The organism is Limimaricola sp. G21655-S1 (assembly GCF_027213785.1).
GTDB lineage: Bacteria > Pseudomonadota > Alphaproteobacteria > Rhodobacterales > Rhodobacteraceae > Limimaricola.
Genome location: NZ_JAPWGO010000013.1, coordinates 1 through 101,305 on the forward strand (window position 1 = coordinate 1; position 101,305 = coordinate 101,305).

Consider the following 101,305-nt stretch of genomic DNA (forward strand, 5'->3'; position numbering starts at 1 on the left):
CTCTGAGCCTCGTCCCCCCGACCAAGGGGCCCGGCGCGCCTTCTCCGCGCCGGGCCCCTTGGTCGGCCACTTTGTTCCACAAATACGCAAACCCCGCCGCCAGCCCCCAGCCCTGCCGCCAGACCAAAAGCCGCAAGCGCTCAGGCCGCCTCCGAAGCTTTCTGCGCGGCAAGGCTCCCGGTCATGGTGCCGAGCGGGATCAGACAGGCCTGCAGCGCGTGATACAGGTCGGGCTTGCCAAAGAACGGGTCGGATGACGGCTGCCCCTGCGCGTCGATCTGCGGATGCCAGCCGCCATTCTCGCGGTCGATCAGGTGCAGCGCCGCGAAGTCCCAGAAGCGACGGTACCATTCCTCGTAAAGGGGATCGCCGTCGAGTTCGGACAGCGCATGGGCCGCGCCGATGCCCTCGCAGATCGGCCACCAGTAGCGTTCGTCGATGGCCGGGCCGTCGTCCCAGCCAAGAGTGTAGTAGAGCCCACCCTTCTCCGTGTCCCAGCCATCCGCAACGGCGCGTTCGAACAGGGCACGCGCCGCATCGGGGGGCCAGGCGAGCCTGCGGCCACCGGTCTCGTAGAGCTGAACCAGAAGCCGCGCCCATTCGAGCGAGTGGCCTGGTGTCAGCCCGGCAGGGCGGAACATCGGATCGCCGTCATAGTCGCGGTCAAGGCTCCAATCGGCGTGGAAGTGCTCGGCCAGCCGCCAGCGATTCTCGCGGGCGCGACGATTGACGATGAGGTCGGCAATCCGCTCGGCCATCTCGAGGTGGCGCCTATCGCCGGTGGCCTCGAAGGCGGCCATCAGGGCCTCGGTCAGGTGCATGTTGCAGTTCTGGCCACGATAGGGCTCGGTTTCCCGCCAATCGGCGTCGAAGCCCTCGCGGATCGCACCATGCTCCTCCTCCCAGAACCGTTCGCGGATCACGGTCGTGACGTCGTCGAGCATGGCCTGCGCGTCCCGGTGTCCCGCCAGCTTGGCGCTCGCGGCGGCGAGGAGGACGAAGGCGTGGCCGTAACCCGTCAGGCGCGGATCGGGCACGTCCCGCGCCGTGACGCCCCAGGCATAGCCACCGTTTGGCTGGCGGTGCCGTTCGCGCAGGAAGCGCATGCCGTGTTCGACGATCGCCATTGCACCGGGGCGACCCATCAACGCGGCGATGGCATAGCAATGCACCATGCGGGTGATGACATGGATCTCGCGCAAGCCCTCATCGCGGATCGCCCGGCCCTGCGCGTCAAGCGGGAAGAACCCGCCCTTGGGATCGATGCTCTCGGCCTCGAACAGGCGCAGCAGGTCGTCCGCCTCCCGCGCAAGCCAATGGCGGTGGTCGGGCCGGTCGGTCCAGCGGGTGGCAACGGTCATGAAGGCGTCTCCGGAGTGGTTATCGAGGCAGGGGCGGTGCGGTGGTGTCACGCAGGATCAGTGAGGCATCGAGTTCCTGATGAACGGGGGCGGCGGCGCGGTCTGACAATCGTGCAAGAAGCCGCTCGGCCAAGTGCTGGCCAAGGGTGTAGGGGGCGATCGAAAGGGTGGTCAGCGCCGGCGTGGCCAGCGCGGCGTCGGCGACGTCGTCGAAACCGATCACCGAGACCTCCCGCCCCGGTGTTTCGCCGCGCCGGCCCAAGCCGAGGCAGGCGCCGAGCGCCACCATGTCCCCGTTGCAGACCACGGCCGTCACCTCCGGATGGGTCTCGCGCAGCGTCAGCATGGCGGAGAGGCCGCCGGGCTTGCTGTCTTCGCAAGGGAAGACCAGCGGCGCGCCAAGGCCATGCGCGGCGAGGGCTGCCGCATAGCCTGCGATCCGCTCGGCGCGCGGGGCGCGAGGCGTGGTGCCGCCGAGAAAGGCGATGCGGCGATGGCCGAGTTCCGCGAGGTGGTCGACCGCGCGACCGAGCGCCGCCGCGTTGCGCAGCCCGACATGGTCGAAACCTTCGGCCACGCGGTGCAGGAAGGTGACCACCGGCAGGCGCTGTGCCATGAGGAGGTCGAGCGTGGCGGGGTCGGTGCCGCTCGCCGGTACCCAGATCAGACCACCGCGCATGCTGGCGATCAGGGCGCGCAGATTGCGTCCCTCACGCTCCGCATCGTCGCGGGAATCGAGCACCGAGACGAGATGCCCCGCCCGCTCCAGCCGGTCGCTCACGCCGCTGACGACCTCCGCGTTGAACGGGTTGGCGAGGTGGTGCAGCACCAGACCGATCTCGCGGTTCTCGCCGGAGCGCAGCGCCGCGGCCCGGCCGTCGGGCAGGTAGTTCACCTGCCGCGCCGCCGCGAGCACCCGATCACGCGTCTGGGCCGAGATCCGTCCCGTGCCGCGCAGCACCTGACTGACCGTCGCGGTCGAGACGCCGGCCGCCGCGGCGACGGTGCTGAGCTTGGGTCTGTGTGCCATGGTCTCCGTTCCGCCAAGGCAGCAAGTGCTTTCCAGACATCAGATACAACGTTATACCTTGGCCGCGCAACGCCTGTCTGCCGAAGCGGCGGCGCGACCAGTCCTGTCGGCGAGGAGGAAACCGCATGACATCCGTTCCGCAGCCAACCGCCGACCCGCGCGGTTTTCTGGAGACGCTCTTCCGCGCCGCCGTCGCGCGGGCCGATCCGATGGAGGTGATGGCCGATCACCTGCCGCCGCGCCCCGAGGGACATCTGCTGGTGATCGGGGCGGGCAAGGCCAGCGCCCGCATGGCCGAAGCTGTGGAGGCGGTCTATGGCCCTTGCGAGGGGCTGGTGCTGACGCGCTACGGCTATGCACGGCCCTGCCAAGGCATCGAGATCGTCGAGGCGGCGCATCCGGTGCCGGACCGGGCCGGGCTCGAGGCGACGGCGCGGTTGCTCGACATGGTGGCAGGGCTGGGGCCCGAGGATCACGTGCTGGCGCTGATCTCGGGAGGCGGCTCGGCGCTGCTTTGCGCGCCGCCCGAAGGGATGAAGCTGGAGGACAAGCAGGCGGTGAACGAGGCACTTTTGGCCTCGGGTGCGCCGATCTCCGCGATGAACGTGGTGCGCAAGCAGCTGAGCCGCGTGAAGGGCGGTCGGCTCGGCGCGGCCTGCGCTCCTGCGCGGCTCCTGACATTGGTGATTTCGGACGTGCCTGGCGACGATCCGTCGGAGATCGCTTCCGGGCCCACCGTGGCCGACACCAGCACGCCCGAACAGGCGCTAGAGATCATCGAGCGCTGGAACATCGCGGTACCGGCTTCGGCCCGCGCGGCATTGGCGGCCGGGCTCGATCCGGTACGTCCCGGCGATCCCCGGCTGGCCCGGGCCGAGACCCGGATCGTCGCGGCGCCGTCGCAATCGCTCGAAGCGGCCGCGACGCTTGCGCGGCAGGCGGGCTGCGAGGTCCGGATGCTGGGCGACGCCTTGGAGGGGGAGGCGCGTGATCTGGCGCGGGAGCAGGCCCGCATGGCGCGCGAGATCGCGGAGGCGATGGCGCCGGGCGACGCACCTGTGCTGCTCCTGTCGGGCGGTGAGTGCACTGTAACCCGCCGTGGCAAGGGGCGCGGCGGTCCGAATGCCGAGTTCGCGCTGGCCGCCGCGATCGCGCTGGAGGGGGATCCACGGATCCACGTGCTGGCCTGCGACACGGATGGGGTCGACGGCTCGGACGAGGTGGCCGGGGCCTGTGCCGGGCCGGACACGCTGGCCAAGGCGGGGCGGGAAGCTGCGGAAACGGCGCTCGCGGAGAACGACGCCCATGGATTCTTCGCCCGCGTCGAGGAGCAGGTCGTGACCGGACCGACCCTGACCAATGTCAACGATTTCAGGGCATTACTCATTTTCCCACGAGGCTGATGGGTTGAGGTCTCGCTGAGAGAGCGGAGGCTGGCGGCGCGGACTGCCAGCTTTTCAATGCGGCGCTGCAGCATCGAAAATCCGTTGCTTTAACGAAATACCAATTGCCGAAACCGGTTTCGGAAATGAGCTTCGAATCAAGGGAGATTCGAAGTGACCAAGGCAATCCACGATCACGAGGAGGGCAGGGCGCAGCCGGGGCGGGTGACGATCACCGCGTTGTCGGCGGCTTTGGGGCTCAGCAAGAGCACGGTGAGCCGTGCGCTGAACGGCTATCCCGACATCTCCGAGCGGACCCGTCTCAGGGTGCGCCGGGGCGCCGAAACCATGGGTTATCGGCCCCTCAGCCACGCGCAGGCGATCCGGACCGGGCGCGTGCGCGCGCTCGGTCTCGTGGTGCAGATCGGCGACCACGACGCCCAACGCCCCTTCCTGGCGGATTTCCTCGCCGGCATTTCCGTGGCGGCCAGCGCCGAGGGCTGGACCCTCACCGTGGCCACGGCCGACAGCGAGGCCGACGCGGTCCGCACCATGGAGCAGCTGGTCGAGGACCGCAAAGCTGATGGCTTCATCCTGCCGCGAACCCTGTCACATGACGCCCGCGTGGCGCTGCTGCGTGCCCGCGACGTGCCCTTCGTGATGTTCGGCCGCACCGCCGATCCCGAGGGCTGCGCTTGGTTCGACATGCTTGGCGAAGAGGCGATGCGCGACGCGGTGCTGCATCTTGCCGGTCTCGGCCACCGCCGCATCGCCTTCGTCAATGGCGGCACCGCCTATAATTACAGCCGTCTGCGGCTACAGGGTTACCGCGAAGGTCTGGCCCAGGCGGGGTTGCCGGAGGATTTGGCGTTGATCCGTGGCGGCGCGCTCAACACCGCCGACGGCACGCGCGAGACCCTAGCGCTTTTGACGCTTGCGGAACCGCCCACGGCGGTGGTCTTCGCGGTCGATCACGCGGCGCTGGGGCTCTACCGCGCCTGCGCCGGTCTCGGCCTCGCTGTGGGCCGCGACGTTTCGGTCATAAGCTATGACGGCGTGCCGGACGGCGCCCATGTGGAGCCGCCGCTGTCCTCCTTCACGGTCGACACGCGCGCGGCGGGGCAGCGGCTCGCGGAGCTGCTGATCGCCCGCATCCGGGGCGCCGCCCCCGAAACACTGCGGGAGACCGCCCGCGCCGCCTTCGCGGATCGCGGCTCCGCCGGTCCGCCCCGGCTGAGTTCCGAGGCGCTGTCGAAGCGCCTCGCCACCGCAACCACATGATTTTCACCAAGGGAGGAGACATCATGACCCACAGGACCCGCCTGATGACCGGCGCGGCGCTGATCGCGCTGGGCGCCGGGGCCGCACAGGCCGAGGAGCTGCGCTTCTGGACCACCGAGGAGCAGCCCGAGCGGCTTGCCGCGCAGCAGGAGCTGGCGGCCGAGTTCGAGGCGGCCTCGGGCCACTCGGTCGAGGTTATCCCGGTCACCGAGAGCGATCTGGGCACCCGCGCCACCGCCGCCTATGCGGCGGGCGACCTGCCGGACGTGATCTATCACACGCTGCAATACGCGCTGCCCTGGGCCGAGGCGGGCATCCTCGACATCGATGCCGCGACCGACGTGATCGAGAACCTCGGCGAGGATACCTTCGCGCCCGGCGCGCTCGAGATGGCGGCGCTGGAGGGCGGTGGCTATGCCAGCGTGCCGGTCGATGGCTGGACCCAGATGATCATCTACCGCAAGGACCTGTTCGAGGAAGCCGGTCTCGAGGCGCCAACCTCCTTCGACGCGGTGCGCGCGGCGATCGAGGCGCTGCACAACCCGCCCGAGATGTACGGCTTCGTCGCCGCCACCAAGGTCGACGAGAACTTCATGAGCCAGGTGCTCGAGCACGTCTTCCTCGCCAATGGCGTCTCGCCGGTCGGGCCCGAGGGCGCGCAGCCGCTCGACGAGCAGAAGACCGTCGAGGTTCTGGAGTTCTACAAGGCCATCGCCGAGGCCAGCCCTCCGGGCGAGCTTTACTGGGACCAGTCGCGCTCGCTCTACTTCTCGGGCAACGCGGCGATGATCATCTGGTCGCCCTTCATCCTCGACGAGCTTGCCGGGCTGCGCGACAGCAACCCGCCCACGATCAACGACGACCCGACCTCGCCGGAGCTGGCCTCCATGACCGGCATCGTCACCAACTTCTCGGGCCCCTCTAACCCCGAGGGCGCGGCCTGGGCCGATATCCGCTACTTCGGCATCACCAACGACGCCTCGACCGACGCGGCAATGGAATTCGTCGAGTTCTCGATGAACGAGGGCTACACCAAGACACTGTCGATCGCGCCCGAGGGCAAGTTCCCGGTGCGGCGCGGCACCGCCGAGAACCCGGAAGAGTTCTCGGAAGCCTGGGCCGCCCTGCCGATGGGCGTCGACCGCAAGAAGCCGATGTCCGAACTCTACGAGCAGGCGATGATCGACGAGATCGTCGGCGGGCTCGACGTGGCCAAGCGCTGGGGCGTCGAGGAGGGGCAGCTGGCGCTGGCCTCCAAGATGATCAACTCGCAGGCCATCAACCGCGTGGTGCGCCAGTACATCGACGGGCAGATCGAGGCCCCGGCCGCCGTTCAGGCCATGAACGACGAGCTGGCCGCGATCCAGTGATCGTGGCCGGGCGGCCCTGCGCGTTCCTCCCCGCGCGGGGCCGCCCCCCATTCCCCATTATTCATCCGCCATCCGCGAGGACCGGACCATGACCGCCCAGACCCCACGAAGTGGGCCAGTGCCGCTCGGCCAGAGCGCCGAGACGAGCCGCCCCGCGCCGAAACCGCCCAAGGGCCGCAACCCGCTGGAACGCCGTGAGGCACGGCTGGCCTGGGGGCTCCTGCTGCCCACCGTCGCCGCCGTGACCCTCGTGGTGGTGCTGCCGCTCATCGCGATCTTCTGGATCAGCGTGAAGCCCGTGGGGCTCGCCGATCTGCGGCCACCGGTCCCGGTGGTCAGCGAGGATCTGCGCGGCCGCCCCGAGGCAGTCGGCGACGAGGCCACGCTGCGCTACCGTCTGCGCAATTCGAGCCAGGACCAGGTGATCTCGGGCGTGGTGCTGACCGACACGCTGCCCGAGGGGCTGGAGATCGGCGAGATCGATCCGCGCTGCGCGCTCGACGGTCTGGAAATGACCTGCGACCTCGGCGATTTCGAGGGCGGTCACCGCGAGACCATCGAGATCCCCGTCACCATCGGGCAGGCCTTCGCCGATGCCGGGATGGAGCTGCCCGACAGCCCGCCGGGGCTCACAGGGCGCGCCTCCAACGTGCTGACCTCCGGCAATTTCACCTTCGAGAACTTCGCCCGCATCTTCGACGGTGCCGAGTTCTGGAGCGTGCTCTGGGTGACGCTGGTCTATACCGTCTTCGGCACGATCGGGGCGTTGGTCTTCGGCCTCTTCGCGGCGCTGCTGCTGGACAAGTCGTTCCGGGGGCAGGGGGTGCTGCGCGGCCTCTATCTCTTTCCCTACGTGGCCCCCGTGATCGCGGTTGCCTTCACCTGGATCATCCTGTTCGACCCGTTCTCGGGCTCGGCCAACGCGCTCTTGATCCAGATGGGCGTGACCAACGAGGCGATCAACTTCTTCGGCCAGCGGCCGCTCGCGTTGATCATGGTGATCCTGTTCGAGGTCTGGCGCTACTTCCCGCTCTCGTTCCTCTTCATCCTCGCCCGGATGCAGTCGATCGACACCGACATGTACGAGGCCGCCGACATGGATGGCGCCAGCCCGTTCCAGCAATTCTGGTACCTGTCGATGCCGCAGCTCCTCGGTATCCTGTCGGTGCTGTTCCTGCTGCGCTTCATCTGGACCTTCAACAAGTTCGACGACATCTTCCTGCTCACCGGGGGCAACGCAGGCACCCGCACCCTCACCGTCAACGTCTACGAACAGGCCTTCGCCGTCTCCAACATCGGCGCCGGTGCGGCCGTGGCCGTGGTCATCTTCGCCTGCCTCTTGGTGTTCAGCTTCCTGTTCTTCCGCTTCATCAGCCAGGAGGAGGGGCTATGAGCATGTTCCGTCACGGATACGTCGCCGGGCCGCTCTTGGGCCTTCTCTGGGCACTGGTCATCGCCACCACCACCGCCGTCGTCTTTTCCTTCGCCACGGGCGGCGCCTACCGTCCCGGTGGCGTCGGCGCGGGGCTTCTCGGGGCGGGCTTGGGCGCGCTGGCCGTGGCCATGCCGCGGCTGGCCGGGCCGGTGGGCCTCATCCTCGGCGCGCTCCTCGCCGTCACGCCGGTTGCGGCGGTGGTCACCGGGCCGGACGTCGCGCTCTGGACCGCGCTACTGGTGGGCGGCGTCGCCGGGGCCGCCATCGGCTGGCCGATCGCTTCGATGATGCAGGGCTGCCGTCCCGGGCCGCTCACTCGGCACGAATTCGAGGCCGCGGTGATCCGCTTCCTCACCGGCTTCGGCTACATCTTCTTCACCGCCATCGTCGCCATCCCCTTCTACGTGATGGTGATGACCTCGCTGAAGAACCAGTCCGAGCTGATCCAGAACCCGCTCGACTTCTCGATCGACCTGTCCAAGGGCTGGGGACTGTTTCGCAGCTATGCCGAGTTGTTCGGCCAGTTCAACTTCGGCAGCTACCTGTGGACCTCGTTCCTGGTCTCGGTGCTCACCGTGATCATTACGCTGATCTTCGCCATTCCCGGCGCCTACGCGGTGGCGCGGCTGCGCTTTGCGGGCCGGGCCGCGATCTCGCGCTCGATCCTTCTGATCTACATGGTGCCGATGATCGTTCTGGCGCTGCCGATCTACATCGCCTTCTCGATGCTGGGCTTGCGGAACTCGATCTTCGGCATCGTCCTGATCTACCCGGTCACCACGATCCCGGTCGCGCTCTACATGCTGCAGGGCTACTTCCGGGGTCTTCCGGCCGAGATCGAGGAGGCTGGTCTCATGGACGGGCTGTCGCGGCTCAAGGTGATCTGGCAGATCACCCTGCCGCTGTCGATGCCGGCCCTGGCCTCCGTCTCGCTCTACGTCTTCATGATCGCATGGAACGAGTTCCTGCTGGCCTTCATGTTGCTCGACGACCCGTCGAAATTCACGCTCACCCGCGGCATCGCCGCCCTCAACTCCTCCGAGATCCCGCGCCAGCACCTGATGGCGGGCTCCGTGATCGCCACCGTGCCGATCTTGGCGCTGTTCCTCGGGCTCGAACGCTTCATGACCAAAGGCCTCACCGCAGGCTCCGTCAAAGGATGACTTCCATGACCAACCCCCGCATTTCGTCCGCCCTCGACGAACAGGCCCGCGCGATCCTCACGGGCAATGACCGCGGCGGCTACACCGTGCCGACCGACGGGCTCTATCCCTACCAGTGGAACTGGGACAGCGCCTTCGCCGCCTGGGGCTTCGCGACCTTCGACCTCGACCGGGCCTGGACCGAGCTCGACACGCTGTTCTCGGCCCAGTGGGAGGACGGCATGGTGCCGCACATCATCTTCCACAAGCCCGATCCGGGCTACTTTCCCGGCCCCGACGTCTGGGGCACGGGCAAGTCGCCCGCCACCTCCGGCATCAGCCAGCCGCCCGTGGCCGCGACCATGGCCCGCCTGATCCTCGACACGGACCCCGAGGCGGGGCGTGAGCGAATCGCCGCGCTCTATCCGAAGATGCTGGCTTGGCATCGCTGGTGGCGCGACTACCGCTGCGGCTCGGGCGTGGTCGCGATCACCCATCCATGGGAATCCGGGCGCGACAACTGTCCCGACTGGGACATCGGCATGAGCAATGTCGACGGCTCGAATGTCGGCGAATACACCCGCCGCGACACCGGTCATGTCGATCCCTCGATGCGCCCGGGAAAGGCGGATTACGACCGCTACATCGCCATGGTGCAGTTCGGCCGCGACTGCGGCTGGGACCAGGCCGAGATCGTGAAGAACGGCCCGTTCCTGATGGCCGATCCGGGCATCACCTTCATCCTGCTGCGCGCGCATGACGACCTCGCCGCGATGGGCCGGACATTGGGCCACGACGTGAGCGAGATCGAGGGCTGGGCGGCCGATCTGCGCGCCGCCGTGCCCTCGATCTGGAACCCCGAAACGCGCGGCTATGACGCGCGCGACCTGAAGACGGGCCGCTTCGCGAACCGGATCGGTTCGGCCGCCTTCCTCGCCTATCTGGCGGGGGTCGAGGACCCGGAACTGGACGCGCGCATGACCGAGCTGTGGGATGCCGTTCGCTACGGCTTTCCCTCGGCCGACCCGGCCTCGGAAGAGTTCGATCCGCGCCGTTACTGGCGCGGCCCCTCCTGGCCGGTGGTCAATGCGCTGATGGCGATCGGGCTGAAGGACCGGGGCCACCATGCGGCCGCCGAGCGGCTGCGCCGCGAAACGGCGGAGCTGATCTCCGAACACGGTTTCTTCGAGTATTTCGATCCCATGGACGGCACGCCCTGCGGCGGCGATGCCTTCACCTGGACGGCAGCGATCTGGCTCACCTGGGCGGGAACGGCCGCTGACGCGAAAGGAGGTGCGTGATGTCATCCATCGAGCTCAGGGGCGTCGAGAAATGGTTCGGCAACGTCCAGGTCATCAAGGGCGTGAACCTCGCCATCGAGGAGGGCGAGTTCGTCATCTTCGTCGGGCCGTCGGGCTGCGGAAAATCGACGCTGCTGCGGATGATTGCCGGGCTCGAGGGCACCTCGCGCGGGCAGATCATGGTGGGCGGGCGCGACGCCACCGCCGAGCCGCCGTCGAAGCGCGGCCTCGCCATGGTGTTCCAGTCCTACGCGCTCTACCCGCACATGTCGGTGGCCGAGAACATGGGATTTTCGCTCAAGGCCGCAGGCGTGAAACCCGCGGAGCGGCAGGCACAGGTGGCCGAGGCGGCCCGGGTGCTCAGGCTTGAGGAGTATCTCGACCGCAGGCCCCGCGACCTGTCCGGCGGGCAACGGCAGCGCGTGGCGATCGGCCGCTCGATCGTGCGCGATCCGACCGCCTTCCTGTTCGACGAGCCGCTGTCGAACCTCGACGCGGCGCTGCGCGTGGAGATGCGCTACGAGATCGCCAAGCTGCACCAGACTCTGAAATCGACGATGATCTACGTCACCCACGACCAGATCGAGGCGATGACGCTCGCGGACCGGATCGTGGTGCTCGAGGCGGGCCGCATCGCGCAGGTCGGCACGCCGAAGGAGCTCTACGAGCACCCCGCCAATCTCTTCGTGGCGCAGTTCATCGGCAGCCCCAAGATGAACGTGCTGCCCTGCCGCACTTCGCGCGGCGAATGGCAGATCGAAGGCGGCCGTGGCGGCGCCTATGAGGGCACCGGCGAGGCGGTGACGCTCGGGATTCGGCCCGAGCATATCGCGCTGCTGCCCGAGGGGCAGGGGGCCTGCGACGGTACGGTGGACCTGCTCGAATATCTCGGTGCGGACACCTATGTGATCGTCGATTGCGGCGACGCGCTGGGCAAGATCACCCTGCGGGTGATCGGCGGCTCGGACCTGAAGCCGGGCCAGCGCGTGGGGATGGGTTTCGACACGGAACGGATGCATTTCTTCGATGCACAGGGCGCGGCCGTGTCCTGACCTGCCCGCCTTGCCCGGCGGGAGGGCATCCTGGTCCGATCGGCTTGTGGCGGGGCAATTTCGCGGAAAGCCGCGCAGCCTCCCGAAAATTCCTCACCCCGTCTTTCCCCGGAAAGGCGGGGCTTCCATCTCGCTCAGGGGTGCGCAGGCTGCGCCCTGCCCGAGCGGAGAATTCATGGCGAAGAAGCTGCCATCCCCCTGCATCGATGTCTGCAAGTTCCGCCGCGAAGGCCATTGCATCGGCTGCTCGATGACCAAGGCGCAGAAGAAGATGTTCAAGTCGCTGAAGCGCCCCGAGCATCGCGAGGGTTTTCTCACGATGCTGATCCACCAGCAGAACGATCTGGGCAAGTACCGGCACTGGACACCGGCCTATCTCGAGAAATGCGCGAAGAAGGGCGTGGCACCGCCCCCTGCCCTGACCTGATCGGGCACCGGAACGAGGGCGCGCCATTCCTGTCCGGTCGCGGCGGTGCCTCGGCCGAGGCAGGTCCGCGGCTTCCAAATGACTTTTTGACCGATAAGACCCGTAATCGAAGTCTCGTCGACGACGAACGATGCGTGTAGATCGGAACTTCAGAGCGGCGAAGCGCTCTCACCAACGACCCGGAAAAGAATGGGGTGTGATGGTAGCGGAGGAGGGACTTGAACCCCCGACACGCGGATTATGATTCCGCTGCTCTAACCAACTGAGCTACTCCGCCTGAAGCGAGGCCGGAAGTATGACAGCGGGGCGGAGGCGTCAAGTCGAAAACGGCGGAAAAATCACGGGCGCGAACCGAGGCGCGCGGCGGCGAGTTGTGAGGGCAGGGCGGCCGTGCTTCAGTGTTGCCTCCTGATCCCGCCGAAAGGCCATTCGCTCGATGCAAGACCCTACCGCCGATACCATTCGTGACGACGCACCAGCGCCGGTGGTCTGGCTCCTGGGGAAGACCGGGGCTGGGAAATCATCGCTGGTGCGGGCGCTCACCGGGCTCGATGAAATCGAGCTGGGCTCGGGATTCGCGCCCTGCACCCGCAGCGCCGTCATGTTCGACTTTCCCCAGAACCGGCCGTTGATGCGGTTTCTCGACACGCGCGGGCTGGGCGAGGCGGGCTACGACGCAGCGGAGGATCTGGCGCAATGCGAGGCGCGCAGCCATGCCATCCTCGCCATGGCGCGGCTCGACGATCCGGCACAGGCGGATCTCGAAGCGGCGCTACGCGAGGTGCGGCGACGCCAGCCCGGCATCCGGGTCATCGTGCTGCACACGGCCGCGGCCGAACTGCCCGACGGCCAGTCCCGGTTTCGGGCGCGCGCCGCCATGCAGGCCCGGCTCGAACGCGCCGCGGGAGGCCCATTGCCCTCGCTGGAGATGTCCTTGGCCCCGGGCGAGACGCGCGGTCTCGAAGCGCTGTGCGACCTTCTGGGCGAGACCATGCCGGAGGTGGCGCTGCTGCTCGGGGGCGACGAACAAGTTGGCGATGGCTTCGAGGAGGTGCGCGGCGAGGTGTTGCGATATGCCGGGGCGGCAGCGGCGGCGGATCTGGCGCCCGTCGTCGGCATCGCCGCAGTGCCGGGGGTGCAGGCGGCGATGCTGCGGGCGCTGGCGCGGTATCACCGGGTCGACTGGAGCCGCGCCCGCGCCGCCGAATTCGCCGCCGCGCTGGGGCTCGGCGTAGCGCTGCGCTACGGCGCGGGCTACGCGATACGTCAGGCGGCCAAGCTGGTGCCGGTCGCGGGCCAGACGTTGGGCGCAGCGGCGGCAGGTGCCGCGAGCTTTGCCGCGACCTACGCGCTGGGCCGGGCCGCGCATCGATGGCTTGCGGGGGCGGCGGCCGGGGCACCGGTGCCGGAGGCCGAGTTGCGCGCGCTCTACCGCGAGGCGCTGCGCCGGGCGGAGCGGCGGTGAAGCCGCGCCCCTTGGCCCGGCTGCGCGGCGCGCTGCTGCGCTGGGACCGGTTGCTGATCGCGGTGTCGCTGGCGCTGCCCTTCCTGGTACCGTTCCTGCTGGGCTTCCTGTGGCTGACCGAGCATGACTGGCTGCTGCCCTATCTGGGCGTGTCCATCGGCGTCGCAGCGCTGGCCTTCGCGATGCGCTGGTTCGCCCGGCGCCGTCCCGGCGGCGGCCGGGCGCCATCGGTGCTGATGGATGAGATGAAGGTCGAATCCGACCCGGTCTGGACCGAGACCGAGCGCGAGACCTTCCGCGCCGCGCGCCGGCGCATCGAGCGCGAGACGGCAGAGCCCGTAGCCTGGACCGAGCTTCCCGATCTGGCGCTGTCGGTGATCGACGACATCGCCAAGGGCATGGGGCAGGAGGATCGCAAGGCGCTCGATTTCACGCTGCCCGAGGCGCTTTTGCTGACCGAGCGGGCGGCGTCGCGCTACCGTGACCACCTGCGCCGCCACGTGCCCTTCTCGGACCGGATCTCGCTGCACACGATCCACTGGATCTGGAAACATCGCGGCCGGGCGCAGCTTGCCATGGAAGCGGCCTTCGCCGGTCACCGGGTGCTGCGCTTCGCGCTCAATCCCGCGAAAGGCGTGATGCGCGAGGTGGAATGGCTGATGGCGGGGGGCAACACCGCCTATCTGGGCACGCAGATGATGGGCGTGCTGCAGGCGGTGCTGCTGGAGGAGGTGGCGCATGCCGCGGTCGAGCTCTATTCCGGACGGCTGCGTTTCTCGGACGCCGAACTGTTGCAGTTCCAGCTCGACGAGACCCGCGCCGACCGGGCCCGGCTGGCACAGCCCGACGCGCCGCTGCGGGTGTTGGTGCTGGGACAGGTCAGCGCCGGCAAGTCGACGCTGATCAACGCGCTTCTGGGCGAGGACCGGACCGAGACCGACATGGCGGCGACGACCGACGGGGTGGTGGCTTACGAGGCGGCCATCGACGGCACCGACTGCCTGCTGCTCGACACCCAAGGGATCGATGGTGGCGCGGCGCGGCAGCGGCGGCTGCTCGACGAGATGACGCAAAGCGACATCGTGCTGTGGGTGCTGCGCGCCAACCGGCCTGGCCGGGCCGCGGACAAGGCGCTGCTCGAAGCTTTCGAGAACTGGTTCGAGGAGCATCCCGACCGGCGCCGGCCGCCGCTCCTGCCGGTGGCGACGGCGGTCGATCGGCTGGCCTCCGGCTGGCCCTATCCCGAGCATCAGATGCCTGGCGAGGTCCGAGAGCGCATCGGCGCGGCGATGGATGCCATCGCCGAGGATCTGGGCGGCCTGCGGCCACGGGCGGTCAGCGCGGTGGAGCCCGACTGGAATCTCGACGCGGTGCGCAGCGCGCTGTCAGGCGCGGTGAGCGAAGGTCTCTTGGTGCAGCGCAACCGACTCCGGCTGGCGGCGGCGCGCCATGCCCGCGCGGGCGACACCCAGATCGCGCGGTCGGGCCGGGGGCTGTGGCAGGGGGCAAAGCTGATCGGCGGCAAGCTTCTGGGTCGCATGGGCGGAAACGAAAACGCCCGGCCTGAGGCCGGGCGTGGAGACAGGAAGCCGGAACCCCCGGAGGATCACTCGCCGTAGGGCACCCAGATATTCTTGATCTGCGTGGCGCGGTGAAGGAAGCCGCGGCCTTGGCCATCGCGACCGGTCCAGTCGCGTGCCGCCCCGTCCTCGACCCAGGACTGCTTGAGGTTGCCTGCCGAGGCTTCCTCGATCATCCGGCCACCGGCTCCGGTGCCGAAATACCAGATGCCCGCCACGTCGTCGTGCTCCGCGAGGGTCTTGGCCAGCGCGTCGCGCTCGCCCGCGACGATGTTGGCCACGCCGCCCGGCAGGTCCGAGGTGTCGAACACTTGATACAGATCGGTCGCGGCCAGCGGGTGGGTCTGCGACGGGATCGCGACCACCGCGTTGCCCATGGCGATCGCCGGCAGCACGAGGCTGACGAAGCCCAGAAGCGGCTGCGCGGTCGGGCAGGCGATGCCCATCACGCCCAGCGGCTCGTGCATGGCGAGCGTGACATGCGCGCTCTTGGTCTGGTGCACCGCGCCGTCGAACTTGTCGGCCTGCGCCGCGTACCAGAAGGTGCGGCGGATCGCGGTCTCGACCTCGGCCTGCGCCGCCGTCTTCGAGGCGCCGAACGAGGTCAGGCGTTCGGCGAACTCACCCGCCCGCGCCGAGAGGTTCTCGGCCACGTAGTAGAGCACCTGCGCGCGGTTGTGGCCCGTCGCCTTGCCCCAGCCCTTGGCCTTGTGCGCCGCCTCGACCGCGTTGCGGATGTCCTTGCGATTGCCGAGGCCCGCGAGGCCCACGGGGCCGCTCGCGCCCTGCACGGGGTAGGAGTAGCCCGAGTCGGGCCGTGCCTGCTTGCCGCCGATATAGAACTTGGCGGTGCGGTCGATCCGCGCGCCGGCGCCGGGCAGCGCCTCGCCGGGCTGACCCACCGGAGCCGATGGCACGGCTTCGGGCTTGCGTGCCTTCGGCTTGGGATGGGTGAGATAGGCCATCATGCCCTCGCGCCCGCCCTCGCGGCCGAAGCCGCTTTCGCGGTAGCCGCCGAAGCCCGCGCCCGCGTCGAAGACGTTGGTACAGTTGATCCAGACCACGCCCGCCTTCACCTGCGCCGCGATGTCGAGGCAGAGGTTCACGTTCTCGGACCAGATCGAGGCGGCGAGGCCGTAGCGGGTGTTGTTGGCCAGCGCCACCGCGTCCTCTGGCGTGCGGAACGTGGTCACGGTCGCGACCGGGCCAAAGATCTCCTCGGTCGCCAGCGTCGATGCGGGCTCGACCTTCATGGCAATGGTCGGCGGGAAGAAGCAGCCCTCGGGGGCGCTGCCCTGCACCAGCTCCGCGCCCTCGGCCACGCCCTGTGCGACGAGGCCGCGAATCCGCTCGAGCTGCACCGGGTGGACGATCGCGCCCATGTCGGTGTTCTTGTCGAGCGGGTCGCCGACGCGCAGCTGGCGCATCCGCTTCTCGAGCAGTTCCTCGAAGCGCTTTGCGACGCTCTCGGCCACCAGCACCCGCGCGCCGGCGCAGCAGACCTGGCCCGCGTTGAACCAGATCGCGTCGACGACGCCCTCGACCGCGGCATCCAGATCGGCATCGGCGAAGACCACGAAGGGCGACTTGCCGCCCAGTTCCAGCGTCAGCGACTTGGCCGAACCGGCGGTTTCGCGACGGATGCGGCGGCCGACTTCGGTCGATCCGGTGAAGGCGATCTTGTCGAGGCCCTCATGCGCGACGATCGCGGCACCGGTGCGGCCGTCGCCGGTGACGATGTTGAGCACGCCCTTGGGCAGGCCGACCTCGGCCGCGATCTCGGCGAAGGCCAGTGCGGTGAGCGGGGTGTACTCGGCGGGCTTGAGCACCACGGTGTTGCCGGCGGCCAGCGCGGGCGCGACCTTCCACGCCAGCATCAGCAGCGGGAAGTTCCACGGGATGATCTGGCCGCAGACGCCATGCGGCGCGGTGCCCGGAAGCTCGTCCTCCATGATCTCGGCCCAGCCGGCATGGTGGTAGAAGTGGCGCGCGACCAGCGGCACGTCGGCGTCGCGGCTCTCGCGGATCGGCTTGCCGTTGTCGAGGCTCTCGAGCACGGCGAGGAAACGCGCATGCTGCTGCACGTGGCGGGCGATGGCGTAGAGATACTTGGCCCGCTCGTGGCCGGGCAGCGCCGCCCAGCCGGGCTGGGCCGCGCGGGCGGCCTTGACGGCGGTGTCGACATCATCCTCGGTGCCCTGCGTGACCCGGCCCAAAAGCTCGTTCGAGGCGGGGGACAGGACGTCGAAGGTCTCGCCGGGCGCGGTGAAGGCGCCGTCGATGAAATGGCCGAAACCGGCCTCGTGCTTCTTGAGCCAATCGCGCACGATGGCGCTGTCCTCGGGGGCCTTGCCGTAATCCATGGTCGCGAGAATGTCCGTGATCGTGTTCATGACGCGCTCTCCCTCAGGCCAGCGAATGACGGTGGGCGGCGGCGTAGCGCCCGGTGACGTGGTGCTCCAACTGGCGCTCGATATCGCCCAGCATCGACGAGGCGCCGAGCCGGAACAGGTCGGGCTGGAGCCAGTCGTTCCCGAGCTCTTCCTTCATCAGGTACTGCCAGGCGAGCGCGTCCTTCGCGGATTTCATGCCGCCCGCGGGCTTGAAGCCGACCCGGTGGCCGGTGGCGTCGCCGTAGTCGCGCAGCGCCCGCACCATGGTCAGCGACACGGGCAGGGTGGCGTTGACGCCCTCCTTGCCGGTCGAGGTCTTGATGAAGTCGGCCCCCGCCTGCATCGCCACCATCGAGGCCGCGTAGACGTTGCGCAGCGTTGCGATGTCGCCGGTGGCGAGGATCGCCTTGAGATGCGCGTCGCCGCAGGCTTCGCGCATCGCCGCCACCTCGTCATAGAGCGCGGCCCAGTCGCGTTTGAGCACGTGCTCGCGGGTGATGACGATGTCGATCTCATGCGCACCCTGATCGACGGTCCAGCGGATTTCCTCGAGCCGCAGATGCAGCGGCATGAGGCCGGCGGGAAAGCCGGTGGCGACCGAGGCCACGGGGATGCCGGTGCCGCGCAGCGCCTTCACGGCATGCGGCACCATGGTCGGATAGACGCAAACCGCGCCGGTGGTTAGGCCCATATCGGCGATGCCGAGCCCTTCCATGATGCGCGGCGCGAGCGGCTGGCGCGCCTTGGCGCAGAGCCGCTGCACTCGGCCCTCGGTGTCGTCGCCCGCCAGCGTGGTCAGGTCGATGCAGCGGATCGCGTTGACCAGCCAGGCGGCCTGATGGGTCTTCTTGACCGAGCGGCGGGTGGTCAGGGTCGCGGCGCGCCGTTCCGCCGCCGAGCGGTTGAGGGCGCGGCCTTCGAACATCGCCGGGTCGAGCTTTGTTCCGAGGTTGCGGGCTTGGTTCGTGAGGCTCTCGGGCTGGTCTGGCAGCGCGGCTGTGGTCATCGGTCGGGCTCCGGCCATGAAGGTGGACCCGGAATGTCTAACAGATAACGGTGATCTGCCTAGGGCGTCGCGACGGCACCTGTCGAAAGGTCAGGCCGGCGCGGGCATTTGCCCACTCCGCGACCTTAACGCTCAGCGCCGCGCAGGCACTCCGGTCCGGCCAAGTATGCTGTCCTTCCGGCGCGAGTGCCAGATGTTCCGGGCCCCCTTACATTATGTGCGGCTCAATCAGAAAGCCTGACGATGCGCGACAACCGTATCACTTGGTCAGGATCAGCTTGCCCGCGCGGGTGATGCGCAGCGTGTAGCTCTGGCCGTCCAGCAGGATACGGGCGCGTATGCCGTCGCCGGTCAGGGCGCGCGCGTCGTGAACGGGCAGGTCGGCGTCTTCGGCGCGCACCGGGTAGGGAAGGGTGGTCATCGGCGTCATGTCGAACTCCTCGAGCACAGGTCGAACACTGGGGCGCGGCTTGCCCGAGGGGCTGGCATGCGGTTGCCATTAAGTTGATTAAAAGAATCGGGTTTGTCAACTGCACGCGTGTATCTGTCGGCGGGCCGCCGGTTTTCCCATCCCCGGCGGGTGTCAATCGGCCGAGAAACGCCATTCCGTGACTTGCCGGAATCCGGCCCCCGGCGTGATCCGGAAGGTCGGAAAGGCAGGGTGATGCGGCGCGTCGGGCCAGCGCTGCGCTTCGATGGCGAGCCCTGCATAAGGCGCGAGCCCGGCGCGGTCGGCGTCGCGCCCGTCATAGACCTGAAGCCCCGGCGCCGTGGTGGCGATGCGCATGGTGACGCCACCGCCGATCATCTCCATGACCTCCCGCAACTCGGCATCCTCGTGCGACAGGCAGAAATTGTGGTCGAGCGGCGGCGCGCCCGGCGTGATCGCGCGCGGCGCCCGGAAATCATGGCTGCTTCCGGGGGTGGGGGCGATTTCGCCTGTGGGCAGCGATTCCGCGTCCGTGGGCAGCCAGTGCCCGGCCGCGACGCGCAGCAACTGCCCTTCGATCGTCGGGGTGCCGGCAAGGTTCCAGTAGCTGTGATTGACCGGGTTCATCAGCGTCGGCTCGTCGGTCGTGGCCTCGAGTTCGAGCCGCAAGGTGGCGGGGGCGCGCAGCGACCAGCGGGCGCTGATCCGGCGGTTGCCGGGAAATCCGTCCGCGCCATCGGGTAGATCGACCGCGAGCGTCGCGGTGTCGGCGGTTTCCTCGATCACCTCCCAGATCTTGAACTGCGTGCCATGGCGTCCCGAATGCAGCAAGGCGCGGTGATGATTGGCGGTAAAGCGGTATTCCGCCCCGTCGATCGTGGCACGGGCACCGGCGATGCGGTTGGCGACGGGACCGATGATGGCCCCGAAGTATTTCATCGCCCCGTCATAGGCCGCGAGATCGTCCGAGCCGATCGTCAGGTTGCGCTCGAGCCCGTCGAGCCGAACCGCGTGCAGGATCGAGCCGCGCGTCAGCAGATCGACCGAGAGCCCCGCTCCCGAAAGCAACAGGCGGTGCACCGCGCGGCCCTGCTCGTCGGTGGCGAAGGGGGTCACAGGATCACCTGGTGCTCTTTCTGCCCCGGTGCCTCGGCCCGGACCTGGAAGGTACGGCCCGAATCCGGGCCGTCGGCGATCTCGGCCTCGGACAGCCCCGCCGTGGCCGAGGTGAGGTACATCGTCCGCATGTCGTCGCCGCCGAAGGCGGGGCAGGTGACCTGCGGCGCGGTGGGGCAGGGATGGACCGCCACCTCGCGCCCATCGCGGTCGTAGCCCGCGACCCGGGCGGATCCCCATTGCGCGTTCCACAGCGTGCCTTCGGCATCGACCACCGCGCCGTCGGGGTTGTGGCCCGCGCGCTTGCAATCGACGAAGACCTCGGCCTCGCCCACGGGCCAGCCATTCCCATCGGTCCGCTGGCGCATGATCATCCCGGTCGGCGTGTCCGAATAGTGGAGATACCCGCCCTCGGGTGGAAAGCAGATCGCATTGGGGATGGACATGCCGGAACGGACCTGCCGCAGCTCGCCGCGATAGTAGCGGTAGAGCGCGCCGGCATTGGTCTCGGCGTCGATGCCCATGGTCGAGACGTAGAAGCCGCCATGCGGATCGGCGCGGCCGTCATTGGAGCGGGTGACAGGGTTGTCGCTGTCGAAATCGCAGACCCGCTCGCTCCGCCCGGTCTTGATGTCGAATGTCAGCAGCGCCTTGTTGGTGGCGACGAGCAGCGTGTCGCGATCGACCCAGCCGGCGCAGGAGGGCATGTCCTCGAAGGCCCAGTGCCGACCCGGCATGTGCAGGCGGCGACCGAGAATGTCGAACCAGAAGAGCTCTCCGCGTTCCGGATGCCACAGCGCGCCCTCACCCAGCACACAAGAGGTGTCGTCGAAGACCTCGAAGGCGGCGCGCGCACTCATGCCACGGCCTCGTCGAAGGCCGCGACGATCTCGCGGGCGCGGCGCCCGACCTCCGCCGCCGCAAGGCCCGGCGTGTAGAGCGCGGTGCCCAGACCGAACCCGTCGGCTCCGGCGGCGATCCAGTCGCGGAAGTTCGACGCCCCGGCGCCGCCCACGGCGTAGATCGGCGCCTCCGGGGGGAATACCGCGCGCATCGCCTTGAGCCCGTCGGGCCCGATCAGGCTCGCCGGGAACAGCTTGAGACCGGTGGCCCCGGCGGAGAGCGCCGCGAAGCCCTCGGTCGGGGTCATCACGCCGGGCCAGCTTTCCATGCCGGCCGCGACGGTGGCGTGAATCACCTCCGGGTCCATGTTGGGGGAGACCACGAGATTGCCGCCTGCCGCCTTCAACTCGGCGACCTGCGCGGTGGTGAGCACCGTGCCCGCGCCGATCGTGGCGCGGCCCGCGCAGGCGCTGGCCATGGCGCGGATGCTGTCGAAGGGGCGCGGCGAGTTCAGCGGCACCTCGATCACCGTGATGCCTTCGGCGATCAGCGCCTCGGCGACGGAAACGGCATCCTCAGGGGTGATGCCGCGCAGGATCGCGATCAGCGGTCGGGTCATGCGGTGGTCCTTTGCTTCCAGGCGGCGGTGAGGCCCGCCAGCGTCGCGGCGGTGCCGTTGGCCTGCGTCGCGGGTGCGCCCTGCGCGCCCAGCGCGCGGACATAGAGCCCCGCGAGGCCGCCGGCGCCGATCACCCCGATCTGCTGGCCGAGCCAGTAGGGTTTCGCGGCGGCGAGCTCGGCCCCGATCAGCAGCCCCGAAAGCCGGGCCCGCTGCACCGCGCCGCTTCGGCCCTGAAGCAGCCCCTCGGCGCGGATCGAGAACAGCGCCGAGGCTAGCCGCTCGGGGCGCGACAGGGTCTCGGCCACGCCCGCGTCGAAGGCCGCCTCGTCCCACCCTTCATTCGTGAGCGAATGGCGCAGCACGGTATGGGTGGACAGCGCCGCGAAGAGCTCGCCGGTCAGGAAGCTGCGAAAGCTCACCACCTCGCCGGCGCTGAGATGCGCCCATTTCGAGTGGCTGCCCGGCAGGCAGAGCACGCCGTCCCACCCGGGATTGAGCGCGAGGAAGCCCGCGATCTGGGTCTCTTCACCGCGCATCACGTCGGCGGGGTCCGACTGCGACAGGCCGGGAATGATCGAGACGTCGAGTTCGCCGGGCGCGCGGGTCAGCGCCGGCGACAGAGGTGGGCACGGCACCGACGCGTAGGACGCCTCGGCCCAGCCCTGCCTTGCGCCGACCATGCCGCAGGCGACGATCGGCACCGGCCCCTGTTCGAGCCAGTCACCGGCCAGAGCGCGCAGCGCGGTCTCGAAATCCTCGGGGGCGAGGCGGCCCATTCCCGCATCGGAGCCGCGCTCCTCGATCACCGTGCCGTCGCGACGCATCGCCCACCCACGCAGCCGCGAGGTGCCCCAGTCGAGTGCGATCCAATCGGGCCGGCTCATCCGGTCACGCTGACGCCGGCGTCGATCACCAGCATCTGGCTGGTCACCATCCGCGCGGCGTCCGAGGCAAGGAACAGCACGCCGCCCGCGATATCCTCGGGCTGCATCAGATCGGGCAGGCATTGGCGCTGGCGGTGCTTCTCCACCGCTTCGGGGCTGGCCCAGAGCGCCTTCTGCCGCTCGGTCATCACCCAGCCGGGGGCCAGGGCGTTGACGCGGATGCCGCGCCCGCCCCATTCGCGGGCGAGGCTGCGGGTCAGCCCCATGATCGCGGCATTCGCGGCGACATAGGCCGAGAGGCGTGGCACGCCCATCAGGTAGCTGCCGGAGGACATGTTGACGATCGCGCCGCCGCCCGCGGCCTCCATCATCGGCGCCACCTTCTGCGCGGCGAAGAAGTAAGGCTTGAGATTGACCGCGAGGCAGGCGTCCCACTCGGCCTCGGTCATCTCCTGCGCGTCGTGGCGGGTGTCGTCGGCGGCGTTGGAGACGAGCACGGTCACCGGGCCATGCGTCGTCGCGGCAGTGTCGATCGCGGCCATCAGGGCAGGGGTGTCGGTCACGTCGCCCTGCACGAAGAGCGGGCGGTTGCCGGTGCGGGCCTCCATCTCCTCGACCGTGGCGCTCGCATCGGCGCGGTCGAAGAAGGCGACCCGCGCACCCTGCCGCAGGAACGCCTCGACCAGCGCGGCCCCGATGCCGCTGGCGCCGCCGGTGAGGAACACCGAGGCGTCCTTCAGATCCGGATGGACCGCCTCAAACCCTGTACCGCTCTCCATCGTCCTCTCCCGTGCTGCGCAGGCAGAGTGTCACCGCCGCGCACGGAGTTACAAGGGTCGGCAAGGCGATCTGGATCCCTGTTTCATATAATGAGACGTTGGTTTCAAATACCGGGATCAATAGCAGAGTACCGTGTCGGCGGCATGGGCGAGGTCGATCAGCGTTTCGGGCATCGCGAACTCGGCCGGGTGGCCTTCGAGCAACTCCTCATCATAGCCGCGCGCCTTGGCCGACAGCCCGGAGACGCGGAATCGCGCCCCGGCCTCGGCCAGGGCCGTGAGATGGTCGGACAGCCGTCCCGTTCCCTGGCCCTCGATCCCGGCATGCGCGGGCGCGAGCAGATGCACCCCATCGCCGGCGAGGAACAGCGTGACGTCATGGCCCTTATGCGCGGCGGTCAGCGCGACTAGGCAGCCCAGCGTCGCCTTGTTGGGGTCGGCGGGACCGGTGTGGATATGCACGAGAAAGCGAGGCATGGGATCTCTCCGGGATCGGTCCCGCCCCGGCAGGGGGCGGGGGTTTCAGGAAACCGCCGACGCACCCTCCCGGTCAAGCGCGGCCTGTCACGCGACCCGGCCCAGAGCGCCATCCACTGCCGCGAGGATCTCGTCGATCTCGGACGTGCCGGCGATCAGCGCGGGCGCGAAGAGCAGCACGTTGTTGAAGCCCGGCACCGAGCGGTTGGTGGCCCCGATGATCACGCCCTGCTTCAGGCAATCGGCCACCACGGCCTGCACCAGCTTCTCGGAGACCGGCCCGCGCGTGTCGCGGTCGGCCACCAGCTCGGCCCCGGCGAACAGCCCCATGCCGCGCACGTCGCCGATCAACGCGTGCTTTTCCATCAGCGCCCTCAGCCCATCATGCAGGTAGGCGCCCATCCGCGTCGAGTTCTCGAGCAGGTTCTCCTCTTCGAGGATACGCAGGTTCTCCAACGCCGCGACCGGACCGGAGGTGCAGCCGCCGAAGGTCGAGATATCTCGGAAATGCGCCATCGGGTCGGAGGCGTCCTTGAACTTCTCGAACACGGCCTCGGTGGTCACGCAGCATGAAATCGCGGCGTAGCCCGAGGCCACGCCCTTGGCCATGGTCACGATGTCGGGCTGCACCCCGAACTGCTGGTAGCCGAACCAGGTACCGGTCCGGCCCATGCCGCAGACCACCTCGTCGATATGCAGCAGGATCTCGTACTTGCGGCAGATCTCCTGCACCTTTTCCCAGTAGCCCTTGGGCGGCAGGATGATGCCGCCGCCGGCGGTGATCGGCTCGAGGCAGAGCGCGCCGACCGTGTCGGGTCCCTCGCGCAGGATCACCTCCTCGATCGCCTCCGCGGCCCGGACCCCGTAATCCTCGCCCGCGAGCCCGTCCTGGGCCCGGTACTCGAGACAATGCGGCACCATCACGAATTCGGGCACGAAGGGACCGTATTGCGCGTTGCGCTCCAGCTGCCCGCCGGCCGAGAGGCAGGCGATGGTGGTGCCGTGATAGTCCCGCTCGCGGTAGAGGATCTTGGACTTGCGGCCGCCGTGATGCTTGTGGCTGATCTGGCGCACCATCTTGAAGGCCTTCTCGTTGGCCTCCGAACCGGAATTGGCGAAGTAGACGCGGGACAGCCCCGGCATCTTCTCGGTCAGCGCCTCGGCGAAGCGGGCGCCTGGCACCGTCCCTTGCGCGCCGGCGAAGTAACACATCTTCACAAGCTGCTCGCGCACCGCATCGGCGATGCTCTCGCGCCCATAGCCGACATTGACGGTCCAGACCCCGCCGGACACCGCGTCGAGATGCTCCTTGCCGGTGATGTCCCAGACCCGCATGCCGCGCCCCTCGACGATGATGCGCGGATCGGTGGTCTCCAGCGCCCGGTGCTGGATCATGTGGTGCCAGACATGGGCCCGGTCGGCCTCGATGACGCGGGCGGGGTCGTTGTGCATCAGGTCTTCCATGGCGAGCCTCGCTGTCGGGATGTCGCCACCACTCTGCGCGGCGCGCGTTGCCGGTCAAGGAAAACCGGATTCGCATGACGCACAAAATTTACCGTTTGGAAAAAAATGATTCCGTGTCAGGCTCGGCAAAACGGAATGCCGCCACGGGGGACGCCAGATGCCTGCCCAGCCACAGACCGGACCGATCGCCGGACGCCTGCCTGCCGATGTGCTGGCACGGAACTTCTCGGACCTTCACCCACCGCTGAGCGCGCATGAGGCACGGGTCGCCGCGGATCGCTGCTACTTCTGCCATGACGCGCCCTGCGTGACGGCCTGCCCCACCGAGATCGACATCCCGCTGTTCATCCGCGAGATCCAGGCCGGGCGCCCGGAAACCGCGGCGCGCGAGATCTTCGAGGCCAATATCCTGGGCGGCATGTGCGCCCGGGTCTGTCCGACCGAGGTGCTCTGCGAGGGCGCCTGCGTGCGCGAGGCGGCCGAGGGCAAGCCGGTGCAGATCGGGCTCTTGCAGCGCCATGCCACCGACAGCCTGATGGCGCGGCAGGGCCACCCCTTTACCCGCGCGCCCCGCACAGGCAAGCGCATCGCGGTTGTCGGCGCCGGGCCCGCCGGGCTCGCCTGCGCGCACCGGCTGGCGCGGCATGGCCATGACGTCGTGATCTTCGAGGGCGCACCCAAGCCGGGCGGGCTCAACGAATACGGCATCGCCGCCTACAAGACCGTCGATGATTTCGCGGCGCGCGAAGCGGCCTGGATCATGGGTATCGGCGGCATCGAGCTGCGGCACGGGCAATGGCTCGGTCGCGACGTGACGCTCGATGCGCTCCGGGAGGAATACGACGCGGTGTTCCTCGGCATCGGGCTTTCCGACGTCAACGCGCTCGGGCTCGAGGGCCCGCCGCTCGAGGGGACGCATGATGCCGTCACCTTCATCTCGGCGCTGCGCCAGGCGGAGGACCTGTCGACGCTGCCGATCGGCCGCGACGTGGTGGTGATCGGTGGCGGCATGACCGCGATCGACTGCGCGGTACAGGCCAAGGGGCTGGGTGCCGAGACCGTGACGCTGGTCTATCGCCGGGCGCGCGAGCGGATGGGGGCGAGCCTCTACGAGCAGGAGCTCGCGGCGCGGCGCGGCGTGCGGCTGATCTTCGAGGCCGCGCCCGTCGCGGTCGAGGGCGAGGGGCGGCTTTCCGCCGTGGTGTTCGAGAGGATGGCAGAGGGGCCGGATGGCCTCGCCTCGACGGGGGAGCGATTCTCCTTGCCGGCGGATCAGCTGTTCCGTGCCGTCGGACAGCGCCTTGGGGACGCGAATGGCCTGGAAATCGTACATGGAAAGGTTGTGACGCAGGGTCGCGGCCGCACCGGCATGGACAAGGTTTGGGCCGGGGGAGACTGTGCCGGCGGTGGCGACGACCTCACCGTCACGGCCGTGGCGCAGGGTCGGGATGCCGCCGAAGACATTCACGGCTCACTCATGGAATAGACAAATGGCATTCACGGGCATCTTCATCCTGCCGCTTCCGGTCGATGACCAGGACCGCGCGCTGGCCTTCTACCGCGACCGGATCGGCATGGAGGTCGCGCTGGATGCCGATCTCGACGAGGACTGGCGCATGATCATGATGAAGCTGCCGGACACGCAGACCAAGATCCAGTTCGCGCGGCGCCAAGAGGTGAGTTACTCTGAGGAAGTCCCCGTGCTCTATCTCGAATGCGCGGATGTCGATGCCGAGGCCGCGCGGCTGAAGTCCGAAGGGGTGCGCTTCGTGTCGAACCCCACCGAGCTTCCCTGGAGCGACACCGAGCGCTTCGCGATGTTCCTCGACAGCGAAGGCAACACCATCGTGATGCACGCCACACCACCGGAAGGATGATGAGATGGCCGACCTGACCACCCGGTTCCTGGGCATCGAGAGCCCCAACCCGTTCTGGCTCGCCTCGGCGCCGCCCACGGACAAGGAATACAACGTCCGCCGCGCCTTCGAGGCCGGCTGGGGCGGGGTGGTCTGGAAGACGCTGGGGGCCGAGGGACCACCGGTGGTCAACGTCAACGGCCCGCGCTACGGCGCCATCTACGGCGCCGACCGGCGGCTCCTGGGTCTCAACAACATCGAGTTGATCACCGATCGCGATCTCGAAACCAATCTGGAGGAGATGGCGCGGGTCAAGGCCGACTATCCCGACCGGGCGCTGATCGCCTCGATCATGGTGCCCTGCGAGGAGGCGGCCTGGAAGGCGATCCTGCCGCGGGTCGAGGAGACGAACGCGGACGGCATCGAGCTGAACTTCGGCTGTCCGCATGGCATGAGCGAGCGCGGCATGGGGTCGGCGGTGGGGCAGGTGCCCGAATACATCGAGATGGTCACCCGCTGGTGCAAGCAGTATTACGACCGCCCGGTGATCGTGAAGCTCACCCCCAACATCACCGATGTGCGCAAGCCTGCCGAGGCCGCGAAGCGCGGCGGCGCCGACGCGGTGAGCCTGATCAACACCATCAACTCGATCACCTCGGTGGATCTCGACCTGATGGCGCCGCAGCCCACCATCGACGGCAAGGGCAGCCATGGCGGCTATTGCGGTCCCGCGGTCAAGCCGATCGCGCTGTCGATGGTCTCCGAGATCGCGCGGCACGAGGCGACGCGCGGCCTGCCGATCTCGGGCATCGGTGGCGTCACCACATGGCGCGACGCGGCCGAGTTCATGGTGCTGGGCGCCGGCACGGTGCAGGTCTGCACGGCGGTGATGACCTACGGCTTCCGGATCGTCGAGGAGATGTGCGCCGGGCTCTCCGACTGGATGGACGAGAAGGGTTATCGCTCGACCTCGGATTTCGTCGGCCAGGCGGTGCCCAACGTCACCGACTGGAAGAACCTCAATCTCAACTACGTCACCAAGGCGCGGATCGATCAGGATCTGTGCATCAAGTGCGGTCGCTGCTATGCCGCCTGCGAGGACACCTCGCACCAGGCGATCGCGATGACGCCGGACCGGGTGTTCGAGGTGATCGACGCGGAATGCGTCGCCTGCAACCTCTGCGTCGATGTCTGCCCGGTCGAGAACTGCATCGACATGGTCCGGATGGCGCCGGGCAGCGTCGATCCGCGCACCGGGCAGGTGGTGTCCGACGATCACGCCGACTGGACCACCCATCCCAACAACCCGATGGCGCAGGCGGCGGAATAGCCGCCCTCTGGGCTGATCTGCGGGCCCGGCACGATGATCCGATGCGAGGGCCGGTGATGGGGGCGTGAGCCCGCTGAGCAGCGTCTTGCGCCTTGGCGACATGCAGGAATGGTTCGGGAGCAGCGCGCCGGTTCAGAAAGAGTGAGGCCGGTTTTTATGCCGCTGCGTTTGGCGATATCGGGCCGGGGATATTGCCCGAAACGATGCCGAAAGCACCGAATGTCAGGCTATCGGGGCGGCGGAGAGGGCGTAGCCAGACGGGCGAAATGCAAGCGGCCGATATAAGGATGCGTTTCGACGCGTTCGCCGATTCCCGCCTTCAGATGGACTTGTGCGGGCTCCCGAGTGCCGCGCCGAAGAGGTGATCGAGCCAGGCTTCGGCGCCCGGGTAGGGGTTGGTTTTCCCCATGATCGCGCGTACCTGCACCTCGAAATCGGCATAGTGCTGGGTCAGGGCCCAGATCGAGAAAATCAGGTGATAGGGGTCGACGGGTCCGATCCGCCCCGATTCCGACCAGGCCGCGATCACCGCGGCCTTCTCGTCGACCAGCGCCTTCAACTCGCCCTCCAACACCGGCCGCGCACGGGGCGCGCCTTGCAGGATTTCGTTGGCGAAAAGCCGGCTTTCGCGCGGGTGGTCGCGGCTCATCTCCAGCTTCCGCCGCACGTAACCCAAGATCTGCTCGCGCGGCTCGCCTTCGGCATCCATCTCGCGCAGCGGCGCCAGCCACAGCTCGAGCAGATCCTCGAGAATGGCGAGGTGCAGCGCCTCCTTGGAGCGGAAATAATAGAGCAGGTTCGGCTTCGACAGCCCCGCCGCCTGCGCGATCCGGTCCAGCGTCGCGCCCCTGAAGCCACGCGCCGCGAAAACCTCGAGCGCCGCCTCGAGGATGGCGGCCCGGTTGCGGACCTGAATCCGGGTGCGGGGCGGGCTCTTGGTCATCTCCGGTCCTGTCGAACGGGCGGAACGACCCGCCGCTGCCTCGTCTCGCATCGTTTCGAGCCCCGGCCGGGGGCGCGCTCACGCGATCCTTGACTGGTGTCGGGACTTTGATAGCGTTAATTTTACCGGGCGGTCAAATCGAAGCCGCGCGGGGTCCGACCGGCAGCAAGGCGAGGAACCCAGCATGTCCGCACCCGGCGAAAACCTCAAGATCGACGGCGCGCGGCTCTGGTCCAGCCTGATGGAGATGGCCGAGATCGGCCCCGGCGTGGCGGGCGGCAACAATCGCCAGACCCTGACGGATACGGATGCCGAAGGCCGGGCGCTCTTCGCGAAGTGGTGCGAGGCCGCGGGCCTGTCGATGGGCGTCGACAAGATGGGATCGATGTTCGCACGCCGCGAGGGCGAGGATTCCGACGCGCTACCGGTCTATGTCGGCAGCCATCTCGATACCCAGCCCACGGGCGGCAAGTATGACGGCGTGCTGGGCGTGCTCGGCGGGCTCGAGATCATCCGCACGCTCGATGACATGGGGATCAGGACCCGCCGGCCGATTGTCGTCGTGAACTGGACCAACGAGGAAGGCACTCGCTTCGCCCCGGCGATGATGGCCTCGGGCGTGTTCGCCGGGCAGCACGATCTCGATTGGGCCTATGCGCGCGAGGATGCGGATGGAAAATCCTTCGGCGCCGAACTGGAACGGATCGGCTGGAAGGGCGAGGAGGAGGTTGGCGCGCGCAAGATGCATGCGCTTTTCGAGTTGCATATCGAGCAGGGCCCGATCCTCGAGGCCGAAGAGAAAGATATCGGCGTGGTCACCCACGGCCAGGGGCTGTGGTGGCTGGAGGTCCGGCTCACCGGCAAGGAAAGCCATACCGGCTCCACCCCGATGTACATGCGGGTCAATGCCGGGCTCGGCATGGCGCGGATCACCGAGGCCGTGCACCGTATCGCGATGGAGCACCAGCCCGACGCGGTGGGCGCGGTCGGGCAGGCCAATGTCTGGCCGAATTCCCGCAACGTGATCCCGGGCCGCGCGGTCTTCACCGTCGACATCCGCTCGCCCGATGCCGAGAAGCTCGCCGCGATGCGCAAGGCGGTCGAGACCGAGGCGGCGCGGATCGCCGACGAGCTGGGGCTCGGGCTGGAGATCGAGCCCACCGGGCATTTCGAGCCGGTCACCTTCGACCCGGACTGCGTCGGCATGGTGCGCGCCGCCGCCGAGCGGTTGGGTTACGGCCATCGCGACATCGTTTCGGGCGCCGGACACGACGCCTGCTGGATCGCCGGCATCGCCCCGACCGCCATGGTGATGTGCCCCTGCAAGGACGGGCTGAGCCATAACGAGGCGGAGGAGATCACGCAGGACTGGGCGACCAAGGGCTGCGACGTGCTGCTGCACGCGGTGATCGAGGCCGCCGAGGTGGTGTCTTGAAACGTTCACCGGACATGCAGGGCTTGACCTCTCCCGGTTCCGGCCTTTCTGGATCGGCAAGCCAGATGTTCAGGAGAGCCCGATGACCAGACTGCCCCGACTGCTGCCCGTATTGGCGGCGCTGCCGCTGCTCGCCGCCTGCGAGGAAGTGCGTACCGTGGCCGTGCCGCAACCCGCTCCGGTGTTTCCCGCGCCGCAGGCGGCTCCCGCGCCCGAACCGACGCCAGCGCCGGCCCGGCTCGAAAGCCCTGCCCAGGTGACCACGGCGCCATTGTCGGACGATGGTGACACGACCGCCGCGGCGGCCCCCCGGCCACCTGCCGGCGCCATCACCGCGACATCCCCGCAGGAGGTGGTCTCCGCCCCCGAGGTCGTGCTCGCCGCGCTCCTGCCCGGGACGCCGCCCTCGGCCGTGTTCCAGAACGGCGATGGCTGCTACCTGTTCTCGATCGAGCGCACCGAGCCGCTGAGCGGCTACCCGGTACGGGACGAAAACGGCGTGCCGCTGTGTGAAAACGACGACGGCACGGTGGGGCCGCGCCCCGCAAGCTGATCCGGGCAGTTCGGGGGCGATGCCGGCCGACCACGCGCCGCCGCCCCCTTCGCCCGCCGACCCTTTCGAGCCGGAGCGCGCCACCGAGCGCGCGCCCGGGACGTGTCACGGCCCCCGCACGAGGGGCCGGGCCTGACAGAGAGGGAACGGAAATGGGCTCCAAGGTCATCAGGAACGGTACCATCGTCACGGCGGATCTGACCTACGAGGCGGATCTACTGATCGAGGGCGGGCGCATCGCCGCCATCGGAAAGGGGCTGGCCGGCGACGAGGAACTCGACGCCACGGGCTGTTACGTGATGCCCGGTGGCATCGACCCGCACACCCATCTGGAGATGCCCTTCATGGGCACCCATTCCACCGATGATTTCGGTTCGGGCACCCGCGCGGCGCTGGCCGGCGGCACCACCATGGTGGTGGATTTCGCGCTTCCCAGCCCGGGCCAGAGCCTGCTCGACGCGCTGAAAGTCTGGCACAACAAGTCGGGCCAGGCGGCCTGCGACTATTCCTACCACATGGCGATCACCTGGTGGGACCGTCAGGTCTTCGACGAGATGGAAACCGTCGTGCGCGATCACGGCATTACCACCTTCAAGCACTTCATGGCCTACAAGGGCGCCCTGATGGTGAACGACGACGAGCTGTTCGCGAGCTTCCGTCGCTGCGCCGAGCTGGGCGCGATCCCGCTGGTGCATGCCGAGAACGGCGACGTGGTGGCCGAGCTGCAGGCCAAGCTTCTGGCCGAGGGCAATACCGGCCCCGAGGCGCATGCCTATTCGCGCCCCTCCTCGGTCGAGGGGGAGGCGACCAACCGCGCGATCATGATCGCCGACATGGCGGGCGTGCCGCTCTACGTCGTCCATGTCTCCTGCGAGGAGGCACATGAGGCGATCCGCCGCGCCAAGATGCTGGGCAAGCGGGTCTGGGGCGAGCCGCTGATCCAGCACCTGATCCTCGACGAGAGCGAATACGCCCATCCCGACTGGGACCACGCGGCGCGCCGGGTGATGAGCCCGCCATTCCGCGACAAGCGCCATCAGGACAGCCTCTGGGCCGGTCTGGCCTCGGGCACGCTGTCGGTGGTGGCCACCGATCACTGCGCCTTCACCACCGAACAGAAGCGCAACGGCGTGGGCGATTTCACCAAGATCCCCAATGGCACTGGCGGGCTCGAGGACCGGATGCCCTTGTTGTGGACGCATGGGGTCAACACTGGCCGGATCACCATGAACGAGTTCGTCGCCGTCACCTCGACCAACAGCGCCAAGATCCTCGGCTGCTACCCGAAAAAGGGCGCGATCCTCGTCGGCGCCGATGCCGACATCGTGGTCTGGGATCCGGAAAAGGAAAGGACCATCACCGCCGCCGGGCAGGCGTCAGCGATCGACTACAACGTCTTCGAGGGGCAGAAGGTGAAGGGCCTGCCCCGCTACGTGCTGAGCCGAGGCCATGTCTCGCTGCGCGACGGCACGCTGGATACGCATGAGGGTCATGGCGAATTCGTCGCGCGCGAGCCGCAGGGCCCGGTCAACCGGGCGCTGTCCTCGTGGAAGGCGCTGACCGCACCGCGCCCGGTCGAACGCTCGGGCATTCCGGCGAGCGGGGTGTGAGGGCGATGGGACGGGGGGCGCGCCGATGATGAATGCGCCGATCCCCCAGACCGCCATCTCGGCGCGCGGCGTCGACCTCACCTTCGAGACCGCGGACGGTCCGGTTCACGCCCTCAAGGGCGTGGATCTCGACATCGCGAAGGGCGAGTTCGTCTCCTTCATCGGCCCGTCGGGCTGCGGCAAGACCACATTTCTTCGGGTGGTCGCGGCACTGGAGCAGCCCACGGCTGGCGAGGTTTCGGTCAATGGAATGAGCCCCGACGAGGCGCGCCGGGCCCGGGCCTATGGTTACGTGTTCCAGGCGGCCGGGCTCTACCCCTGGCGAACCATCGGCGGCAACATCGCGCTGCCGCTTGAGATCATGGGGTTTCCCAAGGCCGAGCGGACCCGGCGGGTGCGCGAGGTGCTGGAACTGGTCGAGTTGGGCGGGTTCGAGAAGAAGTATCCTTGGCAATTGTCAGGCGGGATGCAGCAACGCGCGAGCATCGCACGGGCGCTGGCGTTCGATGCTGACATCCTGCTGATGGACGAACCCTTCGGCGCGCTGGACGAGATCGTGCGGGACCGGCTCAACGAGGAACTGCTCAGGCTCTGGGCCGCGACCGGCAAGACCACGCTTTTCGTGACCCACTCGATTCCCGAGGCGGTGTATCTCTCGACCAAGATCGTGGTGATGAGTCCGCGACCCGGGCGGATCAGCGACGTGATCGACAGCCCCCTGCCGCGCGAGCGCCCGCTCGACATCCGCGACGGCCCCGAATTCATCGAGATCGCGCACCGGGTGCGCGAGGGACTGAGGGCCGGCCATGAAGAGGTGTGAGACACAATCGGGCTTCCCACCCATGGCGAGCGGGAAGCCCTGTCGCATGGCGACTTCGTTCGCGGTCATCGGCTCGCCAGCCTGTACCGCGCCCCCAAGTAAGCCGGACATGGTTACTTTGTTCTTAAAATACGCAGGAAGACCGGCGTCCTTCAGACCGAAGGTGGGTCGGAGCGGCAAGGGTGGGATTGCGTATTTGGAGAACAAAGTTGCCCATACGGCGCGATACACTTGCGAGGCTAGCGCATGAGCCGCGCCGGGCCGGTCGTCATCCTCGTCGCGGCATTGTTCGCGCTCTGGTACGCCGCCGCCGTGCCGATGAACATCCGCGAGGCCCTGACCGCCGCCGAGCGCGAGGGGGTGGCGGTACAGCCGGTCACCGCCTTGGAGCGGCGCGATGCGAACGCGCTGGGGCTGGTGCTGGCCAATCCGGGCCAGATCCCTGACGCCTGGGCGCAGGACAGGCCGAGACTGCCCGCACCGCATCAGGTCGCGGGCGAGCTGTGGCTGAGCGTGGTGATGGAGGAGGTCGAGGGGCGGCGCGGCCTGCTGCGATCGGGAAGCCTGTCGAACCGCGGATTGCTGCTGCATGCCTGGATCACGCTCTCGGCCACGGCGCTGGGCTTTGTCATCGGAGCCGTGGCAGGGATCGCCCTGGCGATCGGCATCGTCCATTCGAAGACGATGGAGAAATCGGTGATGCCCTGGGCCATCGTCAGCCAGACGGTGCCGATCGTGGCGCTGGCACCGATGATCGTGGTGGTGCTCTACTCTGTCGGGCTGCAGGGGCTGCTGCCCAAGGCGATCATCTCCGCCTACCTGTCGTTCTTCCCGGTGGTGGTCGGCATGGTGAAGGGATTGCGCGCCCCAGATGCGATGCAGACCGACCTGATGCGCACATGGGACGCCTCGGGCTGGCAGGTGCTGACGCGGCTGCGGCTGCCGGCCTCGATGCCCTATCTCTTCGCGTCGATGAAGATCGCCGTGGCGGCCGCCCTTGTCGGGGCCATCGTGGGCGAGCTGCCGGTGCAGGGCGGCGGATTGGGCGCGCGCATGCTGGCAGGAAGCTATTATGGCCAGACCGCGCAGATCTGGGCCGCGCTGCTGCTGGCCGCGGCGCTGGCGGCGGTACTGGTGGCGATGATCGGCGGCGCGCAGCGGCTGGCGCTGCGGCGCATGGGAGGTGCGGCATGAGCGCGGCGATCCTCGCGCTGGCGCTCTGGCTCGGGCTCTGGGCGCTCAACGTCTGGCTTGCCACCGGGCCGCTGTCGAACCGGATCTGGGCGCGCATGGCGGTACCCTTGCTGTTCGGGATCACCATCCTGATCCTGTGGGAGATCGCGGTACGCGCGCTGCAGGTGCCGCTGGTCATCCTGCCGCCGCCGAGCCAGATCGGCGCGCGCTTCGCCGAGAGCCTGCCACTGCTTTGGGGCGATTTCGTGCAGACGATCCTGCGCGGCGCGCTTTCGGGCTATGCGATCGGATGTGGGGCGGCGTTCCTCACGGCGATCGCCGTCGATCGCTTCGTGTTCCTGCAGCGCGGGCTGCTGCCACTGGCGAGCTTCATGGCGGCGCTGCCAATCGTCGGCACCGCGCCGATCCTCGTGATGTGGTTCGGCTTCGACTGGCAGTCCAAGGCCGCCGTGGTGGTGGTCATGGTGTTCTTCCCGATGCTGGTGAACACCGTGGCAGGGCTCGCCGAGACCTCGGCCATGCAGCGCGACCTGATGAAGAGCTGGGGCGCGGGCTACTGGCAGGGCTTGGTGAAGCTGCGGCTTCCGGCGGCGATGCCCTTCATCTTCAACGGCCTCAAGATCTGCACCACGCTGGCGCTGATCGGGGCCATCGTGGCCGAATTCTTCGGCTCGCCGACACTGGGGCTTGGCTTTCGGATCACCACCTCGGTGGGCCAGCTCGCGCTCGACATGGTCTGGGCCGCGATCCTGGTCGCGGCGCTGGCGGGCACCGGCTTCTACGGGCTGGTTGCGCTGGTCGAGCGGGGGGTGACCTTCTGGCACCCCTCGCAACGCGGATAACCAACAGAGCCCGCCAACCGGGCCGTCAACAGCAAACGGAGGTCGACCAAGAATGAAACGGATGATGATGGCCGCGGCGGCGGCAGGCGCGCTGATGACCGGGGGGGCACCCGCCATGGCGCAGGATCTCGACAAGGTCCGGCTGCAGCTGCAATGGGTCACCCAGGCGCAATTCGCGGGCTATTACGTGGCGCTCGAAGAGGGGTTCTACGAGGAGGAGGGGCTCGACGTCGAGATCCTGCCCGGGGGGCCCGACATCGCGCCGCCGCAGGTACTCGCGGGGGGCGGGGCCGACGTGATGCTCAACTGGATGCCCTCTGCGCTGGCCGCGCGGGAGAAAGGCCTGCCTGTCGTGAACATCGCCCAGCCCTTCGCCAGCTCGGGGCTGATGCTGACCTGCTGGAAGGATACCGGCATCACCGGTCCGCAGGACTTCAAGGGCAAGACCATCGGCGTCTGGTTCTTCGGAAACGAATACCCGTTCCTGAGCTGGATGAGCCAGGAAGGCATCCCGACCGAGGGCGGCGAGGACGGGGTGACGGTGCTGAAGCAGGGTTTCAACGTCGACCCGTTGATTCAGCGGCAGGCCGATTGCATCTCGACCATGACCTACAACGAATACGGCCAGGTGCTCGACGCGGGCATCTCCGAGGACGAGCTCGTCACCTTCAAGTACGAGGATATGGGCGTGGCGACGCTCGAGGACGGGATGTGGGTGCTGGAGGAGAACCTCGAGGATCCGGAGTTCGTCGACAAGATGATCCGTTTCGTGCGTGCCTCGATGAAGGGCTGGAAATGGGCCGAGGAGAACCCAGAAGACGCGGCGCAGATCGTGCTCGACTACGACGAGACCGGCGCGCAGACCGAGGCGCATCAGGTCCGGATGATGGGCGAGATCGCCAAGCTGACCGAGGGTTCGGATGGCAGCCTCGACGAGACCGCCTATCAGCGCACCGTCGACACGCTTCTCGCGGGCGGCTCGGACCCTGTGATCTCGGCCGTACCGGAGGGTGCTTTCACGCATGAAATCACCGACGCCGCGCTGCAATGACGGGCAGGGCGCGGGGGCCTGAAGACCTCGCGCCAGACCGGTTCTGGTCAGCCCCGACACACTCCGCTACTGCTTGCGTAGCAGTAGCGGAGATTTTGTATGCGTGTTCTGGTCACGGGCGGTGCGGGTTACATCGGCAGCCATACTCTGGTGGAGCTCCTGGGGCAGGGCCACGAGGTGGCCTGCGTCGACAATTATTCCAATGGCTCGCCAGAGGCGTTGCGCCGCGTCGGTGAACTGGTCCCGCAGGGCGCGCTGCACGCGCATGATGCGGATGTCCGGGATACGGCAGCGCTCGACCGGATCTTCGCCGAATTCCGGCCCCAGGCGGTGATCCATTTCGCCGGTCTCAAGGCGGTCGGCGAGAGCGTCGAGAAGCCGGTCGAGTATTACGATGTCAACGTCACGGGCACGCTGTCCCTGCTGCGTGCGATGGATCGGGCGGAGTGCCAGCGGATCATCTTCTCCTCCTCGGCCACGGTCTATGGCGAGCCGGTCTTCCTGCCCTATACCGAGGCGCACCCGCTGGCGCCGACCTCGGTCTACGGCCATACCAAGCGTTTCGCCGAGCAGATCCTGACCGATTGGTCGGCGGCCCGGCCCGGCTGCGCGGTGATGCTCCTGCGTTATTTCAATCCGGTTGGCGCGCATGAATCGGGCCGGATCGGCGAGGACCCGCAGGGCGTGCCGAACAACCTGATGCCTTATCTCGCCCAGGTGGCGACGGGCCGTCAGGAGCGGCTGCGCATCTTCGGCGACGACTATCCCACGCCGGACGGTACCGGCGTGCGCGACTACATTCATGTCGTCGATCTCGCCCGCGCCCATGTCGCGGCGCTCGACCGCGCGGCGGCCTCGGCGGCAGTCGAGACCTACAACATCGGTACCGGTCGGGGCTATTCGGTGCGCGAGATGCTCGACGCCTTCTCCACGGCGGTGGGTCGGGCGCTGCCATTCGAGGTGCTGCCGCGCCGCGCCGGCGATATCGCCGAGATGCAGGCTGATTGCGGGCATGCGGCCGAAAAGCTCGGCTGGCGGGCGTCGTTGGGGGTGGAAGAGATGGCGCGCGACCTGTGGCGCTGGCAGCAGGCCAATCCGCAGGGCTACGCCACCGCGGCGGATCAGCTCGCCGGCAGCTGACCCCGCCCTTCGGCGGCGGCGAGGGCCAGCGCCTTGCCGCCTTCGACCCAGCGCGCCACCACGGCGCGCAGCGCGTCGCTGTCATTCTCGGTCACGGCGGCGCGCAGGGCCCGCATCCCCGCCGCCACCTCGATCTCGCTCAGATGCGCCTCGCGCGCGAGCATGATCTTGGGATGCGGGGTGCCGACCTGGCCTTCGCCGATCAGCAGTTCCTCGTGCAGCTTCTCGCCCGCGCGCAGGCCGGTCAACCTGATCTCGATGTCGCCCTCGGGATTGGTCTCGTCGCGTACCGTGTAGCCCGCCGCCTCGATCATCTGTCGCGCGAGATCGTAGATCTGCACCGGCGCCCCCATATCGAGCACGAAGACGTCGCCGCCGGTGGCGAAGGTCCCGGCGACCAGAACGAGCCGCGCGGCTTCGGGAATGGTCATGAAGTAGCGCGTCACCTCGCGATGGGTGAGGGTGACGGGACCGCCCTTGCAGATCTGGTCGTGGAACAGCGGGATCACCGAGCCGGAGGAGCCCAGGACGTTGCCGAAGCGGACCATCGAATATATCGTGCCGTTCGAGCGGCTGGCCAGATCCTGCACCACCAGCTCGGCCATGCGCTTCGAGGCGCCCATCATGTTCTTGGGGCGGACCGCCTTGTCGGTGGAGATCAGGATGAAGCGCGCCACACCGGCCTCTCCGGCGGCCTGGGCGAGCGTATGCGTGCCCAGCACGTTGTTGGCGAAGCCCGAGACAGGATTGCTCTCGACCAGCGGCACATGTTTGTAGGCCGCCGCATGCAGGACGATCTCGATCTCCTGGTCGGCGAGCACGCGGCGCACCAGCGGCGCGTCGCAGACCGATCCCAGCACCGGTACGATCTCGACCTGCTGCTCCGTGGCCAGCGCGGACAGCTCCTGGTCGAGCTTGTAGAGCGCCAGCTCCGACATTTCGAAGAGAACCAGCCGCCGTGGCCGGCAGGCGAGGATCTGGCGGCACAGCTCGGAGCCAATCGAGCCGCCGGCACCCGAAATCATTACAGAAGACCCGCGATAGGTCTCCGATCCGCCGGGCAATTCCGCATCTAGCGGCGCGCGGCCGAGGAACTGGCCGGGCACCACGGGGCGCAGCTGCTCGACCAGCGGCACCCCGTTGCCTGCAAGCTGGGCGAAGGAGGGCAGGGTCTGCACGTCGAGACCCTTCTCTTCCAGCTGCCGCGACAGCTGCGCCAGCCGGGCACGCGGCACCGAGGGCATGGCCAGCAGCACCCGGTCGACATGCTTGGTCCGGGCCAGCCGGGCGATGGCGGCCGGGGCGTGCACGTGCAGCCCTTGGACGATCGCGCCCTGCAGCATCTTGTTGTCGTCGATATAGGCGACGGGACGGACCGTCTCGTCGGTCCGAAGCGCCGCGACCAGCTGCTGACCCGTACGACCGGCACCGTAGACCAGCACCCTGAGCTTGGGCCTGTGCCGATAGGCGCTCAGCACCAGCTTGAGCATCACGGCACGGGAGCTGACCGCGAGCAGCAGGTAGACCATCGCGAAGGAGACGAAGGTGGCGCCCGGCAAGGTGCCGCCCACGGCCCGGTCGATCAGCCCGGCCGAAAGCGCCAGCAGAACCGCATGCGTGGCCGAAAGGGCGATGGCCCGGCTTTCATAGGCCTTGAGCTGCACCCGATGGATGTTCATCGCGATCTCGATCAGGGCGCAGATCGCCATCAGCATGAGGAGGAGCTGCCAGTGCTGCTGGAGCTCGGCGCCCAGCGGCGCGCGGTTCAGATGCAGCGACAGCGCGGCAAGAAACGCCACCGGGACCAGCGCCACGTCGTTGGTCAGTACCATCCATTGTTTGGTGGAGCGGGAGAGATGCGTGATGAATCCGAGCAATTCGACAAGTTTGCCCATTTTTTCGCCCATGCTGGCCCGAAAGCCCTGCTCAGCCGCGACCGTGTCTGACATTTTCGCCCGCATCACAGCAAATTCCGTGTCCCTTGTAATCCGACGCCGGGTCATTGATCAATCTGCGGTGGCGGGAACCCGCCGAGGCCGTGCCTTTGGTGGGAACCTGCGAGGCGCCAGCCGCAACACCCTGCCCGCCGTTTCAGCGATCAGGCCGATATCGTGGCAGATCGTGGCGTGGCGCTGATAGATCAGATCCAGCCGCGCCTTGCGGGGCACGCAGCGGCGGCGATAGACCGCATCGGTTTCTTCGGCCGAGCGGCAATGCGCCAGAAGTCGCTCCTCGGTGGCGTGATAGCGCAGGCTGGCCAGCCCGGTGATGCCGGGCCGCGAGCGCAGCACCGCCGCATAGAGATCGGGGAAGGCTTCGACGTAGATGCGCAAAGGCGGCCTGGGACCGACGAGGCTGATATCGCCGCGGATCACGTTCCACAGCTGCGGCAACTCGTCGGCGCGGGTCCGTCGCAGCATGCGGTGCAGCCCTGACATGCGGTCCGATTTGTCACCGCCGGTCACGCCGGTGGCGCGGGTGCCGTAGGGGGCGGGGCGCATGGTCCGCAGCTTGATCAGGCCAAAGGACTGCTCCGGCGTGCGCATCCGCTCGGCCACGTAGAAGACCGGCCGTCCCTCTTTCACGAGCAAGAGCAGGACGAGCGCGGCCAGTACCGGCCACAGCAGAGCCAGCAGCAGGATCGACACCGTAAGGTCGAAGGCGCGCTTGGCCGGCGTCATGCAAGCCTCCAGCCGGCCAGCCGCGCCTCGGCCACGAGACCGGGCGCGGTGGCGGTGGCGACAGGGCCGGCGATGGCGGCAAGCTGCGCCGTGTCGAGAAGAGTTTCGGGCAAGGCGGTTTCCGGAGCGGGGCGCCAGTGCCAGCGCGCTCCGGCTGCTTCAAGCAGCGCCTCCATAGGCACCGCGCCGGGTTGCGCGAGGTTCAGGACGGGTGGCAGCTCCGGAGCCGACAGAAGCGCAGAGACGACCCGCGCCAGGCTCAGCGGCCCGACATAGGCGCGGCGCGGCCCGTGCCCCTCGGTGAAACGGTCGAGCGTGACCTGCCTGGCGGCCATCGCGTCGAACAGCTGGTCGCAGCCCGCGACATTGGCAAGCCGCAGGCAACAGGCGCGGGGCGCCTCGGCGCCCAGCCTGTCGACCTCTTCGGCGACCGCGCGCTCCATGTCCAGCTTGGCCATGCCATAGGCGTTTGCGGGGCTGGCCTCCGTCTCTCGACAAGGGCCTTCGGCACGGCCGTAGACCGCGGCCGAGGACATCAGCAGCACCGGGCCGAGATCGTCGCGCGCGGCAAGGCGCAAAGCGGCCCGGGCGAGGTCGGCATTGGCGGCAAGCTCTTCCGGGGATCCCGATGTCACCCCCGCCAGAACGACGACGCCTTCGGGTCGTTCATGAAGCGGCGGTGCCGGCTCCCGCATGTCCCAGGCGTAATCGCCCCGCCGGCCATGCCACAGCGCGGCCCGCCCCTCCGGCCAATGCCCGTCTTGGGCCAGCTTGCGCAGTGCCCGGCCAAGTCGTCCGGTGCCGCCGAGAATCAGCGGACCCGTCTGTGAAGGGGTTGCGATCATGTCCATCGGCTACCCGATCGGCGCTCGCAAGGCCAGATCCTCTCAACCGCGGAACACCGAACGCGACCCGATCAGCCGCAAAGTGCCGCTCAGATAGCACACTGCTCCGAATACCCATGCCAGAGGCGCGAAGTAGCCGGGCAGCAGGCAAAGCAGCACGAAGAAGCCGATCGTCTCGGTGCCCTCCAGCAATCCGTTCGAAAAGTAGAGCGACTTGATGCCCTGCGCCGAGGTCTGCATGCGCTTCTTCTCGGCGAGGATCGCGTAACCGAGGAATGTGGTGCCGTTGAAGTAGAAGGCGGCGAGCAGGAACCCGCCCGCGGCGCCATTGGCCGCCGGATCGGCCAGGACGAAGGCAAGCGGGATCGCGCCGTAGAAGGCGAAATCGGCGGCGATATCGAGATAGCCGCCCCAGTCGGTCCGGCGCGTGGCGCGGGCCACCGCCCCGTCGAGCCCGTCGGCGAGGCGCGACGCCAAGAGCGGCAGCAGGGCCCAGCCCGGCGCGCCGAGCGCGATCATCGCCGCCGCGGCAAGGCCGAGCCCCAGCCCGGCCAGCGTCACTCCATCCGCGGTCGCCCCGGCGCGCGCCAATCTGCGACCGAGCCGGTTGAGCGGCGGGTCGATCAGGCGGCGGGCGGCGGCGTCGAGCATCGGGACGGCTTTCTTCGGGGGCGACCCATCATCGCGCCATGACCGCCGCACGTCCATCGCGCACGGCCTGGATGACACGATGGTGAGGGGGCGTCACATCGTGTCGTCGATGATCGGCTGCATCGAGACATAGGTGGAGGTGCCCGCGACGCCGGGCAGGGCCGAGATCTTGGTGCCCAACACCTCGCGATAGCTGCGGATGTCGCGGGTCCGCACCTTGAGCAGGTAGTCGAAGCTGCCGGCGATCAGGTGACACTGCTCCACCTCGGTGATCAGCCGCACGGCGGCGTTGAAGGCGGCAAGCGATTTCTCGGTGGTGTCGGCGAGCCGCACCTCGACGAAAGCGACGTGGTCGAGGCCAAGCTTGGCCGGGTCGATCACCGTCCGAAAACCTCGAATCACGCCCTTTTCCTGCAGCCGTTTCAGGCGCACCTGGCAGGGCGATTTCGACAGGCCGACCCGGACCGCCAGTTCGGTCACCGGAAGCCGAGCATTTGCTGCCAGTTCGGCGAGAATGCGGTAGTCCGTGCGGTCAAGATGGCTGCCGGTGTCGGAATTGCTCATCTTTCGTCCCGCCATATCAAGAGAAATCGGGCAAAAAGCGCGCTTTCCGTCGATTTTCGGGAAACGCGCCTTAGCTGATCAGGGATAGGATGAACCTGTCTTTTACTCAAGGGGGTCCGCCAATGAGCGAGCTTGACGATCTGCGCATCCGCATCCGTGCCGATCATCGACGCGACGAGGCGGCTGTCCTCGCCGATCTGATGGCCGCCGACCCGATCTCGGAGGAGCTGCGCGCCGCCGCCACGCGGCGCGGCGCCCAGCTGGTGCGCGCGATCCGCGACGATACGCGTCCCGGCATCATGGAGGCGTTCCTCGCCGAGTACGGCCTTTCGACCCGCGAGGGCATCGCGTTGATGTGCCTCGCCGAGGCGCTGCTGCGGGTGCCCGACGCCAAGACCATCGACGCGCTGATCGACGACAAGATCACGCCGTCGGACTGGAGCGCGCATCTCGGGAAAGCGGCTTCCCCGCTGGTCAACGCCTCGACCTGGGCACTGATGCTGACCGGCAAGGTGCTCGACGAGAAGGGCGAGGGGCTCGGCCTCGTGCTGCGCCGCGCGATCAAGCGTCTGGGCGAGCCTGTGATCCGCGCCGCGACCTATGCGGCGATGCGCGAGATGGGCAAGACCTTCGTCCTCGGCCGCGACATCGACGAGGCGATCAAGCGCAGCCAGGGGCCCGCGAAGAAGGGCGCCACCTACAGCTACGACATGCTGGGCGAGGCGGCGCTGACCGCGAAGGACGCGGCCGGCTTCATGAAGAGCTACGAGAACGCGATCGCGCGGATCTCGAAGGAGGCCACCTCGGCCGACATCCGCGACAACCCCGGCATCTCGGTCAAGCTCTCGGCGCTGCACCCGCGCTACGAGGAGGCCCAGCGCGAGCGGGTCATGGAAGAGCTGGTGCCGCGGCTGTCGAAGCTCGCCCGCGCCGCCAAGGCGGGGAACATGGGTCTCAACGTCGACGCCGAGGAGGCCGACCGTCTCGACCTGTCGCTCGACATCATCGAGGCGGTGCTGTCCGACCCCGAACTGGCCGGTTGGGACGGCTTCGGCGTCGTGGTGCAGGCCTATGGCCGCCGCGTCGGCGGCGTGCTCGACTGGCTCTACGCGCTGGCCGAAAAACTCGACCGCAAGATCATGGTGCGGCTCGTCAAGGGCGCCTACTGGGATACCGAGATCAAGCGCGCGCAGGTCGAGGGGCTGGAGGATTTCCCGGTCTTCACCGAGAAGGCCGCGACCGACGTGGCATGGCTGTCCTGCGCACATCGCCTGCTGGGCATGACCGACCGGATCTACCCGCAATTCGCCACCCACAACGCCCATTCCGTTGCCGCCGTGATGGAAATGGCGGGCGAGCGGCGCGATTTCGAATTCCAGCGCCTGCACGGAATGGGCGAGGCGCTGCACGACAAGCAGATGGAGTGCGAGGGCACGCGGCTGCGCATCTATGCGCCGGTGGGCGCGCATCGCGACCTGCTGGCCTATCTGGTGCGCCGGCTGCTGGAGAACGGGGCGAATTCGAGCTTCGTGAACCAGATCGTCGACGAGAAGGTGCCCGCCGAGGTGGTCGCCGCCGATCCGTTCGAGAAGCTGGGCGGGCCGCGCCCCAAGGAGTTGCGCGATCCGCGCGCGCTGTTCCAGCCCGAGCGCGAGAACTCGCGCGGCTGGGACCTGACGGCGGTCGATGCGCTGGCCGAGTTCGACGCGGGCCGCGACGCGTTCCGCAACACCAAGTGGCGCTCCGAGCCGATCCTCGCCACCGAGGAGCCCGCCGAAGGCGCCGAGGTGATCCCGGTGACCAGCCCCGCCGATCCCTCCGACGTGGTGGGCGAGGTGATGATGTCGTCCAAGGCCGATGTCGAAAATGCCATCGCGCTCGCGCGGCGCTGGCAGGCGCCGGCCTCGGACCGTGGCGCCGCGCTGCGCCGCGCCGCCGAACTGTTCGAGGAGCATGCGCACGAGTTCTTCGCGCTCACCGCGCGCGAGGCCGGCAAGACGCCGAAGGATGCCGTGGCCGAACTGCGCGAGGCGGTCGATTTCCTGCGTTATTACGCGGCGCGTGGCGAGGAGCTGAAGGACCCGGCCCGCGGCACCTTCGCCTGCATCAGCCCCTGGAACTTCCCGCTGGCGATCTTCACCGGTCAGGTGGCCGCGGCGCTGGCGGCGGGCAATGCCGTGCTGGCGAAACCGGCTGAATCCACGCCGCTCACCGCGGCGCTGGGCGTTAGGCTGCTGCACGAGGCGGGCGTGCCGCGCGATGCACTGCAACTGCTGCCGGGCGCGGGGCGCGTCGTGGGGGCGGCGATCACCTCCGACCCGCGCATCGCGGGCGTGTGCTTCACTGGCTCGACCGAGACCGCCATCGGCATCGACCGCGCCATGGCCGCCAACATGGACCCGACCGCGCCGCTCATCGCCGAGACCGGCGGGCTGAACGCGATGATCGTCGATTCCACCGCGCTGCCCGAGCAGGCGGTGCGCGACATCGTCAATTCGGCCTTCCAATCGGCGGGGCAGCGCTGCTCGGCGCTGCGCATGCTCTACCTGCAGGAGGACATCGCCGAGCATTTCCTCGAGATGCTGAAAGGCGCCACCGAGGAGATGCAGGTCGGCGACCCGTGGAGCCACGCCACCGATGTCGGCCCGGTGATCGACGGGCGCGCCGAGAAGGGCATCCGCGAACATGTCGAGAAGGCGCGCGCCGAGGGCCGCCTGCTGTGGCAGCTCGAGACGCCGTCGAAGGGCCACTACATCGGTCCGGCGCTGATCCGCCTGAACGGGATCGAGGAGCTGGAGCGCGAGGTGTTCGGGCCGGTGCTGCATGTCGCCACCTTCAAGGCGGGCGAGATCGACGCGGTCATCGACGCGGTCAACGCCACCGGCTACGGGCTGACCTTCGGCCTGCACACCCGGATCGACGACCGGGTCGAGCATGTGACGCGGCGCGTGAAGGTCGGCAATCTCTACGTCAACCGCAACCAGATCGGCGCCATCGTCGGCTCCCAGCCTTTCGGCGGCGAGGGGCTGTCGGGGACCGGGCCCAAGGCCGGCGGGCCGCGCTACGTTGCGCGTTTCACCGAGCCGATGCGCATTGCCTCGCTGCCCGCCAATGGCCGCGAGGTACCGAGCGAGAAGGTGCAGAAGCTGCTCGACGCCGCGGCCCCCGATCCGGATCGGCGCGACACCGTCACCCTGCCGGGGCCGACGGGGGAATCGAACCGTCTTTCGGTGGTGCCGCGTGGCACCGTGCTTTGCCTCGGTCCCTCGGCCGAAGAGGCGAGGGCGCAGATCGAGACCGCCCGCGCCGCCGGCTGCGCCACCGTCGGCGTGGCGCCGGGACTCTCGGGGGAGGGCAATCTCGACGGTACGCTTGACCCCGCGGCGCTGGAGAAGCTCTCGGGTTTCGACGCGGTCGCCCTGCGAGGCGGAGCGGATGCCCTGCGGCCGCTGCGCAAGGCGCTCGCCGCGCGAGAGGGACGGCGTATCCCGTTGCTTTCCGAAGAGGATCTGGCACTGCGACTGCAGCTTGAGCGCCACGTCTGCGTCGACACCACGGCCGCGGGCGGCAATGCCAGCCTGCTGGCCAGCGTCGGCTGATCCAGAACCCGAAGCGCGCGCCCATCGAAGCCCGGCGCGCGCTTCGCTCTTGTCGGCTCCCGGGGGCGCAGATGCTGCCATTCCCGGGGGTCATGTTCCAAGACTTGGCTGCGCCGGGACCCACGGGTGATGCGCCATTCGGAAGCGATGGTGGAGCTTCTCCGTTTGGAACCTTGTTCTCAATGAGAGCTATCTAGGGTGACCATGTAACGGGATTTTGCGTAATTCGCCTTCAAAACGGTGACCGCGTTGTCGTCGATCCGCGCTAGGCTGCGATCGTCATTAGCCAGGGGAGGGGCGCATGACGATGCAGATGTCGCTCGACGACAAGTATACGGCGGAGACAGGTCATGTCTTCCTGACCGGAATTCAGGCGCTGGTGCGCCTGCCGATGACCCAGATGCGGCGCGACCGCGCTGCCGGGCTCAATACCGGCACGTTCATCTCGGGATATCGCGGCTCGCCGCTGGGCGGCTACGACCAGCAGCTGATGGCCGCGCGCAAGCATCTCGACCCGCTCGACATCGCCTTCCAGCCGGGGGTCAACGAGGATCTCGCCGCCACCGCCGTCTGGGGCAGCCAGCAGCTTGGCCTGTCCGAAGGCGCGAAGAAGGACGGTCTTCTGGGCCTGTGGTACGGCAAGGGGCCGGGCGTCGACCGCTCGGGTGACGTGCTCAAGCACGCCAACGCGGCAGGCACCTCGGCGCATGGCGGGGTGCTGGCCTTCGCTGGCGACGACCACACCTGCAAGTCGTCCTCGATCCCGCACCAGTCGGACCACGCCTTCATCTCGGCACTGATGCCGATGCTGTATCCCAGCTCCGTGCACGAGTTTCTCGAGCTGGGCCTCCTTGGCATCGCCATGTCACGCTATTCGGGCTGCTGGGTCGGCTACAAGGTAATCTCCGAAACGGTCGAGACCTCGACCGTCGTTGATCTCGCACAGGAGCGTCGGCAGTTCCTGCTGCCCACCGATTTCGAGATGCCCAAAGGCGGGCTCAACCTGCGCTGGCCCGATCCGCCGCTGCTGCAGGACGAGCGGCTGCAGGAGTACAAGGGCTTCGCGGCGCTGGCCTTCGCCCGCGCCAACCGCGTCGACCAGGTGACGATCGACACGCCGAACGCCCGTTTCGGCATCGTCGCCTCGGGCAAGGCCTACGAGGACGTGCGGCAGGCGCTGGCCGAGATGGGGCTCGGGCCGGAGGAGTGGAAGGCGATCGGCCTGCGCCTCTACAAGGTGCGCATGCCCTGGCCGCTGGAGCCCGAGGGCATCCGCCACTTCTCCGAGGGGCTCGACGAGGTGCTGATCGTCGAGGAGCGCCGCGAGATCATCGAGAACCAGATCAAGCAGCAGCTCTTCAACTGGCGCGCCGACGTGCGGCCGCGGATCATCGGCAAGCATGACGAGAAGGACCGCCCCTTCCTGTCGCTTTCCCAAGGTCTCACCGTCGGCTCCGTCGGCCGCGCCATCGCCGACCGGCTGCTGCACATCGACCTGCCCGAAGGCTTGCACGACCGGATCGAGGCCGAGCTGCGCCGTCTTGAAGCGGGTCATGCCCGGGGACAGGCGCATGAGGCGCCGATCACCCGGCTGCCGCATTACTGCCCCGGCTGCCCGCACAACACCTCGACCAAGGTGCCGGAAGGGTCCAAGGCGATGGCGGGGATCGGCTGCCACTACATGGTGCAGTGGATGGACCGGAACACCGAGACCTTCACCCATATGGGCGCCGAGGGCGTGCCATGGACCTCGATCGGCCGGTTCACCGAGGAAAAGCATCGCTTCGTGAACCTAGGCGACGGCACCTTCTTTCATTCCGGCCATCTCGCGATCCGCCAATCGGTCGCGGCGAAGGCCAACATCACCTACAAGATCCTCTACAACGACGCCGTTGCGATGACCGGCGGCCAGAAGGTCGACGGCCCGCTCTCGCCCGAGCAGGTGACGCATCAGGTGCACCACGAGAACGTGGCGAAGATCGTCCTGCTCTCGGATCATCCCGAGAATTACGACCGCGTCGATCTCGCGCCCGGCACCGAGATCCGCCATCGCGACGATGTCGACGCGGTGATGCGCGAGCTGCGCGAGATCGAGGGCGTGACCGTCATGGTCTATGTCCAGACCTGCGCCGCCGAGCTGCGCCGCCGCCGCAAGCGGGGCAAGGCCGAGGACCCCGACATGCGCGTGCATATCGACCCGGCGGTCTGCGAAGGGTGCGGCGATTGCTCGGTGCAGTCGAACTGCATCGCAGTCGAGCCTCTGGAGACCGAGCTGGGCCGCAAGCGCCAGATCAACCAATCGGCCTGCAACAAGGACTTTTCCTGCCTCAAGGGCTTCTGTCCCTCCTTCGTGACGCTGCGCGGTGCCAAGCCGCACAAGCGCCCGGCCGCCGAAGGCCCCGACGTCTCAGGCTTGCCCGAGCCGGCGCTGCCCGAGATCACCCGGCCGTGGAACATCGCCGTTACGGGCGTCGGCGGCACCGGCGTTCTGACCATCGGCGCGCTTCTTGGCGTCGCAGCGCATATGGAGGGTCTGTCGCCGATGATCCTCGACATGGCCGGTCTCGCGCAGAAGGGCGGCGCGGTGCTGAGCCATATCCGCATCTCGACGCATGAGCGGCCCGCGACGGCGCCGCGCATCGCCACCGGGACCGCAGACCTGCTGCTGGCCGCCGACAGCGTCGTGGCGGCCTCGAAGGACGGCGTCACCCTGTGCGACGCGAGCCGCACCCATGCGGTGATGAGCACCAAGCTCTCGCCCACTTCGGACTTCGTGCGTCAGCGCGATTTCGACTTCCGCTCGGCGGGCGTCATGCGGGCGGTGGAAAAGACGGTGCGCTCGTCGGAGCATTTCCACGATTTCGCCCATGTCGCGCGCGAGCTTTGCGGCGACGAGATCGCGGTGAACATCATGATGCTGGGCTATGCCTGGCAGCAGGGCTTCATCCCGGTGGGCCGCGAGGCGATCGCCGAGGCCGTACGTCTCAACGGTGTGGCGGTGCAGTCGAATCTCGACGCCTTCGACTGGGGCCGCGTGATGGCGGCAGAGCCCGAGCGGGTGATCCGCGAGATGGGCGAAACCGACGAGCCGCCGCATCTGCCGCAGGCGCAGATGACGCTCGACCAGCTCGTGGCGCACCGCACCGGTCACCTGACCGCCTACCAGGATGCAAAGCTCGCCCGGCGCTACACCGATCGGGTGGCGCGGGTCCGTGCGGCGGTGGAAGGCCACGCGCAGGCGGAGAAGATCACCCGCGCGGTCGCGCAGAACTATGCCAAGCTCCTGTCCTACAAGGACGAATACGAGGTGGCGCGGCTGTTCACGCGGCCCGAGTTCGCGGAGAACCTCAAGAAGCAGTTCGACGGCGACTACAGGATCGCCTTCAACCTCGCACCGCCGGGACTGCCGGGCACGGATGCCGAAGGCCGCCCGAAGAAGCGCGAGTTCGGCCCCTGGATTCTCAAGGCCTTCGGCCTGCTGGCGCAGGGCAAACGGCTGCGCGGCACCGCCTTCGACGTCTTTGGCCGCACCGAGGAGCGCAAGCGCGAGCGGGCACTGATCGACGCCTTTGAGGCGGACATGGACCTCGCGCTGGAGCGGCTGGGACAAGGGCACGACGCCGAGATCCTCAAGCTCTTGGAACTGCCCGACCAGATCCGTGGCTTCGGGCCGGTGAAGCTGGCGGCGATGGAGCAGGCGGCGCCGATCCGCGACGCGCTCCGCGCCGCGATCAAGAACGACACGCCGCACCAGGTGGCGGCGGAATAGGGAGAGTGCGATGTTCGATCACGCGATGAAGTTCGATCTGGGCGAGGATGGCGAGGCGCTGCGCGAGACGGTGCATCGCTGGGCGCAGGAGCGGCTGAAGCCGCGCGCCGCCGAGATCGACAAGTCCAACCTGTTCCCCGCCGACCTCTGGCGCGAGATGGGCGATCTGGGCCTTCTGGGCATCACCGTGCCCGAGCAGTATGGCGGCGCCGGCATGGGCTATCTCGCTCATGTCATCGCGGTCGAGGAGATCGCGAGGGCCTCGGCCAGCGTGGCGCTCAGCTACGGCGCGCATTCGAACCTCTGCGTCAACCAGATCGTGCTCAACGGCAACGATGCGCAGAAGGCGAAATACCTGCCCAAGCTGGTGTCGGGCGAACATGTCGGCGCGCTGGCGATGTCCGAGGCGGGGGCGGGCTCCGACGTGGTGTCGATGAGCCTGCGCGCCGATCGCATCGATGGCGGCTATCGGCTCAACGGCACCAAGTACTGGATCACCAATGGCCCCGACGCCGAAACGCTGGTGGTCTATGCCAAGACCGACCCGGAGGCCGGTTCCAAGGGGATCACCGCCTTCATCATCGAGCGCGGCATGGCGGGCTTCTCGACCTCCGAGCATTTCGACAAGCTCGGCATGCGCGGCTCGAACACCGCCGAGCTAGTGTTCGAGAATGTCGAGGTGCCCGAGGAGAACGTGCTGGGCCAGGTCGGCGGCGGCGTGAAGGTGCTGATGTCGGGGCTCGACTACGAGCGCGTGGTTCTGTCGGGCATCGGCACCGGCATCATGGCGGCCTGCCTCGACGAAATCATGCCCTACCTCGCCGAGCGCAAGCAGTTCGGCAGGCCGATCGGGGATTTCCAGCTGATGCAGGGCAAGGTGGCGGACATCTACACCAAGCTCGGCTCGGCGCGGGCCTATGTCTATGCCGTGGCACGGGGCTGCGACGCGGGCCGGGTCACCCGGGCCGATGCCGCCGCCTGCGTGCTCTACGCTTCCGAGGAGGCGATGGTGGTCGCGCATCAGGCGGTGCAGGCGATGGGTGGCACCGGCTTCATGAACGAAAGCGCGGTGAGCCGGATTTTCCGCGACGCCAAGCTGATGGAGATCGGCGCGGGCACCTCCGAGATCCGCCGCATGCTGATCGGGCGCGAGCTGATGGCCAAGGTGCGCTGATGGGGGTGCTGCGCTCATCGCTGTCGCCCTCCTCGGAGAGCTTTCGCGAGAACGAGGCCGCGCAGCGCGCCGCGATGGAAACCGTGCGCGACGCGGTCGAAGCCGCACGCGCCGGCGGCGGCGCGAAGGCGCGCGAGCGGCATCTCTCGCGCGGCAAGCTCCTGCCGCGCGACCGGGTCACCCGGTTGCTCGACCCGGGCAGCCCGTTTCTGGAGGTCGGTGCCACGGCGGCGCATGGCCTCTATGACGGCGCGGCGCCCGGCGCCGGCATGATCGCCGGCATCGGCCGCGTCGAGGGGCAGGAGGTCATGGTGCTGTGCAACGACGCCACCGTGAAGGGCGGCACCTACTACCCGATGACCGTGAAGAAGCATCTGCGGGCGCAGGAGATCGCGGAACAGAACCACCTGCCTTGCGTCTACCTCGTCGATTCCGGCGGCGCCAACCTACCCAACCAGGACGAGGTCTTTCCCGACCGCGATCATTTCGGCCGGATCTTCTACAACCAGGCCCGGATGAGCGCCAAGGGCATCGCGCAGATCGCCGTGGTGATGGGCTCCTGCACCGCAGGCGGCGCCTATGTGCCCGCGATGTCGGATGTCACGATCATCGTGAAGGAGCAGGGCACCATCTTCCTCGCCGGGCCGCCACTTGTGAAGGCCGCGACCGGCGAGGTCGTCTCGGCCGAGGATCTCGGCGGCGGCGACGTGCACACCCGGCTTTCGGGCGTGGCGGACTACCTTGCCGACGACGACGCGCATGCGCTGGCGCTGGCGCGTCAGGCGGTGGCGGGGTTGAACCGCCGCAAGCCCGAGACCGTGGTGATGCAGCCCGTCGAGGAGCCGCTCCACGACCCGGAAGAGATCCTCGGCGTGGTGCCCGCCGATCCACGCAAGCCCTACGACATCCGCGAGCTTCTGGCCCGCGTGCTCGACGGCTCGCGCCTCGACGAGTTCAAGCCGCGCTACGGCGAAACGCTGGTGACCGGCTTCGCGCATGTCATGGGCATGCCGGTGGGGATTGTCGCCAATAACGGCGTGCTGTTCTCCGAGGCCGCGCTCAAGGGCGCGCATTTCGTCGAGCTGTGCTCTCAGCGTCGCATCCCGCTGGTGTTCCTGCAGAACATCACCGGCTTCATGGTGGGCCGCAAATACGAGGCTGGCGGCATCGCCAAGGACGGCGCCAAGCTGGTGACGGCGGTGGCCAGCACGGAAGTGCCCAAGGTGACGATGATCGTCGGCGGCTCCTACGGCGCGGGCAATTACGGCATGTGCGGGCGCGCCTATTCACCCCGCTTCCTCTGGACGTGGCCCGCGAGCCGGATCGGCGTGATGGGCGGCGAGCAGGCGGCGGGCGTCATGGCACAGGTGCGCGGCGAGGCGCTGGAGCGGCAGGGCAAGCCCTGGACCGAAGAGGAGGAATGGGCCTTCAAGCAGCCGCTGCGCGAGCGGTTCGAGGAACAGGCGCATCCGCTCTACGCATCGGCCCGGCTCTGGGATGACGGCATCGTCGATCCGCGCAAGACCCGCGAGGTGCTGGCACTGTCGCTCTCGGCCGCGCTGAACGCGCCGATCCCCGACACGCGCTTCGGCGTCTTCAGGATGTGAGGCGGGCATGGTGACGATGGATGAGCTGAAGGCCCGGTACCCGGATCTCGAAAGCTTCCGCTTCGGGGACGGGCCGAAATTATGCGACGAGCTGATCGCACTGGTCCGCTCGGGCAAAAAGACCGCGACCTGCGGCGCGCTGCGCGACTTCGAGGCGGGCGAGCCGATGCCGAAGGTCGGCCGCTGCGACGTTGCGCTGAACTGGGATGGCAGGCCGGCGCTGATGATCGAGACGGTGGAGGTCACGCAGCGGCGCTTTTGCGATGTCGATGCCGATTTCGCTCTGGCTGAGGGCGAGAACGAGACGCTGGAAGACTGGCAGGCGGATCACCGTCGCTACTTCGAGCGCAACGGGGGCTGGGACCCGGAGATGGTGCTGGTCTGCGAGAGATTCCGGCTGGTGGAGGATTTCGCCTGATGTTCGACAAGATCCTGATCGCGAACCGGGGCGAGATCGCCGCGCGCGTCATCAACACCGCCCGCCGGATGGGGCTCAAGACCGTCGCCGTGCATTCCGATGCCGATGCCGAGGCGGTGCATGTCAGGCTCGCCGACGAGGCGGTGCGGATCGGTTCGGCACCTGTGGGCGAGAGCTATCTCAGGGCAGAGGCCATCATCGACGCCGCGAAGCGGACCGGCGCGGGGGCGATCCATCCGGGCTACGGCTTCCTGTCCGAGAACCCCGATTTCGTCGAGGCGGTCGAGGCGGCCGGTCTGGTCTTCGTCGGCCCGCCCGCCAGCGCGATCCGCGCCATGGGCCTCAAGGACGCCGCGAAGGCGCGGATGGAAGAGGCCGGCGTGCCGGTGGTGCCGGGTTATCACGGCGAGGGGCAGGACGGGTCGATGCTGGCCCAAGAGGCCCTACGCATCGGCTACCCGGTGCTGATCAAGGCGCGCGCCGGCGGCGGCGGCAAGGGCATGCGGCTCGTCGAGCGCGCCGAGGATTTCGCCGACGCGCTGGAAGGTGCGCAGGCCGAGGGCAAGGCCAGCTTCGGCGACGCCGCCGTGCTGGTCGAGAAATACGTGACCTCGCCGCGCCACGTCGAGATCCAGGTCTTCGCCGACAGCCATGGCAATGTCGTGCATCTGTTCGAGCGCGACTGTTCGCTGCAACGCCGCCATCAGAAGGTGATAGAGGAAGCGCCCGCACCGGGCATGCCCGAGCATGTCCGCGCCGCGATGGGGGCGGCGGCGGTCGAGGCGGCACGCGCCATCGGTTACGTGGGCGCGGGCACGATCGAGTTCATCGCCGACGGCTCCGAGGGGCTGCGCGAGGACGGGTTCTGGTTCATGGAGATGAACACGCGGCTTCAGGTCGAGCATCCGGTGACCGAGGCGATCACCGGGCTCGACCTCGTCGAGTGGCAGATCCGGGTGGCGCGGGGCGAGACCCTGCCGTTGACGCAGGACGAGCTTCGGATCGATGGCCACGCGGTCGAGGCGCGGCTTTATGCCGAGGACGCCGAACGCGGCTTCCTTCCCGCCACCGGGCGGCTGGAGCGGCTGCGTTTTCCCGAGGCCGCGCGCTTCGAGCGCGGCGCGCTGCGGGTGGATGCCGGCGTGACCGAAGGCGACGCAATCACCCCGCATTACGACCCGATGATCGCCAAGGTCATCGCCCATGGCGCGACGCGGGCCGAGGCACTGTCACGGCTCGTGGCGGCGCTCGAAGCCACGCAGGTCGGCGGAACGGTGACCAATCTCGGTTTCCTCGCGCGGCTGTTGCGCCACGAGGGTTTCGCGGCCGGGGAGGTCGATACCGGTCTGATCGGTCGCGATCTCGACGCGCTGACCGCCAAGACGGAAATGCCGGAGCATGTGCCGGTGCTGGCAGCACTTGCCGCCGCCGGGCTCGACCATCCGCCCGAAGGCAACGGACCGTGGGGCCGGCTCCGGGGCTTCCGGCACTGGGGCGCCTCAGAGGTGCATGTCGTGCTGGAGCATGAGGGCGAGCCGCTGGAGGTGGCGCTCAGGCGCGACGGCCCAGGGCATTGGCATCGGGCGGGCACGCAGATCGGCGTTTCACGTGACACGCGCGGGTTGGAAGTGACCGTGTCGGGACGGCGCTTCCGTGCCGAGGCGGTACGGCACGGCAATCGCGTCACGGTCTGGGATGCGGGCCGGGCCTTTACCTTTGCCATTCCCGATCCGCTCGCCGCGGCGGACGCGGCAGGAACCGGGGGCGATGCCATCGCGGCACCGATGCCGGGGCTGGTGAAGCGGATGCGCGCCGAGGCCGGGCAGGCGGTGGAAAAGGGCCAGCCACTGGCCGTTCTGGAGGCGATGAAGATGGAGCACACGCTCACCGCGCCGCGCGACGGCGTGGTGGCCGAGGTGCTCGCACGCGAGGGATCGCAGGTATCGGATGGTGACCTGCTGCTGACGCTGGAGCCGCAGGATGAGTGAGCGTGTCGAGATCGTCGAGGTCGGCCCGCGCGACGGGTTGCAGAACGAAGCGCGGATCATCCCCGCCGCCGACAAGATCGCGCTGGTCGACCGGCTCTCGGCCTGCGGCTTCGCGCGGATCGAGGTGACGAGCTTCGTGAACCCGAAGCGCGTGCCGCAGATGGCGGATGCGGCGGAGGTCCTCGCCGGAATCCGGCGCGAGCCGGGGATCCGATACGCGGCGCTGACGCCGAACTTGCGCGGCTTCGAGGCGGCGCAAGAGGCGAAGGCCGAGGAGGTCGCGGTTTTCGCCTCCGCCTCGGAAGGCTTCAGCCAGGCCAATATCGGCTGCTCCATCGCCGAGAGCATGGAGCGCTTCGCGCCGGTCATGGCGGCCGCGCGAGACTCCGGCCTGCCGGTGCGCGGCTATGTCTCCTGCGTCACCCATTGCCCCTATGACGGCCGGGTTGCGCCCGATGCCGTGGCAGAGGTCGCGGCGCGGCTCATGGATATGGGGTGCTACGAGATTTCCTTGGGCGAAACCCTGGGCCGGGCGCTGCCGGAGGACACCGCCGCGATGCTCGACGCCGTGCTGGCCCGCCTGCCCGCCGACAAGCTCGCCGGGCATTTCCATGACACCTCGGGCCGCGCGCTCGACAACGTGGCGGTCTGCCTCGAGCGGGGGCTGCGGGTGTTCGACGCGAGCATCGGCGGCCTTGGCGGCTGTCCCTTCGCGCCGGGCGCGGCCGGCAATGTCGCGACCGAAGGGCTCGCATTGATGCTGGAGGAGCGCGGCTTCGAGACCGGGCTCGATCGCAAACGGCTGACCGAGACGGCGGGTTTCGCCAAGGAGCTGCGCGCATGAGTTACGAGACGTTGAAGCTCGACACGGATGATCGCGGCGTTCTGACCGTGACGCTGAACGCGCCCGAACGTCGCAACGCGCTTTCGGCGCGGATGATGGACGAGCTGACGGCGCTGGCGCGGGCCGAGGGCGCGCAGGCGCGCGCCGTGGTGCTGCGGGGCGCGGGCGAGGTGTTCTGCGCCGGCGGCGACCTGACCTGGATGCAGGCGCAGATCCGCGCCGACCGCGAGGGGCGCCGCGCCGAGGCGCGACGTCTGGCGGGCATGCTGGACGCGCTCAACACCATGTCCAGCCCGCTGATCGGACGGGTGCATGGTGGCGCCTATGGCGGCGGCGTCGGCATGGCCTGCATCTGCGACGTGGTGGTGGCCGAGGAGGGTACGCGCTTTGGCTTCACCGAGACCAAGCTTGGAATCATCCCGGCGACGATCTCGCCCTATGTGCTCGCCCGGATGGGCGAGGGGCGGGCCCGGCAGGTCTTCATGTCGGCGCGGCTCTTCGGCGCCGAGGAGGCGGTACGGCTCGGCATCGCGACCCGCGCGGTGCCGCTTGCCGATCTCGACGCGGCCGTCGAGGCCGAGGTCGCGCCCTATCTGAAGATCGCGCGTGGTGCCGCGGCGCGGGCCAAGGCGCTGGCGCGCAGCCTCGGCCCCCGTATCGATGAGGCCGTCATCGAGGCCACCATCGACCGGCTGGTCGAAGCCTGGGAGAGCCCGGAAGCGGAGGAGGGGATCGCCGCCTTTCTCGAGAAGCGCCCGGCGCGCTGGTCATGAGCGCGCGGCCCATTGACGCCGCCATCCCCGGGGCCGAGGATCGCCGCCGGGGATGGGGTGCAATGGGCGAGAGCGGGATCACACTGGACGAGACCGACCGTCGGCTGCTGCGACTGTTGCAGGCGGAGCCCGACCTGACCCTGCGCGAGGTCGGCGAACGGCTCGGGCTGTCGCATACGCCGTGCTGGCGCAGGCTGACCCGGATGCGCGAGGCCGGGGTGATCGAGGAGCGGCGCCACATCATCGACCCCGTGGCGGCGGGATTCGACATCACGGTGTTCTGCGCGGTACGGATGAACGGCCACTCGCGCGCGCATCTCGAAGAGTTCGAGGCGGCCGTGGTGCGCATCGCCGAGGTGGTGCAGTGCTACACCGTCTCGGGCGATCACGACTACCTGCTGCGGGTGCTGGCCCGGTCGATCCGGCATTACGAGAGCACGGTGAAGAACGCTCTGGTGCAGCTGCCGCACGTGCTCTCGATCTCCACCAGCGTGACGCTTCGCGAGATCAAGAACACCACCGACGTGCCGCTCTAGCCGTCTTTCGCGAGCCTCAGCCCGCTCATCTGCCAGCGCCGGTCGGGGTGGAAGAAGTTACGGTAGCTGTGACGCATCTGCGCCTTCGGCGTGGCGCAGGAGCCGCCGCGCAGCACGTATTGGTTCACCATGAACTTGCCGTTGTATTCGCCGATCGCGCCTTCCGGAGGGCGAAAGCCCGGATAGGGATCGAAGCTGCTGCGGGTCCACTCCCAGACATCGCCATGCATCTGTCGCAGCCCCGCACCGGCTCGCCCCGGCAGCGGCCGGAGCGCCCCTTCATCCATGAAGTTGCCCGCGATCTCCGAACCCTGTGCCGCGACCTCCCACTCGGCCTCGCTCGGCAGCCGCGCACCGGCCCAGCGCGCGAAGGCCTCGGCCTCGTAGAAGCTTACATGCACCACCGGCGCGTTCGGATCGACGGGCTGAGGGCCGCGCGCGGTGAAGCTCCACCATTCGCCATCCTGCTTCCACCAGTAGAGCGGCGCGTCCCAGCCCTCTGCCTGCGCTTTGGCAAAGCCCTCCATCAGCCAATGACGCGCATCGGCGTAGCCGCCATCTTCGATGAAGGCGATCCAGTCGGCATTCGTCACCGGCCGGCTGGCCAGCGCATAGGGGCGCAGCAGCACCTCGTGGCGGGGCCCTTCGCAGTCATAGGCGAAGCCGGGTCCCGCATGGCCAATCTCGCGGATGCCGCCGTCGAAGCCGATCCAGTCGAGAGGCTGATCGTCGGAAAGCGCGCGCGGTTCGGGCGGTCTGATCGCGGGCATCAGCGGGTTGAAGGACAGCGCGTGCAGCAGGTCGGTGAGCAGAAGCTCCTGATGCTGCATTTCGTGATGGCAGCCTAAGGTGGTCAGTTCGGCCACCTCCGGGTCGCCCTCGTCGAGCAGTCGCTCCATCGCCGCTTCGACATGGGCACGGTACGCCATCACCTCGGCCACGCTCGGGCGGGTGATCAGCCCGCGCTGGGAGCGGGCATGACGCGGGCCGGCCTGCACATAGTAGGAATTGAACAGGAAGGCGAAGCGGTCGTCCGGCGAGGCGTAGCCCGGAACCCGTTCGCGCAGGATGAACTGTTCGAAGAACCACGAGGTATGGGCGAGGTGCCACTTGGTGGGCGAGGCATCCTCCATCGACTGCACCACCATGTCCTCGGGCGCGAGATCGGCCACCAACTCGCGCGAGCGGGCCCGGGTGGCGCGGAACAGCGCCTGCGCATCATCGGCCAGATCGGCCGGCTTCGGATTGGCGGTCTGCATGTGAATGGTCCCTCGTCTTGCCAGCGGCAAAACGTGCCCGGTTCGTGGTAGGTTCCTGAGGCTTGGCGCGACAGGGCGCAGCGGGGTCGCGACCGGCCGTCGGGCGGCGGAACCGTGCTGTTCCGTCCCCGGTTGACCGCCGAAGGAGAGCCGCATGATCCGATCCCGCCGCCAGTCGTCGCCCGAGATCGTGGCCTCCAACACGGTCCCGATCCGCGATCTCGGCGTGATCGGCGACCGCCGCACCGCCGCCGTGCTCGACCGGATGGGTCGCATCCTCTGGTACTGTCCCTGCCGTTTCGACGGGCCAAGCCTCTTCGCGGGGCTGCTCGATCCCGAGGGCGGCGAATGGCGCATCGACATGGATGGTGCGGCACCCGGGCCGCGCCGATATCTCGACGGCAGTGGCATGCTGGAGACACATCTCACAGGCCCCGAGGGCGATCTGGTCGTGCTCGACTGGATGACCTCCGGGCCACAGGCGCCGATCGGCGTGCTGGTGCGCGAGTTCGGTTCGGCCCCTGCGCCGGTCAGGGTCACGCTCGATCCGCGCCCCGACTACGCGCGTCGGACCGCGACGCTGTCCGTCGAAGGCGACGCCGCCATGATCGAGGGCATGCGGCTGTACGGCTCGCACCCGCTGCGCATCTCGGATGGCAAGGTGGTGATGGATCTGCCGAAGGGCGAGGCCGGCTCGATGATCCTCTCGGACGCGCCGATTTCAAGGCCCGACCGCGCTACACTCGACAACTGGCGCGGCCATACGCTCGGCCATTGGGAGGGCTTGGACGAGGCGGTGAACTACGAGGGCGTATTCGCCGACGACCTCCAGCGGTCGCTTCGAGCGATCCGGCTGTGTACCCACGAGGAAAGCGGTGCCACCACCGCCGCGGTCACCACCTCCCTGCCCGAGATCGCCGGGGGCGGCCGCAACTGGGACTACCGCTATGTCTGGCTGCGCGACGCGGGCATGATCGTCTCGGCGCTCTTGCGACTGTGCCGCAAGGACAGCGAGGGTGAACAGTATCTGAAGTTCATCTGTCGCTGCAGCGGCACCTCCGAGAACTACCCGATGGCGGTGTTCACCGATCTCGACTGCGAGACCGCGCCGCCCGAGACCGAATTGCCGTTCGAGGGCTGGCGTGGCTCTCGACCGGTGCGGATCGGCAATGGTGCCGCCGATCAGCTTCAGCTCGATGCCTATGCCAACGTGGCTCTGGCCGCGAAGCTGCTCTACCGCGAAGGGTCGTCGCAAGGCCGCGCGCATTGGGACGTGGTCGCGGACATCTGCGATTTCCTGAGCCGGAACTGGCGCGAGCCCGATCACGGCATCTGGGAGGAAACCCCGCCGAAGCCCTATGTCTCGGGCAAGGTGGTCGCCGCCTGCGCGCTGGAATCGGCGGCCGATTACGGCAGCGAAGCCGAGGCCGCGCGCTGGCGAAGGGCGGCCGGCGAAATCCGTGACTGGGTGGCGCGACATGGCCTGACATCAGAAGGTGCCTATGCCGTGTATCCGGGCTCGGACGAGGTCGACGTGACCGCCGCGCTGTTCCCGGTCTGGGACTATTGCGCCGCCGACACGCCCGAGATGCTCGCCACCATCGAGGCGCTGGAGCGTGACTGGAGCCCGGACGGGCGGCTCTATCATCGCCGCCTTGAATGCGCCGACGGCACCGAGGAAGGGGTCTTCGTCGCGGCGGGCTTCTGGGTCGCGCAGTACTGGGTGATGCGCGGCGATCTGGACCGGGCGCATGCGATCATCGAGGCGGGGATCGCGCAGGGCAACGATCTGGGCCTCCTGTCGGAAGAGGCCGATCCGCGATTGGGGGAGATGCTGGGCAACATTCCGCAGGCTTTCGCCCATGCCGGAATGATCGGCGCGGTGATCGATCTCAATCGGGCGCTGAAGGCGCGTGCACAAGAGACGCAGGAGAAATCGAACGGCTGAGGCTTTCGCGGGTTGTCTCGGCGACCGATGACACACCAGACGGGGAGACGACCCATGACCTCGACCAGCGATTACGTCTACGACCACGTCCAGGCCAGCACCCTGAACAAGGACATGGCCTTTCGGCCCGGTACGCCGGGGCCGGGCGACCGGCTGCCGGTCTTCGACCTGCCCGCCGCCACCGGCGGACGGATCCGCAGCCACGCGATCACCGGCAACAAGCCGATGCTGTTGGTGACCGGCTCCTACACCTGTCCGATGACTGCGGCGTCGAACCCGGCGCTGAAGCGTCTGCACCGCCGCTATGGCGGCCAGATCGTCTTCGTGATGCTGCACGTGCGCGAGGCGCATCCGGGCGAGCGTTTCGATCAGCCGCACGACATGGACACCAAGATCCGCAACGCCCGCATCCTGAAGGAGCGTGACAGCCTGCCCTGGGCCCTGGCGGTGGACGACACGCAGGGCACCCTGCACAAGCAACTCGACGAGAAGCCGAACGCCGTCTGGGTTACCGACCGCGAGGGGACCATCGTCTATCGCGGCCTCTGGGCCGGCGACGACGAGGCTCTGGGCGAGGCGCTCGAAGCCGTGTCCAAGGGGCGGATGCCCCGCAAGCGCGAAAGCACGGCACGGCTCAAGCCGATGGCCGCCGGGATCGGCGTGATGCGCGAGGTCACGCAGCGCTCGGGCCGGCGCGCCGAGGCGGATCTGTGGAAGGCCGCGCCGCCGGTCGCGGCGCTGGCGCGCATCGCCGATCTCTACCGCCCGCTGCCGCCGCATTGGCGCACGGCTGCTGCTGCCGCAACGATCGGGCTTGGTGCGACGGCACTGATCGGGGCACTGACATCGGCGCGAAAGTCCGCACGCAAGAGGTGAAATTCCGGGCAATGCAGTGGCTTGGCCGTCGTCTCGCTTGACCGGTGACGACGGCCGCGCCTAACCTCCCCCTACATGACGGGCCTTGAGGAGGGCCCCGTTCCGAAGGGGGAGGAGACCCGGGATGACACGAGTGCTCACGGCCACGGCCGTCCTGTTGGGCTGCGCCATGCCCGCATCCGCCGATATCACCATCGCGCATGTCTACGGCAAGACCGGCCCGCTCGAGGCCTATGCCGCGCAATCGCATGAGGGGCTGATGCTCGGTCTCGAATACGCGACCGAGGGCAACATGGAGGTGAACGGCGAGAAGATCGTCGTGATCGAGAAGGACACCCAGTCCAAGCCCGATATCGGCCGCGCCGTTCTGGCCGAGGCCTATGGCGATGACGGTGCCGACATCGCGGTCGGACCGGTCAGTTCCGGCGTGGCGCTCGCCATGCTGCCGGTGGCCGCCGAATACGAGAAGATCCTGATCGTCGAGCCGGCGGTGGCGGATTCGATCACCGGCTCGGACTGGAACCGCTACGTGTTCCGCACCGGTCGCAACTCCAGCCAGGACGCGATCTCGAACGCCGTGGCGCTGGGCGGCGAGGGCGTCACCATCGCGACGCTGGCGCAGGATTACGCCTTTGGCCGCGATGGCGTGGCGGCGTTCCGCGAGGCGCTGGAGGATACCGGCGCCAGCATCGCGCACGAGGAATACGTGCCGACCGACACCACCGACTTCACCGCCGCCGCCGAGCGGATCTTCGCGGCGATGGAGGGGGTCGAAGGCGAGAAGAAGCTGTTCATCATCTGGGCCGGTGGCGGTAACCCGATGGGCAAGATCAACGCTATGGATCCGTCCCGCCACGGCATCGAGATCGCCACCGGCGGCAACATCCTCGCGGCGCTCACCGCCTACAAGGAACTGCCCGGTCTCGAAGGCGCGACCTATTACTACTACGAGATCCCCGACAACCCGGTGAATGACTGGCTGGTGGAGGAGCACATGGCCCGCTTCGACGCGCCGCCCGACTTCTTCACCGCAGGCGGCATGGCAGCGGGCATCGCCATCGTCGAGGCGATCGAGAAGGCGGGCTCGACCGAGACCGAGGACCTGATCGCCACGATGGAAGGCATGGAGTGGGAGACGCCCAAGGGCATGATGCGTTTCCGCCCCGAGGATCATCAGGCGCTGCAATCCATGTATCACTTCCGCACCGAGGTGCAGGACGGAAAGGATTACGGCGTCCCGGTGCTCGTGCGCGAGCTTGGCATCGAGGACATGGAAATCCCGATCCGCAACTGAGGTATCGGGCCGGGCCTCGGGGCCCGGCTCCCATCCGAAGGCGAGACCATGACCGCGATGCTTCTGGAAACCAAGGATCTGACCGTGCGTTTCGGCGGTCATGTCGCCGTCGACGCGGTGAGCTGCGGCTTTCGGGCGGGCGAACTTACCGCCATCGTCGGGCCGAACGGTGCCGGCAAGACCACCTATTTCAACCTGATCTCCGGTCAGATCGCCGCCAGCGCCGGCCGGGTACGGCTGGCCGGGCGTGACATCACCCGGATGAACGTGTCGGAGCGCTGTCGTCTCGGGCTCGGGCGCGCGTTCCAGCTGACCAACCTGTTTCCCGGCCTCTCGGTGCTGGAGAACCTGCGGCTGGTGGTGCAGGCGCGGCGCGGTCGCGGATTCTCGCTGTTGCGGCTGGCGTGCTCGGATCGCGAGGTGACGCGCGAGGCCGAGGAACTCCTAGCGCGGCTGCGGCTGGAGGCACTGGCGGAGCAGCCGGTTTCGGAGTTGAGCCACGGTAATCAGCGCAAGCTGGAGGTGGCGCTGCTGATCGCGCTCGATCCGCTGGTCTACATGTTCGACGAACCCACGGCCGGCATGTCGCTCGACGAGGCACCGGTGGTGCTCGATTTGATCGCCGGGCTCAAGGCGCGGGCCGACCGCACCATCCTTCTGGTCGAGCACAAGATGGACGTGATCCGCAGCCTCGCGGACCGGATCATCGTGCTGCACAACGGCGCGCTCGCCGCCGACGGCCCCCCTGAGGCGGTGATGGCCTCGGCGGTGGTGCAGGAAGCTTATATGGGGCGGGAGCTGGAGGATGTCTGAGCCGATCCTGACGCTCGAGGGGGTCGAGACCGATATCGGCCGCTACCACATCCTTTCGGGCGTCGATCTCGAGGTGCCGCGCGGACAGGTGACGATGCTTCTGGGGCGAAACGGCGTCGGCAAGACCACGACGCTGCGGAGCGTGATCGGTCATTGGCGCGCGAAATCGGGGCGGATCCTGTTCGACGGACAGGACATCACGAGGATGCCTACCCCCGCCATCGCGCGGATGGGCCTCGGCTTCGTGCCGGAGGACATGGGCATCTTCTCGGACCTGACGGTCGAGGAGAACATGACGCTGGCCGCCGCATCCGGTCCGCTGTCGCCCAAGCGTCGCGACCGGATCTTCGCGGCCTTCCCGCCGCTCGCCACGTTCTGGCGCGCGCCGGCGGGCACGCTGTCGGGCGGTCAGAAGCAGATGCTGTCCATTGCTCGCGCCATGGCCGAGGAGCGTCGGCTCTACCTGATCGACGAACCGACCAAGGGGCTGGCCCCGGCGATCGTCTCGACCATGGCGGCAGCGCTGCGCGAGTTGAAGCGCGAGGGCGCGTCGATCCTGCTGGTCGAACAGAATTTCGCGGTGGCGCGGGCCTTGGGCGACCGTGCCGCGGTGATGGAGGGCGGCCGCATCGTCTGGACCGGCGCAATGGCCGAACTGGCCACGGATGCCAAGCTGCAGTCGAGGCTTCTCGGGCTGAGCGTGGAGGGCGCATGAGCGTGCAGAGCGAGGGCGCCCCGGCGCATCGACCGACATTCGCGGCGCTGTCGCCCCGCGACAAGCTGGCGAAATCGGCGCCGTTCCTGCTGCTGCCGGTGCTGGCGCTGGTCGGGCTGGCGCTGATCGGCACATGGCCGACATGGCTGACGCTGACCGTCTCGGGCTTGGCCATGGGCATGATGATCTTCGTCATGGCCTCCGGGCTGACGCTGGTCTTCGGGCTGATGGACGTGATCAATTTCGGTCACGGCGCCTTCATCTCGGTGGGCGCCTTCGTCGGCATCTCGGTGCTGGCGGGCTTGGGCGACTGGACCGGCGCCGCCTCTCTCGCGCTCAACATGGCCGCGGTACTGGCGGCCGTGATCGCGGCGATGGCGGTGACCGGCGCGCTGGGCTGGGGGTTCGAGCGGGTGCTGGTGCGCCCCGTCTACGGTGCGCATCTGCGACAGATCCTCGTCACCGTCGGCGGGCTGATCGTGATCGAGCAGATGATCCACGTGGTCTGGGGGCCTGACGAGATCTTTCTGACGCGCCCCGAGATGCTCAAGGGCGTGACGCTCTTCGCGGGAGCGGCGATCGAGACCTACCGGCTGCTTGCCGTCGCCGTGGGGCTGGTGCTGTTCGTCACCATGCGGCTGGTGCTGCGGCGCACCAAGATCGGCCTCATCGTGCGCGCCGGCGTGCAGAATGGCGAGATGGTCGAGGCGCTGGGCTACCGGCTGCGGCTGGTTTTCGTCGGCACCTTCGTCGCGGGCTCGGCGCTGGCGGGCTTGGGCGGGGTGATGTGGAGCCTCTATCAGGAGGTGATCACCGCCGGCATGGGCGAGGAGATGATGATCCTCGTCTTCGTCGTGGTGATCATCGGCGGTCTGGGCTCGATCGAGGGCGCCTTCATCGGCGCGCTGATGGTCGGGCTATTGCAGAATTACGTCGCCTTCCTCGCGCCCAAGCTGGCGCTGGTGTCGAATATCGGCCTGATGACGGCGATCCTGATGTGGCGGCCCGAAGGCATGCTGCCGGTGGTGAGGGCGAAATGATCCGACTGTTCTCGAACGACGGGCCCCGTTCCACCATTCTCGCGCTGATCCTGATCGCGATCGGGCTGGCACTGGCCTTCGCGCCGTTCCTGTTTCCGGGCGTCCGTGCGCTGGAGACGGCGGCGCGGATCTGCATCTTCGTCGTGCTCGCCGCGAGCTACGACCTGCTCTTGGGCTATACCGGCATCGTCAGCTTCGCGCACACGATGTTCTTCGGGCTCGGCGCCTACGGCGTGGCGCTGGCCTCGACCCATATGGGGCGCGGTTTCGCGGCGCTAGGCGTGGGCACGCTGGCAGGGCTTGCCGCGGCGGTGGCGCTGGCTCTCGTGATCGGGCTGTTCTCGCTGCGCGTGCGGGCGATCTTCTTCGCCATGATCACCCTGGCCGTGGCCTCTGCGGTGACCGTGCTGGCGAGCCAGCTCAGCGCGATCACCGGGGGCGAGGACGGGCTGGTCTACCAGATCCCACGCGCACTCGGTCCCGCGATGCGGCTCGATCTGGAGATCGCGGGCGTCACCATCACCGGCAAGATCCTGAACTACTACCTCGTCTTCGCGATTTCGCTGGTGCTGTTCCTGCTGATGCTGAGGATCGTCAACTCTCCCTTCGGGCGGGTGCTGCAGGCGATCCGCGAGAACGATTTTCGGGCCGAGGCGATCGGCTACCGCGTGGTGCGCTACCGGGTCACCGCGACCTGCCTCTCGGCAGGCTTCGCGGCGCTGGCGGGCAGCCTCTGGGCTATCTGGCTGCGCTATGTCGGCCCCGGCACGACGCTGAGCTTCGAGATCATGCTCGACATCCTCTTGATGGTGGTGATCGGCGGCATGGGCACGATCTGGGGTGCGGCGCTCGGGGCGACGCTGATGGTGCTGGCGCAGTCCTACCTGCAGAACCTCATGGCGCTGGCCGCCGGAGCGACCGAGGCGCTGCCGATCCTGTCGCGGCTCCTCGACCCGGATCGCTGGCTCTTGTGGCTCGGGGTGCTGTTCATCCTCTCGGTCTATTTCTTCCCGACCGGCATCGTCGGGCGTCTCAGGGCGCGGGCCGCGCGATAGGCGGAGCATCGCCGGGACGGGCTGGCGTTTCGTCGCGCCCCATGCATCATGCCGGACCGATAGCACGGGGCGTCGTCGCCCTGTCACCGGGGCCTGCAAGGTTCCGGGCATGAACCAAGGGGGGCACTACATGAAGATCGCGATTCTCGGTGGCGACGGTTTCGTCGGCTGGCCGACCTGCCTGCACCTGTCTGAACAGGGCCATGAGATCCATATCGTCGACAATCTCAGCCGTCGCTGGATCGACACCGAGCTTGGCGTGCAGTCGCTGACGCCGATGGATTCGATTCAGGAGCGCTGCCGCATCTGGCACGAGTTGACGGGGCGGCGCCTGCCCTTTCACCTGATCGATCTGGCCAAGGAATACGAGCGGCTGAAATCCTGGCTGGCCGAAGAAAAGCCCGACGCGGTGATCCATTTCGCCGAGCAGCGCGCCGCGCCTTATTCGATGAAGTCCGACCGCCACAAGGCCTACACGGTCAACAACAACACCAACGCGACGCACAACCTGCTGGCGGCGCTGGTCGAGACCGGCATCGACGCGCATCTGGTGCATCTCGGCACCATGGGCGTCTACGGCTATTCGAGCGTCGGCGCGGCGATCCCCGAAGGCTATCTCGATGTCGAGGTCGAAACCCTCGCAGGCGACAAGGCGAAACAGGAGATCCTCTACCCGACCAAGCCCGGCTCGGTCTATCACATGACCAAGAGCCTCGATCAGATCCTGTTCCAGTTCTACGCCCAGAACGACGGCCTCAGGATCACCGACCTGCATCAGGGCATCGTCTGGGGCACCCATACCGACCAGACCCGGCGGCACGAGCAGCTGATCAACCGCTTCGATTACGACGGTGATTACGGCACGGTGCTGAACCGGTTCCTGATCCAGGCCGCGATCGGCCACCCGCTCACCGTCCACGGCACCGGCGGCCAGACGCGCGCCTTCATCCATATCCAGGACTCGGTGCGCTGCATCGAGCTGGCGCTGGGCGACGCGCCGAAATCGGGCGAGCGGGTGCGCATCTTCAACCAGATGACCGAGACGCATCGCGTGCGTGACCTGGCCGAGATGGTGGCCAAGAAGACCGGCGCGCGCGTTGCTTACCTGCCGAACCCGCGCAAGGAGGCCGAGGAGAACGAGCTCGTGGTGCGCAACGACCAGTTCCTGAAGCTCGGCCTCGAGCCGATCACCCTGCAGGAGGGGCTTCTGGACGAGGTGGTCGAGGTGGCGAAGAAATACGCGCATCGGATCGACCGCTCGCGCGTGCCCGCCGTCTCGGCTTGGACCCGCGACCTCGGCGCGCGCGTCGAGCGCGATCCCGAGGGCCGGGCGCTGCGCTCCGCCTCGTGAGCGCGGGGCTGAGACCGGAGGGCCCGGCGCGCAGCCGCCGGGCCTTTGTCACCCTCGTCACCAATGCCGATTTCGCACTGGGGGCGCGGGCGCTGATCCGCTCGCTGAAGCTAAGCGGCACGGATGCCGACATCGTGGTGCTGCACACCGGCGGCGTGACGGAGGCCGACCTTGCGCCCCTGCGGGCGCGCGGTGCGCGGCTGATCGCGACCGAACTACTGCCGACCTCCGAGGCCTTCAACGCGGCGCATGCGCGCGATGCTCTGCACGGGGCCGCCCCCTTCACCAAGGGCGAGAAGCCGGCCTTCCACACCCCTCTCGACAATTTCGCGAAGCTGCGGTTGTGGCAGCTTTCCGAATACGACCGAGTGGTCTTTCTCGACGCCGACACGCTGGTGCTGCGACCGATCGACAAGTTGTTCGACTATCCCGAGTTCTGTGCCGCGCCGAACGTCTATGAAGGTCTGGGCGATTTTCACCGGATGAACTCCGGCGTGTTCACCGCCCGGCCCGACACCGCGACCTATGAGGCGATGCTGTCGCGGCTCGATGCGCCCGGCGCCTTCTGGCGGCGCACCGACCAGACGTTCCTGCAGGACTTCTTTCCCGACTGGCACGGCCTGCCGGTGACCTGCAACACCCTGCAATACGTCTGGTTCAACCTGCCCGATCTGTGGAATTGGGAGCAGATCAGGGTGCTGCATTTCCAGTACGAGAAGCCATGGCAGGACCATGCCAAGGCCGACCGTCTGCGGCCCCTGATCGATCTGTGGCGTGGCTATGCGGGCGATGGGCCGGTCCCGGACCTCGCGGCCCTGCCGAACCCGTCGTGAAGATCGCGCTGACCGGGGCATCGGGGCTGGTCGGGCGCTTCTTGCTGCGCGGTCTCGCGTCGCGAGGCCACGAGGTCGTGGCACTCGGCCGACGACCTGCCGACGGCGTGGAATGGCGTGGCTGGCAGCTGGGGGAAATCGCGCCGCTCGACGGCTGCGATGCCTTGGTCCATGCCGCATTTTCCCACTTGGCGGGCCGGTATCGCGGCGGCGAGGGAGATGATCCCGAGGGATTTCTGAGGCTGAACCGCGACGGGTCGCTGCGGCTCTTCAAGGAGGCGCAGGCGGCCGGTCTGCGCCGCATCGTCTTCCTGTCGAGCCGCGCGGTCTATGGCGAGTACCCGCCCGGTACGGAGCTGACCGAGGATCTCCCACCGCGCCCGGACACGCTCTATGGCGAGATGAAATGGGCGGTCGAGCAGGAGCTTTCGGCCTTGGCTGGGCCCGGTTTCACGACGGCGAGCCTTCGCGCCACCGGCATCTACGGGCCGGGGCCGGATCACAAGTGGCGCGGGTTGTTCGAGGCCTTCCTCGCGAATGAGCCCGTTGCGCCGCGCGTGGCGACCGAGCTGCATGGCGACGACCTGGCGGCGGCGGTAGCGCTGCTGCTGGAGGCGCCCGAGGGGGCGCTGGCCTCGCGCAGCTTCAATGCGTCGGACATCACGCTCGACCGGCACGACCTGCTGGAGAGGGTGGCCCGGATCGTCGGGCGGGACGGGGCGCTGCCCGAGCGGGCCGACGCGTCGCGTGTCAGCGCCATGCGCTGCGACCGGCTGCGGGATCTGGGCTGGCGGCCGCGCGGCATGGAGGGGCTCGACGCCGCGCTGCGCGAGATGCTCTAGCGTACCGGGCCGGTGAGACGGTTGACATGGCCCATCTTGCGACCGGGCCGCGCTTCGGCCTTGCCATAGAGATGGATCGCCGACTGGGTGCCCGCGATCTGCGGAATGCGGTCGACCTCGTCGCCGATCAGGTTCTCCATCACCACGTCGGAATGACGCGCACCATCACCAAGCGGCCAGCCCGCTACGGCGCGGATGTGCTGCTCGAACTGGTCGATCAGGCAGCCATCCTGCGTCCAATGACCCGAGTTGTGCACGCGTGGCGCGATCTCATTGACCACGAGGCCTTGCGGCGTGACGAAAAGCTCGACCCCCATCACGCCGACATAGTCGAGCGCGGTCAGGATTCTGGCGGCCAGCAGCACCGCGTCGGTGCGCTGCGCTGCCGAGAGCCGGGCCGGTACCGTGGTTTCGCGCAGGATACCGTCTTCGTGCCGGTTCTCGCCCGGGTCGAAGCAGGCCACCGCGCCGTCGATCCCGCGCGCGCCGATGACGCTGACCTCGTGGCTGAACTCCACGAAGCCCTCCAGGATCGCGGGCGCACCGTTCATTTCCGCCAGCGCCGTCTCGGCCTCGTCCGCGGCCATGATCCGGGCCTGTCCCTTGCCGTCATAGCCAAAGCGGCGGGTCTTGAGGATCGCGGGCGCGCCGATCTCGGACAGCGCGGCGTCGAGCGTGGTCGCATCGTCCACGGCGGCGAAGGGCGCGGTGGTCAGGCCGAGATCCTGCAGGAACTGTTTTTCGTCGATGCGGTCCTGGCTCACGGCGAGGGCGCGGCGGCCCGGGCGGATCGGCACGAGGGATTCGATCAGGTCGAGCGAGGCGGCCGGGACGTTCTCGAACTCGTAGGTGACGACATCGACGGCCCCGGCGAATGCGCGCAGCGCCGCCTCGTCATCCCAAGTCGCGGTGGTCGAGGCCGCGCAGACCTCGGCCGCGGGACCGCCCGGTGCAGGGTCGTAGACATGGCATTTCAGCCCCAGCCGCGCCGCCGCGAGGGCGAGCATCCGGCCGAGCTGGCCGCCGCCGAGAATGCCGATGGTCGAGCCGGGGGCGAGCGGCTTGGATGTGCCGGGAGTGAGCGTCTCAGTCATCGATGGGCTCCTCCGGGATCGAGGCCGAAAGCGCGGCGCGCCAGTCGTCGAGCCGTTGCGCCAGTGCCGCGTCCTGCAAAGCGAGGATGCCCGCCGCCATCAGCCCGGCATTGGCGGCACCGGCCGCGCCGATCGCCATGGTCGCGACCGGAAAGCCGCGCGGCATCTGCAGGATCGAATAGAGCGAGTCGACGCCCGACAGCGCGCGGGTCTGCACCGGCACGCCGATCACGGGCACGCGGGTCTTGGAGGCCATCATGCCCGGCAGATGCGCGGCGCCCCCAGCCCCGGCGATGATCACCTGAAGGCCCCGGTCCACCGCCGTCTTGCCATAATCCCACAGCCGATCCGGGGTGCGGTGCGCCGACACGATCCGCGTTTCATGCTCCACGCCCAACTCGTCGAGCATGGCCGCCGCCTCGCGCATCGTCGCCCAGTCCGACTGGCTGCCCATGATGATGCCGACCTTCACGCCCATGCCCGTGTCCCCTCGTTGCCGATGCAGGCGGACTACACCGTGGCGGGACGCAACGGCAAGCGGATCAGGCGATGATATCGGGCAATATCCGGTCCTCGATCCGGGCGATCTTGTCCTTGAGCTGCAGCTTCTGCTTCTTGAGCCTGCGCAGCCGCAGCATGTCGGCCCCGCCACGCTCTTCGAGCGCGTGGATCGCCTCGTCGAGATCGCGGTGCTCGCGCTTGAGCACCTCGAGCTCCACCCGGAGCACCTCGATCTCTTCCATCTTCGCCGACTTGTTCATGCTCGTCTGCCCTACGTCTTTGCCACATCATAGTTGCTGCGCCACGGCCCGCCTAGCCCCGCACCTTGCAAGGCGGATTTTCGCCTCCCATATTGAAACCAAGCGGCTGCCGATGCCGGGGCCGCTGATGGACGGTCGCTTGTGCAAAAGGACGTGTCGCATGACGAAGCTGACATTGGGGACACACCCCTTCCTTCTGGGGTTCGAACAGCTCGAAAGGCTAGTCGAACGTACCGCGAAGGCGTCGGGAGATGGATACCCGCCCTATAACATAGAGCAGACCTCGGAGCGGTCCTATCGGATCACGCTGGCCGTGGCCGGCTTTGCCGAGGCGGATCTGTCAATCACCGTGGAAGACAACCAGCTCGTGGTGCGCGGACGACAATCCGACAGCGCCGAGGAGCGCGTGTTCCTGCATCGCGGCATCGCCGCCCGCCAGTTCCAGCGCAGCTTCGTGCTCGCGGATGGCGTCGAGGTGGGCGAGGCGGTGATGGAGAACGGCCTTCTGCATATCGACCTTTCCCGTCAGCCCGCCGACAGCGTCGTGCAGACGATCCGCATCAAGAGGAGTGGAAAATGAACACCCAGTTCCGCCATCACAAGCTCTCCGCCGATGACGAAAGCCGGCTCGTCTACGTCAAGCCGGTCAGCGTCGCCGATCTTCCCGAGGAGGTGCAGGAGCAGGCCGAGGGGCTCGAGGTGCTTTTCGCGGTACATGACAGCGACGGCCAGCAGCTTGCCCTCGTGGCCGACCGCAAGCTCGCCTTCACCCTGGCGCGTCAGCACGACATGCAGCCGATGACGTTGCACTGAGCCGCGCCTTCTACCGGCTTTGAAAGGGCTGGAGTCTGGGGACTAGGCTCTTACCCCTTCGATCTCCCGGCCCGTTGCCCGTGACGGCGACGGGCCTTTCCGTGCCGTCAGGCCGGGTCCACGACAGGCGCCGCAGGACGTGGCGCATCGCGTCGGGATGGCACCGGTATCGTGATCCAGAACAGGCAGCCCACGATCAGCGCCACGCCGGTCCAGCCGGAGGGCGGAAGCCTCTCTCCGACAAGCAGAACGGCAAGCAGCGCCGCGACCACCGGTTCGAGCAGGGTGATCGTCGTGGCGAGGCTTGAGGAGATGCGCGCCAGCCCCTGGCCGAAAGCGATGTAGCCCAGGAACATCGGCACCACGGCCATGTAGACGCCAACCCCGAAATTCCGCGCGCTTTCGAGAAAGGGCGCGCCGGTCGCTATGAGAATCGGCAGCAGGAGCAGCCCGCCCAGCCCGAAGGTCGCGCCCATCGCCGCCGGGGCGGAAACGCCGCGCTGCATCACGCGGCGCGCGGTCCAGGAATAAAGGGCATAGGTGCCCCCCGCGACGAGGCCGAGGCCGACGCCCATCGGAATGTTCGGGGCAATCGCAGCATGATCAGTTTCGGCGAGGCTCAGAAGCACCATCCCCGCGAGGCCGATCAGCGCACCGATCCCCCAGCGGAATGTCAGTCGGCTTCCCTCCAGCCGGTTCTCGATAAGCGCAGAGATGAGCGGCGCCGATCCGATCGAGATCACCGTACCGATGGTGACGCCCGCGAGCCGCATCGAGGAATAGAAGGCGAGGGGGTAGAGCGCGACAGAGACCGCCCCGGCGATCAGGAGCCACCGGTGCCGCAAAAGCGCGCCTCGGCCCCTGTGGATGCCGCGCCAGGCGACCATCGCCTGCATCAGCCCGCCCAACCCCATCGCCGCGGCGCCGATCGCCACCGCGGACACGCCCGGCGCAAAGCTGGCGGCTGTGCCGGTGGTGCCCCAGGCGATCGCAGCGAGCATGCAGCAGATCACCCCGACGCCATGTCCGGGGCCCCGTGCCCCCCCGCTCATAGCGAGTCCAGCATCTGCCGGGCCATGGCACGGGCCTGCCCGACCCGTTCGGCGGAGCCTTCGAGACCGGCCCGGACCATGGCGCCTTCGAGCAGGAAAGCCAGATGCACAGCGAGCCTCTGCGCGCGATCAAGGTCGTCGGGCAGAATCTCGGCGAGTTGCGCGACGAGAATTGCCTCCACCTCTTCCTTGTGCCGACGAACGGCTTTACGACCGGCGTCCTTGGAGCTGAATTCGGCTGCGGCATTCAGCAGGCCGCAGCCCCGAAAGCCACGCTCATAGGCGCATTCGGCGTGGTCGCCGTAAGCGTCGAAGACCGCGAGAATTTTTTCGACCGGGGTAGGGGCCTGCCTTGCTCGTCGCGCGTAGAGGTCGAGCCATTCCCGGTGCCGATGGTCGATATAGGCCGCGACCAGTTCGGCCTTCGAGGCGAAGTTGTTGTAGAGGCTCTGCTTCGCCACGCCGGCCCGTTGGGTGATCGCGTCGATCCCCGTCGCAGCGATGCCCTCATCATAGAACAGGATCGCAGCGGCCCGTAGAAGCCGGTCGCGCGCGGTTCCGGAACGAACACCTGTCTCGGTCATGTCGGTTCTCGCGGTAGGTAGACCGGTCTACCTATTCAGGTGGCGGTCATCTCGTCAACTCATTTGGCCGAAGCATGGGAGGGCACAACAAAACAGCCGGCCCGAGGGCCGGCTGTTCGTGATGTCCTTTGCCTGAAGGCCGCGTCGCGGCCTTCGAGCCGGGCGTCAGCCTGCAATCAGGCCCATCTGTTCCAGCTTCAGGATCACCTGATGCGCGCAGTTGTCGACATCGGTGCCCTCGGTCTCTACGCGCAGTTCCGGGTTCTCGGGCACGTCATAGGGATCGGAGATGCCGGTGAACTCCTTGATCTTGCCTTCGCGCGCGAGCTTGTAGAGGCCCTTGCGATCGCGCTTCTCGCACTCCTCGATCGAGGTGGCGACATGCACCTCGATGAAGGCGCCGAAGTTCTCGACATCCTCGCGCACGGCGCGCCGGGTCGCGGCATAGGGCGCGATCGGCGCGCAGATCGCGATGCCACCGTTCTTGGTGATCTCGGAGGCGACATAGCCGATGCGACGGATGTTGAGGTCGCGGTGCTCCTTGGAGAAGCCGAGCTCGGAGGAGAGGTTCTTGCGCACGATGTCGCCGTCGAGCAGCGTCACCGGACGACCGCCCATCTCCATCAGCTTGACCATCAGCGCGTTGGCGATGGTCGATTTGCCGGAGCCGGAGAAACCGGTGAAGAACACGGTGAAGCCCTGCTTGGCGCGCGGCGGCTTGGTGCGGCGCAGCTCCTTGACCACCTCGGGGAAGGAGAACCACTCAGGGATCTCGAGCCCTTCGGCAAGGCGGCGGCGCAGCTCGGTGCCCGAGATGTTGAGCACGGTCGCGCCCTCGGGGACCTCGTCGATCGGGTAGTACTGCGCCTTCTCCTGCACGTAGACCATGTGCTTGAAGTCGACCATCTCGATGCCGACCTCCTCCTGGTGCTGGCGCACCAGCTCCTGCGCGTCGTAGGGGCCGTAGAAATCCTCGCCCTCGGAGTTCTTGCCCGGGCCGGCATGGTCACGACCGACGATGAAGTGGGTCAGGCCGTGGTTCTTGCGGATGATCGCGTGCCACAGCGCTTCGCGCGGGCCGGCCATGCGCATGGCGAGGTTCAGCAGCGACAGGTGGGTGGTCGAGGAGGGGTACTTGTCGAGCACCGCCTCGTAGCAGCGTACGCGGGTGAAGTGATCGACGTCGCCCGGCTTGGTCATCCCGACGACGGGGTGGATCAGCAGGTTGGCCTGCGCTTCCTTGGCGGCGCGGAAGGTCAGTTCCTGATGCGCGCGGTGCAGCGGGTTGCGCGTCTGGAACGCGACGATCTTGCGCCAGCCCATCTTGCGGAAATAGGCGCGCAGTTCGTTGGGCGTGTCGCGACGGGCACGGAAGTCGTAATGCACCGGCTGCTGGATGCCGGTGATCGGGCCACCGAGATAGACGGCACCGGCGTGGTTGTGCAGGTAGTTCACCGCCGGGTGGGCGAGGTCATCGGCGCCGAAGACCTTCTCGGCCTCGCGCGACTTGTTGGGCACCCACTTGTCGGTGACCGTCATGGTGGCGAGGATCACGCCCTCCTGGTCGCGCAGGGCGATGTCCTGACCCAGCTCGACGGTGTCGGCGAATTTCTCGGACACGTCGAGCGTCACCGGCATCGGCCAGAGCGCGCCGTCCTTGGTGCGCATGGTCTCGACGACGCTGTCGTAATCCTCCTCGGTGAGGAAGCCCTTCAAGGGGTTGAAGCCGCCGTTCATCAGCAGCTCGAGATCGCAGATCTGGCGCGGGGTCAGGTCGTGGGAGGCGAGGTTTCCGGCCTCGACCTTCAGCTTCTGGGCGGACTCGTATGAAACATACAGCTCGGGGATCGGGGCGAGGTTCGAGGCCATCAAAACAATATCTCCAGGGGGCCGGGGGGTCTGTGCCGCTCCTAGACCGCGCATCGGCCCCAATTCAAGGGCGCGATGACGCAAAACGGACCGTTTTCCGCCGATCGCAGGGCTTGGGGAACACGCGGGCGGGCCCGGGGCAGGAGAGGGGAAAATTCGGCCTAGAAAAGGAGCGAAGGGCCGAGCCAGAGCGATGACGGCCCGCCGCGACAAAGCCCGTGAGTCGAAAACATCACCAAATGGCCGTGTTCGGGCGATTTGCGTGAGGGGTAGAGAAAACCCGATGCGCCCAACCCCCGCAGCCGGTCCGAGGCCCGCCAGCTGCGGGCCGGGCGCCCCGCTGCCCGATCATCGGCCCAGCGCGCCACGAGATCCTCAAAATCGACGCCGAGTGCCGTCCGAACGTCCTCGTCGCGCAGATCGGCCAAATCGGTCGTGGCGAGATCGAGGGGCCAGAGCCGCCGTGGGGCATCGCCGGGTGCGGCATAGGTGGCAAGGGCCACGGAGGCACCCTCAGGGCTCAGAGAGACATAGAGCGCCGGCTGGCCACCGCGGTGAAACCGCCCCTCCGGCGATGCGACGAGGGCGAGGGGGTCGGCCGCGTCGTCGCAAATGCGCCAGACCCGGCCCGAGAAGGGGCGGAGACGACCCGCCCCCGATTTCACTTCACGCCTTCCGTCTCGGGGGCACCGTAGCCCATGGGAAGTGTTTCGTCCTTCTCGTGGCCCGCCACCTCGGCGGTGCCGCCATGCTCGGCGAGAAACCGTTCCGCATCGAGCGCGGCCATGCAGCCCATGCCGGCGCTGGTCACCGCTTGGCGGTAGACGTGATCGGTCAGATCGCCAGCGGCGAAGACGCCCGGGATCGAGGTGCGGGTCGTGCCCGGCTCGACCTTCACGTAGCCGCCGTGATGGGTCTCGAGCTGATCCTTGACCAGCTCCGAGGCCGGGGCATGGCCGATCGCGATGAACACGCCCTTGGCCGGGATCTCGGTGATCTCGCCGGTCTTGACGTGTTTCGCGCGCACGCCGGTCACGCCCTTGGGGCTGTCGTCGCCCACGACTTCCTCGATTTCGTGGAACCAGAGGGTTTCGACCTTGGGATGCTCGAACAGGCGCTTTTGCAGAACCATCTCGGCGCGCAGCTCGTCGCGGCGATGGATCAGGGTCACCTTGGAGGCGAAGTTCGTGAGGAACAGCGCCTCTTCGACGGCGGTGTTGCCGCCACCGACCACCACGATCTCCTGACCGCGATAGAAGAAGCCGTCGCAGGTCGCGCAGGCCGAGACGCCGAAGCCCTTGTAGGCCTCTTCGGAAGGCAGGCCGAGCCACTTCGCCCGCGCCCCGGTGGCGAGGATCACCGCCTCGGCGACATATTCGGTGCCGCTGTCGCCCTTGGCGACGAAGGGCCGCTTCGACAGGTCGAGATCCGTGATGATGTCGGTGATCACCTCGGCCCCCATCTCGCGCGCATGGCCTTCCATGCGCACCATCAGGTCGGGGCCCTGCACGGAATTGTCGCCGGGCCAGTTCTCGACATCGGTGGTGGTGGTCAGCTGGCCGCCCGGCTCAAGGCCCTGCACGAGGATCGGCTGGAGCATGGCACGGCTGGCATAGACGGCCGCGGTATAGCCCGCCGGTCCCGAACCGATGATGAGAACCCTGGTGTCGCGGCGCGTGGTCATGGGACGTCCCCTTGCAAGCCTGAAGTCGGCTGCATATAGCCACTGTCCCTGCCGGTGCAAACCCCGCCCTAGGAGGGCGCGGCCTCGCTGCGGCAGCCACGTCACGCAACAGGTCACGATGTTGCGCGGGCCTGCAATATTCTTGCGCTAGCAACCGCTCTGCCCTAGGTCAGACGCAACATTCACGGAGATGAAGATGCCCGGGGCGAAACTCGACGAGATCGACAGGATGATCCTGGCCGAGCTGCAGGCCGATGGCCGGATGACCAATGTGGAGCTGGCGCGCCGCGTCGGCATCTCGGCACCGCCCTGCCTGCGCCGGGTGCGGACGCTCGAAGAGCAGGGCTACATCCGGGGCTATCACGCCGATGTCGACCCGCGCGAGCTGGGCTTCGACGTATCGGTCTTCGCCATGGTGCGGCTGGTGAGCCAATCCGAGGCCGAGCTGTCGGCCTTCGAGGCGCGCTGCAACGACTGGCCGCTCGTGCGCGAGTGCCACATGCTCAATGGTGAGGTGGATTTCGTGCTGAAATGCGTGGCCCCCGATCTGCGCAGCTTCCAGTCCTTCCTGACCGGCGAGCTGACGGCCGCGCCCAACGTCGCCTCGGTCAAGACCTCGCTGGTGATCCGCAACGCCAAGGCCGAGCCGGGCGTCCCCTTCGACGTGCTGGAGAGCCGGCTCGCCCGCAAGGCCTGACCTCCGGAAACGGCCCGACCTCTGGGATTGAGTTCAAGCCACGAGGTCGAGTTCGGCCAGCCGAAGCCGCGGCAGGGCGGGCGGGCCGAAATCCTCGATCCGATCCAGATGCGGAAAGCAGGAGAGGAACAGGCCGCGCTGCTCAGGTTCGAGATGCGCGAGGCGCGCCGGACCGGGGTGATAGCTCTCGATCTCGACGCCGTTGGCGAGAATCCTCTCGTGGCGCTCAAAGCCCAGATGGAACACCCGCACGGCCGAAGGCGGGGTCAGTTCGACCACGCCCATGCCGTCGATCAGGTCGCGGGCCGGGATCGCGGCGGCGCGTCGGCCGGTCAGGCGTTCGATCGCCGCGCCCTGGCGCACCAGATGCGCCATCGGACCCAGTACGAGATCATGCATCGGCCGGGCGATGCCCAGCGCATCGGCCGAGATCCGGGTCAAGCGGCCCATCTCCGGCGGTTGTCCGGGAACATTGGCGACCAGCGTCGTGGCGCCGCGCCACAGCAGCGTGCGAAAGCCGCGATCGACGGTCTTGACCCGATCGCCCGGCAGAAGATCCTCCACCGCGACGAGGCCGCGCTCGGTCGGGACCTGCGCGCCATGGGCAAAGGCGGCCACCGCCTCCTCGAAAATCGGCGTGGCGGGTACCACGCGGCTCGTCTCGGCGATGTCGCCGGGATGGTGCGGGCAAAGGGTGAGGATTTCGATCCGGCGCATCAGCGGCGCATGCGTCACAGGCGCGCGCGGGGCAGCGCGATCGATGGTTCCGGCACGGGTCGGAGCAGAGGGAGAGAGCAGGGGCAATGCCATGCGAACGCCTTTCGGTCATCGCATCGGTTGTCGGCCCCCACCGACAACACCCGAAGCTGTTTGGGTCACCGCGACACTGGGCGGCCGCGGCTGGATTGTCAAAGCAAGCCTGTGAAACGAATTGTTTCGGGGGCTGGCGGGTGCGAGGTGCCGACGCTCCTTCAGAGACGGATCGCGGCGATCAACCGGCCGTAATCGGCTTCGCGGGCATGGGTGGCGCGGCGATAGCTGAAAAAGCGGGTCGGGTCGGAATAGGTGCAGTGCCGGGTCCATTCGGCCGAAGCGATTCCGGCAGCGCGCAGCCGTCGCAACCCGAAGCCCGGCAGATCGAAGAGCAGCCGGTCGCCTTCACCTTGGGCGAAATGTCGCTCTGCCTGCGGATCTTCGGCGAGAAACGCGTCGAGCAGTTCGGGGCCGACCTCGTAGCAGCGCTGGCTGATCGAGGGGCCGATCACCGCGCGGATGCCTTCGCGCCGTGCGCCGAGCGCGACCATCGCCTCCACGGTGGCCTCCAGCACGCCGGCCAGCGCGCCCTTCCAGCCGGCATGGGCGGCACCGATCACCCCGGTCTCGGGGTCGGCGAACAGTACCGGCTGGCAATCGGCGGTGAGGATGGTCAGGGCCAGCCCGGGCGTCGCCGTGACCAGCGCATCGGCGCGGGCAGGGGCTGCGGGCGGCGTGTCGATGGTCACCACATCGGCCGAATGCACCTGGTGCACGCCGATCAGCGCCTCGCGCGGGACCCCCATCGCCTGGGCGACCCTGCCGCGGTTGATGAGCACCGCCTCATGCTGGTCGGAACTGCCGGGGCCGCAATTGAGCCCGGCGAAGACTCCCGACGAGGCCCCGCCGGCGCGTCCGAAGAAGCCATGGCGCAACGGTGCCAGACTGTCGGAGGTGATGATGTCGAGCGGCGTTGCGGCGTTCACGTCTCAATTCCGGGTGGCGGCGGGGCATTGCACGGATGAAGTGCGGCTACCTTGAACAGGTCGCCCATTTCTTCGGGGTGGGTCAAGCGGCGATGCGCGGCGACATGGGCGTCGAGAGCCGTCCCTTCGAGCTTTGCCGCCAGCGCTTGCGCCCGTGCCGTGATGCCAAGCCGTTCGAGAAACACGCCTTGCGGTACCGGCCCGGCGCAGGCGGCGGGGGCGGCGGCACGGCCCAGCGCCTCGAAATCCACATGCGCGGTGAGGTCGGCTTCGCCGGGCGCTGCCAGCGGATCGACCTTCTCGTGACCGCGCACCGCCTGGAAGCTGTCGCCGGTGCGGCCCCGGCCGCCGTAATCGACGATCAGCGCCGCGCCGCCACGGCGCGCGATGCGACCACCGATTTCGCCGGTCAGCGCGGGCAAGGCGGGCGACTGCTCCACCATGTCGCCGTCACGCGTATCCGCAAGGCGGTGTTCCAGCTCTGCCAGCGGCGCGGGCGCGGTCAGGCCGAAGACGAGCTCGTCGCCGTCACGCCCCACGACGCGTTCGCGCCAGCCCGCGCCGTCGCGGACGAACTGCCGGATCGGCAGCGCGTCGAAGAACTCGTTGGCGACGAGATAGAGCGGCAGGTCGTCGGGGATCTGGTCGATCCGGTCATGCCACGTGGCCTGTGGCAGGGCACGCGCCTGCACGGTCCGCAGCGCCGGGGAGGCCTCCACGAGGTGCAGTCGCGCGGCGGCGTGGAAGCCCGGCACGCGGGCAGTCGCACGCAGCATGTCGGCCATCAGCGTGCCGCGCCCCGGCCCCGGTTCGGCCAGCACGAAGGCCTCCGGCGCACCTTGGTCCAGCCAGGCCTGCGCAAGGCACAATCCGAGGAGTTCGCCGAACATCTGGCTGATCTCGGGTGCAGTGGTGAAGTCGCCTCCCGCACCCAGCGGATCGCGCGTCGTGTAGTAGCCATGGGCAGGGTGCAGCAGGCATTCGGTCATGTATTCGGCGATGCTGATCGGCCCGGTGGCGGTGATGCGCCGCAGCAGGATCTCGCGCAGCGCCGTCACGCCGGGACCATTCGGCGGCGCGCGGCGGCGATCACGGCGATCCCGGCGATGATCATCGGCAGCGACAGGATCTGTCCCATGGTCAGGCCCCAGCCATCCACGTGCAGCGCGAGACCCAGCGGGTTGCCGGGGCTTACGAATTGCGGATCGGGTTGGCGTACGAACTCCACCAGAAAGCGGCCGATGCCGTAGATCAGGAAGAAGGTCCCCGAGAGCAGCCAGGGCCGCTTCAGCGCGCCCCAGCGGAACGCCATGAGGGTGAACAGCACCAGCAGGAACAGCCCCTCGATCCCCGCCTCGTAGAGCTGCGAGGGGTGGCGGGCGCAGAGCCCTTCGACACCGGGGCAGTCCTGCGCGGCGGCACCGGGGAAGATCACGCCCCATGGCAGATCGGTCGGGCGGCCCCAGAGCTCGGCATTGATGAAGTTGGCGAGGCGGCCCAGCAGGATCGCGGGCGGAGTGGCCAGCGCGATGGTGTCGGCGACGCCGCCCAGCGGCAGGCGGTGGCGCCGCGCGAAGATCAGGATCGCGAGGATCACGCCGATAAAGCCGCCATGGAACGACATGCCGCCCTGCCACAGGAAGGGGATCTCCCACGGATGGGACAGGTAATAGCCCGGCTGGTAGATCAGCGCGTAGCCCAGTCGGCCGCCGCCGATGATGCCGAGGATGATCCAGCTCAACAGGTTCTCGAGCTCGGGCGGCGTCATGGCCGGGCGGTCGCCGGGCCACAGGCCGGGGCGCTTGAGCGCCGCGACCGAGAGCCGCCAGCCCGCGATGATGCCGACGATATAGGCCAGCGCGTACCAGCGCAGCGCGAAGTCGAACCCGCCGAGCGAGATCGAGAAGATCTCGGGCGAGATCTCGGGGAAGGGGATGCCATTCATGGCGCGATACCTGCGGCGGCGTGCCGGGACTTGTCAATCCGCCCTCCCGCGCGGGAGGGCGGGGTCTCGCCATGTCGTGACCGGCTCGGCTGGCGTCGTCGTGGAGGCCGCCGCCTTGTCGCCGCCCTCTGCGCCGCCCATATAGGGACCAGCCCGAAACAGCGGAGACCCGCCATGCAATCGAGAAACAAGATCTTCGACGATCTGTCGCAGCTGATGACCAACGCGATGGGCGTGGCGCAGGGTGCGAAGGACGAGGCCAACAACGCCATGAAGTCGATGCTCGACCGCTGGCTGGCCGACCGCGACCTCGTGACCCGCGAGGAGTTCGACGCGGTGCGCGCGATGGCGCAGAAGGCGCGCGAGGAAAACGAGGCGCTCAAGGCCCGGATCGCGGCGCTGGAGACCAAGACCTCGAACTGACCGCTCAGCCGGTCTTCGAGATGTGAAAGGGGCGGCCCGCCGGGGCCGCCCCTTCGCCTGTCAGGCCTCGAAGCTTTCGAGATAGGCCGCGAGGATGTCGCGGGCCGCTTCGAGATCGGTGCGGTCGACCATCTCGGTCACGGTGTGGATGTAGCGGGTGCCGACCACGATGCCCACGGCGCGGGCGCCCGCCGCCGCCTGCTGCGCCGCCGCGCCGTCCTGACCGCCTGCGGCCAGCATGGTGCGCTGGAACGGGATGCCCTTGTCCTGCGCCAGCTTCTCGATCTCGGCGACGAGGCCGCGATCGGCGATGAAGCTGCTGTCGCGCACATGCAGGCCGAAGCCCTTGCCCTGCACCGTGGTGCGGTCCTTGTCCGGCACGCCGGGGGTGTCGCAGGCCAGCGTCGTGTCGACGCCGATGCCGATATCGGGGCGCACCTTGTAGGCGGCGGTGCGGGCGCCGCGCAGGCCGACTTCCTCCTGCGTGGTGAAGACCACGTGGATCTCGGCGCCGCGGCCCTTATCGGCCAGCTGGCGGATCGCCTCGATGCCGAGCCAGCAGGCGACGCGGTTGTCGAGCGCCTTGGAGACGAACTTCTCACCCATTTCGAGGAACGGCTCGTCCATCACCACCATGTCGCCGATCTTCACCTTGTCGGCGGCGGCCTTGCCGAGGCCGGTGTCGATGTAGAACTCGCCCAGTTCGGGCACCTTCTTGCGGTCCTCGGCCGAGGAGATGTGCAGCGGCTTGCCGCCCGGGTTCATCACCCCCTTGATGTCGCCCTGATCGGTGCAGACCAGCACCCGGCGCGAGAACAGGTTGCGCGGGTCGAAGCCGCCGACCGGCTGCAGCCACACGAAGCCCTTTTCGTCGACGTGGCTGACGAGAAACCCGATCTCGTCCATGTGACACAGCAGCATGATCTTCGGCGCACCTTCGGTGGCCGCGTCACGGCGGCAGATCAGGCTGCCCATCGGATCGGTCTCGACATGGTCGAACAGGCCTTCGATCTCGGTGGTGATCAGGTCGCGGACACGGTGTTCGTGGCCCGGCACGCCGGGCATCTCGCACAGGCGCTTCAAGAGGTCGGTGTTCATCGCAGTCTCCCGTTTTGCGGCGGAGGCTGACGCAGCACGCGACCGGGTGCAACGCCCGTCGTGACGGCAGCGTGCCCCTGCGGAACCGCCAGGAGCCGATTCGGTTATCCACAAGAAATGTCGGGAGTGATTCTCGAATCGGTCGAATCGGGGGGATTATCCCCAAGAAACGACTTTACAGCGACTCGGTCGAGACTCACCATATACACTCGAAGCCAAGCGGGTGGAAGAACCCCTGCCGCCGCATCCGAGACGGGCCTCCGCGTACCCGTCGCCGCAAAGAAAAGAGGCCGTCATGGCGCTGTCAGAGTCCTATCTCGACGACGAGATCCACCCGATCGACCTGGTCGAGCAGGTTGCCGACCTGCACGAATGGGCGGTCGAACGGGTGGCCGAGGATCAGATCGCGATGACGCTCAAGGGGCAGTGGCGTGATTACGCGGTGACGCTGGCCTGGCAGCCCGCCGACGAAACGCTGCGGCTGGCCTGCATGTTCGAGATGGAGCCGCCAGAGCCACGGCTGCCGCAGATCCACGACCTCATCAACCGCATCAACGACCGTTGCTGGGCCGGCGGCTTCACCTGGTGGGGCGCGCAGGGAATGATGGCCTATCGCTATGGGCTGGTATTGTCCGGCGGCCAGATCGCGGGTCCCGAGCAGGTCGATACGATGATCCACACGGCCTTCAACGCCTGCGAACGCTACTACCCGGCCTTCCAGCTCGTGTCCTGGGCGCATCGTGACCCGGCCGCTGCAATGCAGATCGCCATCGCCGAGGCCTACGGCCGGGCCTGATCGGAAGCCCCGTTCAGAACCATTGCCCGGGTTCGATCAGCCCCAGATCGAGAAGCTGTTGTGACCGCCAGGCGAAAGGCGTGGCGCCGGGCCAGTCGAAACCGTCGATCGCCTCGCGCGTGGCGGGGTTGCGGCGCAGCGCCTTCGCGGTGCGAAACGAGGCGGTCGCCGCCGTGGGCGAGCGGTGCCACGGGCATTGCAGCGTGTTGTATTCCGCTTGGTTGAACCGGTGATCTGCACCGAGCCTGAGGCCCGGGGCCGTGCGGAACAGCGCGATCCGCAGGATCTGCCGCCGGTCGGCGGGCACGTGTTGCTCGAGGCGCCAGCGCAGCCCGCCGTGGATTTCGGGCTGCCGCTCCATCAACCGGCCCTGCGCGTCATAGCGATCGCGCGCGTAATAGCCGATCCGGTCGAGATGCGCGGCCGCGCATGTGACGCCGGTCGGGTGGGCCTCGAGATCGGCGGCGAAGAGATCGAGCGTGACGCAGGGCACGCTGTCGCGCCGCTCCTCGGCCACGAAGGCGCAAAGATCGGCCACCCCGCGATGCTCGGAGAACGGGAAGAACAGGTATTCGGCATTGTAGCAGTAGAACAGCCACTGGCCCGGCGCCGCGGCAGCGATCACGGCGTTGACGAGATCGGCGCAGGCGCCGTCGCGGCGCGTCTCTCCGCGCACCCAGTCGAGGCGGGGATCCGAAAGATCGGGCCGCGGCAGATCATCGGGGGCGATGGCCACGACCTGCGAGAAACCCAAGTCGAGGTGGTGGCGCAGCGTGCTTTCGACCTCGATGCCATCCTCGATCAGAACCAGCGCGACTGGCCCCGAGGAGCCATGCCGCGCCTTGCGCAGCGCCGCCGCGAACCGCTCGATGCCGTCATGCTCCATTGCCGTCTCCCGCCGTTCGCCCACAGGGATGGCGGGGGCGGGGCGACATTGCAAGATGCCGGGCTTTGGCTTAGACCCGGCCCCTGATCTCGCAAAGGATGGCCGCGATGGACCAGGCGCCCAAGAAGCTCTTCATCAAGACCTATGGCTGTCAGATGAACGTCTATGACAGCGAGCGCATGGCCGAGGCGCTGGGCGGGTCGGGCTACGTCACCACCGAGACGGCGGACGAGGCCGACATGGTGCTCCTCAACACCTGTCACATCCGCGAGAAGGCTGCCGAAAAGGTCTATTCCGATCTGGGGCGGCTGCGTCCGCTCAAGGAGGCCAAACCCGGCCTGAAGATCGGCGTCGCCGGCTGCGTCGCGCAGGCCGAGGGCGAGGAGATCCTGAACCGGATGCCGCTCGTCGATCTCGTGGTGGGTCCACAGAGCTATCACCGTCTGCCCGAGATGGAAGCCCGGGTCGGGCAGGGCGGTCGTGCCGTCGACACGGATTTTCCCGAAGACGACAAGTTCGCGGCGCTGAAATCCCGGCCCAAAGCCAAGCGCGGTCCGACCGCCTTTCTCACCGTGCAGGAGGGCTGCGACAAATTCTGTGCGTTTTGCGTGGTGCCCTACACCCGCGGCGCCGAAGTCAGCCGCCCGGCCGATCGCATCGTCGCCGAGGCGCGCGGGCTGGTCGAGGCCGGGGTTCGCGAGATCACGCTGCTCGGCCAGAACGTCAATGCCTGGCATGGCGATCTGAACGGGGCCGAGGGCGGTCTCGCGGCGCTGGTGGGCCAGCTCGCGGCGATCGACGGGTTGGAGCGGATTCGCTACACCACCTCGCATCCCAACGACATGGACGAGGCGCTGATCGCGGCGCATGGCAACGAGGCCAAGCTGATGCCCTATCTGCACCTGCCGGTGCAGTCGGGCTCGGACCGGATCCTCAAGGCGATGAATCGCAAGCACACGGCCGAGCAGTATCTGCGGCTGATCGAACGGATTCGCGCGGCGCGGCCCGACATCCTGCTGACCTCGGATTTCATCGTCGGCTTTCCCGGTGAGACCGATGCCGATTTCGAGGCGACGATGCAGCTCGTGCGCGAGGTCCGCTATGGCTCGGCCTTTTCGTTCAAGTATTCGCCGCGTCCCGGCACCCCGGCCGCCGAACGCAAGGTCCAGGTCGAGCCGGCGGTGATGGATGAGCGGCTGCAACGGTTGCAGGGCCTGCTCGGCGAGCAGCAGCGTGCCGCGCAGCAGGCGATGGTCGGCCGCGAGACCACGGTGCTGTTCGAAAAGCCGGGGCGGCTGCCCGGGCAGATGGTCGGCAAGTCCGAGCATCTCTTTGCCGTGCATGTGGACGCGCCCGAGACGCGGCGCGGCGACATTGCCCGGGTTCGCATCACCGCCTCGGGGCCGAACTCCCTGGCAGGCGAGCTTCTGGAATAAGCGTCGGGCGAATCAAGCCCCCTTCGTCATGAATGCGGCGGAAGCAAGGCGCGTTCAGTGACTCGGCACGCCCCAAGGGCGAATGGGTTGCCCGCATCGTGACAATGCCAAGGTTGCCGCATCTACTGTTGTCATAGTTCTCGGCAATTTACTGCCGAGGCCTTCCCAAGTGCTCGATCTGCATTAACACTCCTGCATCAGACCGCCTCCCAGCTGCCGGAGGAGGGGTTCGACGGTATGAGTTCGGGAAGGAAAAACAATTGGCCTCATTCATCAAAGCTAAGCTGCGCGCCGCGGTCGGGGGGATCGTCGCGGGCGGGCTGGCGCTCGGAGCGTTGAGCGTGCCGGCCGCGGCGCAGGATCCCCGGATCGTCGATGCCGAACGCTACAGTCCGAACATCTGGATCGACCCCGACGGTTGCGAGCATTGGGCCATGGATGACGGAGCCGAAGGCTATATGGGCCCGCGGCGGCGCCGTGACGGCAGCCCGGTCTGCCACCGGTCCGAGATCTGCGGCGTGGTGCCGACCGACACGCTCTTTGCCACCGATCGCTACGATATCTCGGCCGCGGGTCGCGAGCGGCTGCGCCAGTTCTTCACCCAGGCGAACGCCTTCGGTTTCCTGATCTACGGTCATACCGACAGCCGCGCGAGCGACGAGTACAACATCACCCTGTCCGACAACCGCGCCCGCGCGGTCGCCAGCGTGGCGCAGGGGGTCGGTGCCCGTGTCGTCGATGTGCGCGGCTTCGGGGAGCGCAAGCCCAAGGCGTCGAACGCGACCGCCGCCGGCATGCAGACAAACCGCCGCGTCGAAATCTACTGCCTGCGCTGAGGAGCGAGACATGACCATTCTCAAGAGTTTCGCGATCCTCGGCCTGCTGGGTTCCGCGGCCGCCTGCACGCCGATCGGGCCGGACAAGACCGCCGATCGCGGCATCAACTCGCATGATCTGTCGACGATGGTCGCCGGGATCTGGGTCGATCCCGATGGCTGCGACCACTGGATCATCGATGACGGGTTCGAAGGCTACATGAGCGAGCGCCTGACCCCCGACGGGCTGCCGGTCTGTTCCGGCGTGGCGCAGCCCGGCGTCGCGGTGGGCCCGTTCAAGGATGGCTCGCCGATCCCCGATCCCCTCTGACGAAGAAGGCGCTCGAACGCCCGGAAAACGGGCGCCGGAGCGGGGCCGTGCCAGAAGGCGCGGCCCTTTTCGTGCGAATGGTCGGAAACGTGATCCGGGCTTGCGCGTTTTCTTTCAGGTGCCCATGTGATGCGCTTGCGCGGCCAGCCGCGAATTGCGACCATCGGGTTGCCGCTCGGCACCATCCGGCATGAGGAGTCCTGCTTGTCCATCGCCACCCCGACCGAGACCGTACTCGAGTTTCCGAACAATTTCCTGCTGATAGATCTTTGTGGTGAACACGATCGCCACATCGCGGCGATCGAGGAGCGGCTGGGTGTGCAGATCCTGCGGCGCGGCAACCGCCTGTCGGTGATCGGCGAGGAAGAGGCGGGTGCCGACGCGGCGCGCGTGCTTCGCGCTCTCTATGCCCGGCTCGAGGCCGGGCGCGCCGTGGAGCCCGGCGACGTGGATCGCGAATTGCGCATGGGCAGCCTCGAACCCGCCGGCACCGGCGAAGCCGACCAGATCGACCTGTTCAAGGCCGACCCGGCCGCCGAGCGCATCGAGATCAAGACCCGCCGCAAGCTCGTCGAGCCGCGCACCGAGGCGCAGAAGGCCTATGTGCGTTCGCTGTTCGACAACGAGCTGTGCTTCGGCATCGGCCCTGCCGGCACCGGCAAGACCTATCTGGCGGTCGCGGTGGGCGTCTCGATGTTCCTGCAGGGCCATGTCGACAAGATCATCCTGTCGCGCCCGGCGGTCGAGGCGGGCGAGAAGCTCGGCTACCTGCCCGGCGACATGAAGGAGAAGGTCGATCCCTACATGCAGCCGCTCTACGACGCGCTGAACGATTTCCTGCCCGGCAAGCAGGCCTCCAAGATGATGGAGGAAAAGGTGATCGAGATCGCGCCGCTGGCCTTCATGCGCGGCCGCACCCTGTCCCGCGCCTTCGTGGTTCTCGACGAAGCGCAGAACGCCACGACGATGCAGATGAAGATGTTCCTGACCCGTCTGGGCGAGGGCTCGCGCATGGTGATCACCGGCGACCGCAGCCAGGTCGACCTGCCGCGCGGCGTGACCTCGGGTCTGCATGACGCCGAGCGACTGCTCAAGGGCATCCCGAAGATCAGTTTCAACTACTTCACCTCGAAGGACGTGGTGCGCCACCCGCTGGTCGCCGCGATCATCGATGCCTACGAAGCCGATGGCGCCGCGTAAACCGGCCCGGCCGCCATTGGTCGACTGCCTGATCGAGGATCACCGCTGGGAGGCCGCCGGTCTTGAAGCGCTGGCCGAGGCCGCCTGCGCGACGGCGCTGCGCGGCGTCGGGCTCGATCCCGCGGGTTTCGAGATCAGCCTGCTGGGGTGTTCCGATGCGCGGATCGCCGATCTCAACGCCGATTTCCGGGGAAAGCCCAAGCCCACCAACGTGCTGAGCTGGCCCTCCGACGAGCGCGGCGCGGCGCGGCCTGGCGCACGTCCGGCGCCGCCGCGGCGCGATTCGATGGGACCGACCGAGTTGGGCGATATCGCCATCGCCTGGGAGACCTGTACCCGCGAAGCCGAGGCGAGCGGGCGGACAACCGCCGATCACGTGACGCATCTGTTGGTGCATGGGACCCTGCATCTGCTGGGCTATGACCATGAAACCGACGCCGATGCGGCGCTGATGGAAGGTCTCGAGACGGAGATACTTGGCAAGATGGGGGTGGCAGACCCATATGCCGCAACAGAGGCAGCACCGGAAGGAGACGATGGGCGACGCGTTTGACACGGCCGAAGCGGGACAGACCCGCGACGGCGACGGAGATGGTCCCGAGGGGCCAAGTAGCGTCACCGCCGAGAATGGCGGAGGGCGCGGTTTCTTCAGCCGCATCATCGGGGTGCTCAATCCCCCCGAGACGGACCTGCCGCCGATAGAGGCGCCGCGCAGCTTTGCGCAGGTGCTGCCGGTTCCGGGGATGCTCAATCTGCGCCGGATGCGGGTCGAGGACGTGATGGTGCCCAAGGCGGACATCACGGCGGTGCCCGTCACCATTCCGATGGAAGAGCTGGTCGAGGTGTTCCGCGAAAGCGGCCTCACCCGCATTCCGGTTTTCGACGGCACGCTCGATACGCCGATCGGGCTCGTTAATCTCAAGGATTTCGCGCTCAAGTTCTGCTTCGTGCCGGAGCGGCCCGATTTCAGCCTGCGCGATATGCTGCGATCGCTGCTCTACGTTCCGCCCTCGATGCCGCTGGGCGTGCTTCTGCAGAAGATGCAGACCGAGCGGATCCACATGGCGCTGGTGATCGACGAATATGGTGGCACGGACGGCCTCGTCACCATCGAGGATCTGATCGAAACCGTGGTCGGCGAGATCGAGGACGAGCACGATGTCGACGAGGCGCAGAGCTTTCTGCGCGAGAAGCCCGGGGTCTGGCTGGCGCTCGCGCGCACGCCGCTCGAAACCTTCGAACGGGCGATCGGCATGGACCTCACCGATCACGAAGAGATCGATGAGGAGGAGATCGACAGCCTCGGCGGCCTGGTGTCGATGCTGGCGGGTCACGTTCCCGCGCGCGGCGAGGTGATCGAACACCCGGCCGGCATCGAGTTCGAGGTGATCGATGCCGACCCGCGCCGCATCAAGCGGCTCCGCATCCGCCTTCCCGAGAGCCGGGACGCCTGAGCGGATGAGTGCGGCCAGCTTGCGGTCCGGGGCCCGCCCCGCCGTGCGGCGCATGGCGGCGCGGCCGTGGTCGCGGGCTGCGATGGCCGGTTTCGCGGGCGTGGCAGGGGCGCTGGGCCTCGCGCCTTGGGGGGCGTGGTGGCTGACGCTGCCGGCGATCCTTCTCGTTCTGGTGCTGCGCCGCCACGACGCGACGCGGGGCGGCGCCTTTTTGACCGGTTGGGCCTTCGGCGCGGGCTGGTTCGGGCTCGGTCTGTCCTGGATCGTCGAGCCCTTTTTCGTGGATGCCGCACGTGATGGCTGGATGGCGCCCTTCGCGGTGGTGCTGCTCTGCGGCGGGTTGGCGCTGTTCTGGGGTGCGGTCTTTGCAATCGCGCATCGTCGAAGCGCGGCCCTGCTCGTGGCGCTCTGGGTCGCGGCGGAGATGGCGCGCGGCGTGGTCTTCACCGGCTTTCCCTGGGCGATGCCGGGACATGTCTTCATCGGTACGCCGGTGGCGCAGCTCGCAGCGCTGGGCGGCGCGCCGCTTCTGACCCTGATTGCGCTGGGCCTGCCGGCGGTCGCGCTTTCCATCGGGCGCAGCTTCTGGCTTGCGGTGCCGGTGCTGGCTTGTGCCGGGGCATGGGTCGTGCTCGATCCCGGCCCGGCGCCGGCCCCGTCCCCCGATGCCCCCATCGTGAGGTTGGTGCAGCCCAACGCGGTGCAGTCGCTGAAATGGGACCCGGACTGGGCGCCCGTGTTTCACGACCGGTTGATGTCCCTCACGGCAGACGGCCCCGTGCCAGACTTGGTGGTCTGGCCGGAAACGGCGCTGCCATGGCTTCTGGATCAGTCGGAGGCCGCCTTGGCCGAGGGTGTGGTGGCGGCGCGCGGAGCGCCACTGGCGCTGGGCATCCAGCGGCGCGAAGCCGCGCGCTACTACAATTCCGCCATCGTCCTGGACGGGGAGGGGCGGATCGCCTCGCTCTACGACAAAACACATCTCGTACCGTTCGGCGAATACATCCCCTTTGGCGAGGTGGCGGCGCGCTTCGGCATCCATGGTCTCGCGGCGAGCGAGGGCGGCGGTTACACGCCCGGCCCCGGGCTGCATCCGGTCGCTGTGCCGGGGATCGGGCTGGCGTTGCCGCTGATCTGCTACGAGGGGATCTTCGCGCGAGAGATCAACGCGGTTGCGGCGACCGGGGCGCTGCGGCCTCGGCTGATGCTCCTGATGACCAATGACGCCTGGTTCGGCACCCTGTCGGGGCCCTATCAGCACTTCGCACAGGCCCGGCTGCGCGCGATCGAGCAGCGCATGCCGATGGCGCGGGTCGCCAATACCGGCGTGTCGGGCATGATTGATGCCCAAGGCCGGGTGACAGCGCGGATCGGGCTGGGCGAGACCGGGGCGCTGGATGCGGCGCTCCCGCCGCGCGGTGTCGCGCCCGCCTATGCACGCTGGGGCGATGGGCCGATGCTGGCGATGCTGATGGCGCTGGGACTGGCAGGTATGCGTCGGAAACGGCTTGACCGGGACCGGGCCGGGGCGTAGCGAAGCCGGATTCCCGGCACAACGGCTTCCTGGCGTGTCGGGCGAATTTCAATGGAGCGCCTCTTCATGTCCCGCCAGAACTACATCTTCACCTCCGAATCGGTGTCCGAAGGCCATCCCGACAAGGTCTGCGACCGGATCTCCGACGCGGTGCTCGACGCGCTGCTGGCCGAGGAGCCGGAGGCGCGCGTCGCCTGCGAGACCTTCGCCACCACCAACCGCGTCATCGTCGGCGGAGAGATCGGCCTGCGGGATCGGGACCGTCTCGAGACGGTGCTCGGCGGGGTCGAGGGCATCGTACGCGACTGCATCCGCGACATCGGCTACGAGCAGGACGCCTTCCATCATCGCGATGTCGAGGTGACCAACCTGCTGCATGCGCAATCGGCGCATATCGCCCAAGGCGTCGACGCCGCCGAGGGCAAGGAAGAGGGCGCGGGCGATCAGGGCATCATGTTCGGCTATGCCTGCCGCGAGACGCCCGAATTGATGCCGGCACCGATCCACTACGCGCATCGCGTGCTCAAGCGGCTGACCGAAGCGCGCAAATCCGGCGCCGAGCCGACGCTGCGCCCCGATGCCAAGAGCCAGATATCGCTGCGCTACGAGAACGGCATGCCGGTCGGCGTCACCTCGATCGTGCTCTCGACCCAGCATTCCGACGAGGGCCAGACCAGCGCCGAAATTCGCGAGATCGTCGAGCCCTATATCCGCGAGGTGCTGCCGCAGGGCTGGATCACGCCCGAGACCGAATGGTGGGTGAATCCCACCGGCCGCTTCGTGATCGGCGGACCGGACGGCGACGCAGGCCTCACCGGTCGCAAGATCATCGTCGACACCTATGGCGGCGCTGCGCCGCATGGCGGCGGCGCCTTCTCGGGCAAGGATCCGACCAAGGTCGACCGCTCGGCCGCCTATGCCGCGCGCTACCTCGCCAAGAACGTGGTCGCCGCGGGACTGGCGGAGCGCTGCACGATCCAGCTCTCCTACGCGATCGGTGTCGCCCGGCCGCTGTCGATCTATGCCGACACCCATGGCACGGGCGAGGTCGCCAACGCGGCGATCGAGCGCGCCGTGGCGCAGGCGATGGACCTGACGCCGCGCGGCATCCGCACCCATCTCGGGCTGAACCGTCCGATCTATGCCCGCACCGCCGCCTATGGCCATTTCGGCCGCGCCCCCGAAGCGGATGGCGGGTTCTCCTGGGAGCGTACCGATCTTGGCGAGGCGCTCAAGCGGGGGCTGTAAGGGCGGCACCCGGCTCTGCTAGGGGGCGCTTGGGAATGGGCCTTCCATTTGCATATTTGGAAAAGGATGAACCATGTGGCACGCTCCCCTTGGTCCATTTCCCCATAGATGCGCATGGCGACCGGCCGGGGCGCCCGCGCGCCGATGGGGATGTTGCGCGCTGGCGCGACCCGCGCTAACCCGCGCGCCATGACAAAAGGCTCACACCCCACCGGCGCCCCTTGGCGCAACTTCTATGGCCGGATTCACGGCAAGACCCTGCGCCCGACGCAGAAGGACCATCTCGAGCACGATCTCGACGCGCTCTCGCCCGGCCCGGTGGGCTGGGACGTGAACCCCGAACGCGAAAAGCTCGACCTCGCGAAGCGGTTCGGCGACAGGCCGGTCTGGCTCGAGGTCGGCTTCGGCGGCGGCGAGCACCTCGTGCATATGGCGAAATCCTACCCCGATGTCGCGATCATCGGCGCCGAGCCCTTCATCAACGGCGTGGCGATGCTGCTGGGCAAGATCCGCGACGCCGAGGTGGACAACATTGCCGTGCATCCGGGCGATGTGCGCGACCTGTTCGACGTGCTGCCCGATGGCCGCGTCGAGAAGGCCTTCCTGAACTATCCCGATCCCTGGCCCAAGGCACGGCACCATCGTCGGCGCTTCGTGACGCAGGAGCACCTTGCGCCGCTGTTCCGGGTGCTGTCGCCGGGCGCCGAGTTCCGCGTGGCGACGGACATTCCCGACTATGTGCGCCAGACGCTCGAGGAAGTGCCCGTCGCGGGGTTCGAACGCGTCGATCATCCCGACGATCAGGCCTGGAGCGACTGGCCCTCGACCCGCTACGAGCAAAAGGCCCTGCGCGAGGGGCGGCGTCCGCACTACCTGACCTTCCGCCGGCCGTGAGGCTTCGGCCGGGCGTATTGCGTATTTGAGGAACAAAGTGGCCATGGGCGTGGACCATGCCTCGGCGTCGGTCTAGGAACGCAGGCGATCAACTCACGAGGTGCCCCGATGTCCGGCCATGGCGATCCGATCCCGATGATGTCCCAGCGCGGACCCGCCCTCACGGGCGAGGCGCATGTGCCCGGCGACAAGTCGATCAGCCACCGCAGCCTGATCCTCGGTGCGCTTTCGGTGGGCGAAACGGTGATCGAGGGGCTGCTCGAGGGGCAGGACGTGATCGACACCGCGAAGGCGATGCGCGCCTTCGGCGCCGAGGTCACCGATCACGGCGGGGGCCGCTGGTCGGTGCATGGTGTCGGTGTCGGCGGCTTTGCCGAGCCCGCAGGCGTGATCGATTGCGGCAATTCGGGTACCGGCGTACGGCTGATCATGGGGGCGATGGCCACCACGCCGATTACCGTGACTTTCACCGGTGACGCCTCGCTCTGCTCGCGTCCGATGGGCCGCGTCACCGACCCGCTGGCGCTGTTCGGTGCGAAGGCCGAAGGGCGCGAAGGCGGGCGGTTGCCGATGACGATCACCGGCGTGCGCGATCCGATGCCGGTGCGCTATACCGTGCCGGTGCCCTCGGCACAGGTGAAGTCGGCGGTGCTGCTGGCGGGTCTCAACGCGCCCGGCAAGACCGTGGTGATCGAGAAGGAGGCCACCCGCGACCATACCGAGCGGATGCTTGCGGGGTTCGGCGCCGAGATCACTGTCGAGGAGACCGAGGAGGGTCGGGTGATCACGCTCACCGGCCAGCCGGAGCTGAAGCCGCAGCACATCGTGGTACCGCGCGACCCCAGCTCCGCGGCCTTTCCGGTTTGCGCCGCCCTGATCGCCGAAGGCTCGGACGTGCTGGTGCCCAATATCGGACTGAACCCGACCCGCGCCGGGCTGTTCGAGACGCTGCGCGAGATGGGGGCCGACCTGACCTATGAGAACCCGCGCGAGGAGGGCGGCGAGCCGGTGGCCGATCTGCGCGCGCGTTTCTCTCCGAACATGAAGGGCATCGAGGTGCCGCCCGCGCGCGCCGCGAGCATGATCGACGAATACCCGGTGCTCTCGGTCGTCGCGGCCTTTGCCGAAGGCCCGACCGTGATGCGCGGCGTGCGTGAGTTGCGGGTCAAGGAAAGCGACCGGATCGACGCCATGGCGCAGGGGCTGCGCGCCGCCGGCATCGAGGTCGAGGAGGGCGAGGATTGGTGGATCGTGCATGGGCGCGGCCATGGCAGCGTCCCCGGCGGCGCCACGGTGGAGAGCCGCCTCGATCACCGCATCGCCATGTCCTTCCTCGTGATGGGGCTGGCCACGAACGAGCCGATGCGGGTCGATGACGGCGGGCCGATCGCCACCTCCTTCCCGGTGTTCGAGCCGCTGATGACGGGCCTCGGGGCCCGGGTGGCGCGGGCATGATCTTCACCGTCGCCATCGATGGCCCCGCCGCCGCGGGCAAGGGCACCGTCGGGCGCGCGGTCGCCGCGCATTTCGGCTTTGCCCATCTCGACACCGGCTTGCTCTATCGGGCGGTCGGCGCGCTGGTCCGCGAAGGCGCGGAGCCGGTGGCCGCGGCGCGCGGTCTCGTGCCCGAGGCGCTGGAAAAGCCCGGCCTCAGGAGCCCCGAGGTCGCGCAGGCGGCCAGCGAGGTTGCGGCGATCGGTGAGGTGCGCGCGGCGCTGCTCGATTTTCAGCGTGGCTTTGCCCGGCGCGAGGGCGGCGCGGTGCTCGACGGGCGCGACATCGGCACGGTGATCTGCCCCGAGGCCGAGGTAAAGCTCTTCGTTACCGCCAGCGCCGAGGCTCGGGCCGGTCGTCGGCTGGCGGAACTGGTCGAGGCCGGGCATGCGGCGAACTTCGACAGCGTCCTCGCCGACGTGCAAGCGCGCGACGCGCGAGATTCGGAGCGGGCCACGGCGCCGCTGCGGCCGGCGGATGATGCGCATCTGCTCGATACCTCGGAGCTCGACGTGGCGCAGGCCGTCGCCGCTGCCATCGCGAAGGTCTCCGCTGCCCTCGGTCGATAGCGGGGGCGGCGTGGCCGCGCCCTGCGGCTGGGAGCCTCGGCCCGGGCGGCCCGGCAGGGCGGGGGCACGCATCGGTGCAAGAGGGTGTGGCCCTGCCGCTTGATCCGAAGGCCGGTTCGCTCTATAGACGCGAGCGTCGAGGGGCGGTGCGTATTGCGCGCGAGCAGGACGAGACAGGGTCGGAATTTCCGGCCCCGGTCGCGTTGGACGCCCTTTCGGCAAGCCGAAATCCAAAGACCGGCGGAGACAACCGCCTGGCCCGTATAGCGACTTACAAAGGAAAAACTGACCGCATGTGCGCTAAAGCATCCATGGAGGAATTCGAAGCCCTCCTGAACGAAAGCTTCGAAATCGACACGCCGTCCGAAGGCAGCGTCGTCAAGGGCCGCGTTCTCGCCATCGAGGCGGGCCAGGCCATCATCGATGTCGGCTACAAGATGGAAGGCCGCATCGATCTCAAGGAATTCGCCAACCCTGGCGAGCAGGCCGATCTGAAGCCCGGCGACGAGGTCGAGGTGTTCCTCCGCCAGGTCGAGAACGCCCGCGGCGAAGCCGTCATCTCGCGTGAGATGGCCCGCCGTGAAGAGGCGTGGGACCGTCTCGAGAAGGCCTATGCCGACGAGGAGCGCGTCGAGGGCGCCATCTTCGGCCGCGTCAAGGGTGGCTTCACCGTCGATCTCGGCGGCGCCGTGGCCTTCCTGCCCGGCTCCCAGGTCGATGTGCGCCCCGTGCGCGACGCCGGCCCGCTCATGGGTCTCAAGCAGCCGTTCCAGATCCTCAAGATGGACCGCCGCCGTGGCAACATCGTGGTTTCGCGTCGCGCGATCCTCGAAGAGAGCCGCGCCGAGCAGCGTGCCGAGGTCATCGCCAACCTGCACGAAGGCCAGACGGTCGACGGCGTGGTCAAGAACATCACCGAATACGGTGCGTTCGTCGATCTCGGCGGCGTCGACGGCCTGCTGCACGTCACCGACATGGCGTGGCGCCGCGTGAACCACCCCTCGGAGATCCTGTCGATCGGCGAGACCGTCAAGGTCCAGGTCATCAAGATCAACAAGGAAACCCACCGCATCAGCCTCGGCATGAAGCAGCTGCAGGACGATCCGTGGGATTCGGTGGAAGCCAAGTTCCCGATCGAGAGCGTGCACACCGGCCGCGTGACCAACATCACCGACTACGGCGCCTTCGTGGAGCTGGAGCCGGGCGTCGAGGGTCTGGTCCACGTCTCCGAGATGAGCTGGACCAAGAAGAACGTGCACCCCGGCAAGATCGTCTCCACCTCGCAGGAAGTGGAAGTGATGGTGCTCGAGATCGATAGCGCCAAGCGCCGCGTCTCGCTCGGCCTGAAGCAGACCCAGCGCAACCCGTGGGAAGTCTTCGCCGAGACGCACCCCGAGGGCACCGAGGTCGAGGGCGAGGTGAAGAACATCACCGAGTTCGGCCTGTTCGTCGGCCTTCCGGGCGACATCGACGGCATGGTTCACCTCTCGGACCTGACCTGGGAAGGTCGTGGCGAGGACGTGATCGGCGACTTCCGCAAGGGCGACGTCGTGAAGGCCAAGGTCACCGAGGTCGACATCGAGAAGGAGCGCATCTCGCTCTCGATCAAGGCGATGGACGGCGACCCGTTCGCGGATGCCATCGGCGGCGTGAAGCGCGGCTCGATCATCACCGTCGAGGTGACCAAGATCGAGGATGGCGGCATCGAGGTGACCTATGAGGGCATGAAGTCCTTCATCCGTCGCTCGGACCTGTCGCGCGACCGCGCCGAGCAGCGCCCCGAGCGTTTCGGCGTCGGCGACAAGGTCGATGTCCGCGTCACCAACGTCGACAGCAAGACCCGCAAGCTGGGCCTGTCGATCAAGGCGCGCGAGATCGCCGAAGAGAAAGAAGCGGTCGAGCAGTACGGCTCCTCCGATTCGGGCGCCTCGCTGGGCGACATCCTTGGCGCCGCCCTCAAGGGCGACCGCTGAGCCCGACCGGGGCCCTCACGGGCCCCGGACAGCTCTTCGGCCCCGTCGCCCCACCCGGGCGGCGGGGTCTTTTCGTGAACGGAGCTTCAAAAGCGTACCCTTGATTTACCAGACTATTTATCGGAACCCGGAGAGGGCCTATAGTCTTGAGGTCACAGCCTCGTGACGTCCAGCACCCGCAGGGCGAAGCAGGCAGGGGGAGGCCCGCTCATGATTCGATCCGAACTGATCCAGAAGATCGCGGACGAGAATCCGCATCTCTACCAACGCGACGTCGAAAAAATCGTGAACACCATATTCGACCGGATCACCCAGGCCATGGCCGAGGGCAACCGCGTCGAACTGCGCGGTTTCGGGGCTTTTTCGGTCAAGAAACGCGACCAGCGGCTAGGCCGCAACCCTCGCACCGGCGAGGCGGTCGAGGTCGAGGAAAAACACGTCCCCTTCTTCAAGACCGGCAAGCTGTTGCGCGACCGGCTAAACGGGAAATAGAACCACCACATGAGAGCTCTCCGCACCGCCTTCTGGGGCATCGTCGCCATCTGTCTCGTCATCCTCGGCCTCGCCAATCGTGGCATGGTCACGCTGCGGGTGCTGCCCGAGGGGCTGAGCGGGCTGTTCGGCGTCTCGCCCGACATCGACATGCCGCTCTATGCCGTGATCCTGATCGGCGTGGCACTCGGCCTGATGATCGGCTTCCTGTGGGAATGGCTGCGCGAGCACCGGCACCGCGCCGAGGCCCGCAAGCGCGCCCGCGAAGTGAATCGGCTCGAGCGCGAGGTCGACCGACTGCGTCACGAGAAGCACGAGGGTCAGGACGAGGTGCTCGCGCTGGTCGATCGTCCGGCGACGCCCGCCCGCGCCTGATCATGCCCGTCTCCGTCAAGATCTGCGGCCTGTCCGACAGGGCCGGGCTCGACGCCGCCGTGGCGGCGGGCGCGCGCTATGTGGGTTTCGTCTTCTTCGCGAAATCACCGCGCGCGGTGAGCGTCGAGCAGGCCGCCGAGCTGGCCGTCGAGGTGCCGCCAGGCATCGCCAAGGTGGCGCTGGTGGTCGATGCCGACGATGCCATGCTCGACGAGATCGTGGCTCGTGTGCCGCTCGACATGCTTCAGTTGCATGGCCGCGAGACACCGGAGCGCGTGGCCGAGATCCGCGCGCGTCACGGGCTGCCGGTGATGAAGGCGGTCGGGGTGGCCTCCGAGGCGGACCTGCCCGCGCTCGATACCTATGCCGCGGTGGCTGACCAGATCCTCGTCGATGCGAAGGCTCCGAAGGACGCGGCCCTGCCGGGGGGCAACGGGTTGGCCTTCGACTGGCGGCTGATCGCCGGGCGGCGCTGGCCGGTGCCGTGGATGCTGGCCGGCGGGCTGACGCCGGACAACCTCGCCGAGGCCGTGGCCCGGACCGGGGCGCGCCAGCTCGACGTCTCTTCCGGGGTGGAGCGCGCGCCGGGCGTCAAGGACGCGGCCCGGATCCGCGCCTTTCTCGACGCCGCGCGCGGTTGAGCGCAATAGATTGCGCTGCCCCCTCGGCTGCCCTACATGCCGTCCATGAGCAAAACCGTCGATCACGAGCGTGAGAAGGCCCGGCTGCGCCGGCAGATGCGGGCCATGACCGGCGGATCTCCCCGCCTGCATGGGCTGACCGAGCGATTGATGGCGGATCGCGCGCGCTGGATCCGCATCCCGGCGGGGCTGTTCCTGATTCTCGGCGGTCTCGCGGCGATCCTGCCGCTCTTCGGCCTGTGGATGCTGCCGATCGGGCTGGCGCTTCTGGCGGTGGACCTGCCGATGCTGCGACCAGGCGTCAACACCGCGCTGATCCGCGGTCGTCGCTGGAGCGAGGGCATGCTGCGGCGCTGGCGCGACCGCGGCGACGAATGACCGCCAAGGCCCTTTACCGTCAGGCATGGCAGGGGTAGTCCGGGAGCCGAACGCGAGGAGGCCCAGCGCATGGCGGACGATCTCATCAACAGCTTCATGGCCGGGCCCGACGAGGGCGGCCGCTTCGGACAGTTCGGCGGGCGCTTCGTCTCCGAGACGCTGATGCCGCTGATCCTGTCGCTCGAAGCGGAATACGACAAGGCCAAGACCGACCCGAGCTTCTGGGCCGAGATGGACGACCTGTGGACCCATTACGTGGGCCGTCCCAGCCCGCTCTACTTCGCAGAGCGGCTGAGCGAGCATCTTGGCGGCGCCAAGATTTATCTCAAGCGCGACGAGCTGAACCACACCGGCGCGCACAAGATCAACAACGTGCTTGGCCAGATCATCCTTGCCCGCCGCATGGGCAAGACCCGGATCATCGCCGAGACCGGCGCCGGCCAGCACGGCGTGGCGACCGCGACCGTCTGCGCCAAGTTCGGCCTGAAATGCGTGGTCTACATGGGTGCGCATGACGTCGAGCGTCAGGCGCCCAACGTATTCCGGATGCGGCTTCTGGGGGCCGAGGTGGTGCCCGTCACCTCCGGGCGCGGCACCCTCAAGGACGCGATGAACGACGCGCTGCGCGATTGGGTCACCAATGTGCGCGACACCTTCTACTGCATCGGCACGGTGGCGGGGCCGCATCCCTATCCGGCGATGGTGCGCGATTTCCAGTCGATCATCGGCAAGGAAGTCCGCGAACAGATGCAGGTCGCCGAGGGGCGTCTGCCCGACACGCTGATCGCCGCGATCGGCGGCGGCTCGAACGCGATGGGGCTGTTCTTCCCGTTCCTCGACGATCGCGAGGTCAACATCATCGGCGTCGAGGCCGGCGGCAAGGGCGTGTCCGACAAGATGGAGCACTGCGCTTCGCTGATCGGCGGCCGTCCCGGCGTGCTGCACGGGAACAAGACCTATCTGCTGCAGGATGATGACGGGCAGATCCTCGAGGGTCACTCGATCTCGGCCGGTCTCGACTATCCCGGGATCGGTCCGGAGCATGCCTGGCTGCACGAGATCGGCCGCGCGAAATACGTCTCGATCACCGACATGGAGGCGCTCGAGGCGTTCAAGCTCTCCTGCGCGCTCGAAGGCATCATTCCGGCCTTGGAGCCGAGCCATGCGCTGGCCCACGTGATGAAGATCGCGCCCGAACTGCCCCGGGACCACCTTCTGGTGATGAACATGTGTGGCCGTGGCGACAAGGACATCTTCACCGTCGCGAAGCATTTGGGCGTTGATATCGCGACCTGATCTGGCGCTCCTCACGTTTATGTGATCGTTCGCCGTTGAACGGAGTCCTTCGACGACACGTTGGGCGGCGAACTCACAATTCGAGAGGACACGACATGCTGAACAAACTGAGTGCCACCCTCGCGACCACCGCTTTCGTTCTCGGCGCTTCGACCGCTGTGGCGCAGAGCATTCCCTTTGCCGAGGTCGATGCCAACGAAGACATGATGCTCTCCAACGAGGAGCTGGTCGCGGCCTTCGGTGAAGACGGCGCGATGATCCTCATGGAGGATGACACGGATGGCGACGGCATGCTGAGCGTGCAGGAAATTCGTGTCGCCACCAACATGGATGCGACCATGGAACCGGAGATGCGCGCCGAGTCCGACGATTCCGAGGATCCGGATTACCGTGACACCACCGAGTCGCCGATCCAGACCAACGACACCGAGACCGAGGGCTTCATCGAAGAAGGTGAAGATGGCGACGGCGACGCTGGCGACGAAGACGACGGCCAGTAAGCGTCACTTCCCTTCAACACTGCTGCGGGGCGCGGGGGGGGCGGGGGGGGGGGGGGCGGGGTGGTGGGGGGGGGGGGGGGGGGGGGGGGGCCCGGGGGGGGGCCCCGCCCCCGGGGGGGGGGGGAGCGCCCCCCGCGGGGCGGGG

96 protein-coding genes, 1 tRNA gene and 1 riboswitch are annotated in these 101,305 nt (G+C 68.0%); of the genes, 63 read left to right on the forward strand and 34 right to left on the reverse strand.

All coding sequences use genetic code 11. The features are described from left to right. Positions 1-140 precede the first annotated feature (140 nt). Both O4G76_RS13180 and O4G76_RS13185 read right to left on the reverse strand, forming a co-directional pair. Positions 141-1,361: an AGE family epimerase/isomerase gene (locus O4G76_RS13180; RefSeq protein WP_269397769.1), complete on the reverse strand. Its 1,221-nt coding sequence runs from the start codon at positions 1,359-1,361 to the stop codon at positions 141-143. 19 nt (positions 1,362-1,380) lie between these two features. Then, positions 1,381-2,391, reverse strand: coding sequence for a LacI family DNA-binding transcriptional regulator (locus tag O4G76_RS13185; protein ID WP_269397770.1), 1,011 nt, complete (start codon positions 2,389-2,391; stop codon positions 1,381-1,383). A 125-nt stretch (positions 2,392-2,516) separates the two neighbouring features. Here O4G76_RS13185 and O4G76_RS13190 point away from each other — a divergent pair, with 125 nt between their 5' ends. The 8 genes from O4G76_RS13190 to O4G76_RS13225 all read left to right on the forward strand — a co-directional run bounded on the left by O4G76_RS13190 (position 2,517) and on the right by O4G76_RS13225 (position 11,781). Then, positions 2,517-3,794 (forward strand): glycerate kinase, encoded by a 1,278-nt coding sequence (locus O4G76_RS13190; protein WP_269397771.1) that lies wholly within the window; start codon positions 2,517-2,519, stop codon positions 3,792-3,794. A 153-nt stretch (positions 3,795-3,947) separates the two neighbouring features. Further along, entirely contained in the window at positions 3,948-5,054 is a 1,107-nt protein-coding gene (locus tag O4G76_RS13195) for a substrate-binding domain-containing protein (protein WP_269397772.1), read from the forward strand. Positions 5,055-5,077: 23 nt separating this feature from the next. Then, positions 5,078-6,424, forward strand: a complete 1,347-nt coding sequence (locus O4G76_RS13200) for an ABC transporter substrate-binding protein (RefSeq protein WP_269397773.1) — start codon at positions 5,078-5,080, stop codon at positions 6,422-6,424. 88 nt (positions 6,425-6,512) lie between these two features. Continuing rightward, the gene (locus tag O4G76_RS13205; RefSeq protein ID WP_269397774.1) at positions 6,513-7,817 is read left to right on the forward strand and encodes a sugar ABC transporter permease; all 1,305 of its coding nucleotides are present in this window, start codon (positions 6,513-6,515) and stop codon (positions 7,815-7,817) included. Next, on the forward strand, positions 7,814-9,022 hold the full coding sequence (locus O4G76_RS13210) for a carbohydrate ABC transporter permease (protein WP_269397775.1): 1,209 nt from the start codon (positions 7,814-7,816) through the stop codon (positions 9,020-9,022). The genes O4G76_RS13205 and O4G76_RS13210 overlap by 4 nt, the downstream gene beginning before the upstream one ends. A gap of 5 nt (positions 9,023-9,027) precedes the next feature. After that, positions 9,028-10,302: a hypothetical protein gene (locus tag O4G76_RS13215; RefSeq protein WP_269397776.1), complete on the forward strand. Its 1,275-nt coding sequence runs from the start codon at positions 9,028-9,030 to the stop codon at positions 10,300-10,302. Then, entirely contained in the window at positions 10,302-11,354 is a 1,053-nt protein-coding gene (locus O4G76_RS13220) for an ABC transporter ATP-binding protein (RefSeq protein WP_269397777.1), read from the forward strand. The genes O4G76_RS13215 and O4G76_RS13220 overlap by 1 nt, the downstream gene beginning before the upstream one ends. A gap of 175 nt (positions 11,355-11,529) precedes the next feature. Then, the gene (locus O4G76_RS13225; protein WP_269397778.1) at positions 11,530-11,781 is read left to right on the forward strand and encodes a DUF1289 domain-containing protein; all 252 of its coding nucleotides are present in this window, start codon (positions 11,530-11,532) and stop codon (positions 11,779-11,781) included. Positions 11,782-11,981: 200 nt separating this feature from the next. Here O4G76_RS13225 and O4G76_RS13230 read toward each other — a convergent pair. Continuing rightward, positions 11,982-12,058 (reverse strand) — tRNA-Met (locus O4G76_RS13230). A 159-nt stretch (positions 12,059-12,217) separates the two neighbouring features. Between O4G76_RS13230 and O4G76_RS13235 the strand changes: the two genes are divergently transcribed. Then, positions 12,218-13,246, forward strand: coding sequence for a GTPase domain-containing protein (locus tag O4G76_RS13235; protein WP_269397779.1), 1,029 nt, complete (start codon positions 12,218-12,220; stop codon positions 13,244-13,246). Next, the gene (locus O4G76_RS22040) at positions 13,243-14,865 is read left to right on the forward strand and encodes a GTPase (protein WP_269397780.1); all 1,623 of its coding nucleotides are present in this window, start codon (positions 13,243-13,245) and stop codon (positions 14,863-14,865) included. The genes O4G76_RS13235 and O4G76_RS22040 overlap by 4 nt, the downstream gene beginning before the upstream one ends. On the opposite strand, the gene O4G76_RS13245 is transcribed toward O4G76_RS22040, so the two are convergent. From O4G76_RS13245 to O4G76_RS13290, 10 genes are all read right to left on the reverse strand, one after another. Beyond that, entirely contained in the window at positions 14,853-17,219 is a 2,367-nt protein-coding gene (locus tag O4G76_RS13245) for an aldehyde dehydrogenase family protein (protein ID WP_269397781.1), read from the reverse strand. The two genes, O4G76_RS22040 and O4G76_RS13245, sit on opposite strands and share 13 nt — an antisense overlap. A gap of 13 nt (positions 17,220-17,232) precedes the next feature. Further along, positions 17,233-18,225 (reverse strand): deoxyribose-phosphate aldolase, encoded by a 993-nt coding sequence (gene deoC, locus O4G76_RS13250; protein ID WP_085897168.1) that lies wholly within the window; start codon positions 18,223-18,225, stop codon positions 17,233-17,235. A 259-nt stretch (positions 18,226-18,484) separates the two neighbouring features. Next, a complete protein-coding gene (gene hemP, locus O4G76_RS13255) occupies positions 18,485-18,646 on the reverse strand; it encodes a hemin uptake protein HemP (protein ID WP_085897212.1) in 162 nt (53 codons plus the stop codon). Positions 18,647-18,808: 162 nt separating this feature from the next. Continuing rightward, on the reverse strand, positions 18,809-19,771 hold the full coding sequence (locus tag O4G76_RS13260; protein ID WP_269397782.1) for an aldose epimerase family protein: 963 nt from the start codon (positions 19,769-19,771) through the stop codon (positions 18,809-18,811). After that, entirely contained in the window at positions 19,768-20,631 is an 864-nt protein-coding gene (locus O4G76_RS13265) for an SMP-30/gluconolactonase/LRE family protein (protein WP_269397783.1), read from the reverse strand. The genes O4G76_RS13260 and O4G76_RS13265 overlap by 4 nt, the downstream gene beginning before the upstream one ends. After that, positions 20,628-21,233, reverse strand: a complete 606-nt coding sequence (locus O4G76_RS13270) for a 2-dehydro-3-deoxy-6-phosphogalactonate aldolase (protein ID WP_269397784.1) — start codon at positions 21,231-21,233, stop codon at positions 20,628-20,630. Before O4G76_RS13270 ends, O4G76_RS13265 begins: the two co-directional genes overlap by 4 nt. Then, the gene (locus O4G76_RS13275) at positions 21,230-22,120 is read right to left on the reverse strand and encodes a 2-dehydro-3-deoxygalactonokinase (RefSeq protein WP_269397785.1); all 891 of its coding nucleotides are present in this window, start codon (positions 22,118-22,120) and stop codon (positions 21,230-21,232) included. The genes O4G76_RS13270 and O4G76_RS13275 overlap by 4 nt, the downstream gene beginning before the upstream one ends. After that, entirely contained in the window at positions 22,117-22,899 is a 783-nt protein-coding gene (locus O4G76_RS13280) for an SDR family NAD(P)-dependent oxidoreductase (RefSeq protein WP_269397786.1), read from the reverse strand. The genes O4G76_RS13275 and O4G76_RS13280 overlap by 4 nt, the downstream gene beginning before the upstream one ends. Positions 22,900-23,016: 117 nt before the next feature. Beyond that, a complete protein-coding gene (locus tag O4G76_RS13285; protein WP_269397787.1) occupies positions 23,017-23,376 on the reverse strand; it encodes a DsrE family protein in 360 nt (119 codons plus the stop codon). 87 nt (positions 23,377-23,463) lie between these two features. Further along, positions 23,464-24,840 (reverse strand): aspartate aminotransferase family protein, encoded by a 1,377-nt coding sequence (locus O4G76_RS13290; protein WP_269397788.1) that lies wholly within the window; start codon positions 24,838-24,840, stop codon positions 23,464-23,466. 157 nt (positions 24,841-24,997) lie between these two features. Here O4G76_RS13290 and O4G76_RS13295 point away from each other — a divergent pair, with 157 nt between their 5' ends. The 3 genes from O4G76_RS13295 to preA are packed head-to-tail and all read left to right on the forward strand — an operon-like array spanning position 24,998 to position 28,026. After that, positions 24,998-26,326, forward strand: a complete 1,329-nt coding sequence (locus tag O4G76_RS13295; protein ID WP_269397789.1) for an NAD(P)-dependent oxidoreductase — start codon at positions 24,998-25,000, stop codon at positions 26,324-26,326. Between the two features lie 4 nt (positions 26,327-26,330). Next, positions 26,331-26,717, forward strand: coding sequence for a VOC family protein (locus tag O4G76_RS13300; protein WP_165761475.1), 387 nt, complete (start codon positions 26,331-26,333; stop codon positions 26,715-26,717). Positions 26,718-26,721: 4 nt separating this feature from the next. Further along, complete coding sequence (gene preA / locus O4G76_RS13305) at positions 26,722-28,026, forward strand: NAD-dependent dihydropyrimidine dehydrogenase subunit PreA (RefSeq protein ID WP_269397790.1); 1,305 nt, start codon at positions 26,722-26,724, stop codon at positions 28,024-28,026. Between the two features lie 319 nt (positions 28,027-28,345). Here preA and O4G76_RS13310 read toward each other — a convergent pair whose 3' ends face one another. Continuing rightward, positions 28,346-28,969 carry a TetR family transcriptional regulator C-terminal domain-containing protein gene (locus O4G76_RS13310; protein ID WP_269397791.1) on the reverse strand — a complete coding sequence of 208 codons (624 nt, stop codon included), beginning with the start codon at positions 28,967-28,969 and terminating at the stop codon, positions 28,346-28,348. 184 nt (positions 28,970-29,153) lie between these two features. Here O4G76_RS13310 and O4G76_RS13315 point away from each other — a divergent pair, with 184 nt between their 5' ends. The 8 genes from O4G76_RS13315 (at position 29,154) to galE (ending at position 37,614) form a co-directional block, all read left to right on the forward strand. After that, positions 29,154-30,404 (forward strand): Zn-dependent hydrolase, encoded by a 1,251-nt coding sequence (locus tag O4G76_RS13315; RefSeq protein WP_269397792.1) that lies wholly within the window; start codon positions 29,154-29,156, stop codon positions 30,402-30,404. Between the two features lie 82 nt (positions 30,405-30,486). Continuing rightward, on the forward strand, positions 30,487-30,957 hold the full coding sequence (locus O4G76_RS13320; protein ID WP_269397793.1) for a hypothetical protein: 471 nt from the start codon (positions 30,487-30,489) through the stop codon (positions 30,955-30,957). Between the two features lie 152 nt (positions 30,958-31,109). Beyond that, positions 31,110-32,567: a dihydropyrimidinase gene (gene hydA / locus O4G76_RS13325; RefSeq protein ID WP_269397794.1), complete on the forward strand. Its 1,458-nt coding sequence runs from the start codon at positions 31,110-31,112 to the stop codon at positions 32,565-32,567. Between the two features lie 25 nt (positions 32,568-32,592). Beyond that, on the forward strand, positions 32,593-33,387 hold the full coding sequence (locus tag O4G76_RS13330; protein WP_269397795.1) for an ABC transporter ATP-binding protein: 795 nt from the start codon (positions 32,593-32,595) through the stop codon (positions 33,385-33,387). A gap of 246 nt (positions 33,388-33,633) precedes the next feature. After that, positions 33,634-34,581, forward strand: coding sequence for an ABC transporter permease (locus O4G76_RS13335; protein ID WP_269397796.1), 948 nt, complete (start codon positions 33,634-33,636; stop codon positions 34,579-34,581). Further along, positions 34,578-35,423: an ABC transporter permease gene (locus O4G76_RS13340; RefSeq protein ID WP_269397797.1), complete on the forward strand. Its 846-nt coding sequence runs from the start codon at positions 34,578-34,580 to the stop codon at positions 35,421-35,423. The genes O4G76_RS13335 and O4G76_RS13340 overlap by 4 nt, the downstream gene beginning before the upstream one ends. A 52-nt stretch (positions 35,424-35,475) precedes the next feature. Next, positions 35,476-36,474: an ABC transporter substrate-binding protein gene (locus tag O4G76_RS13345; protein WP_269397798.1), complete on the forward strand. Its 999-nt coding sequence runs from the start codon at positions 35,476-35,478 to the stop codon at positions 36,472-36,474. 99 nt (positions 36,475-36,573) lie between these two features. Continuing rightward, positions 36,574-37,614: a UDP-glucose 4-epimerase GalE gene (galE, locus tag O4G76_RS13350; RefSeq protein ID WP_269397799.1), complete on the forward strand. Its 1,041-nt coding sequence runs from the start codon at positions 36,574-36,576 to the stop codon at positions 37,612-37,614. Here the strand turns inward: galE and O4G76_RS13355 are convergent. The 5 genes from O4G76_RS13355 to O4G76_RS13375 all read right to left on the reverse strand — a co-directional run bounded on the left by O4G76_RS13355 (position 37,596) and on the right by O4G76_RS13375 (position 42,355). Beyond that, a complete protein-coding gene (locus O4G76_RS13355; protein WP_373568037.1) occupies positions 37,596-39,446 on the reverse strand; it encodes a polysaccharide biosynthesis protein in 1,851 nt (616 codons plus the stop codon). The two genes, galE and O4G76_RS13355, sit on opposite strands and share 19 nt — an antisense overlap. Positions 39,447-39,620: 174 nt before the next feature. Next, entirely contained in the window at positions 39,621-40,295 is a 675-nt protein-coding gene (locus O4G76_RS13360) for a sugar transferase (protein WP_269397801.1), read from the reverse strand. After that, entirely contained in the window at positions 40,292-41,140 is an 849-nt protein-coding gene (locus tag O4G76_RS13365) for an NAD(P)-dependent oxidoreductase (protein ID WP_269397802.1), read from the reverse strand. The genes O4G76_RS13360 and O4G76_RS13365 overlap by 4 nt, the downstream gene beginning before the upstream one ends. Before the next feature lie 42 nt (positions 41,141-41,182). After that, on the reverse strand, positions 41,183-41,791 hold the full coding sequence (locus O4G76_RS13370; protein WP_269397803.1) for a CDP-alcohol phosphatidyltransferase family protein: 609 nt from the start codon (positions 41,789-41,791) through the stop codon (positions 41,183-41,185). Positions 41,792-41,884: 93 nt separating this feature from the next. After that, positions 41,885-42,355 (reverse strand): Lrp/AsnC family transcriptional regulator, encoded by a 471-nt coding sequence (locus tag O4G76_RS13375; protein WP_085897145.1) that lies wholly within the window; start codon positions 42,353-42,355, stop codon positions 41,885-41,887. A 122-nt stretch (positions 42,356-42,477) separates the two neighbouring features. Between O4G76_RS13375 and putA the strand changes: the two genes are divergently transcribed. The 9 genes from putA to O4G76_RS13420 all read left to right on the forward strand — a co-directional run bounded on the left by putA (position 42,478) and on the right by O4G76_RS13420 (position 57,063). After that, on the forward strand, positions 42,478-45,954 hold the full coding sequence (putA, locus tag O4G76_RS13380) for a bifunctional proline dehydrogenase/L-glutamate gamma-semialdehyde dehydrogenase PutA (protein ID WP_269397804.1): 3,477 nt from the start codon (positions 42,478-42,480) through the stop codon (positions 45,952-45,954). Positions 45,955-46,255: 301 nt separating this feature from the next. Further along, on the forward strand, positions 46,256-49,723 hold the full coding sequence (locus tag O4G76_RS13385; RefSeq protein ID WP_269397805.1) for an indolepyruvate ferredoxin oxidoreductase family protein: 3,468 nt from the start codon (positions 46,256-46,258) through the stop codon (positions 49,721-49,723). Positions 49,724-49,733: 10 nt separating this feature from the next. After that, entirely contained in the window at positions 49,734-50,897 is a 1,164-nt protein-coding gene (locus tag O4G76_RS13390; protein WP_269397806.1) for an isovaleryl-CoA dehydrogenase, read from the forward strand. Continuing rightward, complete coding sequence (locus tag O4G76_RS13395; RefSeq protein WP_269397807.1) at positions 50,897-52,504, forward strand: carboxyl transferase domain-containing protein; 1,608 nt, start codon at positions 50,897-50,899, stop codon at positions 52,502-52,504. The genes O4G76_RS13390 and O4G76_RS13395 overlap by 1 nt, the downstream gene beginning before the upstream one ends. A 7-nt stretch (positions 52,505-52,511) precedes the next feature. After that, positions 52,512-52,922, forward strand: coding sequence for an ASCH domain-containing protein (locus O4G76_RS13400; protein ID WP_269397808.1), 411 nt, complete (start codon positions 52,512-52,514; stop codon positions 52,920-52,922). Beyond that, entirely contained in the window at positions 52,922-54,910 is a 1,989-nt protein-coding gene (locus O4G76_RS13405; RefSeq protein WP_269397809.1) for an acetyl/propionyl/methylcrotonyl-CoA carboxylase subunit alpha, read from the forward strand. The genes O4G76_RS13400 and O4G76_RS13405 overlap by 1 nt, the downstream gene beginning before the upstream one ends. Beyond that, on the forward strand, positions 54,903-55,754 hold the full coding sequence (locus tag O4G76_RS13410; RefSeq protein WP_269397810.1) for a hydroxymethylglutaryl-CoA lyase: 852 nt from the start codon (positions 54,903-54,905) through the stop codon (positions 55,752-55,754). The genes O4G76_RS13405 and O4G76_RS13410 overlap by 8 nt, the downstream gene beginning before the upstream one ends. Further along, a complete protein-coding gene (locus O4G76_RS13415) occupies positions 55,751-56,527 on the forward strand; it encodes a crotonase/enoyl-CoA hydratase family protein (protein ID WP_269397811.1) in 777 nt (258 codons plus the stop codon). Before O4G76_RS13410 ends, O4G76_RS13415 begins: the two co-directional genes overlap by 4 nt. 62 nt (positions 56,528-56,589) lie before the next feature. Further along, a complete protein-coding gene (locus O4G76_RS13420) occupies positions 56,590-57,063 on the forward strand; it encodes an Lrp/AsnC family transcriptional regulator (protein ID WP_085897136.1) in 474 nt (157 codons plus the stop codon). Here the strand turns inward: O4G76_RS13420 and egtB are convergent. Then, positions 57,060-58,322: an ergothioneine biosynthesis protein EgtB gene (gene egtB, locus O4G76_RS13425; protein WP_269397812.1), complete on the reverse strand. Its 1,263-nt coding sequence runs from the start codon at positions 58,320-58,322 to the stop codon at positions 57,060-57,062. The genes O4G76_RS13420 and egtB overlap by 4 nt on opposite strands. A 154-nt stretch (positions 58,323-58,476) precedes the next feature. Here egtB and O4G76_RS13430 point away from each other — a divergent pair, with 154 nt between their 5' ends. From O4G76_RS13430 to O4G76_RS13475, 10 genes are all read left to right on the forward strand, one after another. Further along, complete coding sequence (locus tag O4G76_RS13430; protein WP_269397813.1) at positions 58,477-60,270, forward strand: glycoside hydrolase family 15 protein; 1,794 nt, start codon at positions 58,477-58,479, stop codon at positions 60,268-60,270. 54 nt (positions 60,271-60,324) lie between these two features. Then, positions 60,325-61,146 carry a deiodinase-like protein gene (locus O4G76_RS13435; RefSeq protein WP_269397814.1) on the forward strand — a complete coding sequence of 274 codons (822 nt, stop codon included), beginning with the start codon at positions 60,325-60,327 and terminating at the stop codon, positions 61,144-61,146. A 124-nt stretch (positions 61,147-61,270) separates the two neighbouring features. Beyond that, on the forward strand, positions 61,271-62,440 hold the full coding sequence (locus tag O4G76_RS13440) for a substrate-binding domain-containing protein (RefSeq protein WP_269397815.1): 1,170 nt from the start codon (positions 61,271-61,273) through the stop codon (positions 62,438-62,440). A gap of 48 nt (positions 62,441-62,488) precedes the next feature. Beyond that, entirely contained in the window at positions 62,489-63,253 is a 765-nt protein-coding gene (locus O4G76_RS13445) for an ABC transporter ATP-binding protein (RefSeq protein ID WP_269397816.1), read from the forward strand. Beyond that, positions 63,246-63,968 (forward strand): ABC transporter ATP-binding protein, encoded by a 723-nt coding sequence (locus O4G76_RS13450; protein WP_269397817.1) that lies wholly within the window; start codon positions 63,246-63,248, stop codon positions 63,966-63,968. Before O4G76_RS13445 ends, O4G76_RS13450 begins: the two co-directional genes overlap by 8 nt. Next, positions 63,965-65,008 carry a branched-chain amino acid ABC transporter permease gene (locus tag O4G76_RS13455; protein ID WP_269397818.1) on the forward strand — a complete coding sequence of 348 codons (1,044 nt, stop codon included), beginning with the start codon at positions 63,965-63,967 and terminating at the stop codon, positions 65,006-65,008. Before O4G76_RS13450 ends, O4G76_RS13455 begins: the two co-directional genes overlap by 4 nt. After that, the gene (locus tag O4G76_RS13460) at positions 65,005-66,063 is read left to right on the forward strand and encodes a branched-chain amino acid ABC transporter permease (RefSeq protein ID WP_269397819.1); all 1,059 of its coding nucleotides are present in this window, start codon (positions 65,005-65,007) and stop codon (positions 66,061-66,063) included. The genes O4G76_RS13455 and O4G76_RS13460 overlap by 4 nt, the downstream gene beginning before the upstream one ends. Before the next feature lie 130 nt (positions 66,064-66,193). Then, complete coding sequence (locus tag O4G76_RS13465; protein ID WP_269397820.1) at positions 66,194-67,414, forward strand: NAD-dependent epimerase/dehydratase family protein; 1,221 nt, start codon at positions 66,194-66,196, stop codon at positions 67,412-67,414. Further along, positions 67,411-68,247: a glycosyltransferase gene (locus tag O4G76_RS13470; protein WP_269397821.1), complete on the forward strand. Its 837-nt coding sequence runs from the start codon at positions 67,411-67,413 to the stop codon at positions 68,245-68,247. Before O4G76_RS13465 ends, O4G76_RS13470 begins: the two co-directional genes overlap by 4 nt. After that, on the forward strand, positions 68,244-69,089 hold the full coding sequence (locus O4G76_RS13475) for an NAD(P)-dependent oxidoreductase (protein WP_269397822.1): 846 nt from the start codon (positions 68,244-68,246) through the stop codon (positions 69,087-69,089). The genes O4G76_RS13470 and O4G76_RS13475 overlap by 4 nt, the downstream gene beginning before the upstream one ends. On the opposite strand, the gene O4G76_RS13480 is transcribed toward O4G76_RS13475, so the two are convergent. The 3 genes from O4G76_RS13480 to O4G76_RS13490 form a co-directional block, all read right to left on the reverse strand. Next, the gene (locus O4G76_RS13480; protein ID WP_269397823.1) at positions 69,086-70,183 is read right to left on the reverse strand and encodes a 5-(carboxyamino)imidazole ribonucleotide synthase; all 1,098 of its coding nucleotides are present in this window, start codon (positions 70,181-70,183) and stop codon (positions 69,086-69,088) included. The two genes, O4G76_RS13475 and O4G76_RS13480, sit on opposite strands and share 4 nt — an antisense overlap. Then, positions 70,176-70,661, reverse strand: coding sequence for a 5-(carboxyamino)imidazole ribonucleotide mutase (gene purE / locus O4G76_RS13485; protein WP_085897123.1), 486 nt, complete (start codon positions 70,659-70,661; stop codon positions 70,176-70,178). Before purE ends, O4G76_RS13480 begins: the two co-directional genes overlap by 8 nt. A 64-nt stretch (positions 70,662-70,725) precedes the next feature. Continuing rightward, the gene (locus tag O4G76_RS13490) at positions 70,726-70,944 is read right to left on the reverse strand and encodes a YdcH family protein (protein WP_085897122.1); all 219 of its coding nucleotides are present in this window, start codon (positions 70,942-70,944) and stop codon (positions 70,726-70,728) included. A 160-nt stretch (positions 70,945-71,104) separates the two neighbouring features. On the opposite strand from O4G76_RS13490, the gene O4G76_RS13495 reads away from it, so the two are divergent. Both O4G76_RS13495 and O4G76_RS13500 read left to right on the forward strand, forming a co-directional pair. Then, a complete protein-coding gene (locus O4G76_RS13495) occupies positions 71,105-71,524 on the forward strand; it encodes an Hsp20 family protein (RefSeq protein WP_085897121.1) in 420 nt (139 codons plus the stop codon). Continuing rightward, complete coding sequence (locus O4G76_RS13500) at positions 71,521-71,757, forward strand: DUF1150 family protein (RefSeq protein ID WP_085897120.1); 237 nt, start codon at positions 71,521-71,523, stop codon at positions 71,755-71,757. Before O4G76_RS13495 ends, O4G76_RS13500 begins: the two co-directional genes overlap by 4 nt. 107 nt (positions 71,758-71,864) lie before the next feature. Here O4G76_RS13500 and O4G76_RS13505 read toward each other — a convergent pair whose 3' ends face one another. From O4G76_RS13505 to trxB, 5 genes are all read right to left on the reverse strand, one after another. Further along, on the reverse strand, positions 71,865-72,809 hold the full coding sequence (locus O4G76_RS13505; RefSeq protein WP_269397824.1) for a DMT family transporter: 945 nt from the start codon (positions 72,807-72,809) through the stop codon (positions 71,865-71,867). After that, positions 72,806-73,393, reverse strand: coding sequence for a TetR/AcrR family transcriptional regulator (locus O4G76_RS13510; RefSeq protein WP_269397825.1), 588 nt, complete (start codon positions 73,391-73,393; stop codon positions 72,806-72,808). The genes O4G76_RS13505 and O4G76_RS13510 overlap by 4 nt, the downstream gene beginning before the upstream one ends. A 165-nt stretch (positions 73,394-73,558) precedes the next feature. After that, the gene (locus O4G76_RS13515) at positions 73,559-75,262 is read right to left on the reverse strand and encodes a bifunctional sulfate adenylyltransferase/adenylylsulfate kinase (RefSeq protein WP_269397826.1); all 1,704 of its coding nucleotides are present in this window, start codon (positions 75,260-75,262) and stop codon (positions 73,559-73,561) included. A 161-nt stretch (positions 75,263-75,423) separates the two neighbouring features. Beyond that, the gene (locus tag O4G76_RS13520) at positions 75,424-75,927 is read right to left on the reverse strand and encodes an RES family NAD+ phosphorylase (RefSeq protein ID WP_269397827.1); all 504 of its coding nucleotides are present in this window, start codon (positions 75,925-75,927) and stop codon (positions 75,424-75,426) included. Further along, on the reverse strand, positions 75,924-76,946 hold the full coding sequence (gene trxB / locus O4G76_RS13525; protein ID WP_269397828.1) for a thioredoxin-disulfide reductase: 1,023 nt from the start codon (positions 76,944-76,946) through the stop codon (positions 75,924-75,926). Before trxB ends, O4G76_RS13520 begins: the two co-directional genes overlap by 4 nt. A gap of 196 nt (positions 76,947-77,142) precedes the next feature. On the opposite strand from trxB, the gene O4G76_RS13530 reads away from it, so the two are divergent. Continuing rightward, positions 77,143-77,643, forward strand: coding sequence for an Lrp/AsnC family transcriptional regulator (locus O4G76_RS13530; RefSeq protein WP_085897209.1), 501 nt, complete (start codon positions 77,143-77,145; stop codon positions 77,641-77,643). Positions 77,644-77,676: 33 nt separating this feature from the next. Here the strand turns inward: O4G76_RS13530 and O4G76_RS13535 are convergent, their stop codons facing one another. From O4G76_RS13535 to lgt, 4 genes are all read right to left on the reverse strand, one after another. Next, positions 77,677-78,453, reverse strand: coding sequence for a Hint domain-containing protein (locus O4G76_RS13535; RefSeq protein WP_269397829.1), 777 nt, complete (start codon positions 78,451-78,453; stop codon positions 77,677-77,679). A 161-nt stretch (positions 78,454-78,614) separates the two neighbouring features. Continuing rightward, positions 78,615-79,382: a peptidoglycan editing factor PgeF gene (gene pgeF, locus O4G76_RS13540; protein WP_269397830.1), complete on the reverse strand. Its 768-nt coding sequence runs from the start codon at positions 79,380-79,382 to the stop codon at positions 78,615-78,617. Beyond that, positions 79,379-80,440 (reverse strand): SAM-dependent methyltransferase, encoded by a 1,062-nt coding sequence (locus O4G76_RS13545; protein ID WP_269397831.1) that lies wholly within the window; start codon positions 80,438-80,440, stop codon positions 79,379-79,381. The genes pgeF and O4G76_RS13545 overlap by 4 nt, the downstream gene beginning before the upstream one ends. Next, positions 80,437-81,327 (reverse strand): prolipoprotein diacylglyceryl transferase, encoded by an 891-nt coding sequence (lgt, locus tag O4G76_RS13550; protein ID WP_269397832.1) that lies wholly within the window; start codon positions 81,325-81,327, stop codon positions 80,437-80,439. Before lgt ends, O4G76_RS13545 begins: the two co-directional genes overlap by 4 nt. A 174-nt stretch (positions 81,328-81,501) precedes the next feature. On the opposite strand from lgt, the gene O4G76_RS13555 reads away from it, so the two are divergent. Continuing rightward, positions 81,502-81,750, forward strand: a complete 249-nt coding sequence (locus tag O4G76_RS13555; protein ID WP_085897110.1) for an accessory factor UbiK family protein — start codon at positions 81,502-81,504, stop codon at positions 81,748-81,750. Between the two features lie 60 nt (positions 81,751-81,810). Here O4G76_RS13555 and O4G76_RS13560 read toward each other — a convergent pair whose 3' ends face one another. Further along, positions 81,811-82,848 (reverse strand): M42 family metallopeptidase, encoded by a 1,038-nt coding sequence (locus tag O4G76_RS13560; protein ID WP_269397833.1) that lies wholly within the window; start codon positions 82,846-82,848, stop codon positions 81,811-81,813. Positions 82,849-83,143: 295 nt separating this feature from the next. Between O4G76_RS13560 and O4G76_RS13565 the strand changes: the two genes are divergently transcribed. Next, positions 83,144-83,644: a YbjN domain-containing protein gene (locus O4G76_RS13565; RefSeq protein ID WP_269397834.1), complete on the forward strand. Its 501-nt coding sequence runs from the start codon at positions 83,144-83,146 to the stop codon at positions 83,642-83,644. 13 nt (positions 83,645-83,657) lie between these two features. On the opposite strand, the gene O4G76_RS13570 is transcribed toward O4G76_RS13565, so the two are convergent. Next, positions 83,658-84,530: a glycosyltransferase family 2 protein gene (locus tag O4G76_RS13570; RefSeq protein WP_269397835.1), complete on the reverse strand. Its 873-nt coding sequence runs from the start codon at positions 84,528-84,530 to the stop codon at positions 83,658-83,660. A gap of 107 nt (positions 84,531-84,637) precedes the next feature. Between O4G76_RS13570 and miaB the strand changes: the two genes are divergently transcribed. From miaB to O4G76_RS13660, 18 genes are all read left to right on the forward strand, one after another. Further along, positions 84,638-85,966: a tRNA (N6-isopentenyl adenosine(37)-C2)-methylthiotransferase MiaB gene (gene miaB / locus O4G76_RS13575; RefSeq protein ID WP_269397836.1), complete on the forward strand. Its 1,329-nt coding sequence runs from the start codon at positions 84,638-84,640 to the stop codon at positions 85,964-85,966. A gap of 260 nt (positions 85,967-86,226) precedes the next feature. After that, positions 86,227-86,802, forward strand: coding sequence for an OmpA family protein (locus O4G76_RS13580; protein ID WP_373568038.1), 576 nt, complete (start codon positions 86,227-86,229; stop codon positions 86,800-86,802). Between the two features lie 10 nt (positions 86,803-86,812). After that, entirely contained in the window at positions 86,813-87,112 is a 300-nt protein-coding gene (locus tag O4G76_RS13585) for a hypothetical protein (protein WP_085897103.1), read from the forward strand. 210 nt (positions 87,113-87,322) lie between these two features. Continuing rightward, the gene (locus O4G76_RS13590; RefSeq protein WP_269397868.1) at positions 87,323-88,312 is read left to right on the forward strand and encodes a PhoH family protein; all 990 of its coding nucleotides are present in this window, start codon (positions 87,323-87,325) and stop codon (positions 88,310-88,312) included. After that, complete coding sequence (ybeY, locus tag O4G76_RS13595; RefSeq protein WP_269397837.1) at positions 88,299-88,865, forward strand: rRNA maturation RNase YbeY; 567 nt, start codon at positions 88,299-88,301, stop codon at positions 88,863-88,865. Before O4G76_RS13590 ends, ybeY begins: the two co-directional genes overlap by 14 nt. Further along, complete coding sequence (locus O4G76_RS13600) at positions 88,849-89,766, forward strand: transporter associated domain-containing protein (RefSeq protein ID WP_269397838.1); 918 nt, start codon at positions 88,849-88,851, stop codon at positions 89,764-89,766. The genes ybeY and O4G76_RS13600 overlap by 17 nt, the downstream gene beginning before the upstream one ends. Positions 89,767-89,818: 52 nt before the next feature. Continuing rightward, the gene (gene lnt / locus O4G76_RS13605) at positions 89,819-91,300 is read left to right on the forward strand and encodes an apolipoprotein N-acyltransferase (RefSeq protein WP_269397839.1); all 1,482 of its coding nucleotides are present in this window, start codon (positions 89,819-89,821) and stop codon (positions 91,298-91,300) included. Positions 91,301-91,310: 10 nt separating this feature from the next. Then, a riboswitch (SAM-SAH riboswitch) is annotated at positions 91,311-91,359 on the forward strand. A 7-nt stretch (positions 91,360-91,366) separates the two neighbouring features. Further along, complete coding sequence (metK, locus tag O4G76_RS13610) at positions 91,367-92,548, forward strand: methionine adenosyltransferase (RefSeq protein WP_269397840.1); 1,182 nt, start codon at positions 91,367-91,369, stop codon at positions 92,546-92,548. 189 nt (positions 92,549-92,737) lie between these two features. Further along, positions 92,738-93,442, forward strand: a complete 705-nt coding sequence (locus O4G76_RS13615; RefSeq protein ID WP_269397841.1) for a tRNA (guanosine(46)-N(7))-methyltransferase TrmB — start codon at positions 92,738-92,740, stop codon at positions 93,440-93,442. Positions 93,443-93,550: 108 nt separating this feature from the next. Further along, positions 93,551-94,897, forward strand: a complete 1,347-nt coding sequence (gene aroA / locus O4G76_RS13620) for a 3-phosphoshikimate 1-carboxyvinyltransferase (RefSeq protein WP_269397842.1) — start codon at positions 93,551-93,553, stop codon at positions 94,895-94,897. Then, a complete protein-coding gene (locus tag O4G76_RS13625; protein ID WP_269397843.1) occupies positions 94,894-95,505 on the forward strand; it encodes a d(CMP) kinase in 612 nt (203 codons plus the stop codon). Before aroA ends, O4G76_RS13625 begins: the two co-directional genes overlap by 4 nt. A gap of 293 nt (positions 95,506-95,798) precedes the next feature. Next, positions 95,799-97,478 (forward strand): 30S ribosomal protein S1, encoded by a 1,680-nt coding sequence (rpsA, locus tag O4G76_RS13630; RefSeq protein WP_269397844.1) that lies wholly within the window; start codon positions 95,799-95,801, stop codon positions 97,476-97,478. Positions 97,479-97,688: 210 nt separating this feature from the next. Further along, the gene (gene ihfB / locus O4G76_RS13635) at positions 97,689-97,970 is read left to right on the forward strand and encodes an integration host factor subunit beta (protein ID WP_085897095.1); all 282 of its coding nucleotides are present in this window, start codon (positions 97,689-97,691) and stop codon (positions 97,968-97,970) included. A 9-nt stretch (positions 97,971-97,979) separates the two neighbouring features. After that, entirely contained in the window at positions 97,980-98,345 is a 366-nt protein-coding gene (locus O4G76_RS13640) for a lipopolysaccharide assembly protein LapA domain-containing protein (protein WP_085897094.1), read from the forward strand. A gap of 2 nt (positions 98,346-98,347) precedes the next feature. Beyond that, positions 98,348-98,986: a phosphoribosylanthranilate isomerase gene (locus O4G76_RS13645; RefSeq protein WP_269397845.1), complete on the forward strand. Its 639-nt coding sequence runs from the start codon at positions 98,348-98,350 to the stop codon at positions 98,984-98,986. A 45-nt stretch (positions 98,987-99,031) separates the two neighbouring features. Then, positions 99,032-99,364 (forward strand): tryptophan synthase subunit beta, encoded by a 333-nt coding sequence (locus O4G76_RS13650; RefSeq protein ID WP_269397846.1) that lies wholly within the window; start codon positions 99,032-99,034, stop codon positions 99,362-99,364. 69 nt (positions 99,365-99,433) lie between these two features. Further along, positions 99,434-100,660, forward strand: coding sequence for a tryptophan synthase subunit beta (gene trpB, locus O4G76_RS13655; protein ID WP_269397847.1), 1,227 nt, complete (start codon positions 99,434-99,436; stop codon positions 100,658-100,660). Positions 100,661-100,755: 95 nt separating this feature from the next. After that, positions 100,756-101,160 (forward strand): hypothetical protein, encoded by a 405-nt coding sequence (locus O4G76_RS13660; protein WP_269397848.1) that lies wholly within the window; start codon positions 100,756-100,758, stop codon positions 101,158-101,160. The last annotated feature ends 145 nt before the right edge of the window (positions 101,161-101,305 follow it).

What these genes read in the sequence shown, in the direction of transcription:
- O4G76_RS13180 (WP_269397769.1), bottom strand. Translation starts at nt 1,361, where the DNA reads ATGACCGTTGCCACCCGCTGGACCGACCGGCCCGACCACCGCCATTGG.
- O4G76_RS13185 (WP_269397770.1), bottom strand. Translation starts at nt 2,391, where the DNA reads ATGGCACACAGACCCAAGCTCAGCACCGTCGCCGCGGCGGCCGGCGTC.
- O4G76_RS13190 (WP_269397771.1), top strand. Translation starts at nt 2,517, where the DNA reads ATGACATCCGTTCCGCAGCCAACCGCCGACCCGCGCGGTTTTCTGGAG.
- O4G76_RS13200 (WP_269397773.1), top strand. Translation starts at nt 5,078, where the DNA reads ATGACCCACAGGACCCGCCTGATGACCGGCGCGGCGCTGATCGCGCTG.
- O4G76_RS13205 (WP_269397774.1), top strand. Translation starts at nt 6,513, where the DNA reads ATGACCGCCCAGACCCCACGAAGTGGGCCAGTGCCGCTCGGCCAGAGC.
- O4G76_RS13210 (WP_269397775.1), top strand. Translation starts at nt 7,814, where the DNA reads ATGAGCATGTTCCGTCACGGATACGTCGCCGGGCCGCTCTTGGGCCTT.
- O4G76_RS13215 (WP_269397776.1), top strand. Translation starts at nt 9,028, where the DNA reads ATGACCAACCCCCGCATTTCGTCCGCCCTCGACGAACAGGCCCGCGCG.
- O4G76_RS13220 (WP_269397777.1), top strand. Translation starts at nt 10,302, where the DNA reads ATGTCATCCATCGAGCTCAGGGGCGTCGAGAAATGGTTCGGCAACGTC.
- O4G76_RS13225 (WP_269397778.1), top strand. Translation starts at nt 11,530, where the DNA reads ATGGCGAAGAAGCTGCCATCCCCCTGCATCGATGTCTGCAAGTTCCGC.
- O4G76_RS13235 (WP_269397779.1), top strand. Translation starts at nt 12,218, where the DNA reads ATGCAAGACCCTACCGCCGATACCATTCGTGACGACGCACCAGCGCCG.
- O4G76_RS13245 (WP_269397781.1), bottom strand. Translation starts at nt 17,219, where the DNA reads ATGAACACGATCACGGACATTCTCGCGACCATGGATTACGGCAAGGCC.
- deoC (WP_085897168.1), bottom strand. Translation starts at nt 18,225, where the DNA reads ATGACCACAGCCGCGCTGCCAGACCAGCCCGAGAGCCTCACGAACCAA.
- hemP (WP_085897212.1), bottom strand. Translation starts at nt 18,646, where the DNA reads ATGACCACCCTTCCCTACCCGGTGCGCGCCGAAGACGCCGACCTGCCC.
- O4G76_RS13265 (WP_269397783.1), bottom strand. Translation starts at nt 20,631, where the DNA reads ATGAGTGCGCGCGCCGCCTTCGAGGTCTTCGACGACACCTCTTGTGTG.
- O4G76_RS13270 (WP_269397784.1), bottom strand. Translation starts at nt 21,233, where the DNA reads ATGACCCGACCGCTGATCGCGATCCTGCGCGGCATCACCCCTGAGGAT.
- O4G76_RS13275 (WP_269397785.1), bottom strand. Translation starts at nt 22,120, where the DNA reads ATGAGCCGGCCCGATTGGATCGCACTCGACTGGGGCACCTCGCGGCTG.
- O4G76_RS13280 (WP_269397786.1), bottom strand. Translation starts at nt 22,899, where the DNA reads ATGGAGAGCGGTACAGGGTTTGAGGCGGTCCATCCGGATCTGAAGGAC.
- O4G76_RS13285 (WP_269397787.1), bottom strand. Translation starts at nt 23,376, where the DNA reads ATGCCTCGCTTTCTCGTGCATATCCACACCGGTCCCGCCGACCCCAAC.
- O4G76_RS13290 (WP_269397788.1), bottom strand. Translation starts at nt 24,840, where the DNA reads ATGGAAGACCTGATGCACAACGACCCCGCCCGCGTCATCGAGGCCGAC.
- O4G76_RS13295 (WP_269397789.1), top strand. Translation starts at nt 24,998, where the DNA reads ATGCCTGCCCAGCCACAGACCGGACCGATCGCCGGACGCCTGCCTGCC.
- O4G76_RS13300 (WP_165761475.1), top strand. Translation starts at nt 26,331, where the DNA reads ATGGCATTCACGGGCATCTTCATCCTGCCGCTTCCGGTCGATGACCAG.
- preA (WP_269397790.1), top strand. Translation starts at nt 26,722, where the DNA reads ATGGCCGACCTGACCACCCGGTTCCTGGGCATCGAGAGCCCCAACCCG.
- O4G76_RS13310 (WP_269397791.1), bottom strand. Translation starts at nt 28,969, where the DNA reads ATGACCAAGAGCCCGCCCCGCACCCGGATTCAGGTCCGCAACCGGGCC.
- O4G76_RS13315 (WP_269397792.1), top strand. Translation starts at nt 29,154, where the DNA reads ATGTCCGCACCCGGCGAAAACCTCAAGATCGACGGCGCGCGGCTCTGG.
- O4G76_RS13320 (WP_269397793.1), top strand. Translation starts at nt 30,487, where the DNA reads ATGACCAGACTGCCCCGACTGCTGCCCGTATTGGCGGCGCTGCCGCTG.
- hydA (WP_269397794.1), top strand. Translation starts at nt 31,110, where the DNA reads ATGGGCTCCAAGGTCATCAGGAACGGTACCATCGTCACGGCGGATCTG.
- O4G76_RS13330 (WP_269397795.1), top strand. Translation starts at nt 32,593, where the DNA reads ATGATGAATGCGCCGATCCCCCAGACCGCCATCTCGGCGCGCGGCGTC.
- O4G76_RS13335 (WP_269397796.1), top strand. Translation starts at nt 33,634, where the DNA reads ATGAGCCGCGCCGGGCCGGTCGTCATCCTCGTCGCGGCATTGTTCGCG.
- O4G76_RS13340 (WP_269397797.1), top strand. Translation starts at nt 34,578, where the DNA reads ATGAGCGCGGCGATCCTCGCGCTGGCGCTCTGGCTCGGGCTCTGGGCG.
- O4G76_RS13345 (WP_269397798.1), top strand. Translation starts at nt 35,476, where the DNA reads ATGAAACGGATGATGATGGCCGCGGCGGCGGCAGGCGCGCTGATGACC.
- galE (WP_269397799.1), top strand. Translation starts at nt 36,574, where the DNA reads ATGCGTGTTCTGGTCACGGGCGGTGCGGGTTACATCGGCAGCCATACT.
- O4G76_RS13355 (WP_373568037.1), bottom strand. Translation starts at nt 39,446, where the DNA reads ATGGTACTGACCAACGACGTGGCGCTGGTCCCGGTGGCGTTTCTTGCC.
- O4G76_RS13360 (WP_269397801.1), bottom strand. Translation starts at nt 40,295, where the DNA reads ATGACGCCGGCCAAGCGCGCCTTCGACCTTACGGTGTCGATCCTGCTG.
- O4G76_RS13365 (WP_269397802.1), bottom strand. Translation starts at nt 41,140, where the DNA reads ATGATCGCAACCCCTTCACAGACGGGTCCGCTGATTCTCGGCGGCACC.
- O4G76_RS13370 (WP_269397803.1), bottom strand. Translation starts at nt 41,791, where the DNA reads ATGCTCGACGCCGCCGCCCGCCGCCTGATCGACCCGCCGCTCAACCGG.
- O4G76_RS13375 (WP_085897145.1), bottom strand. Translation starts at nt 42,355, where the DNA reads ATGAGCAATTCCGACACCGGCAGCCATCTTGACCGCACGGACTACCGC.
- putA (WP_269397804.1), top strand. Translation starts at nt 42,478, where the DNA reads ATGAGCGAGCTTGACGATCTGCGCATCCGCATCCGTGCCGATCATCGA.
- O4G76_RS13385 (WP_269397805.1), top strand. Translation starts at nt 46,256, where the DNA reads ATGACGATGCAGATGTCGCTCGACGACAAGTATACGGCGGAGACAGGT.
- O4G76_RS13390 (WP_269397806.1), top strand. Translation starts at nt 49,734, where the DNA reads ATGTTCGATCACGCGATGAAGTTCGATCTGGGCGAGGATGGCGAGGCG.
- O4G76_RS13395 (WP_269397807.1), top strand. Translation starts at nt 50,897, where the DNA reads ATGGGGGTGCTGCGCTCATCGCTGTCGCCCTCCTCGGAGAGCTTTCGC.
- O4G76_RS13400 (WP_269397808.1), top strand. Translation starts at nt 52,512, where the DNA reads ATGGTGACGATGGATGAGCTGAAGGCCCGGTACCCGGATCTCGAAAGC.
- O4G76_RS13405 (WP_269397809.1), top strand. Translation starts at nt 52,922, where the DNA reads ATGTTCGACAAGATCCTGATCGCGAACCGGGGCGAGATCGCCGCGCGC.
- O4G76_RS13410 (WP_269397810.1), top strand. Translation starts at nt 54,903, where the DNA reads ATGAGTGAGCGTGTCGAGATCGTCGAGGTCGGCCCGCGCGACGGGTTG.
- O4G76_RS13415 (WP_269397811.1), top strand. Translation starts at nt 55,751, where the DNA reads ATGAGTTACGAGACGTTGAAGCTCGACACGGATGATCGCGGCGTTCTG.
- O4G76_RS13420 (WP_085897136.1), top strand. Translation starts at nt 56,590, where the DNA reads ATGGGCGAGAGCGGGATCACACTGGACGAGACCGACCGTCGGCTGCTG.
- egtB (WP_269397812.1), bottom strand. Translation starts at nt 58,322, where the DNA reads ATGCAGACCGCCAATCCGAAGCCGGCCGATCTGGCCGATGATGCGCAG.
- O4G76_RS13430 (WP_269397813.1), top strand. Translation starts at nt 58,477, where the DNA reads ATGATCCGATCCCGCCGCCAGTCGTCGCCCGAGATCGTGGCCTCCAAC.
- O4G76_RS13435 (WP_269397814.1), top strand. Translation starts at nt 60,325, where the DNA reads ATGACCTCGACCAGCGATTACGTCTACGACCACGTCCAGGCCAGCACC.
- O4G76_RS13440 (WP_269397815.1), top strand. Translation starts at nt 61,271, where the DNA reads ATGACACGAGTGCTCACGGCCACGGCCGTCCTGTTGGGCTGCGCCATG.
- O4G76_RS13445 (WP_269397816.1), top strand. Translation starts at nt 62,489, where the DNA reads ATGACCGCGATGCTTCTGGAAACCAAGGATCTGACCGTGCGTTTCGGC.
- O4G76_RS13450 (WP_269397817.1), top strand. Translation starts at nt 63,246, where the DNA reads ATGTCTGAGCCGATCCTGACGCTCGAGGGGGTCGAGACCGATATCGGC.
- O4G76_RS13455 (WP_269397818.1), top strand. Translation starts at nt 63,965, where the DNA reads ATGAGCGTGCAGAGCGAGGGCGCCCCGGCGCATCGACCGACATTCGCG.
- O4G76_RS13460 (WP_269397819.1), top strand. Translation starts at nt 65,005, where the DNA reads ATGATCCGACTGTTCTCGAACGACGGGCCCCGTTCCACCATTCTCGCG.
- O4G76_RS13465 (WP_269397820.1), top strand. Translation starts at nt 66,194, where the DNA reads ATGAAGATCGCGATTCTCGGTGGCGACGGTTTCGTCGGCTGGCCGACC.
- O4G76_RS13480 (WP_269397823.1), bottom strand. Translation starts at nt 70,183, where the DNA reads ATGACTGAGACGCTCACTCCCGGCACATCCAAGCCGCTCGCCCCCGGC.
- purE (WP_085897123.1), bottom strand. Translation starts at nt 70,661, where the DNA reads ATGGGCGTGAAGGTCGGCATCATCATGGGCAGCCAGTCGGACTGGGCG.
- O4G76_RS13490 (WP_085897122.1), bottom strand. Translation starts at nt 70,944, where the DNA reads ATGAACAAGTCGGCGAAGATGGAAGAGATCGAGGTGCTCCGGGTGGAG.
- O4G76_RS13495 (WP_085897121.1), top strand. Translation starts at nt 71,105, where the DNA reads ATGACGAAGCTGACATTGGGGACACACCCCTTCCTTCTGGGGTTCGAA.
- O4G76_RS13500 (WP_085897120.1), top strand. Translation starts at nt 71,521, where the DNA reads ATGAACACCCAGTTCCGCCATCACAAGCTCTCCGCCGATGACGAAAGC.
- O4G76_RS13505 (WP_269397824.1), bottom strand. Translation starts at nt 72,809, where the DNA reads ATGAGCGGGGGGGCACGGGGCCCCGGACATGGCGTCGGGGTGATCTGC.
- O4G76_RS13510 (WP_269397825.1), bottom strand. Translation starts at nt 73,393, where the DNA reads ATGACCGAGACAGGTGTTCGTTCCGGAACCGCGCGCGACCGGCTTCTA.
- O4G76_RS13515 (WP_269397826.1), bottom strand. Translation starts at nt 75,262, where the DNA reads ATGGCCTCGAACCTCGCCCCGATCCCCGAGCTGTATGTTTCATACGAG.
- trxB (WP_269397828.1), bottom strand. Translation starts at nt 76,946, where the DNA reads ATGACCACGCGCCGCGACACCAGGGTTCTCATCATCGGTTCGGGACCG.
- O4G76_RS13530 (WP_085897209.1), top strand. Translation starts at nt 77,143, where the DNA reads ATGCCCGGGGCGAAACTCGACGAGATCGACAGGATGATCCTGGCCGAG.
- O4G76_RS13535 (WP_269397829.1), bottom strand. Translation starts at nt 78,453, where the DNA reads ATGGCATTGCCCCTGCTCTCTCCCTCTGCTCCGACCCGTGCCGGAACC.
- lgt (WP_269397832.1), bottom strand. Translation starts at nt 81,327, where the DNA reads ATGAATGGCATCCCCTTCCCCGAGATCTCGCCCGAGATCTTCTCGATC.
- O4G76_RS13555 (WP_085897110.1), top strand. Translation starts at nt 81,502, where the DNA reads ATGCAATCGAGAAACAAGATCTTCGACGATCTGTCGCAGCTGATGACC.
- O4G76_RS13560 (WP_269397833.1), bottom strand. Translation starts at nt 82,848, where the DNA reads ATGAACACCGACCTCTTGAAGCGCCTGTGCGAGATGCCCGGCGTGCCG.
- O4G76_RS13565 (WP_269397834.1), top strand. Translation starts at nt 83,144, where the DNA reads ATGGCGCTGTCAGAGTCCTATCTCGACGACGAGATCCACCCGATCGAC.
- O4G76_RS13570 (WP_269397835.1), bottom strand. Translation starts at nt 84,530, where the DNA reads ATGGAGCATGACGGCATCGAGCGGTTCGCGGCGGCGCTGCGCAAGGCG.
- miaB (WP_269397836.1), top strand. Translation starts at nt 84,638, where the DNA reads ATGGACCAGGCGCCCAAGAAGCTCTTCATCAAGACCTATGGCTGTCAG.
- O4G76_RS13585 (WP_085897103.1), top strand. Translation starts at nt 86,813, where the DNA reads ATGACCATTCTCAAGAGTTTCGCGATCCTCGGCCTGCTGGGTTCCGCG.
- ybeY (WP_269397837.1), top strand. Translation starts at nt 88,299, where the DNA reads ATGGCGCCGCGTAAACCGGCCCGGCCGCCATTGGTCGACTGCCTGATC.
- O4G76_RS13600 (WP_269397838.1), top strand. Translation starts at nt 88,849, where the DNA reads ATGGGCGACGCGTTTGACACGGCCGAAGCGGGACAGACCCGCGACGGC.
- lnt (WP_269397839.1), top strand. Translation starts at nt 89,819, where the DNA reads ATGGCGGCGCGGCCGTGGTCGCGGGCTGCGATGGCCGGTTTCGCGGGC.
- metK (WP_269397840.1), top strand. Translation starts at nt 91,367, where the DNA reads ATGTCCCGCCAGAACTACATCTTCACCTCCGAATCGGTGTCCGAAGGC.
- O4G76_RS13615 (WP_269397841.1), top strand. Translation starts at nt 92,738, where the DNA reads ATGACAAAAGGCTCACACCCCACCGGCGCCCCTTGGCGCAACTTCTAT.
- aroA (WP_269397842.1), top strand. Translation starts at nt 93,551, where the DNA reads ATGTCCGGCCATGGCGATCCGATCCCGATGATGTCCCAGCGCGGACCC.
- O4G76_RS13625 (WP_269397843.1), top strand. Translation starts at nt 94,894, where the DNA reads ATGATCTTCACCGTCGCCATCGATGGCCCCGCCGCCGCGGGCAAGGGC.
- rpsA (WP_269397844.1), top strand. Translation starts at nt 95,799, where the DNA reads ATGTGCGCTAAAGCATCCATGGAGGAATTCGAAGCCCTCCTGAACGAA.
- ihfB (WP_085897095.1), top strand. Translation starts at nt 97,689, where the DNA reads ATGATTCGATCCGAACTGATCCAGAAGATCGCGGACGAGAATCCGCAT.
- O4G76_RS13640 (WP_085897094.1), top strand. Translation starts at nt 97,980, where the DNA reads ATGAGAGCTCTCCGCACCGCCTTCTGGGGCATCGTCGCCATCTGTCTC.
- O4G76_RS13645 (WP_269397845.1), top strand. Translation starts at nt 98,348, where the DNA reads ATGCCCGTCTCCGTCAAGATCTGCGGCCTGTCCGACAGGGCCGGGCTC.
- O4G76_RS13650 (WP_269397846.1), top strand. Translation starts at nt 99,032, where the DNA reads ATGAGCAAAACCGTCGATCACGAGCGTGAGAAGGCCCGGCTGCGCCGG.
- trpB (WP_269397847.1), top strand. Translation starts at nt 99,434, where the DNA reads ATGGCGGACGATCTCATCAACAGCTTCATGGCCGGGCCCGACGAGGGC.
- O4G76_RS13660 (WP_269397848.1), top strand. Translation starts at nt 100,756, where the DNA reads ATGCTGAACAAACTGAGTGCCACCCTCGCGACCACCGCTTTCGTTCTC.